The organism is Peribacillus sp. ACCC06369, from assembly GCF_030348945.1.
In the GTDB taxonomy this organism is placed as follows: Bacteria; Bacillota; Bacilli; order Bacillales; family DSM-1321; genus Peribacillus.
This window is the reverse complement of record NZ_JAUCEN010000002.1, coordinates 3,863,992-3,979,334: the sequence shown is the minus strand read 5'-3', so window position 1 is coordinate 3,979,334 and position 115,343 is coordinate 3,863,992. Positions and strand designations below refer to the sequence as shown.

At 42.8% G+C, this 115,343-nt stretch carries 109 protein-coding genes, 1 riboswitch and 3 other annotated features (1 of these 113 running past the window's edge); of the genes, 84 read left to right on the top strand and 25 right to left on the bottom strand.

Going from position 1 to position 115,343, the window contains the following annotated elements; genetic code table 11:
• The 5 genes from QUF78_RS20170 to ccpA form a co-directional block, all read left to right on the top strand.
• Positions 1-414: the 3' portion of a DUF948 domain-containing protein gene (locus QUF78_RS20170; RefSeq protein ID WP_289326045.1), read on the top strand. 96 nt of this gene lie to the left of the window's left edge; only the last 414 of its 510 coding nucleotides appear in the window; the start codon falls outside the window, past its left edge; its stop codon occupies positions 412-414.
• A gap of 47 nt (positions 415-461) precedes the next feature.
• Positions 462-1,034, top strand: a complete 573-nt coding sequence (locus tag QUF78_RS20165; protein WP_289326044.1) for a YtxH domain-containing protein — start codon at positions 462-464, stop codon at positions 1,032-1,034.
• 127 nt (positions 1,035-1,161) lie between these two features.
• Entirely contained in the window at positions 1,162-1,488 is a 327-nt protein-coding gene (gene ytxJ, locus QUF78_RS20160; RefSeq protein ID WP_289326043.1) for a bacillithiol system redox-active protein YtxJ, read from the top strand.
• A 544-nt stretch (positions 1,489-2,032) separates the two neighbouring features.
• Complete coding sequence (locus tag QUF78_RS20155; protein ID WP_289315328.1) at positions 2,033-3,109, top strand: bifunctional 3-deoxy-7-phosphoheptulonate synthase/chorismate mutase; 1,077 nt, start codon at positions 2,033-2,035, stop codon at positions 3,107-3,109.
• Between the two features lie 380 nt (positions 3,110-3,489).
• On the top strand, positions 3,490-4,491 hold the full coding sequence (gene ccpA / locus QUF78_RS20150) for a catabolite control protein A (protein WP_289315329.1): 1,002 nt from the start codon (positions 3,490-3,492) through the stop codon (positions 4,489-4,491).
• Positions 4,492-4,580: 89 nt separating this feature from the next.
• Here the strand turns inward: ccpA and QUF78_RS20145 are convergent, their stop codons facing one another.
• The 3 genes from QUF78_RS20145 to QUF78_RS20135 are packed head-to-tail and all read right to left on the bottom strand — an operon-like array spanning position 4,581 to position 7,064.
• Entirely contained in the window at positions 4,581-5,762 is a 1,182-nt protein-coding gene (locus QUF78_RS20145; protein WP_289326042.1) for an acetoin utilization protein AcuC, read from the bottom strand.
• Positions 5,755-6,405, bottom strand: a complete 651-nt coding sequence (locus QUF78_RS20140; protein WP_289315331.1) for an acetoin utilization AcuB family protein — start codon at positions 6,403-6,405, stop codon at positions 5,755-5,757. The genes QUF78_RS20145 and QUF78_RS20140 overlap by 8 nt, the downstream gene beginning before the upstream one ends.
• 26 nt (positions 6,406-6,431) lie before the next feature.
• The gene (locus tag QUF78_RS20135) at positions 6,432-7,064 is read right to left on the bottom strand and encodes a GNAT family N-acetyltransferase (RefSeq protein ID WP_289326041.1); all 633 of its coding nucleotides are present in this window, start codon (positions 7,062-7,064) and stop codon (positions 6,432-6,434) included.
• 348 nt (positions 7,065-7,412) lie between these two features.
• On the opposite strand from QUF78_RS20135, the gene acsA reads away from it, so the two are divergent.
• A complete protein-coding gene (gene acsA, locus QUF78_RS20130; RefSeq protein WP_289326040.1) occupies positions 7,413-9,131 on the top strand; it encodes an acetate--CoA ligase in 1,719 nt (572 codons plus the stop codon).
• Positions 9,132-9,291: 160 nt separating this feature from the next.
• Here the strand turns inward: acsA and QUF78_RS20125 are convergent, their stop codons facing one another.
• Positions 9,292-12,303 (bottom strand): transglycosylase domain-containing protein, encoded by a 3,012-nt coding sequence (locus QUF78_RS20125; protein ID WP_289326039.1) that lies wholly within the window; start codon positions 12,301-12,303, stop codon positions 9,292-9,294.
• A gap of 149 nt (positions 12,304-12,452) precedes the next feature.
• Positions 12,453-12,669: a binding site (T-box leader), on the top strand.
• A gap of 66 nt (positions 12,670-12,735) precedes the next feature.
• Between QUF78_RS20125 and tyrS the strand changes: the two genes are divergently transcribed.
• Positions 12,736-13,992 carry a tyrosine--tRNA ligase gene (gene tyrS / locus QUF78_RS20120; protein ID WP_289326038.1) on the top strand — a complete coding sequence of 419 codons (1,257 nt, stop codon included), beginning with the start codon at positions 12,736-12,738 and terminating at the stop codon, positions 13,990-13,992.
• A gap of 99 nt (positions 13,993-14,091) precedes the next feature.
• On the opposite strand, the gene rpsD is transcribed toward tyrS, so the two are convergent.
• Together rpsD and QUF78_RS20110 are read right to left on the bottom strand one after the other, a co-directional pair.
• A complete protein-coding gene (rpsD, locus tag QUF78_RS20115) occupies positions 14,092-14,694 on the bottom strand; it encodes a 30S ribosomal protein S4 (RefSeq protein WP_057276730.1) in 603 nt (200 codons plus the stop codon).
• A 370-nt stretch (positions 14,695-15,064) separates the two neighbouring features.
• Complete coding sequence (locus tag QUF78_RS20110) at positions 15,065-15,544, bottom strand: GAF domain-containing protein (protein WP_289326037.1); 480 nt, start codon at positions 15,542-15,544, stop codon at positions 15,065-15,067.
• 154 nt (positions 15,545-15,698) lie between these two features.
• On the opposite strand from QUF78_RS20110, the gene refZ reads away from it, so the two are divergent.
• Positions 15,699-16,352, top strand: a complete 654-nt coding sequence (refZ, locus tag QUF78_RS20105; RefSeq protein WP_289326036.1) for a forespore capture DNA-binding protein RefZ — start codon at positions 15,699-15,701, stop codon at positions 16,350-16,352.
• Position 16,353: 1 nt separating this feature from the next.
• Here the strand turns inward: refZ and hisJ are convergent, their stop codons facing one another.
• Positions 16,354-17,157, bottom strand: coding sequence for a histidinol-phosphatase HisJ (gene hisJ, locus QUF78_RS20100; RefSeq protein WP_289326035.1), 804 nt, complete (start codon positions 17,155-17,157; stop codon positions 16,354-16,356).
• Positions 17,158-17,325: 168 nt separating this feature from the next.
• On the opposite strand from hisJ, the gene ezrA reads away from it, so the two are divergent.
• The 7 genes from ezrA to rarD all read left to right on the top strand — a co-directional run bounded on the left by ezrA (position 17,326) and on the right by rarD (position 26,382).
• Positions 17,326-19,020 (top strand): septation ring formation regulator EzrA, encoded by a 1,695-nt coding sequence (gene ezrA, locus QUF78_RS20095; RefSeq protein WP_289326034.1) that lies wholly within the window; start codon positions 17,326-17,328, stop codon positions 19,018-19,020.
• 240 nt (positions 19,021-19,260) lie between these two features.
• On the top strand, positions 19,261-20,409 hold the full coding sequence (locus QUF78_RS20090) for a cysteine desulfurase family protein (RefSeq protein WP_289326033.1): 1,149 nt from the start codon (positions 19,261-19,263) through the stop codon (positions 20,407-20,409).
• Positions 20,406-21,617 (top strand): tRNA uracil 4-sulfurtransferase ThiI, encoded by a 1,212-nt coding sequence (gene thiI / locus QUF78_RS20085; protein ID WP_289315341.1) that lies wholly within the window; start codon positions 20,406-20,408, stop codon positions 21,615-21,617. The genes QUF78_RS20090 and thiI overlap by 4 nt, the downstream gene beginning before the upstream one ends.
• A gap of 82 nt (positions 21,618-21,699) precedes the next feature.
• Complete coding sequence (locus QUF78_RS20080; RefSeq protein WP_289315342.1) at positions 21,700-21,906, top strand: alpha/beta-type small acid-soluble spore protein; 207 nt, start codon at positions 21,700-21,702, stop codon at positions 21,904-21,906.
• Positions 21,907-22,041: 135 nt separating this feature from the next.
• A complete protein-coding gene (mbcS, locus tag QUF78_RS20075) occupies positions 22,042-23,625 on the top strand; it encodes an acyl-CoA synthetase MbcS (protein WP_289326032.1) in 1,584 nt (527 codons plus the stop codon).
• Positions 23,626-23,771: 146 nt separating this feature from the next.
• Positions 23,772-25,373: an amidohydrolase gene (locus QUF78_RS20070; RefSeq protein ID WP_289326031.1), complete on the top strand. Its 1,602-nt coding sequence runs from the start codon at positions 23,772-23,774 to the stop codon at positions 25,371-25,373.
• A gap of 79 nt (positions 25,374-25,452) precedes the next feature.
• Positions 25,453-26,382, top strand: coding sequence for an EamA family transporter RarD (gene rarD / locus QUF78_RS20065; protein WP_289326030.1), 930 nt, complete (start codon positions 25,453-25,455; stop codon positions 26,380-26,382).
• Between the two features lie 91 nt (positions 26,383-26,473).
• Here rarD and QUF78_RS20060 read toward each other — a convergent pair whose 3' ends face one another.
• Positions 26,474-27,301, bottom strand: a complete 828-nt coding sequence (locus tag QUF78_RS20060) for a protein-glutamine gamma-glutamyltransferase (RefSeq protein WP_289326029.1) — start codon at positions 27,299-27,301, stop codon at positions 26,474-26,476.
• Positions 27,302-27,618: 317 nt separating this feature from the next.
• Positions 27,619-27,728: riboswitch (TPP riboswitch) on the top strand.
• 121 nt (positions 27,729-27,849) lie between these two features.
• On the opposite strand from QUF78_RS20060, the gene QUF78_RS20055 reads away from it, so the two are divergent.
• Genes QUF78_RS20055 through QUF78_RS20035 form a run of 5 tightly spaced genes read left to right on the top strand, consistent with a single transcriptional unit; the run spans position 27,850 to position 31,442 of the window.
• Positions 27,850-28,854 (top strand): ABC transporter substrate-binding protein, encoded by a 1,005-nt coding sequence (locus QUF78_RS20055; protein ID WP_289326028.1) that lies wholly within the window; start codon positions 27,850-27,852, stop codon positions 28,852-28,854.
• A gap of 11 nt (positions 28,855-28,865) precedes the next feature.
• On the top strand, positions 28,866-29,147 hold the full coding sequence (locus tag QUF78_RS20050) for a thiamine-binding protein (protein ID WP_289326027.1): 282 nt from the start codon (positions 28,866-28,868) through the stop codon (positions 29,145-29,147).
• Entirely contained in the window at positions 29,144-29,926 is a 783-nt protein-coding gene (locus QUF78_RS20045) for an ABC transporter permease (protein ID WP_289326026.1), read from the top strand. Before QUF78_RS20050 ends, QUF78_RS20045 begins: the two co-directional genes overlap by 4 nt.
• The gene (locus tag QUF78_RS20040; protein ID WP_289326025.1) at positions 29,910-30,653 is read left to right on the top strand and encodes an ABC transporter ATP-binding protein; all 744 of its coding nucleotides are present in this window, start codon (positions 29,910-29,912) and stop codon (positions 30,651-30,653) included. Before QUF78_RS20045 ends, QUF78_RS20040 begins: the two co-directional genes overlap by 17 nt.
• A gap of 18 nt (positions 30,654-30,671) precedes the next feature.
• Complete coding sequence (locus QUF78_RS20035) at positions 30,672-31,442, top strand: TatD family hydrolase (protein ID WP_289326024.1); 771 nt, start codon at positions 30,672-30,674, stop codon at positions 31,440-31,442.
• Between the two features lie 36 nt (positions 31,443-31,478).
• Here QUF78_RS20035 and QUF78_RS20030 read toward each other — a convergent pair whose 3' ends face one another.
• On the bottom strand, positions 31,479-32,279 hold the full coding sequence (locus QUF78_RS20030; protein WP_289326023.1) for an NAD kinase: 801 nt from the start codon (positions 32,277-32,279) through the stop codon (positions 31,479-31,481).
• A gap of 481 nt (positions 32,280-32,760) precedes the next feature.
• On the opposite strand from QUF78_RS20030, the gene sppA reads away from it, so the two are divergent.
• The 5 genes from sppA (at position 32,761) to tpx (ending at position 36,273) form a co-directional block, all read left to right on the top strand.
• Positions 32,761-33,762, top strand: a complete 1,002-nt coding sequence (gene sppA, locus QUF78_RS20025) for a signal peptide peptidase SppA (protein ID WP_289326022.1) — start codon at positions 32,761-32,763, stop codon at positions 33,760-33,762.
• Positions 33,763-33,774: 12 nt separating this feature from the next.
• Positions 33,775-34,314 (top strand): RDD family protein, encoded by a 540-nt coding sequence (locus QUF78_RS20020; protein WP_289326021.1) that lies wholly within the window; start codon positions 33,775-33,777, stop codon positions 34,312-34,314.
• Between the two features lie 99 nt (positions 34,315-34,413).
• Positions 34,414-35,106, top strand: coding sequence for a DUF2953 domain-containing protein (locus QUF78_RS20015; protein WP_289326020.1), 693 nt, complete (start codon positions 34,414-34,416; stop codon positions 35,104-35,106).
• A gap of 15 nt (positions 35,107-35,121) precedes the next feature.
• Entirely contained in the window at positions 35,122-35,598 is a 477-nt protein-coding gene (gene ytfJ, locus QUF78_RS20010) for a GerW family sporulation protein (RefSeq protein ID WP_289326019.1), read from the top strand.
• A 174-nt stretch (positions 35,599-35,772) separates the two neighbouring features.
• Positions 35,773-36,273, top strand: coding sequence for a thiol peroxidase (gene tpx / locus QUF78_RS20005; protein ID WP_289326018.1), 501 nt, complete (start codon positions 35,773-35,775; stop codon positions 36,271-36,273).
• A 109-nt stretch (positions 36,274-36,382) separates the two neighbouring features.
• Here the strand turns inward: tpx and QUF78_RS20000 are convergent, their stop codons facing one another.
• Positions 36,383-36,700 (bottom strand): hypothetical protein, encoded by a 318-nt coding sequence (locus QUF78_RS20000; RefSeq protein WP_289326017.1) that lies wholly within the window; start codon positions 36,698-36,700, stop codon positions 36,383-36,385.
• Positions 36,701-37,190: 490 nt separating this feature from the next.
• On the opposite strand from QUF78_RS20000, the gene QUF78_RS19995 reads away from it, so the two are divergent.
• From QUF78_RS19995 to QUF78_RS19980, 4 genes are all read left to right on the top strand, one after another.
• Entirely contained in the window at positions 37,191-38,177 is a 987-nt protein-coding gene (locus QUF78_RS19995; RefSeq protein ID WP_289326016.1) for a class I SAM-dependent methyltransferase, read from the top strand.
• Positions 38,178-38,352: 175 nt separating this feature from the next.
• Positions 38,353-39,555, top strand: coding sequence for an acetate kinase (locus QUF78_RS19990; protein ID WP_289326015.1), 1,203 nt, complete (start codon positions 38,353-38,355; stop codon positions 39,553-39,555).
• A 239-nt stretch (positions 39,556-39,794) separates the two neighbouring features.
• Positions 39,795-40,634 carry an EcsC family protein gene (locus QUF78_RS19985; RefSeq protein ID WP_289326014.1) on the top strand — a complete coding sequence of 280 codons (840 nt, stop codon included), beginning with the start codon at positions 39,795-39,797 and terminating at the stop codon, positions 40,632-40,634.
• Complete coding sequence (locus QUF78_RS19980; RefSeq protein ID WP_289315362.1) at positions 40,634-41,146, top strand: MogA/MoaB family molybdenum cofactor biosynthesis protein; 513 nt, start codon at positions 40,634-40,636, stop codon at positions 41,144-41,146. Before QUF78_RS19985 ends, QUF78_RS19980 begins: the two co-directional genes overlap by 1 nt.
• Before the next feature lie 58 nt (positions 41,147-41,204).
• Here the strand turns inward: QUF78_RS19980 and QUF78_RS19975 are convergent, their stop codons facing one another.
• On the bottom strand, positions 41,205-41,519 hold the full coding sequence (locus QUF78_RS19975) for a hypothetical protein (RefSeq protein ID WP_289326013.1): 315 nt from the start codon (positions 41,517-41,519) through the stop codon (positions 41,205-41,207).
• Between the two features lie 213 nt (positions 41,520-41,732).
• On the opposite strand from QUF78_RS19975, the gene QUF78_RS19970 reads away from it, so the two are divergent.
• A complete protein-coding gene (locus QUF78_RS19970) occupies positions 41,733-42,938 on the top strand; it encodes an argininosuccinate synthase (protein WP_289326012.1) in 1,206 nt (401 codons plus the stop codon).
• A complete protein-coding gene (gene argH, locus QUF78_RS19965; RefSeq protein ID WP_289326011.1) occupies positions 42,935-44,314 on the top strand; it encodes an argininosuccinate lyase in 1,380 nt (459 codons plus the stop codon). The genes QUF78_RS19970 and argH overlap by 4 nt, the downstream gene beginning before the upstream one ends.
• A 47-nt stretch (positions 44,315-44,361) precedes the next feature.
• Here the strand turns inward: argH and QUF78_RS19960 are convergent, their stop codons facing one another.
• Complete coding sequence (locus tag QUF78_RS19960) at positions 44,362-44,814, bottom strand: universal stress protein (protein ID WP_370016042.1); 453 nt, start codon at positions 44,812-44,814, stop codon at positions 44,362-44,364.
• 247 nt (positions 44,815-45,061) lie between these two features.
• Between QUF78_RS19960 and QUF78_RS19955 the strand changes: the two genes are divergently transcribed.
• Positions 45,062-45,631, top strand: coding sequence for a hypothetical protein (locus QUF78_RS19955; RefSeq protein ID WP_289326010.1), 570 nt, complete (start codon positions 45,062-45,064; stop codon positions 45,629-45,631).
• 86 nt (positions 45,632-45,717) lie between these two features.
• Here the strand turns inward: QUF78_RS19955 and QUF78_RS19950 are convergent, their stop codons facing one another.
• A complete protein-coding gene (locus QUF78_RS19950) occupies positions 45,718-46,815 on the bottom strand; it encodes a M24 family metallopeptidase (RefSeq protein WP_289326009.1) in 1,098 nt (365 codons plus the stop codon).
• Positions 46,816-46,929: 114 nt separating this feature from the next.
• On the opposite strand from QUF78_RS19950, the gene QUF78_RS19945 reads away from it, so the two are divergent.
• From QUF78_RS19945 to QUF78_RS19935, 3 genes are all read left to right on the top strand, one after another.
• Positions 46,930-47,610 (top strand): metal-dependent hydrolase, encoded by a 681-nt coding sequence (locus tag QUF78_RS19945; RefSeq protein ID WP_289326008.1) that lies wholly within the window; start codon positions 46,930-46,932, stop codon positions 47,608-47,610.
• Between the two features lie 196 nt (positions 47,611-47,806).
• Entirely contained in the window at positions 47,807-48,046 is a 240-nt protein-coding gene (locus QUF78_RS19940) for a hypothetical protein (RefSeq protein WP_353957919.1), read from the top strand.
• Between the two features lie 60 nt (positions 48,047-48,106).
• Positions 48,107-49,426 (top strand): DRTGG domain-containing protein, encoded by a 1,320-nt coding sequence (locus QUF78_RS19935; protein WP_289326007.1) that lies wholly within the window; start codon positions 48,107-48,109, stop codon positions 49,424-49,426.
• Positions 49,427-49,456: 30 nt separating this feature from the next.
• Here the strand turns inward: QUF78_RS19935 and QUF78_RS19930 are convergent, their stop codons facing one another.
• Positions 49,457-49,759, bottom strand: a complete 303-nt coding sequence (locus tag QUF78_RS19930) for a YtpI family protein (RefSeq protein ID WP_289315371.1) — start codon at positions 49,757-49,759, stop codon at positions 49,457-49,459.
• Between the two features lie 168 nt (positions 49,760-49,927).
• On the opposite strand from QUF78_RS19930, the gene QUF78_RS19925 reads away from it, so the two are divergent.
• Positions 49,928-50,866: a DHH family phosphoesterase gene (locus tag QUF78_RS19925; protein ID WP_289326006.1), complete on the top strand. Its 939-nt coding sequence runs from the start codon at positions 49,928-49,930 to the stop codon at positions 50,864-50,866.
• A gap of 99 nt (positions 50,867-50,965) precedes the next feature.
• Here the strand turns inward: QUF78_RS19925 and ytrI are convergent, their stop codons facing one another.
• On the bottom strand, positions 50,966-51,469 hold the full coding sequence (gene ytrI, locus QUF78_RS19920; protein WP_289315373.1) for a sporulation membrane protein YtrI: 504 nt from the start codon (positions 51,467-51,469) through the stop codon (positions 50,966-50,968).
• Positions 51,466-51,801 (bottom strand): sporulation membrane protein YtrH, encoded by a 336-nt coding sequence (gene ytrH, locus QUF78_RS19915; protein WP_076364742.1) that lies wholly within the window; start codon positions 51,799-51,801, stop codon positions 51,466-51,468. The genes ytrI and ytrH overlap by 4 nt, the downstream gene beginning before the upstream one ends.
• Before the next feature lie 182 nt (positions 51,802-51,983).
• Between ytrH and dnaE the strand changes: the two genes are divergently transcribed.
• From dnaE to aceA, 10 genes are all read left to right on the top strand, one after another.
• Complete coding sequence (gene dnaE / locus QUF78_RS19910) at positions 51,984-55,343, top strand: DNA polymerase III subunit alpha (RefSeq protein WP_353957918.1); 3,360 nt, start codon at positions 51,984-51,986, stop codon at positions 55,341-55,343.
• Positions 55,344-55,455: 112 nt separating this feature from the next.
• On the top strand, positions 55,456-56,697 hold the full coding sequence (gene ystJ, locus QUF78_RS19905) for an NADP-dependent malic enzyme (RefSeq protein WP_289326004.1): 1,242 nt from the start codon (positions 55,456-55,458) through the stop codon (positions 56,695-56,697).
• A 5-nt stretch (positions 56,698-56,702) separates the two neighbouring features.
• Positions 56,703-57,332: a FadR/GntR family transcriptional regulator gene (locus QUF78_RS19900; protein WP_289326003.1), complete on the top strand. Its 630-nt coding sequence runs from the start codon at positions 56,703-56,705 to the stop codon at positions 57,330-57,332.
• Positions 57,333-57,422: 90 nt separating this feature from the next.
• Positions 57,423-58,286, top strand: coding sequence for an acetyl-CoA carboxylase, carboxyltransferase subunit beta (gene accD / locus QUF78_RS19895; RefSeq protein ID WP_289326002.1), 864 nt, complete (start codon positions 57,423-57,425; stop codon positions 58,284-58,286).
• On the top strand, positions 58,283-59,284 hold the full coding sequence (accA, locus tag QUF78_RS19890) for an acetyl-CoA carboxylase carboxyl transferase subunit alpha (protein ID WP_289315378.1): 1,002 nt from the start codon (positions 58,283-58,285) through the stop codon (positions 59,282-59,284). Before accD ends, accA begins: the two co-directional genes overlap by 4 nt.
• A 278-nt stretch (positions 59,285-59,562) precedes the next feature.
• Complete coding sequence (gene pfkA / locus QUF78_RS19885) at positions 59,563-60,522, top strand: 6-phosphofructokinase (RefSeq protein ID WP_289326001.1); 960 nt, start codon at positions 59,563-59,565, stop codon at positions 60,520-60,522.
• 128 nt (positions 60,523-60,650) lie between these two features.
• Positions 60,651-62,411 (top strand): pyruvate kinase, encoded by a 1,761-nt coding sequence (pyk, locus tag QUF78_RS19880; RefSeq protein WP_289326000.1) that lies wholly within the window; start codon positions 60,651-60,653, stop codon positions 62,409-62,411.
• Between the two features lie 81 nt (positions 62,412-62,492).
• Positions 62,493-62,885, top strand: a complete 393-nt coding sequence (locus tag QUF78_RS19875; protein WP_214748513.1) for an FxsA family protein — start codon at positions 62,493-62,495, stop codon at positions 62,883-62,885.
• Between the two features lie 398 nt (positions 62,886-63,283).
• Positions 63,284-64,876 (top strand): malate synthase A, encoded by a 1,593-nt coding sequence (gene aceB, locus QUF78_RS19870; protein ID WP_289325999.1) that lies wholly within the window; start codon positions 63,284-63,286, stop codon positions 64,874-64,876.
• A 38-nt stretch (positions 64,877-64,914) separates the two neighbouring features.
• Positions 64,915-66,198 (top strand): isocitrate lyase, encoded by a 1,284-nt coding sequence (aceA, locus tag QUF78_RS19865; protein WP_289325998.1) that lies wholly within the window; start codon positions 64,915-64,917, stop codon positions 66,196-66,198.
• A gap of 94 nt (positions 66,199-66,292) precedes the next feature.
• Here aceA and ytvI read toward each other — a convergent pair whose 3' ends face one another.
• Positions 66,293-67,420 (bottom strand): sporulation integral membrane protein YtvI, encoded by a 1,128-nt coding sequence (ytvI, locus tag QUF78_RS19860; RefSeq protein ID WP_289325997.1) that lies wholly within the window; start codon positions 67,418-67,420, stop codon positions 66,293-66,295.
• A gap of 191 nt (positions 67,421-67,611) precedes the next feature.
• On the opposite strand from ytvI, the gene QUF78_RS19855 reads away from it, so the two are divergent.
• From QUF78_RS19855 to QUF78_RS19730, 26 genes are all read left to right on the top strand, one after another.
• Positions 67,612-68,073, top strand: coding sequence for a DUF441 domain-containing protein (locus QUF78_RS19855; RefSeq protein WP_289327363.1), 462 nt, complete (start codon positions 67,612-67,614; stop codon positions 68,071-68,073).
• A 522-nt stretch (positions 68,074-68,595) separates the two neighbouring features.
• Positions 68,596-69,711 carry a citrate synthase gene (gene citZ, locus QUF78_RS19850; RefSeq protein ID WP_289325996.1) on the top strand — a complete coding sequence of 372 codons (1,116 nt, stop codon included), beginning with the start codon at positions 68,596-68,598 and terminating at the stop codon, positions 69,709-69,711.
• Positions 69,712-69,805: 94 nt separating this feature from the next.
• Positions 69,806-71,122: an NADP-dependent isocitrate dehydrogenase gene (gene icd, locus QUF78_RS19845; RefSeq protein ID WP_289325995.1), complete on the top strand. Its 1,317-nt coding sequence runs from the start codon at positions 69,806-69,808 to the stop codon at positions 71,120-71,122.
• A gap of 126 nt (positions 71,123-71,248) precedes the next feature.
• The gene (mdh, locus tag QUF78_RS19840; protein WP_289325994.1) at positions 71,249-72,184 is read left to right on the top strand and encodes a malate dehydrogenase; all 936 of its coding nucleotides are present in this window, start codon (positions 71,249-71,251) and stop codon (positions 72,182-72,184) included.
• 256 nt (positions 72,185-72,440) lie between these two features.
• Complete coding sequence (locus QUF78_RS19835; protein ID WP_289315388.1) at positions 72,441-73,160, top strand: response regulator transcription factor; 720 nt, start codon at positions 72,441-72,443, stop codon at positions 73,158-73,160.
• On the top strand, positions 73,157-74,935 hold the full coding sequence (gene pnpS, locus QUF78_RS19830; protein ID WP_289325993.1) for a two-component system histidine kinase PnpS: 1,779 nt from the start codon (positions 73,157-73,159) through the stop codon (positions 74,933-74,935). The genes QUF78_RS19835 and pnpS overlap by 4 nt, the downstream gene beginning before the upstream one ends.
• Before the next feature lie 257 nt (positions 74,936-75,192).
• On the top strand, positions 75,193-76,227 hold the full coding sequence (hflK, locus tag QUF78_RS19825) for an FtsH protease activity modulator HflK (protein WP_289327362.1): 1,035 nt from the start codon (positions 75,193-75,195) through the stop codon (positions 76,225-76,227).
• The gene (gene hflC / locus QUF78_RS19820) at positions 76,224-77,156 is read left to right on the top strand and encodes a protease modulator HflC (RefSeq protein ID WP_289325992.1); all 933 of its coding nucleotides are present in this window, start codon (positions 76,224-76,226) and stop codon (positions 77,154-77,156) included. The genes hflK and hflC overlap by 4 nt, the downstream gene beginning before the upstream one ends.
• 127 nt (positions 77,157-77,283) lie before the next feature.
• A complete protein-coding gene (gene polA, locus QUF78_RS19815) occupies positions 77,284-79,908 on the top strand; it encodes a DNA polymerase I (RefSeq protein ID WP_289325991.1) in 2,625 nt (874 codons plus the stop codon).
• A 19-nt stretch (positions 79,909-79,927) separates the two neighbouring features.
• Positions 79,928-80,761 carry a DNA-formamidopyrimidine glycosylase gene (mutM, locus tag QUF78_RS19810; RefSeq protein WP_289325990.1) on the top strand — a complete coding sequence of 278 codons (834 nt, stop codon included), beginning with the start codon at positions 79,928-79,930 and terminating at the stop codon, positions 80,759-80,761.
• Positions 80,762-80,836: 75 nt separating this feature from the next.
• Positions 80,837-81,469 (top strand): sporulation membrane protein YtaF, encoded by a 633-nt coding sequence (gene ytaF / locus QUF78_RS19805; RefSeq protein ID WP_289315393.1) that lies wholly within the window; start codon positions 80,837-80,839, stop codon positions 81,467-81,469.
• Between the two features lie 24 nt (positions 81,470-81,493).
• Positions 81,494-82,093 carry a dephospho-CoA kinase gene (gene coaE, locus QUF78_RS19800; protein ID WP_289315394.1) on the top strand — a complete coding sequence of 200 codons (600 nt, stop codon included), beginning with the start codon at positions 81,494-81,496 and terminating at the stop codon, positions 82,091-82,093.
• A 159-nt stretch (positions 82,094-82,252) separates the two neighbouring features.
• Positions 82,253-83,290 (top strand): glyceraldehyde-3-phosphate dehydrogenase, encoded by a 1,038-nt coding sequence (locus QUF78_RS19795; RefSeq protein WP_289325989.1) that lies wholly within the window; start codon positions 82,253-82,255, stop codon positions 83,288-83,290.
• Between the two features lie 356 nt (positions 83,291-83,646).
• Positions 83,647-84,027 carry an adenosylmethionine decarboxylase gene (speD, locus tag QUF78_RS19790; protein ID WP_289327361.1) on the top strand — a complete coding sequence of 127 codons (381 nt, stop codon included), beginning with the start codon at positions 83,647-83,649 and terminating at the stop codon, positions 84,025-84,027.
• A 244-nt stretch (positions 84,028-84,271) separates the two neighbouring features.
• Entirely contained in the window at positions 84,272-84,733 is a 462-nt protein-coding gene (gene nrdR, locus QUF78_RS19785; protein WP_063232877.1) for a transcriptional regulator NrdR, read from the top strand.
• Positions 84,734-84,797: 64 nt separating this feature from the next.
• Complete coding sequence (locus tag QUF78_RS19780) at positions 84,798-86,210, top strand: replication initiation and membrane attachment family protein (RefSeq protein WP_289325988.1); 1,413 nt, start codon at positions 84,798-84,800, stop codon at positions 86,208-86,210.
• A complete protein-coding gene (gene dnaI, locus QUF78_RS19775) occupies positions 86,197-87,135 on the top strand; it encodes a primosomal protein DnaI (RefSeq protein WP_289325987.1) in 939 nt (312 codons plus the stop codon). Before QUF78_RS19780 ends, dnaI begins: the two co-directional genes overlap by 14 nt.
• A gap of 121 nt (positions 87,136-87,256) precedes the next feature.
• Entirely contained in the window at positions 87,257-88,093 is an 837-nt protein-coding gene (gene ytxC, locus QUF78_RS19770) for a sporulation protein YtxC (RefSeq protein ID WP_289325986.1), read from the top strand.
• Positions 88,094-88,506: 413 nt separating this feature from the next.
• Positions 88,507-90,438 carry a threonine--tRNA ligase gene (thrS, locus tag QUF78_RS19765; protein ID WP_289325985.1) on the top strand — a complete coding sequence of 644 codons (1,932 nt, stop codon included), beginning with the start codon at positions 88,507-88,509 and terminating at the stop codon, positions 90,436-90,438.
• A 105-nt stretch (positions 90,439-90,543) separates the two neighbouring features.
• Positions 90,544-90,714 carry a hypothetical protein gene (locus QUF78_RS19760; RefSeq protein WP_289315400.1) on the top strand — a complete coding sequence of 57 codons (171 nt, stop codon included), beginning with the start codon at positions 90,544-90,546 and terminating at the stop codon, positions 90,712-90,714.
• Positions 90,715-90,766: 52 nt separating this feature from the next.
• Positions 90,767-91,261: a GNAT family N-acetyltransferase gene (locus tag QUF78_RS19755; RefSeq protein WP_289325984.1), complete on the top strand. Its 495-nt coding sequence runs from the start codon at positions 90,767-90,769 to the stop codon at positions 91,259-91,261.
• 126 nt (positions 91,262-91,387) lie between these two features.
• Positions 91,388-91,524 (top strand) — a sequence feature (ribosomal protein L20 leader region).
• A 98-nt stretch (positions 91,525-91,622) separates the two neighbouring features.
• The gene (gene infC, locus QUF78_RS19750; RefSeq protein WP_034309072.1) at positions 91,623-92,123 is read left to right on the top strand and encodes a translation initiation factor IF-3; all 501 of its coding nucleotides are present in this window, start codon (positions 91,623-91,625) and stop codon (positions 92,121-92,123) included.
• 34 nt (positions 92,124-92,157) lie between these two features.
• Positions 92,158-92,358, top strand: coding sequence for a 50S ribosomal protein L35 (rpmI, locus tag QUF78_RS19745; protein ID WP_034309070.1), 201 nt, complete (start codon positions 92,158-92,160; stop codon positions 92,356-92,358).
• 35 nt (positions 92,359-92,393) lie between these two features.
• Positions 92,394-92,753, top strand: a complete 360-nt coding sequence (gene rplT / locus QUF78_RS19740; protein WP_034309067.1) for a 50S ribosomal protein L20 — start codon at positions 92,394-92,396, stop codon at positions 92,751-92,753.
• A 67-nt stretch (positions 92,754-92,820) separates the two neighbouring features.
• On the top strand, positions 92,821-93,096 hold the full coding sequence (locus QUF78_RS19735) for a DUF1294 domain-containing protein (protein WP_289325983.1): 276 nt from the start codon (positions 92,821-92,823) through the stop codon (positions 93,094-93,096).
• A 60-nt stretch (positions 93,097-93,156) separates the two neighbouring features.
• Positions 93,157-93,726 carry a TVP38/TMEM64 family protein gene (locus QUF78_RS19730; RefSeq protein ID WP_289315403.1) on the top strand — a complete coding sequence of 190 codons (570 nt, stop codon included), beginning with the start codon at positions 93,157-93,159 and terminating at the stop codon, positions 93,724-93,726.
• A gap of 53 nt (positions 93,727-93,779) precedes the next feature.
• Here QUF78_RS19730 and QUF78_RS19725 read toward each other — a convergent pair whose 3' ends face one another.
• A complete protein-coding gene (locus QUF78_RS19725; protein WP_289325982.1) occupies positions 93,780-94,160 on the bottom strand; it encodes a sigma-w pathway protein ysdB in 381 nt (126 codons plus the stop codon).
• 109 nt (positions 94,161-94,269) lie between these two features.
• On the opposite strand from QUF78_RS19725, the gene QUF78_RS19720 reads away from it, so the two are divergent.
• Positions 94,270-94,758: a dUTP diphosphatase gene (locus QUF78_RS19720; protein ID WP_289325981.1), complete on the top strand. Its 489-nt coding sequence runs from the start codon at positions 94,270-94,272 to the stop codon at positions 94,756-94,758.
• A 71-nt stretch (positions 94,759-94,829) separates the two neighbouring features.
• Positions 94,830-95,915: a M42 family metallopeptidase gene (locus tag QUF78_RS19715; RefSeq protein ID WP_289325980.1), complete on the top strand. Its 1,086-nt coding sequence runs from the start codon at positions 94,830-94,832 to the stop codon at positions 95,913-95,915.
• A gap of 69 nt (positions 95,916-95,984) precedes the next feature.
• Here the strand turns inward: QUF78_RS19715 and QUF78_RS19710 are convergent, their stop codons facing one another.
• The 4 genes from QUF78_RS19710 to QUF78_RS19695 all read right to left on the bottom strand — a co-directional run bounded on the left by QUF78_RS19710 (position 95,985) and on the right by QUF78_RS19695 (position 99,764).
• On the bottom strand, positions 95,985-96,689 hold the full coding sequence (locus tag QUF78_RS19710; RefSeq protein WP_289327360.1) for a LutC/YkgG family protein: 705 nt from the start codon (positions 96,687-96,689) through the stop codon (positions 95,985-95,987).
• Positions 96,683-98,113, bottom strand: a complete 1,431-nt coding sequence (locus tag QUF78_RS19705; protein WP_289325979.1) for a LutB/LldF family L-lactate oxidation iron-sulfur protein — start codon at positions 98,111-98,113, stop codon at positions 96,683-96,685. The genes QUF78_RS19710 and QUF78_RS19705 overlap by 7 nt, the downstream gene beginning before the upstream one ends.
• Before the next feature lie 22 nt (positions 98,114-98,135).
• Positions 98,136-98,852 carry a (Fe-S)-binding protein gene (locus tag QUF78_RS19700; protein ID WP_289325978.1) on the bottom strand — a complete coding sequence of 239 codons (717 nt, stop codon included), beginning with the start codon at positions 98,850-98,852 and terminating at the stop codon, positions 98,136-98,138.
• Positions 98,853-99,032: 180 nt separating this feature from the next.
• On the bottom strand, positions 99,033-99,764 hold the full coding sequence (locus tag QUF78_RS19695) for a FadR/GntR family transcriptional regulator (protein ID WP_289325977.1): 732 nt from the start codon (positions 99,762-99,764) through the stop codon (positions 99,033-99,035).
• Between the two features lie 253 nt (positions 99,765-100,017).
• Between QUF78_RS19695 and QUF78_RS19690 the strand changes: the two genes are divergently transcribed.
• From QUF78_RS19690 to QUF78_RS19660, 7 genes are all read left to right on the top strand, one after another.
• Positions 100,018-101,709, top strand: a complete 1,692-nt coding sequence (locus QUF78_RS19690) for an L-lactate permease (RefSeq protein ID WP_289325976.1) — start codon at positions 100,018-100,020, stop codon at positions 101,707-101,709.
• A 73-nt stretch (positions 101,710-101,782) separates the two neighbouring features.
• Complete coding sequence (locus tag QUF78_RS19685) at positions 101,783-102,895, top strand: PucR family transcriptional regulator (protein WP_289325975.1); 1,113 nt, start codon at positions 101,783-101,785, stop codon at positions 102,893-102,895.
• A gap of 117 nt (positions 102,896-103,012) precedes the next feature.
• Positions 103,013-104,425, top strand: a complete 1,413-nt coding sequence (gene glcD, locus QUF78_RS19680; protein WP_289325974.1) for a glycolate oxidase subunit GlcD — start codon at positions 103,013-103,015, stop codon at positions 104,423-104,425.
• A complete protein-coding gene (locus tag QUF78_RS19675) occupies positions 104,422-105,747 on the top strand; it encodes a (Fe-S)-binding protein (protein ID WP_289325973.1) in 1,326 nt (441 codons plus the stop codon). Before glcD ends, QUF78_RS19675 begins: the two co-directional genes overlap by 4 nt.
• Before the next feature lie 244 nt (positions 105,748-105,991).
• Positions 105,992-106,921 (top strand): YsnF/AvaK domain-containing protein, encoded by a 930-nt coding sequence (locus QUF78_RS19670; protein WP_289325972.1) that lies wholly within the window; start codon positions 105,992-105,994, stop codon positions 106,919-106,921.
• 180 nt (positions 106,922-107,101) lie between these two features.
• Positions 107,102-107,872 carry a YflT domain-containing protein gene (locus QUF78_RS19665; protein WP_289325971.1) on the top strand — a complete coding sequence of 257 codons (771 nt, stop codon included), beginning with the start codon at positions 107,102-107,104 and terminating at the stop codon, positions 107,870-107,872.
• A 354-nt stretch (positions 107,873-108,226) separates the two neighbouring features.
• The gene (locus QUF78_RS19660; RefSeq protein ID WP_289325970.1) at positions 108,227-108,619 is read left to right on the top strand and encodes a general stress protein; all 393 of its coding nucleotides are present in this window, start codon (positions 108,227-108,229) and stop codon (positions 108,617-108,619) included.
• Positions 108,620-108,652: 33 nt separating this feature from the next.
• Here QUF78_RS19660 and sspI read toward each other — a convergent pair whose 3' ends face one another.
• Entirely contained in the window at positions 108,653-108,862 is a 210-nt protein-coding gene (gene sspI / locus QUF78_RS19655; RefSeq protein ID WP_214748415.1) for a small acid-soluble spore protein SspI, read from the bottom strand.
• A 122-nt stretch (positions 108,863-108,984) separates the two neighbouring features.
• On the opposite strand from sspI, the gene QUF78_RS19650 reads away from it, so the two are divergent.
• From QUF78_RS19650 to pheT, 3 genes are all read left to right on the top strand, one after another.
• The gene (locus QUF78_RS19650) at positions 108,985-109,743 is read left to right on the top strand and encodes a TrmH family RNA methyltransferase (RefSeq protein ID WP_289325969.1); all 759 of its coding nucleotides are present in this window, start codon (positions 108,985-108,987) and stop codon (positions 109,741-109,743) included.
• 43 nt (positions 109,744-109,786) lie between these two features.
• Positions 109,787-110,028 (top strand) — a binding site (T-box leader).
• 58 nt (positions 110,029-110,086) lie between these two features.
• On the top strand, positions 110,087-111,127 hold the full coding sequence (pheS, locus tag QUF78_RS19645) for a phenylalanine--tRNA ligase subunit alpha (protein ID WP_098370018.1): 1,041 nt from the start codon (positions 110,087-110,089) through the stop codon (positions 111,125-111,127).
• Between the two features lie 28 nt (positions 111,128-111,155).
• Positions 111,156-113,570 (top strand): phenylalanine--tRNA ligase subunit beta, encoded by a 2,415-nt coding sequence (gene pheT, locus QUF78_RS19640; protein WP_289325968.1) that lies wholly within the window; start codon positions 111,156-111,158, stop codon positions 113,568-113,570.
• Between the two features lie 41 nt (positions 113,571-113,611).
• On the opposite strand, the gene QUF78_RS19635 is transcribed toward pheT, so the two are convergent.
• Both QUF78_RS19635 and rnhC read right to left on the bottom strand, forming a co-directional pair.
• On the bottom strand, positions 113,612-114,268 hold the full coding sequence (locus QUF78_RS19635; protein ID WP_289325967.1) for a hypothetical protein: 657 nt from the start codon (positions 114,266-114,268) through the stop codon (positions 113,612-113,614).
• A gap of 38 nt (positions 114,269-114,306) precedes the next feature.
• Positions 114,307-115,266, bottom strand: a complete 960-nt coding sequence (gene rnhC / locus QUF78_RS19630; protein ID WP_289325966.1) for a ribonuclease HIII — start codon at positions 115,264-115,266, stop codon at positions 114,307-114,309.
• Positions 115,267-115,343 lie beyond the last annotated feature (77 nt).

The following is a 115,343-nucleotide window of genomic DNA, read 5'->3' as shown; positions in this document are numbered from 1 at the left end:
ACCCTGGACAGTGTGGCCCGGACGCTGACAGGACTAGAGAGCCAAATGCAGGGCATAACGCTCGAAACTACCCAGCTATTACATAAAACGAATACGTTGGCTGAAGACTTGCAGCAAAAGTCAGAAAACCTGAACACAGTGGTGGATGCCGTGAAGGATGTAGGTACATCCATCTCTAGCTTCAATTCTTCCATCCAAAAGGTTTCTCATAAAGTACAGGCTGAGATTGATAATAATCAAGAACGAATCTCACAAATTGTACAATGGAGTAATGTAGCCATGGAGATTAGGGACAAATGGAAAACCAGAAGCAAACAGGCTGCCCCGACCCCAACTGAAAGGGCGGAGTTAGAAAGGGAAGCACTGGAAACAGATAACCTACCTAAAAAAAGGTTTTTACGTTCTAGATCTTAAAATCTAGTTAAATAAAAATGAACTGAAAATTGAAAGGGGAATGTATTATGACTCAAAAAGAATTTCCGGCAAAGGACTATCAGAAATCATATGAGGACGAACGCGACTCGATCAATTCTAAGGACTTTATGATTGGCGCCTTAATCGGCGGGATGATCGGAGCGGCTACAGCTTTGTTCATGGCTCCGAAAACAGGCAAGGAATTAAGGAATGATTTCAATGAACAAGCTAAAAACATTTCAGAGAAAACAGAAAAATTAAGACAAACCGCGATGGAAAAAGGAACAGTGCTTGCTGATACTGCAAAAGAAAAAACAAGCTCCGTCACAGAAATCGTTTCAACTAAATCTTCAGATATCGTCAATAAAGTGAAAAGCTTGAAAACGGGAAAAGAAAACGGCAACGCGGCTGATGATACGACAAATTCGAGCAATAAAGATATAGATGTAACGGGAACTTCCGATTCTCCTATCGTATCCGTTGAAACGAACTTTGCTAACGGCAACGACCTGGAAAATAACCCTGCCGATCCAACAAGCGGTAACAAGAATACGGCAAAATTAAAACTCGATGAAACGAAAAAGGCATTTGATGAAACAGAGAATAACCTTAAAAAATAAACTCTTACATTCCTTTGATGGGGATGAAGAGGCATGAAGGTACGAAGAATAAGGCGGTGAAGTGCTTCGATGGCTTCATCGCCTTTTTGATGGTAAAATTTATATGTACAAGAAAAGGAGATGTATTATGACGATTACCAAGATTGAAGCAGAAGAACAATTCAATGAGCTTTTAAAAGAGGATACATTCCTACTTTTCAAGCATAGCGTAACATGCCCGGTCAGTGCTGAAGCATATGAACAATATGAGAAGTACATCTTGGAAAACGAACAACTTAAAACGGCCTATTTAGCCGTTCAGGAAGCTCGTCCACTATCCAATTATGTGGCAGAAACATTTGATATCAAACATCAATCACCTCAGGCCATCCTTTTTAAAAGTGGAAAACCGGCCTGGAATGAATCTCATTGGCGGATTACATATGATTCATTGAGCAAGGCCATTACTGAATGATTGATTAAGGCCGGATCCCTTAGGTAAGGGATCCGGCCTTTTATTATTCCATCATTCATGGGTCAGGGGATTTTTTATCGATCTCCAGGGGAAACCTTTTCTTGAAAGGATGTTAATAACGCTGGGAGTTGAGGAACCTGTAACTCAAAATTTTTCGCCGAATACCGCTATACCGTTTCTGGAGATCTCTCAGAATGCTCTTAGATAAAATATCAATTATATTATAGCTTTCCTGTTCTATTTCCAATATAATTCCTACAATGGATCGTGTTCCAATAGCTAGTGCAAATCGTTTTTCTTACATGGGTAACACCTACTTTTATGCATTTATAACTTTAATGCTTAAAAGCGTTTAATTATTAAAGAAAAATATAGTGACATTTAAGGACACTTCATTTATAATTGATTTAATCATACATGAAATATTCTAAATTTTTCATTGATAAAATAATTGGGGTGGATGATCGAGGATCCAGATGGGATTTTCGGGTTAGATTTCCGCTGTACCGATTTCTATTTTAAAAAACGAAGGGATGGATTTGTAATGAGCAACAAAGAGCTTGATGGACTTCGTAATCAACTGGATGATGTGAACATTCAGTTATTACATCTTATTAATCAACGTGCTGAACTTGTACAGGAAATTGGTCGCGTTAAAGAAAAACAAGGTGTTAACCGTTACGATCCGGTCCGTGAAAGAACAATGTTGGATCTTATCGAAGCCAATCATCAAGGACCTCTTGATCTTGGTTCGATTAAACATATTTTCAAAGAAATCTTCAAATTGGGCTTGGAGCTTCAAAAAGATGATCAGAAGAAAACGCTTCTGGTATCAAGAAAACAAAAGGCTGAAGACACTATCATCGACATTAAAGGTGAATTAGTCGGTAACGGGATCCCTAGCTTCGTGTTCGGACCATGTGCCGTTGAATCTTATGAACAGACAGCTGCGGTGGCGGAAGTCATTAAAGCTAAAGGTTTGAAATTGATGCGCGGCGGTGCATTTAAGCCACGTACATCTCCATATGACTTCCAAGGACTTGGTTTGGAAGGCTTACAAATACTTAAACGTGTTGCTGATGAATACGGCTTGGCTGTCATCAGTGAAATCGTGAGTGCTAACGATATCGAAGCGGCGATCGATCATATCGATGTCATCCAAATCGGAGCACGCAACATGCAAAACTTTGACTTGCTAAAAGCGGCAGGTGCCGTAAATAAACCAGTTCTTTTAAAACGTGGACTTGCTGCAACGATTGAAGAGTTCATTCATGCAGCGGAATACATCATGTCACAGGGAAATGGCAACATAATCCTTTGTGAACGCGGTATCCGTACTTACGAAAAAGCAACAAGAAATACACTGGATATCTCCGCTGTACCGATCTTAAAACAAGAAACTCATTTACCGGTCATGGTTGATGTAACGCATTCCACTGGGCGTCGCGACCTCTTACTTCCGACGGCTAAAGCGGCTCTTGCAATCGGTGCTGACGGTGTAATGGCAGAAGTGCATCCGGATCCTTCCGTTGCTTTATCGGATTCTGCACAGCAAATGGACTTCAAACAATTTGATGAATTCTATGATGAAATTAAACGTTTGAACTGGGTAACTGTTTAAGCTGGAAAGTCTTTAAAATATCTACTTACGGCCCTTACCATATTGGCAAGGGCTATTTTTAATGGTAAAATACTTGTTTTTGCAGAAAAAGCATCGAAATAAGCACTATTGGATTGCAGGAAAGATTCGACTATCGTATGATAAATAACAAGAATGAGAACTGTTCGGAAGATTGAGTCATACATAAAGAGATATCTATGTGAATTTTATACTTGAATAGGGTATTGAATCTTTGACTGAGAAGAGAGAGGACTGCATTTTTTGTTAGGCAGATCGTTCCTGAAATAATCTTCCTTATAGAGGAAAACGCATAAAAGAATATTTTTCGAAATAATTCGGGTCTTTTATGGGAAAAATGAAAGAAATGGAGGAATGGATGAATGAATAATATAACCATTTATGATGTGGCGCGTGAGGCGAATGTTTCCATGGCCACCGTTTCCCGCGTAGTTAACGGGAATCCAAATGTAAAGCCTGCAACAAGAAAGAAAGTTTCGGATGTGATTGAGAAGTTAGGGTACCGTCCCAATGCAGTGGCAAGGGGTCTTGCAAGCAAGAAAACGACTACAGTCGGGGTCATTATTCCGGATATCTCGAGCATCTTTTTTGCCGAATTGGCACGGGGCATAGAAGATATAGCCACAATGTATAAATACAATATCATCCTAAGCAGTTCTGATGAGAATATAGATAAGGAATTCCATTTGTTGAATACGATGCTTGGAAAACAAGTGGATGGTATCGTATTCATGGGCGGTAACATTTCTGATGAGCATGTCAAAGAGTTTACGAATTCACCGGTTCCAATCGTTCTGGCAGGCTCGGTGGATGAAAGCGGGCAAGTCCCATCGGTTAATATTGATTATGAGGCGGCGGCATTCGACGCAGTGACCTTCTTCGCTAAAAATGGCCACAAGCATATCGCTTTTGTAAGCGGAAACCCTTCCGCGCTGATTAATGAAAAGAAATTGGCTGGTTATAAAAGAGGATTGAAAGAAGCTGGGCTTTCATTTGATGAAAGGTATATTATTGAAGGCGATTATACATATGATTCAGGAATTGAGTCTTTTGAAAAGTCCCTGGAAACTGAAGAGAAACCGACGGCATTCATCGCCGGTGCTGATGAAATGGCGCTTGGAATTGTCCATGCCGCACAGGACAAAGGGTATAATGTACCGGAAGACTTTGAAGTGATCAGCTTCGATAACACGAGATTGACATTGATGGTGCGTCCGCAAATCACGACGATCGTTCAACCATTATATGATATTGGTGCGGTTGCTATGAGGCTTCTGACAAAGTTGATGAATAAAGAACAAGTGGAGGAAGGGCATGAAGTGATCCTGCCACATCGGATTGAAAATCGTCAATCCACGAAATAATCTGGTTTAGAGAGTGTCCCGAGGGCACTCTCTTTTGTTTTTCAAATATATTCACAACCAAAAAAGATCGTTTTTCAACGATCTTTTGGTTAACTTTGGTCATTGCTTGTCGATGTTTTCCTGGAAGACCTGATGGGATAAAGGGCCTTTTCAAGCGTCAGGGCATTCTTCTCGGTAATTTCAGGCTTTCTCGGAATGGGTTCATATATATCCTCCATGTCATCCCACTCGTTTGGTAGCGGAACAGGGGACTCAGGCTGCCAGCATTCAAGCCATTCCTTTGCTAGGGGCCCTGAAATATCATTATTCGTCATTTCAAGCCAGACCCTCGACCAAGCCCTCGGGACGACGCGCCATATATCATATCCCCCGCCGCCTACTGCAATCCACCGGCCCTCACAATACTTATGGGCCATTTCGTGGGCCAACTTTGGTATTTCCCTATAAATCTTCATGGTGGCAGATAAATGGGTGAGCGGATCGTAATAATGGGAATCGGCTCCGTTTTGCGTTAAAATGACATCCGGTTTGAAGAATTCAATGACCTCTTTAAAGGAAGCGCTATAGCATTCGAGCCAGGACTCATCTTCAGTGAACGCATCGACCGGGATGTTGAATGAATAGCCGTATCCTTTTCCTTGCCCCCGTTCGTTAATATTGCCGGTGCCGGGAAATAAGTAGCGTCCCGTTTCATGAATGGATAGGGTGCATACATCCGGATCATCATAAAATGACCATTGGACTCCGTCACCATGATGTGCATCGGTATCGACATACAAGACTCGTGCTCCATATTTTTTTTGCAGGTATTTAATCGCGACCGAACTATCGTTATAAATGCAAAAGCCCGAGGCTTTTCCGCGGAAACCGTGATGCAGGCCACCTCCCAGATTAAGTGCGTGCAGGGACTGACCGGTCATGACGGCATCCACTGCCGTCAAGGTACCGCCTACAAGCAAGGCGCTTGCTTCATGCATTCGCGGGAAGATTGGGGTATCTTCTGTTCCGAGCCCATAATTTCCGGCCTTTTCAGGGGGGAGCTTTCCCTGGCCTGCTAATCTGACAGCGTTTACATAATGCTGATCATGGATCAGTTCCAATTCTTCATCGGTGGCCATTCTGGGCTTGATAATTTGATCATCACTGATGGCATGGTGTTTTTTTAGCAAATCCAGCGTGAGTTTAAGGCGTTTTTGATTGAACGGATGCTCATCGTTGAATTTATAGGTGAGGAGTTCATCCGAATAGACAAAAAGGGATGCATCATTCATGAGAAATCCCCGGGAGACTAGGCCATAAAACGGTATAGCCTTCTTTCTTCAAATCCTCCACCACCATAAATGGATTCATCGTCTGCACACGAATAACAAGAATCTTATAATCGGTCCCATCTTTATCCGGGTAAACGAGAGTGCTCAGGATATTCGAATTGCGCCTTTTGAAAATATGGGCAATATCATGAAGGGTACCTGCCTTATCCGGGATTTTAATTTCGATTTGGGAACCGGGCTGATTGACTCCTGTCAACTCAACGTATGAATGAAGTAAATCAGAACCGGTTATGATGCCGACTAACTTCCTTCCTTTTAAAATTGGAAGGCAGCTGATATTGTTATCACAAAAAACAGCCCCGATTTCTTCCACGAAATCTAACGGGTGACCTGTGATTATATCCGTTCTCATGATGCTCGATAGTGGTTTTTGTAAATCACTTTTGTATTCTGCGGTGCGGAATATAGAAGGGGCAGCATCCCGTATATCACGGTCGCTGACTAATCCCACAAGTTGAAAGCTGTCATCGACAATGGGGATATGGCGAATTCGCTTCTCCTTGATGATCATGACAGCGCTATGAATTGTATCCGTTGGAGTGAGGGTGATGATATCCTCATTCATTATTGTTTCAACAATCATTTTCCTTCCTCCTCTTTTTCACCTCTTTAATACATATACCGATTCATGAAACGCAATTGGTCGAATTTCTGGATGGATTCGGGCGGCACTCTTTTGCCAATACGGGCCATCAGGCAGTTGGCCGGGTGGGAACTGATTTCAGGATCATCCGTTGCAAAGTAGACCAAGCCGCCGGCACTCATCATTTTTTCCATGACCTTGCGATAGTCCCAAATATTCAGCCCTGTCCCTTTCAAGTCCCAATGCCAATAGTATTCAGTGGTGATGATGATGAAGTCTTCAACCGAATCGTCTTCCATGGAAAGGCGGATTAAGTTCTTCCCTACGGAGGCACCCCGGTATTTAGGGATGACCTCGATTGCACCAAGTTCAATCAGATCCTCCATCTCGATTTCCGACCAGCGCTCCAAGGGATCGGGATATAAATAAGTTACATAACCCACGATCGTTTCATTTTCACGGGCGATGAAGATCCTGCCCTCAGGCAAGTCTGCAATCTCTATTAACGCTTTATGCTGCAAAGCAGGCTGGCGAAAGGCGACCAAGTCTTCGTGAAACTCATAAGCGGACATCTTTTCGCCGTTTAATGGCCCCTCGATGATGAGCGTTCCGCTTAATGTCTGCAGTTCCTTGGTATAAAAGGTCTTATTATATTCCATTCTATCACCACCCTCATTATATAGTAATCTTACACTCTCGCATTCCGAAGCATAAGGAGCATTGCTATTAAAACTGAACGAATCGAAAGCCTACATTAATTATACTTAAAAACAAGTGGCATAATTCAGAAAGTTCAAGGCATATATGAATCTTTTGTTACAGTACTTCTCATATACCCGCCGTCGCTATGAAGTCATCTTAACTATACCAATATACCTGTGTTTTTCAAAATTAGGCCAAGAAGGAATTTCCCTAATATGGAAGGTTTCAATATTTTAAAAATTGAGATAATTTGTTTCTTATACTATAATGAAAATATAGAGCCGAATAAAGGGGGAGTTTGTCGTATGAATGTGAAAGTGCTGCCAGTAGTGGAAGGTAATTTTAATTTAAAGAATTACGATGAGAAATACAATAAGTTTGACTGGTCTGAGACGGAAAAGGAATTCTCCTGGTCTGAAACCGGTAAAGTGAATCTTGCGTATGAAGCCATTGACCGCCATGTCGAAACATACAAAAAGAACAAAGTCGCCCTTTATTACAAAGACGATAAAAGAAATGAAAAGTATACATTCAAGGAAATGAAAGATTATACGAACCAAGCGGCCAATGTGTTCAAGAACATTGCCAATGTGGAAAAAGGTGATCGTGTTTTCATCTTCATGCCACGCTCCCCGGAGCTTTATTTTGCATTGTTGGGTGCGATTAAAACGGGGGCGGTCGTGGGTCCGTTGTTCGAAGCCTTCATGGAAGGTGCGATAAGGGATCGCCTTGAAGATAGTGAGGCAAGTGTGATAGTGACGACCCCGGAGCTTTTGTCGCGGGTCCCAGTAGAGGAATTACCCCATTTAAAACATATTTTCTTAGTGGGGGAAAATGTAAAAGAAGAAGGAAAGTATCATCACTTCAACAAAAAATTAAAAGAAGCGGACAAAAAATTCGAAATTGAATGGGTGGATCGGAATGACGGACTGATTCTTCACTATACTTCCGGTTCCACGGGAAAACCAAAAGGCGTACTTCACGTTCATAATGCGATGATCCAGCATTATCAAACGGCAAGATGGGTCCTTGATTTGCAGGAAGAGGACGTGTATTGGTGCACAGCGGATCCTGGATGGGTGACAGGGACGTCTTACGGTATCTTTGGACCGTGGCTAACAGGCACCTCGAATGTCATTGTAGGCGGGCGATTCAAGCCTGAATCCTGGTATAAGACCCTGGAAGACTTCGGTGTCACTGTATGGTATAGTGCCCCGACTGCCTTCAGGATGCTGATGGGCGCAGGTGACGAAATCGTTAAACGGTTCGATTTGAGTTCTCTCCGCCATGTTTTAAGTGTCGGTGAACCGTTGAACCCGGAAGTGGTGCGCTGGGGAATGAAGGTATTCAATCACCGTATCCATGATACATGGTGGATGACGGAGACCGGGGCTCAGGTAATCTGCAATTATCCTTGCCTGGAAATCAAACCGGGCTCGATGGGTAAACCGATTCCGGGTGTGAAAGCGGCAATAGTGGATGATCAGGGCAACGAGCTTCCTCCGCATAGAATGGGGAACCTTGCCATCAAGAAAGGATGGCCTTCGATGATGAAGACCATCTGGAAGAATGAATCAAAATATGAATCTTATTTTATGCCGGGTGATTGGTATGTTTCTGGAGATTCCGCTTATATGGATGAAGAAGGGTATTTCTGGTTCCAAGGCCGGGTTGATGATGTCATCATGACGGCAGGGGAAAGAGTCGGACCTTTCGAAGTGGAAAGCAAGTTGGTCGAGCATCCGGCCGTAGCTGAAGCAGGGGTCATCGGTAAGCCGGACCCAGTTCGGGGAGAAATAATCAAAGCGTTTATCGCCCTCCGTGACGGATACGATGCAAACGATGAGCTGATTGAAGAAATTCGTCAATTTGTAAAGAATGGTCTCGCAGCACATGCAGCGCCGCGTGAAATTGAATTCAGGGATAAGCTTCCTAAAACAAGGAGCGGAAAAATCATGCGCCGTGTCTTGAAAGCTTGGGAACTTGATCTGCCAACTGGTGATTTATCCTCGATGGAGGATTGAAAAGCTGAGTCATACTGATTATTGAGAAGGTAAAAAGGCATCCATGTCATTGCATGGATGCCTTTTTGGGAGTTTGGGTCATTCGCCAAACCAGTGTGGGAGATTAAATGAAACAGGCTGCCGGGTCATCCCCGACAGCCTGTTTTACTTCAAAAGAGTGTCATTCTTCCTCTTCTTCAGCTTTATCCGTGTCCTGTTCTTTATCGTTGACTGTGTTTTGATCTTTGTCGGTTTCCGGATCTTCTTTATCTGTATTGTCTTTGTTTTGCTCTTTATCTTGATCTAGCTCTTTATCTTGCTCTTTTTCTATTACTTTTTCCTTTTCTGGTGTAACGTTCACTTCTTTTGAGTCTGTTTTTTTATCTTCGTTAGTTATTTTATCTTTTCCTTGAGCATCTTTATTTTTTGTGGAATCTTCTTTTGAAACTTTCTTTGTAGCGCCGCTTTCAACACGTTGAGAAGGGGCTGATTCTTTACCGACTATGTCCACGGCCGTTACATAATAAGAACCGCCAGAGCCGACTTTGTAAACAAGATTCTCCCCAGCATTGATGCTCGCGACTTTTTTGCCGTCTTTATAGACACGATAACCGACGACATCACCTTCATGATGCAAGCCCCAAGTAATCTTATCGTTACTTTTTTTTATGGATAGGGCATCCGGTGCTTTGCCATTATCATTCAATTTCGCTGTCGCCCCGACGACATTTCCTGATTTTTCGGCTCCGGGAATCACGGATCCCGGGTCAACGACATATCTCAATCCGATATCTGCAAATGAATCTGGATTCAACATGAACCCGCCGCTTGTGAATTCGCCAGGCGTTTGCGGAAGGGCTGCGTAGCGTTTGCTGCCGACTGATACATATTGTCCATCTATGAAACTATCATCCGCCCTGGATGGAGCATATTTCGCGATGAATAAATCCGATTTGACAAGCCCGGCCTTTTGGCATGAGCTTGAAGGCAGCAGTCCTGAAACGCCACAGAAGGAACGGCTGACAATTCCGCCCGGCATTTCAAATCGCTTATCGGGGTCGATGAGTTTAGGGTCGACTTTATATGCGGCATTGATCAGATCTGCCCAATAATACATATTACGTTTATTATATTCAAGACCATTATAGGTCCCTTGCAAGGATTTCGGCTTGTCATAACCGAGCCATGTCCCGAACGATACATTCGGGTTGCTGGCTACAAACCAGGCATCCCAATAGTTTTGTGAAGTACCGGTTTTACCTGCCCAATCGCTTGAGAAGGCAAGGCGGTTCCTGACTGAGGCCGCCGTCCCGCTGTTTATGACATCACGCATCATATCAAGCGTCAGGTAAGCGGCTTGCGGAGAGAAAACATCCACTGGTTTCACTTTATGCTGATAGATGACTTTGCCATCTTTCGAAACGATTTTATCGATCATATAAGCATCGATGAATTCTCCTGAATTGGCAAAAGTGCCATATGCATTGACGTTTTCTTCAACGGTTACACCTTTTTCCATCGCACCTAATGACATGGCAAGATTGGAGTAATCCCCTTTCGTCACGGTGGAGAAGCCCATTTTTTCCAAATACGAAGCCGGGCTCAGGTTGATGATTTTCTTGTAAAAGAGCGCTGCCGGGATGTTATAGGAATTCTTCAGGGCCTCGCGGGCAGTCGATACTCCCGTATAGCTGCCGCCGCCATAGTTTCCTGGACTCCACGGTTTGCCGCCTGTTGGAATGGAGATCGGCACGTTGGCCGATACGCTGCCAGGCGAGATCTTGCCTAGCTCGATGCCTGGACCATATATCACCAGCGGCTTCATCGTTGATCCGTTCGAGCGCAATGATGCGGTGGCGTGGTTCGTCTGTTCCCGCTTGAAATCACGCCCGCCTACGAAACTGATGATTTTCCCTGTTTTATTCTCGATAAGAATCGCTCCGGCCTCTACGGGCTGGCTCACGGTCTTCATTTCCTTCGTATCCGGGTCGGGGACTTGCGCCAGTTTATCGTACCCGAAATTCGGATAGTTTTTCGTTACTTCCTGCATCTTGTCATAAATCTTTTTGTTGACGGTCGTATAAACCTTATAGCCATTTTGGCGCAGCTTACGGTCGGCAAGTGCTAGATATTGAGCTTTTAAATCATCATTCTTTAAATCTTTCTCTTCATATCCATCTTCTTTTGCCAGACTGACAGATAGGATTTCGATGGAGCGTTTTTCGATTTCATAGGTGAGCCATGGATATTTCTCGGATGGCATCTCCGTTTTGCCGATAAAGTCTTTTGTAATGTCGTATGCGTTTGCTTTATCATATTCTGCTTTTGTTATGTACCCGTTACTATACATCCGCTTTAAAACGGTTTTCATCCGGTTGATGCCGGGCTCTTGATTTTCCTTCAATTTTCCTTTCTGGGTATATGGTGTATATCCGAAAGGGCTTTGCGGCAATCCCGCGATAAAGGCTGATTGGGGCAGTGTCAGATCTTTGGCCTCCACGCCAAAAATACCTTCAGCGGCGGACTCGACCCCGGCGATGTTACGGCCTGAAGAGTTTCGTCCCAAAGTGGAGACGTTTAAGTACGTTTCCAAAATCTCTTCTTTTTCAAAGAACTTTTCGACCCGGAGCGCAAGAAGAATTTCTTTGGCTTTCCGGTCAAACGAAACTTCGTTGGTCAGGACCTGGTTTTTAATGAGCTGCTGTGTTAATGTACTTCCCCCCGATTGGACGGATGCATTCGAAAATTCCTGGTAAATCGCACGCAGGATGGCTTTCGGGACAACCCCGTCATGCTCATAAAAATACTCATCTTCTGTAGCGATGACTGCATTTTTAAGATGCTCGGAAACTTTATCGATGGACACTTCCTCACGCTCAAGGTCACTCTTAAGCTTGCCCAAGTATACTTCATCTGCAAAGTATACTTCAGAGGTCTCTTCATAATTGTAAATGTCTTTTTTTAAATCTTCTTTTGAGCGTACTGGCTCATCATTGACGAGGGCAGCGAAATAGCCGGCTCCGACGCCGCCGGCGAATGAGAATCCTAGGATCCCGACAATAATGAGGATCAGTGTTAAATTCCAAATGACTTGGTATGTAACCCGCGCGTTCTTATGTGTTTTTTCACTTTGGAAAAAACGAGTCAGCTGCTTCCAGACTGTTTGAAATCTATCTTTTTGATTATTATTCATCGTATCATACCCCCTGAAATCACATATATTATAGCATACAACAGGTAGGGGAAAGGGCATCTTTCTTATTTTTCTATAATCTGTAAGGGTGATGTTGACAAGGATTCTTATGTATGATAAAAGTTTATTAACAACAATAAAATGATTAAATGATCGCGATGATAGGACCCAGTAGTCAGACTATCCCTGTTTCAGAGAGCCGGTGGTTAGTGGAAATCGGTACAAATGGTATGATGAATTACTTCCTGGAGCATTTGCTGTGAAATGATTAGTAGCAGGAAACGGCTGACGACCGTTATTCGTCTTGAGCGGAGGGCATATTATGTCCTCAAGTTGGGTGGTACCGCGAATTTATTCGTCCCTTCATATTTATGAAGGGGCGTTTTTGTGTGCTTTTTGCGGGTTTTTTCTAAGATGGAGGAGGAATATTTAATGGAATTGCTTAAAGACCTCGAGTGGAGAGGAATTATTTATCAACAAACGGATGAAGAAGGTTTTAAGAACCTTTTGGAAAAAGAGAAAATTTCTTTATACTGTGGTGTCGATCCAACTGCGGATAGCATGCACATCGGTCATCTATTGCCATTCTTGACATTGCGCCGTTTCCAGCAGCACGGTCATCGTCCCCTTGTGCTGGTAGGCGGTGCGACAGGACTCATCGGTGATCCTAGCGGTAAAAAAGAGGAACGCCAGCTGCAAACGCTGGAAAAAGTGCTCTATAATGCCGACTGCCTAAAAGGGCAGCTATCCCACATCTTTGAATTCGATGGTGAAAATGGTGCGGTCATGGTCAATAACTATGACTGGATAGGTAAAATCGATATGGTTACGTTCTTGCGAGATTACGGGAAATACATCGGCATTAACTACATGCTGGCAAAAGATACGGTTGCTTCCCGCTTGGATACGGGAATTTCCTTTACTGAATTTGCGTACACGATCTTACAAGGAATTGATTTCAGTCATTTATACAGCAATTACAACTGTAAATTGCAAATAGGCGGCAGTGATCAATGGGGCAACATTACGACCGGCCTTGAAATGATCAGGAAATCCAATGATGAGAATGCCAAAGCATTCGGCATGACGATCCCGCTCGTAACGAAAGCGGATGGAACGAAATTCGGTAAAACGGAAGGCGGGGCTATCTGGCTTGATCCGGAAAAAACGACTCCTTACGAATTTTACCAATTCTGGATTAACACAGCGGATGCTGATGTCGTAAAATACTTGAAATTCTTCACATTCCTATCACGTGAGGCGATTGAGGAGTTAGAGCAATCCGTACAGTCCGAACCGCATTTGCGTAAAGCGCAAAAAGCTTTAGGGGAAGAAATGACCCGTTTGATTCATGGTCAGGAAGCTCTTGACCAAGCAATCAAAATCTCTGCCGCCCTATTCAGCGGTGAGGTGAAGAATTTAAGTGCAGCGGAAATCAAATTGGGCTTTAAAGATGTCCCTTCCTTCGATCGTGAAAGCAAGGAAGACATCGGTTTGGTCGATTTAATCGTTGAAGCGAAAATTTCGCCATCAAAGCGTCAAGCCCGTGAAGATATTCAAAATGGGGCAATCTCCATAAATGGGGAGAAAGTGACTGACCTGCAATATGTAGTGACCGAAGCTGCCAAGATTGAAGGGGAGTTCATCCTCGTTCGTCGCGGCAAGAAGAAATACACATTAGTGAAATGATTGTTCAAAGCCCGGCTGAATCCCAGCCGGGCTTTGTCATGCGCTAAAGTGTTTACATGCGAAAAAAAACCCCATCCAAGGATGGGGTTTTCGAAGTTATTAACGAGAGTAGAACTCAACGATAAGAGCTTCGTTAATTTCAGCAGGCAATTCAGAACGTTCTGGTAAACGAGTGAAAGTACCTTCTAATTTCTCAGCATCGAAAGTAAGGAAATCAGGAACGAAGTTAGTTGCTTCAACTGATTCTTTAATGATTGAGAAGTTGCGTGATTTTTCACGAACTGAGATAGTTTGTCCAAGAGACACTTTGTAAGATGGAATGTCTACGCGGCTTCCGTCTACAGTGATGTGACCGTGGTTAACAAGTTGACGTGCTTGACGACGTGTACGAGCTAAACCAAGACGGTAAACTAGGTTGTCAAGACGTGATTCAAGAAGAACCATGAAGTTTTCACCATGTACACCTTTAAGTTTGCCAGCACGGTCGAACATTGAACGGAATTGACGTTCAGTGATTCCGTACATGTGACGAAGTTTTTGTTTCTCTTGTAGTTGCATTCCGTATTCAGAAATTTTTCTACGTTGGTTAGGACCATGTTGTCCTGGAGCATAAGGGCGTTTTTCTAATTCTTTACCAGTACCTGTTAGGGAAATTCCTAAACGACGGGATAGTTTCCAGCTTGGGCCAGTATAACGAGCCATAGGATGACTCCTCCTTTAAATGTTTTTATTTTGGTAAAATAAAAACCGTGTGAATGTACGATCATGACCATTTTGTTTTCATGTACCTTCGCCCTAGCAGCAGAGAGTTACGAGATACACCTCTGTATTGAGGAACAAAATGAGAACATAAAGGCTGTCACATAGGCTGCAATATTTTACACAAGGAGTATTGTATAATATTCTGCTCATTGAGTCAAGGACAGTTACGATTAATTAACGGAAAAGGTGAAAGAGAATAGTAGATGGGAAAATACAATATATTTATATTGCCATGAAACAGAGGGGACATGTACATGGGGTCCTGTAATGTTCAAAAGGGAGTAGGCGAGGATTGCCGCTCCCTTGAACTTTATAAATGTCTGGAAAGGATTTCAGCGAACTTCTCCAGTCCTTGCTGATCGATTTCGTCAAATCGGTCCGTGACCGGGCTGTCGATATCGAGTACTCCGAACAATTTGCCATCCTTCATGAGCGGTATGACAATTTCAGATCTTGATGCCGCATCGCAGGCGATATGTCCAGGGAATTGGTGGACATCCTCGATGCGCAAGGTTTTTTCAGTTGCCGCTGAAGTCCCGCATACACCCTTACCCATTGGGATGCGGACACAGGCTGGAAGTCCCTGGAAGGGTCCCAGTATTAATTGGCCTTCTTCGTATAAATAAAAGCCAACCCAATTAATCTCATCGAGAAACTGATTAAGTAAAGCTGCCGCATTGCTTAAATTGGCTATCCGGTTGGTTTCATCCTCGATTAAGGCTAAAAGTTGTTTTTGGACCAGTTCATAATTTTTTTCTTTTTTTCCTTGATACATTTCGACATTAAACAAAAGCGTTCACCTGTCTTCCGCATTTTTTTACAGCACTTTCTAATCATGTTGCTTCATAGTTGGGAAATTGTCGAGAACTTACTAAAGGATTCAGGCTCTTCCTTGCAGAAATAGTCCACAAGACTTGTCTCAAAGAAAGCGAGGGATTGCCTAAATGAATCGCCAGACGCCAACGAAACAAGCCATTGTGGAAGCAGCACTGCATTTATTTCATTTAAAGGGCTATCATGCGACATCCATACGGGATATAGCGAATAAAGCGAAAGTGAACGCTGCCAATATTGCCTACTATTTCAAGAATAAGCAGGGATTGCTTGAATTCTGTTTCACTTCATATTTAGAAGAGTATATCCTGGTCCTTGAGACGAACATGACACTGCTGGAGCTTAAAGGCCCGCAGCATTGCTTGATGAATCTAGTAAAGGATATTCTCACTTTCCAGAGGGAAAACTTCCTGGCTGCACGGTTCATATATGGGGAATCTTCACTCGATTCCAATTTAAACCGGGAAATTCATTCGACTTATTTTACAAAGGAAAAATCTTATTTTCAATATGTTTTGGAACAAGGGATTAAGAGCAGGAGTTTCCAGCAGGTCTCCATTCCCATGTATATGCTGCAGTTGAAGGGCCTGCTGACAGCTCCTGTCCTGCATACCCATTATGCGATGGATGTGCTGCATGTGTTCCCGCAGGAAGCCTATTACACGAATATTTATGCCAATGAAGTCGGGCGTTTCCTGCAAGATACCCTTTTCATTGCAGAAGACCTGCAGCCACTGTTAGCGGGCCGGCCTGTGTATACATGAGCTATCCATTGAAAGCTGCAATCAGTGCCTGATAGCCCTGACCCAAATCTTTAGCCTGATGGGCATCGGAACCGTAAATGAGCGGAATGCCGAGATCGAATGCACGCTTAGCAAACCGTTCTGGAGGATAGGGCTCACCGCAAAGCGGCTTTACAAGCCCGGCGCCATTATAATCAAGTTCATACTTTTGTTCCTTGATCATGTCCAGCACCTTGTAAACGCGGTCGTCAAAACTTAATGCTGGTGGATATCGATGCTGGAATTTATGGACAAGCGTAATATGCCCGATCCGTTTAGGTTTATAAATGCCTAAATCAGCTTTTATCGATTTTTCCAGTGTATCGAAATATTTGGCATACACCGATTCGACTGAACCTAGTTCATTTACGATCTCACCAAACCCATTTTCGCTGAAATCGAGGCAATGCCAACTGCTTTGATGCTTGATGAAGTGGACGGAAAGTATACTATCATCAAGGAATTCTCCGATTTCGTCGAGGAATTCTTTTGTTTCTTTTTCATAACCCTCTATAAAGTCAACCTCTAGACCACTTTTGATCAGGATTTTGTCTTTATAGCGTTCTTTCAGTACGCGGAGCTCCTGAAAGTAATCCAGGAGCAGGACAGCGTCCATACCGCTGTCTTTTTCAGGCGTAGGATCTTGAAAATCTCGTGGCAAGGGAGCATGTTCCGTAAATGTGATTTCCTTTAATCCTAGCTCGATTCCCCGCGTAATATATTCATCGAATCTATCCGTAGAGCCGTGAGGGCAAAACGGAGTATGCACATGACCGTCAACTTTCATGGTCCTTCCCTCCCAAAAAACAGGTATTTGTAGCAATTTTCTACAAAAAAATCATTTTTGTCGTCAAAAATTATTGCTAACATGGTATCATAAAAGCATTAAATTTAACATTTTTATAATTGATATATAAACGAGCAAGACTGTAAGGACTAGAACAGGGGGCTTACCATGGAGTACATACTTGGGGTAATTGTATTAATTTTGATTTTCATCATTTGGGGTTATTTTTTCAAAAAGAGATATTTTAAAGAAATCGATAAACTGGAATCCTGGAAAATAAGCATCATGCACCGCCCCGTGCTGGAGGAGCTTTCTAAAGTCAAACAATTGAACATGACAGGTGAAACAGAAGAAATGTTCGAAAACTGGCGCATTGAATGGGACGCTATCATTACGGACCATATGCCGGAAGTCGAAGTGCTTTTATTCGATGCCGAGGAATTCGTCGATAAGTACCGTTTCAGCCGATCAAAAGAGGTACAGCGCAAAATTACAGTCAAGCTGAATGAAGTCGAGGAAATGATCAAAAAGATCCTTTATGAATTGAATGAACTCGTAGGCAGTGAGGAAAAGAATCGATTGGAAATTGAGGATATTAAGGAATCCTACCGACAATTGAAGAAATCCCTGCTTGCGCACAGGCATAATTACGGGAAAGCGGCTGATAAGCTGGAAAATTCCTTGGATGAAGTATTGCTGATCCTTCAGAAGTATGAAGAAGAGACTGTGAACGGGAATTATTTGAATGCGAGGGAGCTTGTCCTTTCCATTAAGGAAAAATTGGCGGTCTTGTCCGTTAAAATGGAAATGCTCCCAAAATTATTGGTTGACAGTCAATCCGAGCTTCATTCCCAGCTTCATGAATTGAAGGATGGATATGAGGAGATGTCAGGTCAGGGGTATATGCTGAGCCATATCCAATTCGAGCAGGAAATATCACGGCTTGAAGAAGAACTTGACCTATATAAAACACAGTTGGAAAATGCCGAAACGGAAGCTGTGGATAAAGGCATTAAAGATATGCGCGAAAGCATTGAGGTGCTTTATGACCTTTTGGAGAAAGAAGTGCTTTCAAAACAGTATGTCTTGAAAAATGATGAAGTCCTCAGGAAAACGATAAGTGACCTAGAATATGAAAACGATAAACTTAAAGTAGAAACCATCCATGTTCAACATACGTATCATCTAACGGAAAATGAGCTCGATGCACAACGGAAAATGGAAAAGCAGATTGCCCAGATTTCGAAACGCCATCAATTGCTTGTCTTGAAGATGGAGGATAATGTGATGGCAAGCTCGCTTATCAGCGAAGAGATGCAGGGACTGGCTGTGCAGTTGAAAGAATTACAGGAAAATCAGAAAGACTTTACCGTTAAATTACAGGCTTTACGAAAAGATGAAATGGATGCCAGGGATTCACTGGCCGAATTGAAACGCAAAATGGTCGATACTGGCCGATTAATTGCAAAAAGCAATATTCCAGGTCTTCCCGAAGACTATAAAGTGGTGCTTCAGGATGCCAAAGAAAGCATGGATGACGTTCAGGGGAAACTTGAAGAAAAACCGCTTGATATGGCCGCTGTTTATATTTATTTAGAAAAAGCGGTCCAACAGGTGAATAAGGTCCACGAAAAAGCCCATGAATTGATCGAGCATATGTATTTGGCCGAAAAAGTGATCCAATTCGGAAATCGTTATCGCAGCAGTCACGATATAGTTGCCGAGAGTCTCAGGGAAGCGGAAGCGAAATTTCGAAGCTATGAATATCAAGCTGCATTGGAAACGGCCGCCACGGCGATTGAAAAGGTCGACCCGGGAAGTTTAAGTAAAATTGGAGCGAACATAGAAGAAGTCCTATCCTGAAAACCCGCCATGGCGGGTTTTTTCTTTTACCGGATCCTGAATTAGTTTACTTCCGATAGCGTGGGAAGTTGAATATTCTGCAAGAATCCAAAGGAGGCAGGTCTCCTTTCATTCATGGACCAGTGTTTTACATTCTCTTTCAATTTCAATTATGTTAATATTAGAAGTTGCAACAGCAACATTTGAAAAGACATTTAAGAAGTGTGACCATATAGATACAAAAACATGGAAGGTGAACCCATGATTTATTTTGACAATAGTGCAACAACTAAACCATATCCCGAAGTGATCGAATCGTTCATGAAGGTTACTTCGGACTATTTTGGGAACCCCTCTTCGCTGCATGGACTTGGGGTCCAATCCGAAAAACTGCTTTCTGCTGCAAGAAAGCAGATCGCTGATTTATTAAAGGTGAAGAGTTCGGAAATATATTTCACTTCCGGGGGGACGGAAGGGAATAATCTCGCCATTAAAGGAGCCGCCCACTCCCAGGGAAATCGGGGCAAACACATAATCACGACAGCGATCGAACATCCTTCTGTAGAAGATGCATGCCAATCATTGACGAAAATGGGTTATGAGATCACATATCTCCCCGTTAACGAATTTGGGCAAATTGATCTAACTGATCTTAAGCATGCATTGAGGGAAGATACCATTTTGGTTTCCGTCATGCATGTAAATAATGAAGTTGGTTCGATACAGCCGATTGCTGATATTGGAAAATTGTTAAAGCAATACCCACACGTACTCTTTCATGTCGATAATGTGCAGGGAGCAGGCAAAGTTCCTTTATCCTTACGTGATGCCAATGTGGATTTATGTACAATTTCGGGACACAAGGTTCATGGCTTGAAGGGGACGGGCATCCTTTATGTTCGTGAAGGCGTTCGGGTCGATCCGCTTTTTCACGGTGGCAATCAAGAAACGAAAATTAGGAGCGGCACCGAAAATGTTGCGGGAATCGTCGCTCTTTCCAAGGCTTTACGCATTAGTATGAACAATCAATTGCTGTATCATGATAAGCTGCAGCAAATCAAAAGTTATTTATATAAAGGTTTGAAGGAAATGGACGGGGTACTGGTTAACAGTCCTAAAGCGGGCGCACCCCATATTGTGAATTTTTCCGTTCCGGGACTTAAATCAGAGGTATTGCTTCATGCACTTGAATCGGAAGGAATATATGTTTCGACGACTAGTGCCTGTTCCTCGAAAAAAAGGACGGTAAGCAAAACGGTGGATGCGATGTTCCATAATCAAGCTCGCTCCGAAAGTGTCATCCGAATCAGTACTACCTATGGCAATGAGATGGAAGAAGCGAAGAAAGTTCTGGCGGCGATACAGAAAATAGTCGCTAATTTAGAAAAAATAATGAGGGTTGCAAAATGAAATTTGATCATATAATTATCCGTTATGGAGAAATCTCCACGAAAAAAAGAAACCGTAAAGGCTTTGTAGACAAAATGAAGGCACATATCCGCTGGAGTTTAAAGGATATTGAAGGCGTAGTGCTTACGGCCAACCGGGAGCGGATGTACGTTCTCCTGAACGGTGTGGACCATAAGCCTGTCATTGACCGATTGAAAGGCATTTTTGGAATCCAGTCTTTAAGCCCTGCGATAAAAATAGAGCGTGATCTGGAAGTGATGAAAACGGCAGCATTATATTACCTTAATCATACTCTGGAAGATGTAAACACGTTCAAAATCACGACAAAACGCGCAGATAAGGATTTTCCATATAATACAGATGAAATTAACAGGGCACTTGGCGGGCATTTGCTTCGGAATACAGAAGATTTAAAAGTGGATGTAAAGAACCCTGATTTGAACTTGCTAGTGGAAGTGAGACGCGAAGCCGTGTATTTGACGGGTGAAATCATCCAGGGGGCAGGCGGACTTCCATTTGGTTCAAGCGGAAAGGCAATGCTGATGCTCTCAGGCGGGATTGATAGCCCTGTTGCGGGATTCCTTTCGATGAAACGCGGATTGGACGTAGAAGCGATCCATTTTTATAGCCCACCTTTCACAAGCGAGCGTTCACGTCAAAAGGTCATTGATCTGGCGGGCAAGCTTGCAGAAATAAATGGAAGCATGAAAGTGCATATCGTTCCATTTACGGAAATTCAATTATTGATTCAAAAACAGATCCCGGAAAATTACTCAATGACTACAACTCGTCGTTTAATGATGCGGGTCGCCGATCAAATCCGTGAAAAAGAAGAAGCTATGGCACTGATAACAGGTGAAAGCCTTGGACAGGTTGCGAGCCAGACCATGAGCAGCATGTTTGCCATCAATGAGGTGACGAATACACCGATCCTGCGCCCGCTGATTACCATGGATAAAACGGAAATCATCAAAATTGCAAGAGAGCTTGATACTTTTGAAATATCCAATCTGCCGTACGAAGATTGTTGCACGGTCTTTACGCCGGCAAGCCCAAAAACGAAACCCAAACGTGAAAAAGTCAATTACTATGAGAGCTTCGTCGACTTTGAATCCTTGATTGAAAAAGCGGTCTCCGAAACAGAAATATTGACGGTTAAACCGGGTCAGACATTCGATGAGGAAGAAGCGATGGAAGACTTATTTTAATATCCTGTAATTACCAATAAAATAGTGCGAATGAAGCCATGTGTTTTAACACACTCTATAATCACAAGGAGGTGAAAAACACATGGCAAACAACAACAGCTCAAACGAATTATTGGTACCTGGAGTGGAACAAGCTCTAGAGCAAATGAAATATGAAATCGCTTCTGAATTCGGCGTACAACTTGGTGCCGACACAACATCTCGCGCTAACGGATCAGTTGGTGGAGAAATCACAAAACGCCTTGTTCAAATGGCTGAACAACAATTAGGCGGAGGATTCAAAAGATAATTTAATAAATATGGCTACAGAGAGCGGGTTCTTACACCCGCTCTCTTTATTTATTTGTAAAAATAAATGGATATATCAGAGAAGTATCTTGTATAATGAGTAGGTACTAAGAGTTCATAATTGGAGGGGAAGAAAATGAAGCGTGAAGATTTATTAGCTCCGGAACATTACAACTTAGTGAGTGAAATGGAACGTTATGCAAAAAATCCAGAAAAAGTTGCTGTACTTTGGGAGAACGAAACCGGAGATAAAAAACAACTTACATATGAGAATTTATTAAAGAGTGCAAATAAAATTGGAAATGCCTTCAAGAAAAAAGGACTGGGTAAAGGCGATACGGTCCTTATCATAATCCCTCGTTTGGTGGAAGCTTATCAAGTGTATTTAGCCGCATTGAAAATTGGCATGATTGTCATACCTTGTTCTGAAATGCTTCGTGCCAAGGACCTGCAGTATCGGGTCAACCACGGTGATGTAAAAGGAATTATCAGTTATCATGAATATGCCCAAGAATTGAATGAAATAGAGGGAGCGGAAAGCCTCCTGAAATTTTCGATCGGAAAACGGATGGAAAATTGGCTGGATTTGAATGAGCTTGCCGATGATGAATCCGATCAGCTGCCGATGGCCGACACGAAGAGTGAGGATATGGCGTTCTTATCGTATACTTCCGGCACGACAGGCAATCCAAAAGGGGTCGTCCATACACACGGATGGGCATATGCCCATTTGAAAACGTCTGCTGCAAACTGGCTGGGCATCAGCGAAGGGGATGTGGTTTGGGCAACGGCAGGCCCAGGGTGGCAAAAGTGGATCTGGAGTCCTTTCCTGGCTGTTCTGGGAACGGGAGCGACCGGTCTTGCCTATCATGGGAAGTTCGAGGCGAAAAAATATCTTCAGTTGCTACAGGACTATAAAGTGAATGCGTTATGCTGCACACCAACCGAGTATCGATTGATGGCAAAGGTGAATAATCTTGATGACTATGATTTATCCCATCTTCATAGTGCTGTATCAGCGGGGGAACCTTTAAATCAAAAAGTGTACGAGGTCTTTAAAAACCATTTCCATATTGAAGTGCGCGATGGATATGGACAGACCGAAAATACCCTGTTGGTAGGTGTAACAAAAGGCATGGAAATTAAATTGGGCTCCATGGGCAAACCGACTCCGGGGAACCATGTGGAAATCATTGATGATTTTGGTAAACCCTGTGCTCCTGGCGTAGTGGGGGATATTGCCGTACATGTCGATACACCTGCTCTCTTTAAAGAGTATTTTAAAGATCCCGAGCGGACATCGAAGCAATTCCGTGGGGACTATTATATCACCGGCGATCAAGCGAAAAAGGACGAAGATGGTTATTTCTGGTTTGAGGGTCGTTCTGATGATATCATCATCAGCTCGGGATATACCATTGGACCGTTTGAAGTGGAAGATGCACTCGTTAAGCATCCATATGTGAAAGAGTGTGCCGTTATAGCAAGTCCTGATGAAATAAGGGGAAATGTGGTCAAGGCGTATGTCGTCTTGATGGAGGATATCGATCCGAACAGCCAAGACTTGATCAAGACGCTCCAATCGCATGTGAAAGAATTGACTGCTCCATATAAATATCCAAGGAAAATCGAATTTTTAGAAGAGCTGCCCAAAACGACATCGGGTAAAATCAAACGGGTCGATTTACGGAAAAGGGAAGAAGCACTCTTTAACAATTAATCGAACGCATTAACGTCAGCCCTCGGCTGGCGTTTTTTTAACAGGGGCTGCTTAAAATCATAAATATGGGAATTCGTGAAATGAGATGGTAAACTTACTGCATATCTGCATAGCAAGAATCATTTTATAAGGAGTGTAAAGCCGGAATGGGAACGTTATGGTTCAATGGATCTATTTATACGATGATTAAAGAAAAGGATCAAGTGGAGGCGCTCTATACTGAAAAGGGGGTAATTGTTGATACCGGAAGCATTGACTATTTAAAAAATGAATATGCCGGCAATATTTCCAGGGAAATCGACTTAAAAGGACAAACCATGCTGCCGGGTTTAGTGGATAGTCACCTACATTTGGTCGGGCATGGTGAAAGACTGCTTCGTCTTGACCTCTCCTTGATGGATAGCAGGGAAGCCATCATGGTTGCCTTGAAGGAAAAGTGTTCTAAGACTCCGGCTGGAAAGTGGATTGTCGCCGAGGGCTGGAATGAAAATGAATGGACCAGTCCCGAATTGATATTACGGGATGAGCTTGACGCGATATCGACAGAACATCCCATCATATTGAAAAGGATCTGCCGTCATGCCTTGGTGGTCAATACCCGCGCCCTTTTGGAAGCGGGTATTAAAGAAGATATAAAAGAACCGTCTGGCGGGGTGATCTGCCGTTATCCTGATGGACGGCTAAATGGTTTATTTAAAGAAAGCCAGGCGCAGAACCTGATTTTAGACAGCCTTCCTGGCATTGACCAAGACTATATCGAAACCGCACTCACAGAGGCCATAGAAGACGCATATAGGCTAGGTTTGACTGGCGGGCATACGGAAGACCTCCATTACTATAATGGCTTCATGCCGACATATCAGGCGTTTAAATCGGTAATCGAGGACAGGGAAATGGCTTTTCGCGCCAATTTACTCGTCCATCACGAAGCGTTTGAAGAAATGCTGGCAGCAGGCGGCCGCTATCAAGAAGGTACGCAATATATCAAATTCGATAGCATGAAGATTTTTACTGACGGCTCCTTAGGCGGACGCACAGCCCTGTTGAGCGAGCCTTATGTAGATCAACAGAATACGAATGGTGTCGCGATATTCACTGAAAATGAGCTTCAGGAATGGGTAGGAAAAGCAAGGGATGCCGGAATGCCGATTGCTGTCCATGCCATTGGCGATCTCGCTTTTGAATACGTCTTGAATGCACTTGAAACCCACCCCGTGAAGGAGGGACAGAGGGACCGGCTCATTCATGCTCAGATCGTCCGGCCGGAGCTGTTGGAGCGGGCAGCAAAGCTGCCGGTCATCTTTGATATCCAACCGGGTTTCGTCCCGTCCGATTTTCCGTGGGTGGAAGAAAAGGTTCCGGCCAATCTATTGGAATCCTCCTATGCATGGAAGACCTATTTGAATTTGGGCATTATTTGTGCGGGCGGGTCAGATGCGCCCATTGAGCCATTAAATCCAATTTTGGGCATTCATGCAGCTGTCACAAGAACGAAAATAAACAGTGAGGACAGTACCGTATATGGCTTGGATGAAAGGCTTTCCGTTTACGAGGCCTTCGCACTTTATACAAAAGGGAGTGCTGCGGCAATCGGCCAGGAAAAACGCCGCGGTCAGATCATCAAAGGGTATGATGCCGATTTTACCGTGTTTAATCTGGATGTCTTTGCTGTTGCGCCGGATGATCTCCTTAAAGCTGAGGCGGTCATGACGGTCATCGATGACAGAATCATGTATGATAAAAACTAACGGTTGCAAAAAAGGAATGGATATACAAAATAGTTAAATGGAATTCGATAAAGGAATGTAAATGGAAAGAAGGCAGGTTATGAAAGTGGATGAACAAAAAGAAGGGGCGATCTATGCAGCCCTTTCTTACATGATGTGGGGAGTCGTGCCGATTTACTGGAAGTTCCTTCAGGGAGTCGGTGCTACGGAAATTTTAGCTCAGAGGGTATTATGGTCTTTCGTTTTCATGCTGGTTTTATTGATGTTCATGAAAAAATGGCAAGCGTTTCTAGATTATGTAAAAATCATTATGCGAAATCCCAAACTCTTTGCAGCATTACTAACGGCGTCGCTGCTCGTTACTGCTAATTGGGGTGTGTTCATCTGGGCCGTTAACTCAGGACGGATCCTCGACACGAGCCTTGGATATTATATCAATCCGCTAGTCAGTGTACTATTGGGAGTGATAGTCTTAAAAGAAAAATTGAGCGGGGCACAAATCTTATCGTTCCTGCTTGCAGGAATCGGAGTCTTGATCCTTGGCATTCATTTCGGTACGATCCCGTGGGTCTCTCTTGTTTTGGCCATGACCTTTGGATTATATGGTCTGGCAAAAAAAATGATCAAGGCCGAGTCGGCGATCGGGCTGACGCTAGAAACGATGATGGTAACGCCTCTGGCCCTGGGTTACCTGATATACTTGATGAACCAATCAGAAATGCAATTCTTTACAGCGGGAAGCACAAGCTTGCTGTTGGTGGGCGGTGGGATTGTCACGGCCTTGCCACTTTTATATTTTGCAAAAGGGGCGGAGAAGATCCCGTTATCGATGCTGGGCATTTTTCAGTATATTGCTCCGACCTTATCCTTATTGATCGGGGTATTCGTCTATCATGAAAGTTTTACCAAAGCACATCTTTTAGCGTTTTTATTCATATGGTCAGCCTTGGCGGTTTATACGCTATCCATTACGAAATGGGGTCAGGCAAGTGCCCGAAGGTTTAAAGGCAAAGGGAATATTGGTGCGTGAATAAGAAAAAATGCTTGGGAGATCTCTCCCAAGCATTTTTTTATGCCGGTATATAATAAAACGGTTTTACGGCATAGGGGAAATGCCAGGGTCATGAAAGGTAAATCTTCGGACCTATTTCAGAAACAATACAATTGGAAAGGCTGACAGGACTGTGAACGGGCATTGCACGAGGGGTGTTTTCCAGGAATTGGCTATAGAAGGAACTATCCAAGCTAATGATATGCGTTGTCAGGGATGCCGAAATGGTGGCATTCGGCTTTCTATTGCTATTTAATTCATCGATGATTCCTTGTGCAGTGGTAATCCCGATCCCGTGTCCATAAAAGAGGTTGTTCCCTAATAATATGGCATTTTCACCTTGCCATTCAGGAGTTTCCTCGTCGTGATCAGGGTTTTCGAAGTAAACGCAATCCCCTGGTAAATAATCCGTTCCTTGATGAATATTAAGAGCCATATTGCTTGGAGGGCGAAAGTCATATAGAAATAGGTTTGAAAAAAGATAGTCAAAATTCCTAGGGCCGATTAAATCCAAAATGGCCTTTAAAAAAGTGACGACTATCGCTGTACCGCATTCGAAGGCGTAAAGCCTTCCATTCAAGAAAATGTCCAGGAGTGCAGCATGAGGGGCAATCCCTGGCTGAAGGGTAAATGTGCCATCCTTTGAAACGCGCCAATATTGTTCATTGCTTGCCGATTCATCAAGTGTGGAAAATTCTGGACCACTTTTATCTAACGAAATGGCGGCATCGATGACTCGGTGCCTCAGTTGTATATCGAAATTAAGGTATCCGAAGTTCCGGTATTCAAAAGCGTTAGAATCTTCCGCCAGCAATTGGAGAATTTCAAGCGATGTATCAGATACTATACCTGGTTGGATTTGACTGACATCTAACCATTTGTGATTAATCTTTATCATGACCATATCCACCTTTTGCTTATGAAATGAAGGGTTTATAAAACCAGTACACAAAAAAGTCTACAGGTTATGCTCATTATATGAATGCATGCAAAGAAATGACCATTTGGAGCGTTTCAGGCATGAGGGCAACCGAGAATGATTGGTATGGCAAAAGGGATGATCATTTTGCTAACAATGATTATCATTCCAAAAAGATGTTTTGGTGGCTGTGCTAAACATTTAGAAGGAATACCTTTCCAATTAGGGAGAAGGAGCAAATTAGTATTCCCTTTTCTGAATGAATTGATATAATGAGAGAGAAAAGTTCATATGTGCGAGAAATGTAGGGGGGCCAGTAAAGCTGGCTGAGATTGCGTCCTTTAGATGCTGACTCTTTGAACCTGATCTGGATGATGCCAGCGGAGGGAACATATTATTACTGACTTTCTGTTTTGTATGTTAACGTCCGAATTCATCTTCGGGCGTTTTTTGTATTTTTATAGACCCTGGCGCCCCATTATGGTTCCGGCATATGGATCTTATATGATGTGTAGGAGGATAATAACTTGAATAAATTCTTACCACTGTTGACTTCGTTGTTCCTTTTGGCTGGATGCGGTGCAGGCGGAACTAATGAAAAAGAAGAAGCATCTAAAAATGAAGGCAATAAAGAATTAAAAAAGGTATCGGTCGTACTCGATTGGACACCGAATACAAACCATTCAGGTTTGTATGTAGCCAAGGAAAAAGGATATTTTAAAGAACAAGGTCTGGATGTGGATATTATCATGCCAGGTGAAGCTGGAGCTGATAAGCTTGTCGCTTCAGGGAAATCCGAATTTGGCGTGGGCTACCAGGAGGGCATTACGCAGGCCCGCGTGCAAGGCGTCCCGATTGTTTCGGTAGCTGCTGTCATCCAGCACAATACCTCTGGATTTGCTTCACCTGAGGCAAAAAACATTAAAACACCCAAGGATTTTGAAGGAAAAACGTATGGTGGCTGGGGGTCTCCGGTTGAAAAGGCCATTATTGATTCACTAATGAAAGAAGAAAATGCGGATGTAAATAAAGTGGATATAGTGAATACAGGAGACACGGATTTTTTCACTTCGGTTAAAAGGGATATAGATTTTGCCTGGATATATTATGGGTGGACAGGTATTGAGGCAGAGTTGCGAAATGAAAAGCTTAATATGGTTTACTTAACCGAATACTCGGATAAGCTCGATTACTATACACCTGTTTTGACAACGAATGAAAAGATGATAAAAGAGGATCCCGAGACTGTTAAAGCATTCGTTCATGCAGCTTCGAAAGGGTACCAGTTTGCGATAAAGAACCCTGGTGATGCAGCAGACGTGCTAATTAAGTCTGCCCCGGATCTTGATGCAAAACTAGTGAAGAAAAGCCAGGAGTGGCTTGCGGCTAAGTATCAGGATGATGCTCCGCGTTGGGGTGAACAAAAGCTTGAAATTTGGAAGAATTACAGTGATTGGATGACGGAAAATAAGCTTCTTGAAGGTGATTTCAATCCTGAAAAAGCATTTACCAATGAATTTTTACCAAAATAGGAGGAAATACAATGGCCAATTCATTAATTAGTATACAAATTATTCCTAAAGGGGATGTCATCCCTTTGGTTGACGAAGCAATCAAGATCATTGATGAATCAGGTATCAAGTATGAAGTTCACCCGCTAGAAACGACAATGGAGGGTGAGCTTTCCGAACTTTTTGCCGTGATAGAAAAAATGAATGTAAGAATGATTGAATTAGGCTCGCCGAATGTCATATCCCAAGTGAAAATATTATATCAGCCGAGCGGAATTACGATGGATACGTTAACGGAGAAATATCGGGCATGACCGGAAGGGTAATTTGGAAGAAGGGGGCTCCCTTCTTTCTTTTATTATTGTTGCTGATAATATGGGAGTCAGTGACAGTCTTATTAAAGGTTGAAAAATGGCTGCTTCCCGCTCCGTCGGCCATTTTCATTGAAGGAATTGAGTCGTCCCAGAATCTTTTTGGTCACCTTTCATCAACAACTGAGCTTGCGTTATCGGGTTTTTTTATTGGAAGCTGCATTGGATTATTAATCGCAGCAATCCTACATCTGTTTCCAGGCGTAAAGGACGCGGTTTACCCTCTGCTCATACTATCACAAAATATACCTATCATAGTTTTGGCACCGCTTTTAGTAATTTGGTTTGGCTTTGGCATGATGCCTAAGTTAATCGTCATTTCGCTAGTATGTTTTTTTCCGGTTGCGGTTGCTTCATTGGACGGTTTTCGCCAGACACCATACGAACTCAAGCATTATTTCAAGATGATGGGAGCGGGAAAAAACCAGTTATTTTGGAAGCTTGAACTTCCTCACTCGATCCCGTTCATTTTCTCGGGCCTGAAAATTTCGGCCACCTATAGTGTAATGGGTGCGGTTATTTCGGAATGGCTTGGGGCAAAGTCGGGGATTGGTGTTTATATGACGCTCGCTTCCTCTGCGTTCAGGACAGATCGGGTGTTTGTTGCCATTTTCATCATTATGGGAATGAGCCTGCTCTTTTTTTGGATCATCACCTTCCTGGAGAAATACTTAGTTTCATGGAAGAGAAAGGAGGGTGAAAAGGATGAAGCTGGAAATTAAAGATGTCTCCTATTCTTTCGATGGTAAACAGAATATTTTAGAGAATATGGATTTCCATGTGGAAGATGGAGAATTTGTCACAATCCTTGGGCCATCCGGCAGTGGTAAAAGTACATTGTTCCACTTGATAGGCGGTATTTTGAAGCCGGATCATGGCAACATTTCGCTGGACGGTAAAAAGATAAATGGCTTAAAGGGCCATATAAGCTATATGCCGCAGCAGCCTTCCCTTTTACCTTGGAGAACGGTATTGGAAAATGTTTTGCTTGGAAGCGAGCTTGCTGGGATCAGAGATAAAGAAAAGGCAAAAGCCCTTTTGATGAAAGCTGGATTAGCAGAGTACGAGAAAGCATATCCGCATGAATTATCTGGAGGCATGAAGCAAAGGGCCGCATTCATTCGGAGTATCTTAAGTCAACAGGACTTGATGTGCCTGGACGAACCCTTTTCTGCCTTGGATGAACTGACAAGATTGCAAATGCAAGAATGGCTGCTGTCCGTTTGGGAAGAAAATCGGAGGTCGGTGCTTTTTGTTACGCATAGCATCGATGAAGCCGTTTTCCTTTCAGATAGAATATATGTGTTATCAGCAAAACCCGCTGCTGTCATCAAAGAAGTGGCAGTGCCATTTCCAAGGCCAAGAAGTGAAGAACAGCTGCTTAGTGATGAATTTTTCCATTTGAAGAGAGAATTATATGCAGCACTAAAGCCAACTGTTTCGACTTAATTAAGGAGGCGACTAAACTTGAGAATCATCGACAGCCATATCCATTTGGATAGGTATGAAGAAAGTGAGCAGAAGCAGATTCTAACTGATATGGACAAGGTTCATGTGGAATCGTTACTGACTGTTTCCATGAATTTGACTTCTTCCATTAACAATTATCAGCTTTCACGCAAAGATTCACGAATTAAGCCTGCCTTCGGTTTTCATCCAGAGCAGCCCTTACCGAGTAATGAAGAAGTGGACGAATTATTGAACTGGATAAGGGTACATGTGCACAATATGTTTGCTATAGGTGAGGTTGGGCTGCCCTATTACTTAAGGCAGGAAAATCCCGATATTGATCACTCAGCGTATATAGAGATACTGGAGAGGTTCCTGGCTTTAGCTAAAGAGGTTGAAAAGCCGGTTATTCTTCATGCCGTCCATGATGATGCACCTATCGTTTGCGATCTTTTGGAAAAACATCAAATCACAAAGGCACACTTTCATTGGTTTAAAGGTGATATCAGGACAATCGAACGAATGGCCGAAAAGGGCTACAGCATTTCGATTACACCTGATGTTTGTTATGAGAGGGAAATACAGGAATTGGTTTCGGCATACCCACTTAAGCTGATGATGATTGAAACGGATGGTCCATGGCCATTTGAAGGGGTTTTCAAAGGGAAATGGACCCATCCCGGCATGATGCATGACAGTGTGCGTCAAATCGCTTCTGTTAAAAGATTGCCTATTGAGGATGTCTATGAAATCCTTTATCAAAATACCAAAGATTTTTATCATATATAAAGGTACCGGATATCATAATCCGGTACCTTTAGTTCGTTATAGAAAGGTCCTTTTAACCTTTTCCCAAAAGGAATTGTCTTTTAGCTTTACGGTCTTGATGACTTTACCGCTTAACCGGACCTTTACCTTTTCGACATGGTTGATGCTTAATGCTTCATTGTCCATTCCGATGATCGGATAGCTTGGCCCGTTTTGTTCAAGGTGGACGGTCAACGTCTTGTCCCCGCTTAGGATGAATGAAGAACCCAGGGTCCGATAGGTATTGTTATTGATGGAAGCAAGCTCACTCACTTGAAAGCAAGGGAGAAGGGGATCCACAACGGCCCCATTGACCGATTTATTATAGGCGGTGCTTCCGGTCGGAGTCGCAATGATGATTCCGTCCCCGCGAAAAGTTTCAAAATGGAGTTGATCAATGAAAATATCCATGATGAACGTTTTGGTGATGGAAGACCGGATACTTAGTTCATTGAGGGCATAAAAGGAGGGCTGTTCGTCCAATTGGATTTCGATGGTTGGATATTTACGTACCTCGATTTGCTCTCTTGTCATGGCATCGATCATTTTATCCGTGTCTTCCAAGTGGAAATCGCAATACATATTCAAGTTGCCTGTGGTGGATATGCCCGCATATAAACAGTCATCCCTGAATCCAGTTTTACGGGCTGCCTGTAAGAATGTGCCGTCATCACCGATGCTTACGATGATATTCGCTTTTGTGAAATCTTGGATGACTTCATACGAATGTTGCTTCGCCAAGCCTGATAAGTATTCGACCTTGTTAAGCATCTCTGCATTCGGAGCATGGAAAAAATAGATATTCCTTCGAGTGTTCATCATGTTCCCCCCTAGTATGAATAGTGATGAAAAGGCTTACTTTTCCCTCGACAAAAAGCGGAAGTACAAAAGCGGATACACACTTCGTACACGTTTATATGATTTATTTTAGCATGGAATGAAGCACTTTTGTTATTCCTTTGAGGAAGGGTATCGAAGAGAAAAAGGACACTCTTGCATGAATAAACGATGCTATTTTTTTTTTAGCCATGAGGGAGCAAACTTTTCTGCATCTATGAATTGTAACTTGAAAATAATATTTTTTCGCTGTATATAATGTTTCCCCCCCAGTATGTGCAGCGATGAAAGGGCATACTTTTTCCTGTTTAGGTAAATGCAAATCATGCAAAATGCACCAATTCATTTCCAATTTGAGGATTATTTGCTACAATTTTATATGTCTTGTTTTATCATGGAATGAAACATTTTTGTATGCAGTTCGTATGGTAAGAAGGATACATATATTTAAGGGGGAAAACAGATGAATGGAAAGCGTTGGGCAGCACTTGGAATTGCAGCCGTTTTATTTTTTGTTTCCGTTGCTGTAGGGGCGGCTACGACTCTATTTACAGCGGATACGGAAAATATCATTGATGGATTATTTGCTTCCGAAAGTGCATTTTACGAGGAAGTCATAGAAGGCGATGATTTAACTAATGTCATTGCCGTATTTGATGTAGAGGGCACGATTCAAGATACAGGAGAAGCTTCATTACTTAGTTCAACAACATATAATCACCGTGCCTTCATGGATAAGTTGAAGATGGCAGAGGAAAATGATGATATCAAAGGAATCATACTAAGGGTGAATTCGCCAGGCGGCGGAGTCGTCGAAAGTGCGGAGATCTATGACAAGATCCTTGATATTAAAAAAGTGAAAAAACCTGTATATGTTTCAATGGGGTCGGTGGCGGCTTCCGGTGGATATTATATTTCTGCACCAGCCGATAAGATTTACGCTAGCCCAGAAACGATGACAGGTTCACTTGGTGTCATCATGCAGGGGTATAATTACGAAAAGTTAGCCAAGAAGTATGGTGTTGAGTTCGAAACCATCAAAAGCGGACCACACAAAGATATAATGAGTCCGACCCGGGAAATGACTGGAGATGAACGTGAAATCCTCCAAGACATGATTGATAATTCTTATGATCAATTTGTAAAAATCATTGCAGACGGACGCGGTATGACAGAGAAGGAAGTAAGGGAAATCGCCGATGGCCGCATCTATGATGGGCGTCAGGCTAAAGAAAACCATCTAATAGATGATTTCGGCCATTTGGATGATGTAATTGCCGCGATGAAAACGGATATCGGTAATAAAGATGCACAAGTTATCCGTTATACAGATGAGGCAGGTTTCGGTTCATTATTCAGTATGGGAGCGCAAAAAATGTTGGGAAATGATGTGGAAACGGCAGTCTTGACAAAAATCCTTTCCTCTTCAAATTCTCCACGCTTAATGTATTTGTATGCGGAATAGGGGGAATGAAGGATGACGGAACGAAATGAAAACAATGAACAAATCGCTTCATCCAATCTAATGGCAGATCAAGGGGTTCCCGTTCAGCAGGAATTTACACCGGCCAAGAAGGCAGTGGATGATGGCGAAGTCACGAAAGTGCATTTTGCTGGTTTTTGGATGAGGTTTTGGGCCTATTTAGCCGATCTGTTGGTTATCGGAAGTTTGAACCGGATTTTAATTCATCCCATCTTCAAGTTTTATGAAGGGACAGATGATCTTTGGTTTTCCGCAGAGGGTTTCTTAACAGGGATCGTATTTTTCTTATACTTTGTTTTGATGACCAAATTCTTGAACCAAACCCTTGGCAAGATGATTTTTGGACTGAAAGTCGTTGCATTGAAGGAAGGGGCAAAAACCATTACATGGGGTACGGTATTGTTCAGGGAGTTGATTGGCCGCTATATTTCAAAAGTCACTTGGATTGGCTATCTCTTGGCAGGCCTATTACCGAAGAAACAGGCTTTGCATGATGTTTTTGCTGACACGGGTGTTGTTTTGATCAGAAGGTGATTATCTTCCATTAATAAATCTGTAAGAGCGGATTTTCGCTTTTGCAGGTTTATTTTTTTTGCATATGCCGATAATGATAGCTTGAAGGGGTGTGGGTGCATGAAGTGGCTTTTGTTGATTATGGGTATCCTCATTTTGGTGCTGCTTATTGTTGTTTTTACTAAAGTAAGAGTGTCCATCGACTACAAACGTGTCCAAACGAATGACCAAATACATATTAAATTATCAGCTTGGTATGGGCTTTTTCATTATACATTCAAGGTTCCGGTCATCAAAATGGAAGATGACTCGGCAACTGTAGTAGTAAAGGAAGAGCAAGAAATGAACGGAAAAACCAAAAAGGAAGAAAAGAAAAAAATCACACCCGAAGATTTGCGTGATGGATTCGCCGACAGTCTGGAAATGCTTCAGCATATTGTCGGATTTCATAGGATCGTCCGTCAATTCGCAGGGAAAGTCCAAGTCAAAAAGTTCACCTGGCATAGTATGGTCGGTACTAAAAACGCTGCACACACCGGTGTTTTAACAGGAGCATGCTGGGCACTTAAAGGTTCAATCATCGGTTTGCTGACAACCTATTTCAACTTCCGGATCATGCCCTCCTATTCCATTACACCCGACTTTCAGAGATGGCAGGCCAATACGGCGATTTCCTGCATATTACAATTTAGAATCGGGCAGGCTATGGTGACTGGAATAAAACTGCTTCGTTATTGGAAAGGCGGAAAGCCGCGTTTCAAGTCCAGGAAATTAGCGAAGCTATCAGGTGATTCCAATAAACAATCGTTCTAGAGTGGAGGAATTTAAATGTCAGATCATCCGATCCAAGGTTTAATGAAAGAAGCGATGGAAAATCTGAAAGAAATGGTCGATGTGAACACGATCATCGGAGATCCGGTGGAAACTCCTGATGGAAGTGTCATTTTAACCGTATCCAAAGTTGGATTTGGTTTTGCAGCCGGTGGCAGCGAATTTGTTATGGATGGAAACCATCAAGGTCAGCAAGGTGATTCAAAGCAGCCTTTTGGAGGCGGTAGCGGCGGTGGGGTTTCCATAACACCAATTGCCTTTTTGATTGTCGGTTCCCATGGCGTGAAAATGATTCATCTGGATGAAGGGACGCACCTTCTCGAAAAAATGATGGATTTAGCTCCACAAGTCGTCGATAAGATTCAGTCCATGCTATCCAAGAAAGACAGTAATCAAAATCAAGGCAGTAATCAAGGTAGCAGTCAACCAGCTGTAAAGAGGTACCAAGAACCTAAACAGGATATAGATTTCTAACAGCGACTCGGCATCCGCCGAGTTTTCTTTTTTGCTGCAGTCTGCATTACACCATAAAAAGCTTGGATGTCATTGCAAGCACCATTCACATTTCCCAATTCAATTAATTGCAAAATTCCGGTAAAACAAATATTATTATGCTTGTACATATAGCAGAAAAGGGAGGAATTATTAATGGCTTCAGTTACATTTAAAAACAACCCGATTACTTTAGTGGGATCAGAACTAAAAGTTGGGGACAAAGCACCTGATTTTACAGTATTGGCTAATGACTTATCGCCGGTTACATTAAGCGACTCCAAAGGTTCTGTCCGCATTATCAGCGTAGTTCCATCCGTGGATACTGGTGTATGTGATGCACAGACACGTAAATTCAATGAAGAAGCGGCAAAATTGGATAATGTGAAAGTACTGACGATCAGCAACGATCTTCCTTTCGCGCAAAAACGCTGGTGTGCTGCCAGTGGCTTGGACAATGTTCAAGTTCTTTCCGATCACCGTGACCTTTCATTCGGTGAAGCCTATGGAGTTGTCATGCAAGAACTTCGTCTATTGGCACGCTCTGTATTCGTTGTGAACAGCAACGATGAAATCACATATGTAGAATATGTTGGTGAAGGTACTAACCATCCAAATTACGAGGGTGCAATCGAAGCGGCTAAAGCAGCAAAATAAGATGCAAATTAGTAGAAACCGGGCGCAATGTGCCCGGTTTTTTGTTTTTAAGAGTGCATTGTGTTGTATTATTTTTTGACAGGTTCCTTTTATTATATGCTGGATTTTGTTATGGCTCCAAAATCGGACCATTTAGTGGTAAAACAATCTTGCCAGACCACTCTTGACCATTAGGTGTACCAACTTTTATGTCAATTTCATTAGGCCACGACGGCATTTGTCTTTGATGAGGTCCTGGAAAAAACCCCGCTTGTTGCCCTGCTCGAAATCCTTCTCGATACCCTTGTCGATACCCTTGCCGAAATCCTTGTCTAAAACCTTGTTGAAATCCTTGTTGTTGCCTGTTGAATTCATCTGCTGACTGTGTATCATGTTCCTGATTTATCGGATTAACCGGCCCATGATAGTATTGATATTCATTATCCATATGATCACCACCTCCTGTATGGTATTCTGTTTGGGAATTCATTGAGCCTTTCCAAGTAATAAAAAATACAGGGCAACAACCCTGTATTTCAGTTTGTAGACAAAAGGGCTTCGGAAAACGTAACTGTGATAAAATGATGTTCCCGAACCAACTGACCCAAAGCAATATCTTCAACTCCTCGGGTATGGTTTATATCTAAATTTTATAACAAAGTTGATTGGAGAGGAGGCTCCCAGGCCGCCCGCGGAAAGCGAGTGCCTGGAGCGGAAATCAACGTCCAAATTGTACACCCTGTATTTCATTTACCTTTTAATTACTCATGGTTAAAAATTTTGAAAAAAGTGGCGCGCGAGAGATTCCTTATATCCGGACTTTCATATAGGAAAACAGTACGTTAAACAAACGAAGGTTGATAAGTAGGGCGTCCGGCTTGTATCTCTTTCTTCTTACCTTTAAAATAGGGACAGAAGAAAACAGGAGGAATAAATAAGTGAAGTCTACCCCAGTTGAACAATTATTTTATGAATTTGATGAAACAGCCCAAATATTGCAAAGTGAACTATCATGTACGTATCTGGATGCCCTAGGTGAAACGGGCGAGAATTTCTTCCAAGGGAAAGTCCTGCAGGAGGAAATCAGTGAAGTATCGAAGAAAAGGTTAGTGAAGCATTATGCAGATTTTTCACCTGAGAAATATGAGAAGGAAGCAATTCGTAAAGCGTACCAGCTTGCTATTTTAAAAGGCATGCAGCAGAGTGTTCAACCGAATCATCATATGACCCCGGATGCAGTCGGCATGTTCGTCAGCTATTTAGTCGGTAAATTCACCAAGGATCAAAAAGAGTTAGTCATGCTCGATCCGGCCATCGGAACGGGGAACTTACTATTTGCGATCTTGAATCAACTTACAGATAAAAGCATCGCATCATATGGTGTCGAGATTGATGAAACCTTGATCAGGCTTGCTTATGCAGGTGCCAACCTGCAAGAACATCCGGTGCAATTTTTCAACCAGGACAGCTTGGAGCCGCTTTTCATCGATCCTTCGGATGTTGTGGTCAGTGATTTGCCGATTGGTTATTACCCGAATGATGTGCGTTCAGCTGAATATGAATTGAAGGCCGATAATGGACATTCGTATGCACACCATTTGTTTATTGAGCAAAGTGTTAAACATGTCAAGGATGGCGGACACCTATTCTTCATTGTCCCGAATAACTTGTTCGTCTCGGAGGAAGCGCCGAAACTCAATGATTTCCTGAAGAAGCATACACATATCCAAGGGATGGTGCAACTGCCGCTTTCCATGTTTAAAAGTGAAGCGGCTGCGAAAAGCATCCTGATCCTTCAAAAGAAAAAAGAGGGTATCGAAGCCCCGAAGAAGGCACTGCTCGTACAACTTCCGAAGCTTTCGGATTTTGAAGCGACAAGGTCTGTCATGCAACAGATGGATGACTGGTTTAAAGAGGAAAAATAGTCAATGAAAGCTGATGCCATAGGCATTGGCTTTCATTTTTTTTTTGAAAAAGTGTTTTTTTCATTTTTCATTATATTTGGTTGAATCCACTTGCCATGATAAGATTGTACAATACACTGCACGGTCGTTGGAATGAACAATGGAAGTACTATCTTAGAGTAAAGGAGCAGGATGGATGTCAAAAATCATGGCTATTAATGCTGGCAGCTCATCATTGAAGTTTCAACTTTTTGAGATGCCAAGTGAAAACGTAATTACCAAGGTTCTTGTAGAACGGATCGGCTTGAAAAATTCCACATTCACTTTGAGCGTCGAAGGCGAAAATGTATCTGAAACGGTGCATATACCCAATCATGATGTGGCTGTAAGGCTTTTGTTGAAAAAGCTGATTGACCATCGCATCATTGACTCCTTTGAAGAGATAGATGGCGTAGGGCATCGGGTTGTGCATGGTGGTGAGGTGTTCAGTGACTCCGTCTTGATTACGGAGGACGTAATCAAGGAAATCGAAAAGCTTTCCGAGTTGGCACCCCTTCATAATCCCGCCAATATCACTGGAATCAAAGCCTTCAGGCAAATACTTGGTGATGTTCCTGCGGTTGCCGTATTCGATACTGCTTTTCATCAAACGATGGAAGCGGGTTCATATTTGTACAGCTTACCCTTTGAATATTATGAAAACTATGGAATAAGGAAGTATGGGTTTCATGGCACTTCTCATAAATATGTGTCGCAGCGGGCTGCCGAAATGATTGGCCGCCCAATAGAACAGCTTCGCTTGTTATCCTGCCATTTAGGGAATGGTGCAAGCATTACTGCCATAAAGGGCGGTAAATCGATTGATACATCAATGGGATTTACACCATTGGCGGGTGTTACAATGGGAACGCGTTCAGGCAACATTGACCCTGCGCTGATTCCTTATATCATGGAGAAGACGGGAAAAACAGCAGATGAAGTGTTGGATGTCCTGAATAAGAAAAGCGGAATCCTAGCCCTTTCAGGATTTTCCAGCGACCTGCGCGATATTCAGGTTGAAGCGGATAAAGGCAATGAGCGTGCTGAACTCGCACTTGAAGTGTTTGCAGATCGGATTCATAAGTACATAGGCTCCTATTCAGCTAAAATGGGAGGTGTGGACGGCATCATTTTTACAGCGGGCATCGGTGAAAACAGTCAAACCATTAGGGGGAAAATCTTGGAGGGACTTGAATTCATGGGGGTATATTGGGATAAGGATCTCAATCGCACTTCGGGTAAGGAAGCGTTCATCAATACACCTTATTCCCCCGTGAAAGTTATGGTCATCCCAACTAATGAAGAAATCATGATTGTCAGGGATACCATGAAAATAGCTTTGGAAAACATGACTTCCTGATTTTTTTATTAGGATCTCCTTACCTATCAATCCTCTGGTAAGGGGGTCTTTTCTATGAATGCGGCGATTCAAATGATTTCACCCCCAATAGCCGTCCTCTTATGGCTTTTCTTTATGGATATCTTTCATGAAACCCATCCTCTTGAACTCTGGATCCCCATCATCTATTCTTGAAAAGCCGTCCTCTATGGTATACTTAAGGGAGAATCCACCAATTCTGTACATAGGAGGCTTGATGCATGGAATTCACGAATCGGGAAATGGAAATTTGGAATGAAATTAGTGAATGGCAGGAAAATCTTTATCAGTATGAGCCAACGGATCTGGCTGCATTGTATGATAAATGGTTAGAGCAGGGGTTTGCCCTGCTTCCGGAAAACGTCCAACAACAGTTTTTTGAAAAGCTGGATACCTGGCTTTTTCATTTGCATGCCATGGTTCAGAGCTCACAAGTTCAAATAGATGCAAGAGAGCGGACTTTAGCATCTGCGCGTGTGTTTAATGAAGATATCGAAACGCTGAGTGACTTGAATCTCTTATCGATCGATCAGTTGAATTACATAGCCAACCAGCATATCGCTAAGCATCGCTTATATTCATTTGCACAAGGTGGGATAAGCGGATCAGGAGGCCTTCTCCTGCTAGGGAGTGATATTCCGGCCATGACGGTCATCAATGTCAGGACGGTACAGCTGATTGCGATGTCTTATGGTGTTGAGGTGAATACACCTTTTGAAATGATGATGGCTCTTAAGGTATTCAATGCAGGAGCGATGCCAAAGAGACTCCAAGGAATAGCCTGGGAAGAATTGATTCGGGAAGTCCAGAACGCAGAAGATGACTATTTTTATTTAGGAATCGAGGAACTAACGAATCCAAGCTGGATGGAACAGCCGCTGAAGCAGCTGATGAAAGCCGTATCCATTACTGTCTTTCGAAAAAAACTGTTTCGGGGCATACCGTTCATCAGCATGGCCATCGGGGCTGGGTCCAATTATCAAATGACCCGGAGTGTCAGTGGATTTGCCCAGAAATTCTATCAATATAGGTATTTACAGGAGAAGAAGGCTGATGAATAATGAGTGTCAAGAATCATAAAAAAGCCATCACGGAGGCAGTTCGCTGCAAGGTGATAACCGTTAGCGATACGCGTAATGAAGAAACGGATAAAAGCGGAGCACTGATGATGGAATTATTGAAAACGAATGGGCATGAAGTTACGGAATATGAAATAGTAAAAGATGAGCGGGAAGCGATTCAAGATGCGGTCACTTCTGGCTGCCAAAGCAGTAAGGTCGATGTCATCTTAACAAATGGAGGCACTGGCATTGCTAAAAGGGATGTAACAATCGAGGCGGTCAAAGAATTGATGACCAAGGAAATTCCCGGTTTTGGCGAGATTTTCCGAATGCTCAGCTATCAAGAGGATATCGGTTCGGCCGCCATTCTATCCAGGGCTAATGCCGGAGTCGTGAACAACAAAGCGGTTTTTTCCACCCCAGGCTCATCAGGGGCGGTTCGGCTTGCAATGAATAAATTGATTCTCCCGGAATTGGGACATGTCGTTGGTGAACTTCGGAAGGATTTATAAGAGGGATGCAAAAAAAGCCACAGTTTTAAACTGTGGCTTTTTTTGCATGGAATAGGCCTTAATTATGCATCTTTTCACTCACGGCTTGATTGGCACGATACCAAAGCCATAAATCATTGATGATGGAAGCCAGTTCGGCAATTTCGGAATTGAGCTGGCATGATTTGGTGAAATTACTCTCATCGGAGAGCTGAAACTGCTTTCGGTTAATGGTGGATTCCAGTTCCTTGATGCGGTCGGGGATGCTCCCCCGGATATTCTCCCAATGTACGAGTATTTGCTGTTGCTCGCCTTTTGTATATTCATCCCACTCCAGGTTGAAATCAGGAATGGGGATGCCAAGCCGTTCATCATAAGTAAATAGTTCTTTCATATTCCCTCCATTATTCGATTATTAATACTCCTAGTTTACTATATTCTTGCGTAAGCATCCAATGTGTGAATTCCCTTAAAATATTAACGGATTTTTTAGCGAAATCTTTAAAATACCCCTTGTATTCCTTTAATAAAGATGATAAAGTACTAATCATAGATTGAATAAAAATAACAAACGATGAATTTTTATTCATACGAAAGGACGATGAAAATGAAAAATCAAAAAGTTGTTTTAGCATATTCCGGAGGTTTGGATACTTCCGTTGCAATTAAATGGTTACAAGATCAAGGGTACGAAGTTGTGGCATGCTGCTTGGATGTCGGTGAAGGGAAAGATTTGGACTTCATTAAAGAAAAAGCGATCACTGTCGGTGCGGTAAGTTCTTATGTAATTGATGCGAAGGACGAATTCGCTGATGAATACGCGTTGATGGCTCTTCAGGCACATACTTTGTATGAAGGGAAATATCCTTTGGTATCAGCTTTATCACGTCCGCTGATCGCTAAGAAATTAGTGGAAGTGGCTGAAGCGGAAAACGCGGTAGCCGTTGCGCACGGTTGTACGGGAAAAGGAAATGACCAAGTGCGTTTCGAAGTATCCATCTCGGCATTGAATCCTAATTTACAAGTTCTTGCACCTGTTCGTGACTGGAAATGGTCCCGTGAAGAGGAGATTGAATATGCAGCGAAAAATGGCATTCCTGTTCCGATCGGCTTGGCAAGTCCATTCTCGATTGACCAAAACCTTTGGGGAAGAAGTAACGAATGTGGAATCCTGGAAGATCCATGGGCAGCTCCACCGGAAGAAGCGTATGATTTGACTGCAAGCCTTGAAACTGCGCCAGATACTGCTGATATCATTGAAATTGGTTTTGAACAAGGTGTGCCGGTTACATTGAATGACAAAAACTATAAATTGGCTGACTTGATTGTTGAACTGAATCAAATTGCCGGTAAACACGGAGTTGGACGTATCGACCACGTGGAAAATAGATTAGTAGGAATCAAATCACGTGAAGTCTATGAAGCACCCGGTGCGATGACATTGATAGCTGCACATAAGGAACTTGAAGATATCACGCTTGTAAAAGAATTGGCTCACTTCAAACCGGTGATCGAGAAGAAAATGACTGAATTGATATATGAAGGACTTTGGTTCTCCCCGCTTCAAAAAGCATTGGCTGCTTTCCTGAAAGAAACACAAGTGAATGTAACTGGTACAGTCCGTGTGAAACTATTCAAAGGTCATGCGATTGTTGAAGGAAGAAAATCAGAGTACTCCCTATATGACGAAAAATTGGCTACCTATACAAAAGCTGACGAATTCGATCATGATGCAGCAGTTGGTTTCATTAAGTTATGGGGACTTCCAACGAAAGTGAACAGCATGGTCAATAGCAAGAAGGTGACAGTGTGAGCAGCAAGCTTTGGGGAGGAAGATTCACGAAATCTGCCGAAGAATGGGTAGATGAATTTGGAGCTTCCATTTCCTTTGATCAGGAACTTGTGCTTGAAGATATTCAAGGGAGTTTAGCTCATGTAACCATGTTAAAGCAATGCAGCATTTTACCTGAAGAAGATGCTGATCAGATCATTGCAGGTCTGAAAAGTTTACAGGGAAAAGCTGAGAAGGGTGAATTGACTTTTAAGGTTGAGATGGAAGATATCCATCTTAACCTGGAAAGTATGCTCATAAGCGAAATCGGTCCAGTTGGCGGAAAGCTTCATACAGGAAGAAGTCGTAATGACCAAGTTGCAACCGATCTTCATCTGTATATGCGGAATCAAACGAAAGTGATTCTGGAGCTCATCAATGACCTGCAAATAGCGATTTTGGGACAATCCAAGAAAAATGTGGAAACGCTAATTCCAGGTTATACACATTTGCAGCGTGCACAGCCCATTTCATTTGCCCACCATTTAATGGCTTATTTTTGGATGCTTGAGCGTGATAAGCAGCGCTTCACCGAGAGTTTCAAAAGGATCAATGTTTCTCCATTGGGTGCTGGGGCATTAGCTGGGACGACTTTCCCGATTGACCGTGCGCTCAGTGCCGAGCTATTGGGGTTTGACGGAATTTACGAAAACAGCCTTGATGCGGTAAGTGATCGTGACTTTGCCATTGAATTCATGAGCAACAGTGCGACGATGATGATGCATTTATCCCGTTTCAGCGAAGAAATCATCCTTTGGTCAAGCCAGGAATTCCAATTCGTTGAATTGGATGATGCGTTTTCAACGGGAAGCAGCATCATGCCGCAAAAGAAAAACCCTGATATGGCGGAATTGATCCGTGGTAAAACAGGACGGGTTTATGGTAATTTAACGGGGTTATTGACTGTTTTGAAAGGACTGCCGCTTGCTTATAACAAAGATATGCAAGAAGATAAAGAAGGCGTTTTTGATACGGTTAAGACCATTGTTGGTTCACTTAAAATATTTGCCGGCATGATTTCGACAATGAAAGTGAAAACGGACGTCATGGAAAAAGCAACAAGAAATGACTTCTCGAATGCGACGGAATTAGCTGATTACCTAGCTTCAAAGGGAATGCCTTTCCGTAAGGCGCACGAAGTGGTCGGGAAACTTGTATTGTTCTGTGTCCAGAAGGGCTGCTATTTAGTGGACCTAAGCATTGAACAATTCCAGGAAGCTTCCGAGTTGTTTGAACAAGATATTTACGATGCATTAAACCCATACGAAGCCGTTAAACGCCGTAACAGTGCGGGCGGTACAGGTTTTGCCCAAGTGTTGCTCGCGATTGAAAAAGCGGAAAAACTTGTAAGTGAATAATCATAAAAAGCTCGTTCACCAATTTGGCGAACGAGCTTTTTTTATGATTATTTTTTACAATTCGTACGCACGACCATTACATCACAGTTTGAATGGCGAACGATGCCTTCCGACACGCTGCCGATAAGGAAACGTTCGACTGCGTTAAGGCCTGTTGCACCGCAAACAATTAAATCGATAGAATGTTTTTTCGCTAAATCCCTTGGAATTTGAACTTTAGGAGAACCATATGCAACTTCTGTTTGGACCTTTGCAATCCCGGATGCAATGGCTTCCGTTTTATACTTGTCCAATAGCTCATTGGCAAAGGTTTCAGAGTGATCACGGATAGTCATATCATAAGCTTCGACAGTGGGGAAATTCCTTGTATCCACGATATGTGTGAGCACAAGGGTAGCGTCACTGAGTTTTGCTAAATAGATTGCCTTTTTTAAGGCCCACTCTGCTTCTTCCGAACCGTCCACTGCTACAAGAATATTTTTATAATCTATACTATTCAAGTGAATCTCCTCCTTCTATTTAATTCCTATTATACAATGATTTACCTAATGGATCTGATTTCAATTGTAACAAATTAGCGAATGTTTTAGCCAATGATTCTGAAATCGTAAAATGAAAAAACTGATTCCAACCTTATTATTATGATGAAAAGATAAGTACAATCATTGCATGAACCGAACCACGCATCTTATTCACCTTATTTCTTCATTTATGGTAATCTTTAGTGCGAGAGGGGAGTTTTTTTCTTTGAGTGTTTCAAGAATATTAAACTATGCATTATATTTGTACGTACTTTTGTATGCTTTGATCTATTTCATTTATATTTTTTACATCAATGCTGTACATGCTTCGATCAGTTTAATGAGTATATCAGCACTGCTGCTTCCATTTGTTCTTTTACTATTTTTTCAATGGATTTCATGGAAATATACAGATCAGCATAATAAAAGGAAAATCAAAATTAGATTTATAGTCCTATCAAGCCTTGGCTTTTCTCTTCTATTTTATAGTGTGGTTATGTTAGGGGTAAATGAATATGAATCAAGGTTCACCACTGAAAGATGGTTGAATGATGATGAAGGAAGAGTATATCTGGTTGATGACTTAATGAATGAACATGAATTGATAGGCAAGACAAAAGAAGAAGTGACCACGCTTTTAGGGCCCCCAACAGAAACGGAATATTTTAAAGAGAAAGATAATGTTGTTTTTTATCTTGGTGCCGAGAGGGGAATCATAAGAATGGATAGTGAATGGCTGGTCATTTGGTTTGACGGCAGTGATAAAGCAGTGAAGCTTGAACTGCGGACAGATTAGTTGAAATGAATTTTGAATAAATACCCCCGTCTTAAATGAAGGCGGGGGTATCCGGGTTTCGTTACATAAAATGGGTAAATGCGTGATCACTTTATGATTTGCAGGCTCTTCGGGAATTTGGTCAAAATCTCACACCCAGTATCGGTGATCAATAGATCATCTTCAATCCTGACGCCTGCAACATTCGGAACATATATGCCCGGTTCGATCGTATAAACCATTCCGGATTGAAGCTCGAGGGAATTCGTTTCAGTCAAGGATGGGTATTCATGGACGCTGATCCCAAGTCCGTGGCCGAGCCTGTGCGGGAAGAATTCACCATATCCTTTATCCCTGATGATGTTTCTGGCAGTCAAGTCTATCTCGGAACAGGATACACCAGGTTTACTGGCTCTAACGGCAGCTTCTTGTGCCTTAAGTACAGTTTCATATATTTCTGCCTGTTTATCATTGATATCTCCGTAAGCGACCGTTCTAGTGATGTCAGAGCAGTATCCTTCATGAACGACGCCCAGGTCAAAAAGGACAAGGTCACCGCGCTGAACTTTCGTATTCCCAGGTGTGCCATGTGGGGAAGCACCATTTTTACCGGTCAGGACCATGGTGGAGAAAGACATTTGGCTGACTCCGGCCTTTTTCAATTCGAATTCTATCGCTGCGAGGATTTCCATTTCCGTTTTACCTTCATGAATTTCGCTGACACCCACTTCAATCGCAAAGTCGGCAAGGCGGCAAGCTTCACGGATTTTGACCATTTCATCTTCCGATTTGATCATTCGCATCCTTTGAAGTTTTTCTTCTGCGGAAACGAGCTTTGGTGCTCCGAAGTATTGTTGGACCTTTTCATAGCGTTCTACATTCATATGCTCTTTTTCAATGGCCATTGTATTAATGGTTAACCCGCGATTCCCCACTGCTTGCTTAACTTTTTCCCATGGATTTTCAATGTCGGTGTAACCGATGATATCTCCAGCCCATCCAGCCTGTTTAGCATCCGGAACTTCCATCTGCGGGCAGACAAGGATTGGGTCGGCATTTGCAAAAATGGCAAGTGCTAGCAGTCTTTCGTGAGGATCACTAAAAAAACCGCTCAAATAGAAGATGCTCTCTGTAGATGTAAGTAAAGCGGCTTCCGTTTCATTGGCCTGTAGCCAATTTTGTAGTTCTCTCAAACTTTCATTCATGACGATACCTCCATTAATAAGATATAATTACCTTAGCAATATTTATAAGTATAGTAAATGGGAAAGGCCTGATAAGGCCATTTAAAAAGTGAGTAAGGGAAGGGAGCATCAAAAATGAAAGTATCTTTTCATGGACATGCAGTTGTAAAAGTCGAAACGAATGGTAAAACGATTTTATTCGATCCGTTCATTACTGGAAACGCTTTGACCGATTTGAAGGTTGAAGATGTGAAACCGGATGTGATCATCTTAACGCATGGTCATAATGACCACGTCGGTGACACGGTTGAATTGGCCAAGAGGCATGATGCACTTGTCATTGGCATAGCAGAGATTGCCGACTACCTGGGTGCTCAAGGGATTAGGACTCACGGGATGAGCATCGGCGGAGCTTTTGAATTTGAATTTGGAAAAGTGAAATTGACGCCTGCTTTCCATGGAACGGGATTCGTTAACGGGGATGGACAAATCGTTTATTTGGGAATGCCTGCTGGCGTGTTGCTTACGATAGAAGGGAAAACGATCTATCATGCGGGGGATACATCTGTATATTCCGATATGAAACTGATCGGGGAGCGACATCCGATTGACTTGGCATTTTTGCCAATCGGCGACAATTACACCATGGGGCCGGAAGATGCCGCACTTGCAGCGAAATTCCTTCAGGCCAAACAAGTCGTGCCGATTCATTACAATACTTTCCCTGTCATCAAACAGGATCCTAACAAATTCATCGACCTGCTTGAAGAGGGAAATGGATTGATCATGGAAGCCGGAGATGAAATAGAATTTTAATAAGAGCGGGAGCCGCAGGGGCTTCCGTTTTTTATGTGGATTGTATGGGGATAGCCGACTGAAATGACGGATTTCCCTTTAGCATTTGCCTTCTACGCAGATGATTCCCAGCGATAGGAAAGTAAAGTCTCGTTCAGCAGCCAAGTCTTTTTTCCTTTCACAGGCATAAAATGAATAGATGAGAAAAAAGGGGGGATTGGATGAAACAGAGGTTATTACTGTGTTTGCTTTTATGCGGTGTGATGCTGTATTATGCCGTGCCGCGCTTGTCGTTGGAAAGTGGCGGTCTGGAGAGTCTGTTTGCTGGGTCCTGGCTGTTGTTTGCCTTGTTGGCGGTGGCTGGCAACTTGACGGGGATACTATATTCCCCGAAAAAACAAAAGGTAAATCGCCTGCCGGAATACAAAAGGTTGCGCCAATACTAGTAGTTGTTTGATAAACTAGGCTCTTTGACCTTATAATGGGGAATAGGAATACCGTGAAAAGGGTGAAGCGCTTGGCTACAAAGCATGAACAAATATTAAAACATATCGATGGGCTCCCTGTTGGCGAGAAGATTTCCGTCCGTCAAATTGCGAAAGCATTGAATGTTAGTGAAGGTACGGCATATCGGGCAATTAAAGAGGCGGAGAACCAGGGCTACGTAAGCTCGATTGAGCGGGTAGGCACGATTCGTATTGAGAAAAAGAAAAAAGAGAATATTGAAAAGCTCACTTTCGCAGAGGTAGTTAATATCGTCGACGGACAAGTTCTTGGTGGGAAAACGGGACTTCATAAGACTTTAAATAAATTCGTCATCGGGGCGATGAAGCTGGATGCCATGATGAGATATACGGGTGCAGGCAATCTGCTGATCGTCGGGAACCGTACCCAGGCCCATGAGCACGCGTTAAAAGCGGGTGCAGCGGTGCTGGTTACCGGGGGATTCGATACGGAAGAGCCCGTTAAAAGGTTAGCCGATGAATTGGAGATGCCAGTCATTTCAACGAGTTACGATACCTTTACCGTCGCAACGATGATCAATCGGGCGATCTATGACCAATTGATCAAAAAGGAGATCTTGCTCGTGGAGGATATTTTGACACCCGTACAGGAAACGACCTTTTTAACAGTGGGTGACCGGGTCCAGACTTGGCATGAACTGAACCAGGAATCCGGGCATAGCCGTTTCCCTGTTGTCGATGACAATATGAAGGTTCAAGGAATGGTCACATCAAAAGATATCATGGGTCAGGAAGAGTTGACGCTCATTGATAAGGTGATGACGAAAAACCCGATGACCGTAGGCGATAAAATGAGTGTTGCATCTTCTGCACATATGATGGTTTGGGAAGGCATTGAGTTGATTCCTGTGGTGAATGACAGTCATATCCTGAAGGGAATCGTGAGCAGGCAGGATGTGCTGAAGGCCCTGCAAATGAGTCAAAGGCAGCCTCAGGTCGGCGAAACGATCGACGATACGATCACGAGTCAGCTTGTGATGACTTCAAATCGTGGCAAGGGCGAGGAAGTGTATAACTATGGCGTCACTCCGCAGATGACCAATTACCTTGGAACCATTTCAAGCGGTGTGTTCACGACATTGGTTACGGACTCAGCGAACAGGGCACTCCGAGGCTATAAGCGCGGTGACTTGGTCGTGGAAAATATGACGATTTATTTCATCAAGCCAGTCCAGATTGACAGTACGCTTGAAATCCATCCGCGTGTCCTTGATGTAGGACGTAAATTCGGAAAAGTGGATGTCGAGGTGTTTAACCAAGGCAAACTAGTCGGCAAGGCGATGTTAACTTGCCAATTGCTTGATAGATCATGAAAAAAATCAAAAAGGATAATCGAAATTCGATTATCCTTTTTGATTTGCGGCTTCTTCAATTGCATGCGGCAGGTAAAATCTATACATTTTATAGCCTCCCCAAATGCTGAATAGGCCAACGGAGATGAAAACGGCAGAAATGATATAAGTGGTGGTCGTGTGGAATAGAAAAAGCTGATTGATTCCGAATAGTGCGACAAACGCTCCAAGGGCAATGGAAGACTTCCCTGAAATCCACTTTTTCTCCATCGGCATTTTGGTTCGGACCATTTTAATTTTATAAAACAGATAGACCCCTAGTGATAGAACGATCAAGGTGACAAGAATAGGCATCGTTTAAAATTCCCCCAATTTAACATATGTACCTTTTTATTGTAGCGGGAAATGAAAGAGAATGCCACAGTAAACAAGATGACTCTTCCTATTTCCGCAATTTTTTGATTAAATGAAATATATCATCTTTATTAGGCTCGATAATACATATGTTGAGGAGAGATCAATATGAAAGCTGAAATTTTAGCAGATATAAAGCGTTATGATACTATCATTCTCCATCGTCATGTCCGTCCAGATCCGGATGCTTATGGTTCACAGGGTGGATTGGCGGAAATCCTGAAGGCATCTTTCCCTGAAAAGCGCATTTTTACGGTTGGGAAAGAAGAACCGTCATTGAATTATTTAAGAAGGCTCGATGTGATTTCGGATGAAACATATCAAGGTGCATTGGTCATCGTTTGTGATACGGCAAATACGGACCGGATTTGTGATGCGCGTTATAAGACGGGGGATAAACTGATTAAGATTGACCATCATCCTAATGAAGATCCATATGGGGATATGCGCTGGGTCGATACATCAGCAAGTTCCGCAAGTGAAATGATTTATGACTTTTACCAGTTCGGTAAAGAACAAGGCTTGAAGATGAGTGATGAAGCGGCACGTCTTCTATATGCAGGCATCGTTGGCGATACAGGTCGTTTCCTATTCCCAAGTACGACTGAAAAGACATTTGCCTATGTCAGTGAATTGATTCACTATTCATTCTCCCGCCCGCAGTTATATCAGGAGATGTATGACGTCAATGAAAGCATTGTCCGGTTGAATGGCTATGTGCTGCAGCATTTTGAAATCCTACCATACGGTACGGGGAAAATGATCATCACAAAAGATATTCTTGAAAAATTCAATGCTTCGACATCTGAGGCATCTCAGCTCGTTTCCTCGCTCGGTTCAATTAAAAATGTTAAGTCGTGGGTCTTTTTCATTGAAGAGGATAAAGAAATCCGAGTCCGTTTCCGTTCTAAAGGGCCAATCATCAATACGATTGCCCGTAAATATAACGGCGGTGGCCATCCGCTTGCAGCAGGGGCTTCGATTTTTTCTTGGGATGAAGTGGATAATATCCTTGCCGATTTGGAAGAGTTGAATAAAGTGAATTAGAGTATGGTATACGATTTTTGTTGAAATGACTTGAAGACCAAATCAAAGTGATTTGGTCTTTTATCTTTGCGTAATTTAGGATTGTCAGAAATCGTTTTATCACGAATTTCTCTTTACTTTGATTTCTATGTTCATTTTCGTATAAAACATGATTTCAACGACTTCAAGATCATAACGCTTTTTATTGATGATCAGTTTTTTATTTTCGATGGATTTTATCAATAGCATCTTTCCGTTATATACACTGACGACATCTTTGGCGAGAAGAGAGGAAAGGTCGTCCTCTATCACATCCTCCGCTTCAGCAATACTCAACTGATCGAGACTGTATGTTTTTCCATTCGTTATCGTCACTTCGACTTCTTGAATCGTTAAGATCTCTTCGTTTTGCTGGTTCAATTTTTTATAATCCTGCTCCCAAATTGCGATTTCCCCGTTTAAATCTTTGATCTCTTCTCTTTGTTCGTGAATGGTTCTGATCTGCTTCTCTTGCTGGACCCCATGCATATAAAAGAACATCACCCAGCTGATCAGTCCGCCAAGCGCAGCTCCGGCAAAAAAACGCTGCCAGGTGGGTGCCCGGTGATAGGGAGGAATCCTCATGATGATATATGCTCCTGCGTAAACCAGTTTATGATCAGTGCTCCTGTCTGTGCTCCGCCAAGTGCAGATAGAATCAAAAGGACTTGCTTGACTATATCCTTCGTTTCTCCGTGGAAAATACCGCGTTCGAAATTATAGACCATATCAAAGGTACCCCCGATGGCAGCGACAATCGCCCATATACGCAGGCTGTCCGATAGCCGGAACACAGTCGTCATCGGGGCTTGTCCAGTAAAAAAAGCGGCGAGGCCCCCGATTATCGAACCGCCAAGCAAAACGCCAAGCGATATGAAAAAGCTGTTGAGAAAGGCTGGAACAAAGGCTTCATTCATATATCATCATCCTTTTTTGCTTGATATTCTTCTATTCCATTTATATGGGAAGTGCAGAGGTATTATGATAGTCGGCGGAAATCAGGATGTTAAATTGCATTGGTAATGAGAACATATTTTCTTTTTTTGAAATAAACACTATAATGAAAAGAAACATGCCTTACAAAGGTGGGAGAAAAAACGTGTATACTCATCTCCATATTCAGAGCGGATACAGCTTGCTGACAAGTACGGTTAAAATCACTGAACTTGTTGCCAAAGCGAAAGAGGATGGCTGTAAAAGTCTTGCCTTAACCGATCGAAATGTTATGTACGGTTCGGTCTATTTTTATAAAGAATGCAAGAGACAGGGAATAAAGCCAATCATCGGCATCCTTGCAGATGTCCTTGATGAACAGGAATCGGCACATGGCCTTCTTTTATTGGCAAAAAACCTGCAAGGATATCAAAACCTGCTTAAAATAAGCAGTGCCATAAAAACGAAATCCCCGTCAGGCATTCCAATGAACTGGCTTAAAGCCTATTCCAGTGGCTTGATTGCAATCACACCGGGTGCGGAGGGGCAAATAGAAACACTTTTGAGAGAAGAAAATCCTGAAGAAGCCAAACTGGCAGCAGGGCGTTTCCTGCAGATTTTTGGTCATGATAACTTTTTCGTATCCATACAGAGACTTTCGATTACGGATGAGGAGAAAGGTAACGAAGCCATTAGCCAGTTGGCGAGAGATTTAGAGATAAAGATTGTCGCTACGAATCCGGTCTATTATTTGAACGAAAGCGATGCACTCGCTCAAGAAGTCCTTCTGGCAATAGGAAATGGAGACAAGCTGGCGGATGAGGCGCATACGGTTCTTGAATCCAATCAATTTTATTTGAAAAGCCGGGCTCAGATAGCTGAACTATTCCATGACAGACCTGATGCACTCGAAAATACACTTTATATAGCCGCGCAATGCAATCTGGAAATTCCGTTTCATCGATCACTGCTGCCTAAGTATCCTACTGAAGAGGGAATAACTGCAGAGGAAATGCTCGAAGCCGTCTGTTTCCAAGGGTTGAAGAAAAGAATGCCGGAGCCATCCATTCAATATGAAGAGCGCCTTCGGTATGAATTGGATGTCATTGCCAAGATGAAATTCAGCGATTACTTTTTAATCGTTTGGGATTTCATGAAATTCGCTAAGGACCATCAAATCCTGACTGGTCCTGGAAGGGGATCGGCCGCCGGATCGATGGTCGCTTATGTGCTGTCGATAACGGATGTCGATCCAATCGAACATTCCTTGCTGTTCGAGCGTTTCCTGAATCCTGAACGTGTCTCGATGCCGGATATCGACATTGATTTTCCGGATAACCGCCGTGAAGAAGTGATTGCCTATGTCGCGAAGAAATACGGGGAACTTCATGTAGCACAAATCATTACGTTCGGAACATTAGCTGCCAAAGCTGCCTTAAGGGATACAGGACGTGTTTTCGGCTTGAATTCAAAGGAACAGGAAGCGGTATCGAAAATGATTCCAGGCCGTCTGGGCATCACGCTTCCTGAAGCATACAAGGAATCGAAAAGGCTGAGGGAGTTCGTTAATGAGAGTGACCTTAATCAAAAACTTTTTCAAACGGCGTTATTGCTTGAAGGGCTGCCCCGACATGCTTCGACACATGCGGCAGGCGTCGTCATCAGCGATCAGGCACTCACCGAGCATATCCCGATTCAGGGAGGACATGACGGTATCCATCTGACTCAATACCCAATGGACCTCCTCGAAGAACTGGGACTGCTTAAAATGGATTTTCTTGGACTCCGTAATTTGACGCTCATCGATAATATCTTAAAGAACATCCATAAAGGAACCGGGAAAAAGCTGGACCTGTCCCATATCCCAATGGATGACCCCGAGACGTTAGCCCTTTTAGGTAGAGGTGAAACAACTGGCGTGTTTCAATTTGAGTCAGATGGCATCCGAAAGGTTTTGATCAAGCTGAAACCGAACCGATTCGAGGATATCGTTGCGGTCAATGCCCTATATCGTCCAGGTCCGATGGAAAATATACCGCTGTTCATCGAGCGGAAACATGGACTGGCCCCCATCGATTACCTGCACCAGGATTTGAAGGATATTCTTGAGCCTACATACGGAGTCATCGTTTATCAAGAACAAATCATGCAAATTGCTTCCCGCCTAGCCGGATTTTCACTTGGCGAGGCTGACCTGCTCCGCCGTGCCGTTTCGAAGAAGAAGAAGGATGTGCTGGATCAAGAGCGGCAGCATTTTGTGAGCGGCTCGTTGAAACAAGGGTATTCCGAAAGAACGGCAGATGAGATTTATTCCTTGATCGTCCGCTTCGCTAACTATGGATTCAACCGAAGCCATGCGGTGGCGTATAGTGTCATCGCTTATCAGCTGGGTTACTTGAAAACCCACCATCCGGAATATTTCATGGCAGCACTCATGACGTCGGTCGTCGGGAATGATGAAAAGATTTCCCAATATATCCGTGAGGCAAAAAAGAAAGGGATAACGGTTTTGACACCCTCGATTAACCGGAGCGGATACCCGTTTTTACCGGAAAAGGAAGGGATCCGTTTTAGCCTTGGGGCCATAAAGGGAATAGGCGGTACGGTTTTAAAAGAAATCTTTGCTGCCAGACGGCAAAAGAAGTTCGCTGATTTATTCGATTTCTGTTTACGCGTTTCAGGAAAAATCGTAAATAGAAAAGTGTTGGAGGCGCTTGTGCATTCAGGTGCATTTGATGAATTCGGTGAAGACCGGGCAACATTGTTGGCGAGTTTGGACGTAGCGATCAGCCATACGGAATTGGTTAATCCAGATGATGATCTATTCGATATGTTTTCGGACGGCGAATTTTCACTCAAACCGAAATACAACAAGGTCGAGCCTATTCCCATCGAGCATAAACTCTCATTGGAAAAAAGCGCCTTGGGGCTTTATCTATCGAATCATCCGGTGACCAGCTACAGGGAACTTTTTCAGTACTTCGGATGTTTGACCATAGACGAAGCAACCAATAAAAAGGAATCGAAAGTCTTACTTGGCGCATACATTACGTCGGTTAAAACCATAAGGACTAAAAAGGGCGATGTGATGGCTTTTTTGAGCGTTAGTGATGAAGAGGGAGACATTGAAGCGGTCGTTTTTCCCAATGTTTATAAAAACCACTCTGCCGACTTGAATAATGGACAACTCGTTATGCTGCAAGGGACATTGGAAGAACGGGATGGAAAAACACAACTCCTGATCAAGAACGTATACCCGCTTGAAAAAGTGAAGCAGATGAAAGAGGAAAAAAACGGAACGATATTCCTGAAAATTGAGGCTGGCAAGCAAACGAAGGAAACACTGCAAAAAATAAAAAAAATTTTAATGCAGCATAGCGGTGAAACCAAGGTGATGCTTTTTTACGAGAGGGAAAACCGCTATGTACAGCTATCTTATTGGGATTGGGTCAATCCTACAGATAGTCTGATGCAGGCACTATTTGACATGGTTGGAAAAGGGAATGTGGTTTACAAGAGAGAATAACTGTTTTACAACTTTAATAGTTATGTTATATTGAAAACAGGCCGCTGTGGTCTGACCACTAGATTTCAGCATATATGATTTGGGTTACCCAATTTGTTTTAGGAGTGAAACTATGACATTAAGAGAAGAAGCATTACATATGCATCGCTTGAATCAAGGAAAATTAGAAACAGTTTCGAAAGTACAGGTAAGGAATGCAGTGGATTTAAGCCTGGCTTATTCTCCTGGTGTCGCAGAACCTTGTAAAGAAATTTACGAGAAGCCGGAAACCGTTTATGACTATACAATGAAAGGGAATACTGTTGCAGTTATTTCTGATGGAACGGCTGTGTTGGGACTTGGAAACATCGGTCCTGAAGCTGCTATGCCGGTTATGGAAGGAAAAGCCGTTTTATTTAAAAGCTTCGCTGGAGTGGACGCTTTCCCTATCTGTTTAAAAACGACGGATGTGGACAAAATTGTAGAGACCGTTAAATTACTCGAACCGACTTTCGGTGGAGTGAACTTAGAGGACATTGCCGCACCAAATTGTTTTGAAATTGAAGAACGTCTTAAGAAAGAAATGAATATCCCTGTTTTTCATGATGATCAGCATGGTACAGCCATTGTGACTGTTGCCGGTCTTGTAAATGCATTACGACTTGTGAATAAATCAATGTCAGAAATTAAAGTGGTAGCGAATGGGGCAGGCGCTGCGGGCATTGCCATCATTAAATTGCTTTATAGCTATGGAGTTCGTGACATAATCATGTGTGATACGAAGGGTGCCATTTATGAGGGCCGTTCGACAGGTATGAATGATATAAAAGAACAAGTGGCGAAAGTGACCAATCGAAATAAGATTTCAGGACCTTTGGAAACTGTCATTCAAGACGCTGATGTATTTATAGGTGTTTCTGCTGCAGGTGCATTGACCAAAGAAATGGTTTCTTCGATGAATCGGGATGCAATCATCTTTGCGATGGCTAATCCAGATCCGGAAATCATGCCGGAAGATGCGAAAGCAGCGGGTGCCAAGGTTGTTGGAACAGGTCGTTCGGATTTCCCGAATCAGGTCAATAACGTCCTTGCTTTCCCAGGGATTTTCCGTGGAGCGTTAGATGTACGTGCGACTCATATCAATGAAAAAATGAAGGTTGCTGCAGTACAAGCCATTGCCAGTTTAATACAGGAACATGAGTTGAATGAAGACTACGTTATCCCTGCTCCTTTTGATGAGAGGGTAGCGCCTGCGGTTGCGGCGGCTGTTGCCAAGGCAGCGATGGAAACGGGAGTGGCTAGAATTAATGTGGATCCCGAGGAAATTAAAGAAAAAACAAGGAAATTAGCGATCATTGGAAAAAGTGAGGAATAATTAATTTGGCAGGTCGTACTTCTTCATCAAAAATTTATCTCGATGTCGTTGAGAGCCTACGCAGCATGATTGAAGCGGACAGTCTCTTGCCGGGAGATAAAATCCCATCAGAACGGGAGTTATCGGATCGTTTTAATGTTGGTCGTTCCTCTGTCCGTGAAGCATTGCGTGCCTTAGAGCTATTAGGATTAATAGAAACTAGGCGTGGTGAAGGGACGTTTATCAGGGATTTCCAGGAGCATAAGCTAGTCGAGCTTCTGGGAACCTTTTTTTTGCAAGATAAAAAGGTTCAAGAAGATTTGGCTGAAACGAAAAGGCTGATTGAAATAGACTGTTTGCGGATCGTCGCCTTTTTCGCTAAGGCTGAGGACATCAAACGTTTAATGGTCTGGGTCAATGAGGATGAATTTCATGATGATGATTTCTTCTTAAGAATTGCCATATTGAATCGTAATCGATTGCTGGAAAGAATTTGGCGTATTGTCAACAGCTATGCTAGAACATCAGAGATGGAACAGGGTAATGTGAAAAAAGAAGACTATCTGGCACTTCTTACATATTTGCTCGAACGGGATGAAGAAAAAGCCATCGAAACGTATCTTATTAGAATTAGAAATATGTCGAAGGACGAGTGACACCTTTTTACACGATACTAATTTTATTTCTGATATAGTTTGTACCAAGTATCATAAAATAGATAATTGGTGGTAAAGGGAGGATTAAGCTTGCTTAAAGAGCTATTTGCGAAGTCTAAGAAGAAATATGCAACAGTTCCTTTTGATCGGGAGAAACAAGATGTACCAGAAGGAATCTTGACAAAATGCTCCGGCTGTAAAAAAATCATGTATACAAAAGAATTAGTGAAAAACAAGAAAGTCTGTCTGCATTGTGGGTTCCATCATCCGATGTCTTCCCATGAGCGTATCGAATGTTTATTCGACGCCGGCAGCTTTAATGAATTTGATAAAGAAATGATTTCAGTTAACCCACTTGAATTTCCGGATTACTTGGATAAATTGGAAAAAGATAAAAAGAAAGCCAAGATTAATGAGGCAGTTGTTACAGGAGTAGGAAGCATCAATGGGTACCAAGTTTCAACAGCCATCATGGATTCGAATTTCCGGATGGGAAGCATGGGATCCGTTGTTGGGGAAAAAATCACCCGTGCCATTGAACGTGCAGGTGAATTGAAGATTCCGTTTATCATTTTTACGGCTTCAGGCGGCGCTCGGATGCAGGAGGGTGTTTTAAGCTTGATGCAGATGGCAAAGACAAGTGCAGCACTTAAGATGTTCAGCAATGAAGGCGGACTGATCATATCAATGATGACTCATCCTACCACAGGTGGGGTTTCGGCAAGTTTCGCGTCACTTGGTGATATTAATCTAGCCGAACCTGGAGCCCTTATTGGTTTTGCGGGACGAAGAATCATTGAACAGACGATTCATGAAGAACTTCCTGAAGATTTCCAAACGGCTGAATTCTTGATGAAGCACGGCCAATTGGATGCAGTCGTCAATCGTACGAAAATGAAAGAAACCTTGACGACGATCCTTAAAATCCATGCCCCGGGTGGTGAATGGTCATGATTTACGAATTAGAGTTCGAGCGTCCCGTTACGGACCTGAGAAATAAGATTAAAGAACTTAAGGCAATTTCGAAGGATGCCGACGTAGACCTTACAGTTGAAATCGAAACGTTGGAAAAGCGTTTAGAGAAGCTGGAAGTGGATATTTATAACCATTTAAAACCGTGGGATCGCGTTCAGATTGCCCGGCATCCAGCCCGTCCGACGACGCTTGATTACATTCCGCTATTATTCAATGAATTCATGGAGTTTCATGGTGATCGTTATTATGGGGATGATGAAGCAATCGTGGCTGGAATCGCAGAGTTTGATGGACTTGCCGTGACTGTCATCGGTCATCAACGAGGTAAGGATACGAAGGAAAACATCCGTCGCAACTTTGGCATGCCCCATCCGGAAGGCTATCGAAAAGCTTTGCGTCTGATGAAACAGGCGGAAAAATTCAATCGGCCTATCATTTGTTTCATTGATACAAAGGGAGCTTTCCCGGGTAAAGCTGCTGAAGAGCGCGGGCAAAGTGAAGCCATTGCGAAAAACCTTTTCGAAATGGCAGGGTTGAAGGTGCCGGTCATCAGTATCGTCATCGGTGAAGGCGGAAGCGGCGGTGCATTGGCACTTGGCGTTGGAGACCGAATTTTCATGCTTGAGAATTCAACATATTCGGTCATTTCCCCTGAAGGGGCTGCAGCCTTGCTGTGGAAGGATGCTTCTCAGGCCAAGAGGGCTGCGGAAACAATGAAAATCACGGCTCCCGACTTAAATCGCTTAGGAGTCATCGATGAGATCATTCCAGAAGTGAGAGGCGGCGCCCACCGTGATGCAAATGTACAGGCAGAAGCCATCAAGGAAATCCTTAAACGTTCATTCAATGAACTTCTGCCATTGAATAGTGATGATCTCATCAACCAGCGTTACATGAAATTCAAGAAAATCGGTGAATATGAATTTGCAAAACAACCTGAGGGCGAACCTAAGGAAGAAGTGGAACAGCATTCATAAACACATTTTGCAAAAGGAAAAACGTGCTGCCTGGGGCAACACGTTTTTTCATCCTTTCATTGAAGCAAAAGTATTCATTACAGAACGAGTGAAGAATATGGCTTGTGTGAAGAATGTAAACTTTTACGCCATTTTACTTCAATTTCTGAAGAGAATCGGTTAGGCTTATAACATCAAGTGAGTATAAGTGAAACAGTTATTGCTTATTGAAGCTTGAAAAAGGGTACAATGATATAATGAAGCTTATAATTGATTAGTGCTGTAGAGAGGTGACATTTATGAAAAGAATTGGTGTATTGACAAGTGGAGGAGATTCTCCAGGCATGAATGCGGCAGTCCGAGCTGTTGTTCGGAAAGCGATTTTTCATGAAATGGAGGTCTTCGGAATTTATCATGGTTATCAGGGTTTGATAAATGGCAATATAAGGAAGCTTGAACTTGGGTCGGTCGGCGATATCATTCATCGAGGCGGCACAATGTTACATACGGCTCGCTGTCCGGAATTCAAGACGGAGGAAGGCCAGCTGAAAGCGATTGAACAATTGAATAAACTGGGTATCGAGGGCATTGTCATAATAGGTGGCGATGGTTCTTACCGCGGAGCGAAAGCTTTAACGGAAAGGGGCTTCCCTTGTATCGGCGTTCCTGGAACGATTGATAATGACATACCGGGTACGGACTTTACGATTGGTTTCGATACGGCACTGAATACGGTCATCGATGCTATCGATAAAATTCGGGATACGGCAACTTCCCATGAAAGGACTTATGTGGTTGAAGTGATGGGAAGAAATGCCGGCGATATCGCGCTTTGGGCTGGATTGGCTGGCGGAGCTGAAACGATTCTTTGTCCCGAATATGAATACGATATAGAAGAACTGATTGGGAAGCTGAATCGCGGACATGACCGTGGGAAAAAGCATAGTATCATCATTGTAGCTGAAGGTGTTGGAAGTGCCGTTGATATTTCCAGGAAAATTGAGGCGAAGGCAGGATTTGAAACCCGTGTAACGGTCCTGGGCCATGTTCAGCGCGGAGGATCTCCTTCTGCAAATGACCGGGTATTGGCAAGCCGACTTGGAGCAAAAGCTGTTGAATTGCTACTTGAAGGCAAAGGAGGCAGGGCTGTTGGGATAGAACAAAATCGACTGGTTGATTATGATATCATCGAAGCTCTTGCCAAACCTCATACAATCGACAAGAAAATGTATGATTTATCCTCAGAGCTATCCATTTAATCAGTATTGATCAATGATAGGAACTGCTCTGGATGAAATTGAGTATTTGAAAGATGTGACTAAAACACTACGCCCCTGTCTTCAAAAGTTGGACAGGCGGCGAGTTTTCCTTAGAGGAGGATGACACTATGCGTAAAACCAAGATTGTTTGTACGATTGGCCCTGCAAGTGAAAGTATAGAAAAACTGGTTCAATTAATAGAAGCGGGGATGAATGTGGCCCGGCTTAACTTTTCTCATGGAAATCATGAAGAACATGCCGCTAGAATCCGCAATATCAGAGAAGCAAGTGAAAAAGCGGGTAAACAGGTCGCTATCCTGTTGGATACAAAAGGACCTGAAATACGGACGAATAATATGGAAAATGATTCCATTGAGCTGATGGCAGGCAATGAAGTCATTATTTCCATGAATGAAGTCCTGGGAACCCCTGAAAAATTCTCCATTACCTATGAAGGGCTTCTGCATGATGTCCACCCGGGATCTAAAATCCTTTTGGATGATGGATTGATCGGTCTTGAAGTGTTGAAGATCGATGAGGTAAGAAAAGAAATCCGTACCAAAATATTGAATAGCGGTACACTTAAGAACAAAAAAGGCGTGAATGTTCCAGGTGTTTCGGTTAACCTGCCAGGCATAACTGAGAAAGATGAACAAGATATCCTTTTTGGAATCGAACAGGGGATCGACTTCATTGCTGCCTCATTTGTACGTAGGGCTTCCGATGTGCTTGAAGTGCGTGAATTATTGCAGCAAAATGGAGCGGAACATATTCAAATCATCCCTAAAATCGAAAATCAAGAGGGCGTAGACCGGCTTGATGAAATCTTGGAAGTTTCAGATGGATTGATGGTAGCCCGTGGCGACTTGGGAGTGGAAATTCCTGCTGAAGAAGTGCCATTAGTCCAAAAACAAATGATCAAAAAATGTAATAATGCCGGGAAACCTGTCATAACGGCTACACAAATGCTCGATTCGATGCAGCGTAACCCAAGGCCAACCCGTGCAGAAGCAAGTGACGTCGCCAATGCCATATTTGATGGAACGGATGCCATCATGCTTTCTGGTGAAACAGCTGCTGGAACCTATCCTGTCGAAGCTGTGCAAACGATGCATAATATTGCTTCACGTGCTGAAACCGCGCTTGATTATCGGGATATATTATCAGTCAGAAGCAAAGTGAACCGTCATAATGTCACGGATGCAATTGGTCAATCCGTTGCCCACACCGCGCTTAATCTTAATGCCGGAGCAATCATCACCCCTACAGAAAGTGGCCATACGGCACGGATGATTTCTAAATACCGCCCTAAAGCACCGATCATTGCCGTTACATCCAATGATCATGTTTCAAGACGGCTTGCATTGGCTTGGGGAGTCTATCCGCAGATTGGTCCTAAAGCGACGACTACCGATGATATGCTTCAAACCGCAATAGATGAAAGCTTGCATTCCGGCTTAGTGTCCCATGGGGATTTGGTTGTCATAACTGCCGGTGTGCCTGTGGGTGAAACAGGGACGACTAACCTGATGAAAATTCATGTGTTAGGAGAAGTTCTTTTGAAGGCTCAAGGAATCGGCAGGAAATCTGCGAAAGGTGAAGTGGTTGTAGCCAAGAATGCCAAGGAAGCTTTGGAAAAAGTGACGGCAGGCTCTGTATTGGTTACAATCGGTTCGGACCGCGATATGATGCCAGCGATTGAAAAGTGTGCGGCATTGATTACGGAAGAAGGCGGTTTGACAAGCCATGCCGCTGTCGTAGGAGTCACATTGGGCATTCCGGTCATCGTTGGGGCGGAGGACGCAACAAAAATTTTCACGGATGGGCAAAGAATAACAGTCGATGCAGGTCGTGGAGTCATTTATGATGGACATGCCAACGTTTTGTAAAACGAAATTTTGGCTGATTCCGTGCCAATGAGGTAAGATGGATGTACCGCACCAGAAATGGGCTGTGCAGGAGGAATGTAGATGAAATATTTTTTATTGTTTATCATTGCGATGCCGGTCGTTGAAATCATTGTCCTATTGCTGTCAGGTAATATGATTGGTTTTTGGCCAACGCTGTTCCTGATTGTAGCCACAGGTTTAATCGGAGCTTATTTGGCTAAACGGCAAGGGATGGAAACATGGAAAAAGGCACAGGAACAGATTCGTTATGGAATGATGCCTGGAAATGAAATCATTGATGGAATCTGTATCTTTATCGGAGCTGCATTGTTGCTGTCCCCTGGGCTTATCTCGGATATCATGGGATTGATCCTTGTGTTTCCGCCAACCCGGAATCTCCTCAAACCGATAGTTATCCGGTTTATCATGAACAGGATGAATAAAGGGAAAGTTACCATCATTCGGCATAAATAATACAAGGCTGTCTAAGGGCTCAAGCTTTTAGGCAGCCTTTTTGGTCTGGATAAAAAAAGAATTTATCAAAAGCATCCAAGGGTAATCATTGGATGTTTTTTTTGCATTTAATTGAAATGGGACAAGACGTTGGGCAATTTAATGTATTTGAATTTTAACTGTTTCACCATGAAAAGATGATTTTTTAGAGGCTGAAACAGTATATAATAACAGAATTTTTTAATTTTTTATCCCGTGAAAACATTGATAAATTAGGCTTTTCCATTAAATAATTCTTTTTTTGAGATTTTTTAGAAAAAACTGGTGACAAATTTATACAACGTGTTATATAATACAAACAGGAAATAAAACAACTGTATTATAACATAGGATAATTGGAAAGGGTGTGGAGAGGCAACATGATTACGGGAGCAAAAGGCTTACAAATTACAGGCAACATTAAGCCTGGATATGAACAAATACTTACAACGGAAGCTCTTCAATTCATCGAAAGGATTGAACGGCATTTCGGTGAAAGAAGGAGAGAACTTCTGGAACGGCGCAAAATCGTTCAGGAAGAGTTGAATCAAGGTAAGCTGCCTGATTTCCTTGAAGAAACGAAGCATATTCGTGAAAGTGATTGGACGATTGCGCCCCTCCCGAATGACTTGCAGGACCGCAGGGTTGAAATCACTGGACCAGTTGACCGTAAGATGATCATTAATGCCATGAACTCGGGTGCCAATGTATTCATGGCTGACTTTGAAGATGCCAACTCACCAACTTGGGAGAACTGCATTGAAGGTCAACTGAATTTGCGCGATGCCATCCGCGGTACCATTTCATTTAAAAATCCAAATGGTAAAGTGTATGAATTAAATGATAAGACGGCTGTTTTAAAGGTAAGGCCACGCGGCTGGCATTTAGAGGAAAAACATATCATGTTAGATGGACAGCCTATATCAGCCAGCATTTTTGACTTTGGACTGTACTTTTATCACAACGCAAAAGCATTGGTCGAACAACAAAGCGGTCCATACTTCTACTTACCAAAAATGGAAAGCCATCTGGAAGCAAGATTATGGAATGAAATATTCGTGTATGCACAAAACGATTTGAGAATTCCGCAAGGAACCATCAAGGCAACGGTCTTAATAGAAACGATTCTAGCCGCATTCGAAATGGACGAAATTCTGTACGAGCTGAAAGAACATTCGGCAGGCCTGAACTGTGGCCGCTGGGATTATATCTTCAGTTTCCTGAAAAAATTCCGTCACTCGGATGATGTGATCTTCCCTGACCGGTTACAGGTCACGATGACCGTCCCGAACATGAGAGCTTATTCCTTATTGGCAATCAAAACATGCCACACCCGTAATGCTCCGGCAATCGGCGGGATGGCAGCGCAAATTCCAGTTAAAAATGACCCGATTAAGAACGATGAGGCTTTTGCGAAAGTCCGGGCAGATAAAGAACGCGAAGCAAGAGACGGTCATGATGGAACATGGGTTGCCCACCCAGGTATGGTAAGAACGGCAAAAGAAGTTTTTGACCTGCTTGTTCCAAAACCGAATCAAATTTTCCGCAAACGAGAAGATGTCCATGTAACAGCCCAAGAGTTGCTGGCTGTACCCGAAGGAACGATTACAGAGGCAGGATTAAGGACTAACATTAACGTAGGCATCCAATATATTGCCTCCTGGTTAAGTGGCAGAGGGGCAGCACCCATTAATAACTTAATGGAAGATGCAGCAACCGCTGAAATTTCAAGAGCTCAAGTCTGGCAATGGATCCGTCATCCTAAAGGCATTCTCGAAGATGGCAGGAAAATAACCGAAGAATTATTCCATCAAATCAAGGAAGAAGAATTAGCTGTCATTAAATCGGAAGTGGGGGAAGAAAATTTCAAATCAGGAAAGTTTGAAGAGTCTACTAAACTATTCGAAGAATTGATAGAAGCGGATGACTTTGCAGACTTCTTAACCAATCCGGCATACGAACAATTATCATAATATTAAAAATATTAAATATAAATTAGGAGGAAAATATAATGATGAATGAAAGAGCGCAACAATTAAAACAAAGCTGGGAAAATGACTCACGGTGGACTGGGATTAAACGTTCATATACGGCGGAAGAAGTTATTAAATTAAGAGGCTCCATCGATATTGAACAGACCTTGGCACGCCGTGGTTCTGAAAAACTATGGAATCTATTAAATACAGAGGATTTCATCAACGCATTGGGAGCATTGACTGGTAACCAAGCAATGCAGCAGGTGAAAGCTGGTTTAAAAGCAATTTACCTAAGCGGCTGGCAAGTGGCTGCCGATGCTAACATTGCAGGGCAAATGTACCCCGACCAAAGTTTATATCCAGCCAATTCCGTGCCGCAAGTGGTTAAACGCATTAATCAGACACTTCAGCGCGCAGATCAAATCAGCTTTGCTGAAGGAAAAAGTGATATCGATTGGTTCGCACCAATCGTAGCGGATGCTGAAGCCGGCTTTGGCGGTTCCCTTAATGTCTTTGAATTAATGAAAGGCATGATCGAAGCTGGAGCGGCAGGCGTTCACTTTGAAGATCAGCTTTCTTCCGAGAAAAAATGTGGCCACCTAGGCGGTAAAGTTCTTCTGCCAACCCAAACGGCAGTACGTAATTTAGTTTCCGCCCGATTGGCAGCAGACGTAATGGGTACACCGACTATCTTAATTGCCCGGACGGATGCTGATGCTGCAGATTTGATCACCGATGATATCGATCCGGTTGATGCACCATTCATCACTGGCGAAAGGACTCCAGAAGGATTTTACCGTACCAAAGCAGGTCTTGACCAAGCGATTGCAAGAGGCCTTGCTTATGCACCGTATGCCGATCTTATCTGGTGTGAGACTTCTGAACCTAATCTAGCGGATGCCCGCCGCTTTGCCGAAGCGATCCATGCAGAGTTCCCGGGTAAACTCCTTGCTTATAATTGTTCGCCATCATTTAATTGGAAAGCAAAATTAAGTGATGAAGAAATTGCCAGCTATCAAATTGAATTAGGTAAATTGGGTTATAAATTCCAATTTGTTACCCTTGCAGGATTCCACTCGTTGAATCATAGCATGTTCAATCTTGCCCTTGGTTATAAAGACCGCGGCATGGCTGCATACTCAGAACTTCAACAAGCGGAATTCGCCAGTGAATCCGATGGCTACACTGCAACACGTCATCAGCGTGAAGTGGGAACTGGTTATTTTGATGAAGTGGCACAGGTCGTTTCTGGTGGTACATCATCCACTACAGCACTTGCAGGTTCTACTGAAACAGAACAATTCCAGACGTCAAAATAATCTTAGCTTGAAACCAAAAATCCGCCTCGTACCCGGGGCGGATTTTTATATGGAGATGGGAGAATGCTATAAGGTACAAAGATAGCGGGATTACTTATGTGGTTTTCTTTGTATCCGGTCCGATGATGAAAGCCCATATGGCCTTGAAGACATTGGCACGCTGAAGTGTATTGAATATAACAAGAACGACAGGTCCTGCGATCAGACCTAGGAAACCAATCAATTTGAAGCCGATGAACAAGGCGATGAGAGTGGCAAGCGGATCCAAACCAATACTGGAAGAAAGAACTTTTGGCTCTATTAACTGACGCTGGACAACAACGATTATGTAAAGGACGGACAAACCGATTGCGAGACTTGTATTTCCAGCGATGAATTCAAAGATGATCCAAGGAATGAATATAGTCCCTGTCCCTAAATAGGGGATGATATCGACCAATCCGCATATCAGGGCAATGGTAATTGAATAATTCACCCCTAAAATGAGAAATCCGATTAGAATCGTAACGGTCGTCAATGAAACAAGAGTGAATTGTGCACGGATAAAACCAAACAAAGCACGTTTTAAATCCCTGAATAAACGCTTGGCACCTGCAAAAATCTTATCAGGCAACACTTTTCCGGTCATGCGCCCAAAGGTATCCCAATCTTTACTGATGAAGAAAGTGCCCAGTAGGGTAAAGAGGAGTGCCGTTGCTGTAGTGGGAAACCATCCGATGATTGTCGGAATGTTCTTCAAGAACGCTTGAATGAAGCCACTTACTCCGGTAGTGATGGATTCACCGATATTTTGGATATTCTTGAGGACTGTATCTTGCTGTTCGATATCCAAATTATTGAACATGGCAGCTATTTGATTATATAAAGGGATGACGGTGGACGCGATGTATGTTTCTATATAGTCCACGATAGTCTCTATGTGCTGTGGTATGACTCCGGCAAGGTAATTGGTCCCTGATATGATCTCGGTAACCAGTAAGGTGATAAGACCCGCAAATAAAAGGAAAATGAGTAAAAGGGAAACGAATACAGCCAATCCCCTTGGCAGCCTTCCTTTCCTTTCGAAAAAAGTGACCAAAGGGTTCATCAAGAAAGCGATTATCATGGCAATAATGAATGGATATGTATATTTAGATAAATAAAACAAGGCAATTCCACCTAAGATTATCCCTCCGACGACCAGTAAAGAACGAATGAAACGATACATATATACTGGATTCAAGACATATCCTCCTTCAATCATAAAGTTTGTATTATAATTGTAACGAGTATGGAAAAGAAAGGAAAGATTCTTTCGTCTTTCGCTTAAATTTTTTCCGATGATGCATTGCTCCAGAATTCGATCTTTTCTCAGGAAAGAGGGGAGTTTGTTATGTTAAAATAACAAAAATGACGAAAGAAGGTGAAGGGAGAATGATAAACGGTCCTGTTATATTTTTAATTTTACTTGCAGCAATCGGTTGGTTTGGCAAAAATACGTCACTGATCATGGCTGCGGGTTTTCTTTTAAGCATGAAACTGATCGGCCTCGATACTAAAGTGTTTCCGTATCTGGAAGCGAAGGGAATAAACTTGGGCGTTACGATCATTACGATCTCCGTACTCATACCCATAGCGAATGGGACGATAGGATTCAAGGAACTCGGTGACGCCATTAAATCTCCTTATGCCTGGATTGCGCTTGCATCTGGTATAGCGGTTGCACTCATAGCGAAAAATGGGATTACCCTCCTATCGCATGATCCGCACATTACCACGGCTCTTGTTTTTGGGACGATTCTTGCGGTCGCATTATTCAAAGGTGTGGCTGTCGGTCCGTTAATCGGGGCGGGAATTGCTTATTTATGCATGCAGATCTTCAATTTTTTTAAATGAAGCGTTGGCAAATGATTGAAGGGGCCGTCAATCTTGAGAATGAAATTTTCTATCTAATGTTTCATTTATTCTGCTTTGCGGCAATTTTTCAAAAACCCATAAAAAAAAGCAAGAGAATATGTAGCTAATTTTTCTAATAAAATAATAATTTTTTCACATTTTAGGTGCTTTTCATTCCCAAAAAAGTGTTTATTGTTTATAATAATCATGTAACTGCTCTGGTTTATTAAAAAGGGATTCAGAATATCATTGATATTTTGAGGAATCTTAAAAAAAGATGTAGTTATTGAGCAAGCGCTCACTAGGAATAGCTACAAGCATTATTTTTAGATTTTCTTGTTAAAGATTATCGTACATTTTACTATTGTTGGGGTCATATTCTGTGAACGCTTCCAATACAAGATGTATGTCTTCTGCTAAAAAATAGATGGTTGTATACAATAGCTAATTCCTTGGAAGCGCTATATTTATACGCAATGAGCAAGGGCATAGGGGAATACTTAGGAAAAGGAGAGATTTAGTATGACAGCAACAAAAGGTCTTGAAGGTGTGGTAGCAACAACTTCATCAGTAAGCTCCATTATCGATGATACATTAACGTATGTAGGATATGACATCGATGATTTGGCTGCAAACGCAACATTCGAGGAAGTAATCTATCTTTTATGGCACGGAGCTCTTCCGAATAAAAGCCAACTAGAAGAATTAACTAAACAACTTGCTGAAAATGCTGAAATTCCAGCTGAAGTGGTTAATCACTTCAAAACATACCCAATTGATAAAGTACATCCAATGGGAGCTCTTCGCACAGCAGTATCTCTTCTTGGTCTTTATGATGAAGAAGCAGATGTAATGAGTGAAGACGCTAACTATCGTAAAGCAATCCGCATCCAAGCAAAAATCCCTACATTGGTAACCACTTTCGCTCGCACCCGTCAAGGTAAAGAAGCGGTTGCGCCACGTACAGATTTAAGCTTTGCTGCTAACTTCTTATATATGTTAAGCGGTAATGAACCAACGGCAATCGAAGAAGAAGCATTCAACAAAGCATTGGTTCTTCATGCTGACCATGAATTGAACGCTTCCACATTCACTGCACGCGTTTGTGTGGCTACTTTAGCTGATATCTATTCTGGCGTAACTTCTGCCATCGGCGCTTTAAAAGGCCCACTTCACGGCGGAGCTAACGAACAAGTCATGAAAATGCTTACAGATATTGGTTCAGTGGATAACGTTGAGCCATATATCAACGAAAAATTAGCCAATAAAGAAAAAATCATGGGATTTGGCCACCGTGTATACCGTAAAGGTGATCCACGTGCTAAACACCTTAAAGAAATGTCTCAAAAACTGACTGAACTTACTGGACAACCGCAATATTATGATATGTCCATCAAAATTAATGAAATCGTAACTGGTCAAAAAAATCTTCCGCCGAACGTGGATTTCTATTCTGCTTCTGTATACCATAGTTTAGGTATCGAGCATGACCTATTTACACCAATCTTTGCTGTAAGCCGTGCTTCAGGCTGGATCGCTCATATCCTTGAGCAATATTCAAACAACCGCCTTATCCGTCCGCGTGCAGAGTACGTTGGACCAGGTATGCAAAAATACGTACCGATCGAAAAACGCTAATTAAAAGTTTTTCGAGAAAATATTTTTTATTTCAACGAATTTGTAGTAAATTAATAGATGTGAGTAAAAAGGGTTAGTGGTTCTGCCTCATTTAATGGCAGGCCATCTAACCTTTGAATTTGAATCGGAGGTAAGAGACATGACACAAAGCCAAAAAATCACAGTTACTAATGGTGCTCTTAACGTACCAAACAACCCAATCGTTCCTTATATTGAGGGAGACGGAATCGGTCCTGATATCTGGGCAGCAGCTTCTCGCGTTTTAGACGCAGCAGTTGAAAAAGCTTACAATGGCGAAAAGAAAATCGAATGGAAAGAAGTTTTAGCTGGACAAAAAGCATTTGACCAAACAGGCGAATGGCTTCCGCAAGAAACTCTTGATGTCATTAACGAATATCTAATCGCTATTAAAGGACCCCTTACAACTCCAATCGGTGGCGGTATCCGCTCATTGAACGTTGCATTGCGTCAAGTATTGGACTTATTCGTATGTCTACGTCCAGTACGTTACTTCGATGGTGTACCTTCACCAGTTAAACGTCCAGAAGACACTGACATGGTCATCTTCCGTGAAAACACTGAAGACATCTATGCTGGTATCGAATATGCAAAAGGTTCTGACGAAGCTAAGAAATTAATCGACTTCCTACAAACAGAATTCGGAGTTACAAACATTCGTTTCCCTGAAACTTCAGGTATCGGAATTAAACCGATTTCTGAAGAAGGAACAAAACGTCTTGTTCGCTCTGCACTTAACTATGCGATCAAAGAAGGCCGTAAATCATTAACGCTTGTTCATAAAGGTAACATCATGAAATTCACGGAAGGCGCATTCAAAACTTGGGGTTATGAAGTTGCAGAACAAGAATTCGCTGATAAAGTGTTTACATGGAACCAATATGACAAAATTAAAGATGCTGAAGGCACTGAAGCTGCTAACAAAGCACAATCTGATGCTGAAGCTGAAGGCAAAATCATCGTTAAGGATTCCATTGCTGATATCTTCTTACAACAAATCCTGACTCGTCCTAAAGAGTTTGATGTTGTTGCAACAATGAACTTGAACGGAGATTACATTTCTGATGCATTAGCTGCACAAGTTGGCGGAATCGGTATCGCTCCAGGAGCAAACATCAACTACGAAACTGGACATGCCATTTTCGAAGCAACTCACGGAACGGCTCCTAAATATGCTGGTCTTGATAAAGTTAACCCATCTTCAGTACTTCTTTCAGGCGTTCTTTTACTTGAGCACCTTGGCTGGAACGAAGCTGCAGATAGCATCACGAAATCAGTGGAACAAACAATCGCTTCAAAAGTTGTTACATACGACTTTGCCCGCCTAATGGAAGGTGCAACAGAAGTTAAATGTTCTGAGTTCGCTGACGAGCTTATCAAAAACCTTAAATAATAATTGCTTATATGCTTTCTGGAAAATTGCCTTAACGGGCTTCTTTCCAGGAGGCTTATATTATATGTGCATGAAAATGTTTAAAGTATTCCAAAAGTATTTACATATTTTAAGGAGGAAATTAACATGTCTAAACGAAAAAAAATCACAGTGGTTGGTGCCGGCTTCACTGGTGCTACAGCAGCATTCCTAGCAGCTCAAAAAGAACTTGGTGATATCGTTTTAGTTGATATTCCACAAACTGAAAACCCTACAAAAGGCAAAGCTCTTGATATGGCGGAAGCAGGCCCGGTTCTAGGTTTTGATGCTAAAATCATCGGTACATCCGACTATACGGATACAGCTGACTCCGACGTAGTGATCATCACTGCCGGTATTGCTCGCAAACCTGGCATGAGCCGTGACGACTTAGTGCAAACTAACCAAAAAGTTATGAAATCAGTAACTAAAGAAGTGGTTAAATATTCCCCGAACACGACAATCATCGTATTGACCAACCCAGTTGATGCAATGACTTATACTGTTTATAAAGAATCAGGTTTCCCTAAAGAACGCGTAATAGGACAATCAGGTGTTCTTGATACAGCTCGATTCCGTACTTTCGTAGCTCAAGAATTAAACTTATCCGTCAAAGATGTAACTGGCTTCGTACTTGGCGGACACGGTGACGATATGGTTCCTCTTGTACGTTACTCTTATGCTGGCGGAATTCCTTTGGAAACATTGATCCCTCAAGATCGTTTAGAAGCAATCGTGGCTCGTACTCGTACTGGCGGCGGAGAGATCGTAAACCTTCTTGGGAACGGAAGCGCATATTATGCACCAGCTGCGTCTCTAGTGGAAATGGCTGAAGCGATCCTTAAAGACCAACGTCGCGTTCTTCCATCCATCGCTTATCTTGAAGGCGAATACGGATTCGAAGGAATCTACCTTGGAGTGCCAACTGTACTGGGTGCGAACGGTATTGAACAAATCATCGAACTTGAATTGACTGAAGACGAAAAAGCGGCACTTTCAAAATCAGTTGAATCTGTTAAAGCAGTAATGCAAGTTCTTCAATAAGGGATAGTGAAAACAATCTCTTGATCAGACTGCCCGGATACTGGAAGGGAAGGCCAAGGCCCCCTTTCCATTCTCCGGGCAGTTTTTTTATCGGCTTCAAAAGACGGCGCGAACCACTCTAGCGGGGTGCTGAATGTAGGAATAACTTTCTATGTGTTTTTTTTATGTGTAAATTTCATATAATATTCTTTATAATGGAAGTGGATGAGTAGACTGAATTTGGTCTATGGGGTAATACATAATTCAGGAGGATCTAATGTCAAAGAAAATTCTCGTAGTGGATGATGAACAATCAATAGTTACCTTACTTCAGTACAATTTAGAACAAGCGGGCTATTCGGTGATTACGGCCTTGGATGGGGAACAAGGGCTCCAGGCTGCTGTGGATATACGCCCCGATTTAGTGGTATTGGATTTGATGCTGCCTAAAATGGATGGGCTTGAAGTATGCAAGGAGCTTCGCCAGCAAAAAATCAATATACCGATCTTGATGCTGACGGCAAAGGACGATGAATTTGACAAAGTGCTGGGACTTGAACTTGGAGCGGATGATTACTTGACCAAACCATTCAGTCCGCGGGAGGTAGTGGCCCGGATTAAAGCCATATTAAGAAGATCCCAGTTTCAATCGAACGGCAGTGACTCAAGTCAGGATCAGGAAGATGGTCTCTTGAAATTAGGGGAATTGAAGGTATTCCCGGAACGATACGAAGCATTCTTTGATGAACAGCAATTAGAATTGACTCCAAAGGAATTTGAATTACTTTTATACTTGGCGAAGAATAAAGGCAGAGTGCTGACGAGGGACCAACTGCTCAGTGCGGTATGGAATTATGATTTCGCGGGAGATTCACGAATCGTCGATGTGCATATTAGCCATCTACGTGAAAAAATAGAGAAGGATACAAAAAAACCTCTATATATTAAAACGATAAGGGGCTTGGGGTATAAGCTTGAGGAGCCTAAAAAAGAATGACGACCTACCGTAAAAAGCTCTTATATACCCTTATCACGCTAGTGATGGTCGTCCTGATGGCCGTGGGCTTTTTATTAGGACATTTGTTCAAAAGTTATTATATTAAAACGTTCAATGAGCGTATACAGAACGAAACATTTTTCATTTCTACATATATTCAAGAGCATGGGGGGATCGTGTCTTTTTTGGAAAAAGGCAAGACGGCAAAACTGACACCCCTTTTAGATTCGAACTTAACCATACTCTCCACGAATGGGGAAATATTATACGATTCGACATCATCCAATGAAATACTTAAAAGTCATGCCAATGTCCTTCGAAAAATAACTTTGGAAAAAGGGCTTAAGCATAGGGAAGGGTATGAAGTGGTTGAAGGGGAATCGGACCTCCATTATTATTGGAAGACGGTTGAAAAGGATGGCGAGATTGAAGGTTTTGTCGTTCATAGCAATGAAATAGAGGCCATCAATCAAGTGAATAAACAAATGTGGCAAATATTGATCATTTGTTTAGGAGTCGCCCTGATCATCATTCTCATGCTTGCGAGTAAAATCACTTCATATTATACCCGTCCGATCGAGGAAGCGACGATGGCGGCCATTGAACTGGCAAAAGGGAATTATGGAACTCGGACATTCGGGCGACATTCAGATGAAACGGGAATGCTGACAACTTCCTTGAACATATTGGCGAGGAATCTTCAGGAAACAGAGATAGCGAGGGAAATGAATCAGGATCGTTTGGAAACACTTGTTGAAAATATCGGTAGTGGAGTCTTGCTGATAGACAGTAAAGGGTATACCACCTTAATCAACCGTGAATTCAAGAAAAGCTTCCATGTAAACGCCGCTACGTTTTTGTTTCAGGAATATTACTCGGTCATTAAAGATCAGGAAGTGATTGCCATCATCGAAGAGATCTTTCGAACGGAAAAAACGATAAAACGCCAGGTGAAGATACCACTTGCCATCGAACGTAAGCATTTTGAGATTTACGGGGCTCCAATCATCGGGAATCATGATGAATGGAAGGGGATCCTCCTCATTTTCCATGATATCACCGAATTAAAAAGGCTCGAACAGATGCGGAAGGATTTCGTGGCAAATGTGTCCCATGAATTGAGAACCCCGATTACATCAATTAAAGGCTTTTCAGAAACTTTGTTGGATGGGGCTTTAAAAGATGAAAAGACCTTAAAGCACTTTTTATCGATTATCCTGAAAGAAAGTGATCGGCTGCAAGAACTCATTCAGGAGCTTCTGAATTTATCTAAAATGGAGCAACAGGAATTCGTTTTGAATGCAGGCGTCGTGGATATTACGAAAGTGCTTGGCGAAATCCAGGAAATGCTTATTGGGAAGCTTAGGGAAAAAGAAGTCTCGCTTGAAATTAAAGCATCACGGGAACCGGTATTCATTGAAGGGGAATCTGACAGGATCAAACAGGTTTTCATTAATTTGATAACCAACGCATTGACCTATACACCTAATGGCGGGAGTGTCACCGTGAACATCTTGGAGAAAGAACAGACGGTTGATATTGCGGTTCAAGATAGCGGAATCGGCATCGAAGAAAAAGAACTGCCGAGGATCTTTGAACGGTTTTACCGGATCGATAAGGCAAGGAGCCGCGATTCAGGAGGAACTGGCATTGGACTTGCGATCGTCAAGCATATAATAGAAGTCCATAAAGGTAAAATCAACGTGGAGAGCACACCTGGAACGGGGACGACTTTTACAGTCACTTTAAATAAAAGCTTAAAAGGAAAAATGTAGCGGGTTTCTCAATTTACATTTCCTTTACAATTTCTTAAAACCCGCTTCATAATGCAGGGGTACAATGGTTGTACAACCCCTCATCCAAGGAGTTAAACATTGACAGAGACACATAGTCTCTGTCTTTTATTTTTGGCTATATTCCCCGGGAACCATTCCTCTATCCTATTTTCTTAGGAAAATATTTGATTTTCATGAAACTTTAGGCCCTTTCTTGCGTAAATAAGATATAACACAGCAAAGAAGGGGTGATACATATCGTTAGCTTAAAAAGGATATATACGATCACGGGACTAGTCTTTCTTATTTTAATTTTGGGTGTAGTTGCGATATCGACCTGGTACACGGTTGATGAATCCGATCAAGCTGTCATAATGACGTTTGGTGAGGTGGAGCAGACGATAACAGAACCGGGACTTCACTTTAAACTGCCTTGGCCGATCCAATCGGTCGAGAAATTATCGAAAGAAACATTCAGTCTTAAATTTGGATATAAGGAAGAGGATGGAGAGGTGAAGGATTACCCGAGTGAGACCAAAATGATTACGGGTGATGAAAATATTGTGCTGGCAGATCTAGTGGTGCAGTGGAAAATAACAGACCCTCCAAAATATCTGTACAATGCAGATGATCCTGAGAAAATTTTATATGATACGACGTCAGCCGCGTTACGGAGCATTATCGGCAGTACGAAAATCGATGATGCACTTACATCTGGAAAAGCGCAAATTGAAGCGGATGTAAGGGATTTGTTGTCACAGCTAATGGAAAAATATGATGTTGGGATTTCCATATCAGCGGTTAAACTCCAGGATGTGGAGCTACCGAATGAAGAAGTTAGGAAAGCATTTACCAATGTAACGGATGCCCGTGAAACGGCAAATACGAAAGTCAACGAAGCGGATAAATATGAAAATAAACGGATGAATGAAGCGGAAGGGGAAAAAGACGCCATCATTTCACAGGCTAATGGGGATAAAGCTGCCCGGACGGAAGCTGCCCGTGGGGATGTTGCGGTCTTTGAAAAATTACTCAGTGAGTATAAGGGCAATAAGGGGATTACGAAGGACCGCCTTATTATTGAGACCCTCGAAGGAGTATTGCCGAATGCGGAGATTTATATCATGAATGATGATGGAAACACAATGAAGTACTTGCCGCTTCGCCCGCTTGAAAAGGAAGAAACGAAAAAAACGCCTGCTCCTGATGAAGCCGCTACACCTGAAGAAGGAACGAAAAAAGGGAATGCATCGGAAGAAAAAGCGACAGGGGAAGGGGGCGTTAAACAATGAGCGGAAAAATAGTAGATTTCTCTGAGCTTAAAAAAGGTGATTTTCATTGGAGAGGCTATGTGAAATTTGGCATTTTCCTGATTATTTTCATCGCATTGCTGCTAATCATCTTCACCAATGTATATATCGTCAAAGAGGGCGAATATAAAGCCGTCCGTCAATTCGGAGAGGTGGTAAGGATTGATAAGTCCCCGGGATTAAAGGCGAAGGTGCCATTCATTCAGAGTGTGATGACCTTGCCGAAGTATCAGATGAGTTCTGATGTATCTGAAGCGGAAATCAATACGAAAGATAAAAAGCGGATGTTGATCGATAACTATGCAGTATGGAGAATAGAAGATCCGAAGAAATTGATTACAAATGCAAGGACGCTCGAGAATGCCGAAACGAAAATGGAAGAGTTCATCTATTCGGCAGTTCGTTCAGAGCTTGGACAGCTGAATTATGATGAAATCATCAATGATGAGAAGTCATCCAGGGGAAGTTTAAACGACCGCATAACGGATAAAGTCAACGATCTGCTGCAAAAGGACAGTTATGGCATCAGCTTGACGGATGTCCGGATAAAGCGGACTGACCTGCCCGCCGAAAACGAAGCATCCGTCTTCAAGAGGATGATTTCCGAGCGGGAATCGAAAGCGCAAGAGTACCTATCCAAAGGTGATGCGAAGAAAAACCGTATCATTGCGGATACTGATCGGAAAGTGAAAGAATTGCTCTCGACTGCAGAAGCTGATGCAGAAGTGATCAGGGCTGAAGGAGAAGGGGAAGCAGCGAAAATCTATAATAAGTCGTTTTCCAAAGACCCCGAATTCTATAAACTATACCGGACTCTTGAATCCTATCAAAAAACCATTGGAGATCAAACGGTCATCATCCTGCCGTCGGATTCCCCTTATGCCAGCTTGTTAATGGGAAATACTAAATAACCGCGTCGCCGTCATTTTTCTTTCCGCTTCTACTCATGGTAGAATAGAGAAAGAAAATGAACGGCTTTTTGCGTTTTTAAATAGAAGCTAAAACTACATAAACCTGTATGACTGGAGGAAGACGGATTTGGATAAAAAGTTAGTACTCATAGATGGAAATAGCATTGCTTACCGTGCATTTTTTGCGCTTCCGCTCTTGAATAATGATAAAGGGGTCCATACGAATTCCGTGTACGGATTCACCATGATGCTCAACCGCATCCTTGAGGAAGAAAAGCCAACGCACATACTTGTTGCATTCGATGCGGGTAAAACGACATTCAGGCATGCCTCATTTAAAGAATATAAGGGAGGACGCCAAAAAACGCCGCCTGAATTATCCGAGCAATTTCCATTCATTCGCGAGCTGCTTGATTGTTTTCAAATAAAAAGGTATGAACTGGAGAACTACGAAGCCGATGATATTATCGGTACGCTTTCTTTACAAGCGGAAAAAGATGGTTTTGAAGTGAAGGTCATTTCCGGTGATAAGGATTTAACACAATTATCCTCCCCAAGTACGACGGTTTCCATCACGAAAAAGGGGATTACTGAAATTGAGGAATACACTCCAAAGCATATACATGAAAAATACGGTCTATCCCCCTTGCAGATCATTGACTTAAAAGGGCTGATGGGAGATGCCTCAGACAATATTCCCGGCATACCGGGTGTTGGTGAAAAGACTGCACTTAAGTTATTGCATCAATTTGAAACGGTGGAAAACCTTCTGCAGTCGATCGATGAGGTAAGCGGACAAAAATTGAAAGAAAAAATAGAAGAACATAAAGACCTGGCCCTATTAAGTAAAGAGCTGGCTACAATTACGAGGGAAGCTCCGCTTGAGGTTTCTGTAAATGAGACCGAGTACAGTGGCATAGATCAGGATCGAGTCATCTCATTCTATAAAGAGCTTGGCTTTTCTACTTTGCTCGATAAATTGGATGTAACGGAAAGTGAACCTCTTGAACAGGAAAAGATAGAGGTTCACACGGGTGAAATGACAGAAGGAATGTTTACAGATGAAAGTGCTTTATATGTTGAGACTTTAGAAGATAATTATCATCGTGCAGATATTATCGGGATTTCCATCAGTAATGAACAAGGTCATTTTTACTTCCATGGAGATGATGCCCTGAGTTCCGCGGCATTTAAAACTTGGGCAGAGGATGAAACAAAAAAGAAAACGGTTTTCGATGCGAAGCGTACGGTTGTGGCACTCCGTCATCGAGGCGTCGAAATAAAAGGCATCGATTTTGATGTGTTTTTGGCTTCCTATATCCTGGATCCGGCAGAGTCAGTGGACGAAGTGGCAGAAATCACGAAAACTCAAGGTACAATCCGTCTTGAAACCGATGATGTTTTTTATGGGAAAGGTGCAAAACGCAAGATACCTGAGCAAGCTGAACTAAGTGAGCATATCGCCAGAAAATCAAAGGCGATCCTTTCTCTTAAAGAACCGATGATCGATAAGCTGCAAGAGTTCGAGCAATATCATCTATTAACGGAACTGGAGCTTCCACTGTCGATCATCCTGGCGAATATGGAATGGCAGGGCATCAAGGTGGATATAGGCCGGCTGAAAAACATGGGGCAGGAATTAGCCATTCGTTTAAGAACCATCGAAGCACGAATTTTTGATTTGGCTGGAGAGGCTTTCAATATCAATTCACCTAAACAGCTTGGGGCCATCCTTTTTGAAAAGTTGGAGCTTCCGGTCATGAAGAAAACCAAAACAGGTTATTCGACTTCAGCCGATGTGCTGGAAAAACTGGAGAGCCAGCATAATATCGTTAAGGAAATATTACTTTACCGCCAGCTTGGTAAGTTGCAATCGACTTATATTGAAGGCTTGCTTAAAGTGGTCAATGGTAAATCGGACAAGGTTCACACCCGGTTCAACCAAGCATTGACCCAGACCGGCCGGTTAAGTTCTACAGACCCCAATCTGCAGAATATCCCGATCAGACTGGAAGAAGGCAGGAAAATCAGGCAGGCATTCATTCCTTCCGAAAAGGATTGGATCATTTTTGCTGCTGACTATTCTCAAATCGAGTTACGCGTGCTGGCGCATATCGCCAATGACAGCGGATTGGTGGAAGCATTCCAGGCCGGGATGGACATCCATACAAGGACAGCTATGGATGTGTTCCATGTATCGGCGGAGGAAGTCACTTCGAACATGAGGCGCCAAGCCAAAGCGGTCAACTTCGGAATCGTTTATGGTATAAGTGATTACGGGCTATCTCAAAGTCTTGGCATCACGAGAAAAGAAGCTGGAGAGTTCATCGAGAAGTATTTAAGGAGCTTTCCTGGTGTTCAGGAATATATGGAAGAAAGCATACATGAAGCCCGTCAAAAAGGGTATAGCACGACCCTGATGCAAAGAAGGCGATATATACCTGAGATTACTAGCAGGAATTTCAACATCAGGAGCTTTGCCGAACGGACAGCGATGAACACGCCGATTCAAGGCAGTGCCGCGGATATCATCAAGCTTGCGATGATAAATATGAATAAGCGCCTGAAAAGTGAAGGGCTGAAAACGAGAATGCTTCTTCAGGTGCATGATGAATTGATTTTTGAAACACCTCCTGAGGAACTAGAAATCCTTAAGGTGATCGTTCCTGAGGAAATGGAAAATGCCATTGAATTGAACGTGCCCCTTAAGGTGGATTATGCTTTCGGGCCGACATGGTTTGATGCCAAATAATAAAAGATAGGTGATTGCAATGCCAGAACTTCCAGAAGTGGAAACAGTCAGAAGAACGTTAGAGCAGCTCGTACTCGGAAAAGAGATCAAGGAAGTGTCCGTCTTCTGGCCAAAGATCATTAAAGCGCCTGAGCCTGTCGAACAGTTTCAGGATGCTTTAAGGGGGCAGACGATACAGAGTATAGGCCGTCGGGGCAAGTTCCTCATTTTCACATTGGATGATTATTCGATGGTTTCGCATTTAAGGATGGAAGGGAAATACGGGGTGCATCCAAAAGAAGAGCCTTACGATAAGCATACCCATGTAATCTTCACTTTCACGGATGGCAGTGAACTTCGATACAGGGATGTCCGGAAATTCGGTACGATGCATCTGTTTGCAAAAGGGGAAGAACTTGAGCGGTTGCCGCTATTGCATTTAGGGCCTGAACCGTTATCTGAAGATTTTACTGTCGAGGGGCTTAGTGCGAAATTGGCAAGAACCAACAGGAAAATCAAGCCGGTTCTCCTTGATCAAACGGTTGTCGTTGGGATTGGGAATATATATGTGGACGAGTCGTTATTCCGTTCCGGTATCCATCCGGAGAGAATCGCTTCTTCACTATCATTGCAGGAAATAAAAACGTTGCATGCAGAAATCATTGCAACGTTAGCTGAAGCGGTGGAAAAAGGCGGAAGCACGATTCGTTCATACCTTAACTCTCAAGGGCAAATCGGCATGTTTCAGTTGGAACTGAATGTCTATGGACGAAAGGGCGAGAACTGCAAAACATGCGGCACTCCACTTGAAAAACTGGTTGTTGGAGGACGTGGCACACATATTTGCCCGTTGTGCCAGCCTTACATGAGCTAATGTTTTTTCAAACACATCGGATGGGCTCCTTCCATATACTAGGGTAGCAACGAGAAGGGAAGGAGTAATATTCCGATGTGGCTACAAATTATTTTTCTTGCTTTTGCAGTTAGTATTGACGGGTTTGGCGTAGGTTTGACATTCGGTATGCGGAAGATGAAAATCCCCTTAAAGTCAATAGCGGTCATCTCATTTTGTTCTGCATTGAGTTTAGGTATAGCGATGGTCATCGGACAATTCATCAGCCAGCTCATATCTATCGGGGCGGCTGAAAAAACGGGGGGCATCATCCTCATCTTTCTTGGTGCCTGGATGGTATACCAGTATTTTAAGCCTGAAAAAGATCTGAAAGATGATAGATACCATGAAAAGATCATCTTTAATTTTGAAATTAAATCACTTGGGGTAGTCATTAATATTTTACAAAAACCATTGAATGCTGATTTTGATAAATCAGGTACGATCACCGGTATTGAAGCGCTTGTGCTGGGGTTTGCACTTTCGCTGGATGCGTTCGGAGCTGGAGTCGGAGCGGCTATGATCGGGATTTCACCGATTATCCTCGCAGGATGCATCGCTGTTATGAGTTCGATTTTCATTTGGAGCGGAATTCAAAGCGGGAAACTGCTTTCAAATAATAAAGTTGTCCAGCATTTGACCTTTCTTCCAGGTGTACTATTGATCATCATCGGTTTATTCAAGTTATGATACGTGGTTTAAAAGGGGGAGCGTATGGGACAAATCATTGGAATCACCGGAGGCATCGCTAGTGGGAAAAGCAGTGTCAGCCTCTATTTACAGGAACTGGGATTCACGATTGTGGATGCAGATCTGGCTTCCCGTGCTGTCGTTGAGCCAGGTGAAGAAGCCTATCATCAAGTTGTGAAGGCATTTGGTGAAGATATCTTATTGAAGGATGGGAATATAGACCGCGCAAAGCTTGGGTCGATAATATTTCATGATCAGGAAAAGAGATTGCTATTGAATGGCATCGTGCATCCTGCCGTCAGGAATTGGATGCGCCTCAAGACGGAAGAGGCACTCGCTTCAGGGGAAGAAACTGTGTTCATGGATATTCCGCTCCTATTTGAAAGTAAGCTGACATTCATGGTGGAAAAGACGCTTTTGATATATGTGGATGAGCAAGTTCAACTGAAACGATTAATGAACAGGAATGGTCTTTCGGAGACGGAGGCACTTGCCAGGATCCATTCGCAAATGCCCTTGGCCGATAAAAAGGCTTTAGCGGATGCCGTCATCGACAATAATGGAGACATTAATGATACGAAGAAGCAAGTGAAGGCCATACTTAGCGATTGGCATGTCATATAATTGTGATAAAAGGAAGAAACCTCAGGGTTTCTTCCTTTTATGTTGAAAAAATAAGAACAATCCGCATTTTTATTAGCACAATTCAACTGAATTATGTTATACTAATTACATAAGAAAGGTAATAAGTATAACATTAATATTTTTTGGAGGGTCCGAACAATGAATTCAAGAATAGCGATTAACGGATTTGGGAGAATTGGAAGAATGGTTTTCCGAAAGGCCATATTAGATGAGAGTTTGGACATTGTTGCCATTAATGCAAGCTATCCTGCTGAAACTTTAGCCCACTTACTAAAATATGATACGATACATGGTAAATTCGACGGTATCATTATAGCGGAAGATGATTCACTTGTAGTGAATGGCCGCCGAGTAAAACTAATAAATAACCGCGATCCAAAGCTATTGCCTTGGAAAGAGATGAACATAGATATTGTAATTGAAGCTACGGGTAAATTTAATGACCGTTCTAAAGCGGCTCTTCATTTAGAAGCAGGGGCAAAAAGGGTGATTTTATCCGCGCCGGGTAAAAATGAAGACGTTACCATTGTTATGGGCGTCAATCAGGAAGTGCTGGAAATCGACAAGCATTTTGTCATATCCAATGCATCTTGTACAACTAACTGTCTTGGACCGGTTGCAAAAGTGCTTGATGAAAAATTCGGCATAAACAACGGTTTAATGACAACGATACATTCTTATACAAATGATCAAAATAATATCGATAACCCGCACAAAGACTTAAGACGAGCCCGTGCCGCTGCGGAAAGCATCATTCCTACCACCACAGGGGCTGCAAAAGCCATCTCCCTGGTGTTGCCTCAATTAAAAGGCAAACTTCATGGAATGGCGATACGCGTACCGACACCTAACGTATCTCTAGTCGATCTTGTTGTGGACCTAAACTGTGATGTCACGATTGATGAAGTGAACCAAGCGTTCATCGACGCTTCGGAAAATGAACTTAAAGGAATCATGGAATTCACGATGGAACCTTTAGTTTCCAGCGATTTCAAAACTAATCCTCACTCTGCCATCATCGATGGTTTGACAACGATGATGATTGGGAACAGGAAAGTGAAAGTCCTGGCATGGTATGATAATGAGTGGGGTTACTCCAACCGGGTAGTGGACCTTGTGAAATTAGTTGCGTCCGAGTTGAAAAAAACTTCAGAAGTCGAGTTAACAGTAAAATAATGAAAATAAACGGGCCTGCTAAAATTTTTTTAGCGGGCTATTTTTCATTCATTGATCAATCAATTCTGGCGGTTTTAAGGCGTTGAATAAACCCGAAAACAGTAATCTTCCTCAAATTTGCCCCTTCACTATAACCCTATTACATTTAAAGTTTATCTTTCCAAAAATTCAAATTGGAGTTGCAAAAAAAATTCAAACCATATATACTATGAATCGTGAACTTCTTCAAAAGCGGTTTGCATGATGGCTACTTAAAGGGTTAGGACCTCTTTGGACTAACTTTCCCCCGTGGTAGTTATCAGACTTAATTTTTAATCATGGTAAGGGGGAAGCTTAATATGGAAACAGCTTACACTATGGAAACTATGGGTAGACATGTCATTTCTGAACTTTGGGGTTGTGACTTTGAAAAACTGAACAATATCGATTTAATTGAAAAGATTTTTGTTGATGCTGCTTTGAAATCAGGTGCAGAGGTAAGAGAAGTTGCCTTTCACAAGTTTGCTCCACAAGGAGTTAGCGGGGTTGTCATCATTTCTGAATCACACTTAACGATTCACAGTTTTCCAGAACACGGCTATGCTAGCATTGATGTCTATACATGCGGTAACTTGGATCCGAATATTGCGGCAGATTATATTGCAGAAGCTTTGAACGCGCAAACACGTGAAAACATAGAATTACCACGTGGATTAGGTCCTGTACAAATGAAAAAAGCCAATCTAAGTGCCCTATAAAAAACACGTATACACAGAGATGCCATGGGTGCATCTCTTTTTTAATTTTATAGGGTAAGATAGCCATGAACAAAAAGACTTTGATAAAGGTGCTTCAAGTGCATGACAAAAAGTGTCTACTGCTGGAAGTTACACTTTTTACTTGTACTGGCCGTTCCTTTTAATATAAGATTAAGGTAGAAAAGTAATTCCTTGGGGAACATTTAGATAGGGGAGTCCTACATAAAATACGGAGCTGATAATGATGAAATGCCCATCATGTCAATATAACGGAACAAGAGTGCTCGATTCCAGGCCAGTCGATGAAAGTAAATCGATTCGACGACGCCGTGAATGTGAGGCATGTGGTTTTCGATTCACGACATTTGAAAAGGTGGAGGAAACACCTCTTATTGTAGTGAAAAAGGGCGGGACACGGGAAGAGTTCAGTCGTGATAAAATCCTGCGTGGCTTAATCAGGGCTTGCGAAAAACGTCCGGTTCCCTTGAAAGAACTAGAGCAAATTACCAGTTATGTAGAAAAAGAACTGCGCAATCAGGGCATAGCGGAAGTGAAAAGCGACAGTGTCGGCGAAATGGTGATGGATAAGCTGGCAGAAGTCGATGAGGTGGCCTATGTTCGGTTCGCATCCGTCTATCGGCAATTTAAAGACATCAATGTCTTTATCGATGAATTGAAAGATTTAATAAATAAAGAAAGAAAGTAGAGCTGAAGATTTACTTTGGCTCTTTTTTCACTACATCTTTTGAAAGGTTTGAATGGAGATGTCAATGCATTGGCAAGAATTGCTCCCAGCGGATTCATATTTGGTCTCATCTGCGGGGCTGCTTCATGATTATGATCGGAAAATACTGACCCGACTATATCAACCTCTTATTGGACCTATCTGTATCAGCCTTTATATGACGTTGTGGAGTGAGTTGGAGGAAAACAGGCTATGGTCGGAAACCTCCTCACACTATCAATTAATGAATACCATCGGCCTTAAGTTAGGTGATATTTACGAAGCACGGCTTTTACTTGAGGGAATCGGTTTGTTGAATGTATATAAGAAATCGGAGAATGACACGAAGGAATTTATCTATGAGTTAAACCCGCCGCTTTCCCCACAGCAATTTTTCACGGATGGAATGCTGAATATCTACTTATACAAAAAAATAGGTAAAGTACAATTCAACCGGTTGAAGAGATTCTTTTGTGATGATCATATCTTAACGGATCAATATGAAAGTGTGACTAAATCTTTTGCGGAGGTATTCTCATCAGATCACTTGGACTCTTTATATGTAACGGATGAAGCGAAAAATGAATGGAAACCGATGCCTGAACAGCAATTCATCGATCGGGCGGATGGCGTCGAACCAACGGGGTTTGACAACTTATTTGATTTTGAACTTTTAATTGCCGGGATGAAATCCTCGATCGTACCGAAAAAGGCCTTTACCCCGAAAATAAAAAGTACGATTGCCAAGCTTGCTTTTTTATATGGCATTGATCCGCTTGAAATGCAAAAACTAGTAATGGATGCCGTTTCATTGGATGATGAGATCGATGAGGAAATGCTTAGGAAGGCGGCGAGGGACTGGTATCAGATCGAACGGCAGGCCGATATGCCTTCCCTTGTCAATCGCGTGCAGCCGATCCGTGAACGGACACAAAAAGAAGAACCGAAAACGCAGGAACAAGAGCTCATCCGTCATTTGGAGACGATTTCTCCAAGGGAGCGGCTGATGCAATTGTCAGGCGGTGCTGAGCCATCAAGCGGTGATTTGAAAGTGGTGGAGGGCGTGATGATCAATCAAAAGCTGAATCCGGGTGTCGTCAACGTCTTGATTGAATATGTCATGCTCAAAACGGATATGAAGTTCACGAAGGGCTATGTGGAAAAGCTGGCAGGCCATTGGGCACGGCTGAAGGTCTCCACGGTCATCGAGGCGATGGAACTGGCTAAAAATGAACACCGGAAATATCAGGACTGGGCTCAAGGAAGCAGGAATGTTGCGAAGGGCGGCCGGAAAAAGACGATACGGGAAGAAGTGGTTCCGGAGTGGCTTGAGAAAAAAGAAGAAGCACCGCAGGAGCAGAATGCGGATCAGCCTGAATTGAATGCCCAGAAACGTGAGCTTCAGGAGAAATGGAAGCAGTGGAAAGCTGGAGGTGAAATGAACGATGGAAAAGATTAATAGATCCCTTAATAAATTGGCCAATACAAACCAATTTCAAGAGCGTTATGAAAAGCTGAAACAAGAGATTTTTGAAGACGAACAGGTGCGGTTATTTTTGAATGCCAACAGTTCGACTGTCACGAAGGAAATGATAGACAAAAACTTGGGTAAGCTTTATGAGTTCACTTCACAAAGCAATAAGTGTGATAAATGTCCAAGCTTGGATGGCTGTATCAATATGATGCATGGGTATTATCCTAAATTGGTCGTTCAAGGGAAGGCCTTGAATCTGAATTATGAAATCTGCCCACGGAAATTCGCAGAGGATGAAAAGCGGAAACGGGAAAAATTGATCCGCAGCCTTTACGTGCCGAAGGATATTTTAAAGGCGACCATCGAGGACTTCACTCAAACGGATGATGAAAACAAACGCTTGGGTGTTTTAAGTAAGGCGATGTCGTTCATTATGGAGTATGAGCCAGGTAAAAGGCAAAAAGGCTTATATATATACGGGAAATTCGGTGTTGGGAAAACCTATTTATTAGGTGCGATTGCCAATGAACTTGCAGAAAGGCAGATTTCCTCCCTTATTGTCTATGTGCCTGACTACTTGAGGGAACTTAAAGGGTCGATAGGTGATAATACGGTCAATGAAAAAATTGAGATGGTGAAAACGGCACCTGTCCTCATGCTGGATGATATTGGAGCGGAGTCCATGACGAGCTGGGGACGCGATGAGGTTTTTGGTCCGATTTTGCAATTTAGGATGCTGGAAAACCTGCCGACGTTTTTTACTTCGAATTTTGACATGAATGGCTTGGAGAATCACCTAACCTTTTCACAGCGTGGTGAGAAGGAAGAAGTGAAGGCGGCCAGGGTACTGGAACGAATTCAATATTTAGCGGAGCCGGTCAAGCTGGATGGCGTGAATCGGAGAAGATAAAGGAAAGTGGTCTCTTAATGGAGGTCACTTTTTTCTTATTACAAGGTCCATCCTACTTCTAAACACGTCCCCATCCCCATATACATGAAAAAAGAAGCAAGGGGGAAGGGGGGATGTCGTAGTGCAAATTTCGTTTCAAAACGATTCAGAGGCATTGAAATTACTGAATTTCGTTTCTGCCCATCCGCTAGGGGCAGAATTTCAACCATACATTCGATTTCTTCCGCAACAAGGCATGCATGTGGATATGACGGAGTCTTCAGGTGATAAATGGCTAATTCTGCTTCGTGATGCATTTCATTCTTTTTTATTGGAAGAAAAGACGCTTCCTGTTCTGGAGCAAATAATAGTCGGTAAATTTTTTTATAGGGAACGGGAAGAAATTGAAGCCATCACTGAGATTGCTTCATCCATCATTGAAGGGGAACGTGCAAGGAATCAAGAAGAAGTATTCAGTACGGAGAAACGATTGATTGAGGAAGGACTACAAAGCATTTTGGCGGGGAAGGTATCTTTTTCATTCGATTCTTTTACGACTTTCCGTTTAAAATCATTTCAGCACACTTTGGAAAAGTATGTCGTCAAGGCAATTGATGAATACAAGTTGGAACAGGATTATCAAAATTTCATTGCCACTCTCCGTGATTGCCTTCAGGGGCAGGAGTCGAAATTAAGAAAGCTTCACCTCGTCAATCGGGATGGTTTTCACTTCTATGATCAGAAATTAAGCAAGCTCGACCGACCAAAAATCAATAGTATGATCGACAGGAGGCTTCTTGCCAAAAGTTCACTTTTTCTAGATACGGTGATACTTGCCCCACTTTTATCGATTGCTCCTGAAAACTTGTGTATCTATACCGATGACAAGGAAGAGGGGCTGATCCAGACCATTTCAAGGATTTTCGAAGAACGGGCGACCATCTTGCCACTTTCGTCTTTTTCTAATGCATTTGAATGATCTTTCTTGGGAAAAAGAAAATTAACCTTGATTTTCACCGTATAACAAATTATAATTTCCTACATACTATTAAAAAACAAAAAGTTATGATGAGGACAAGGGTATTCTAGTCGCCGATTATCAGAGAGGGAAGCCAACAGGCTGTAAGCTTCCTATTCGCATGGAACACTTACCACCTTTAAACTTCGGCTCGGAAAGCAAGCATTCTGCGAATATGAGCTGACGGGAAGCTGCCGTTACCAAGTTACAAGTGCCGTTTTGCCGTGAAAAGCAAGATGGAACGAGGGTGGAACCGCGGGTTAATGATATTTATTACTAAGCTCGTCCCTGTTTTATACAGGGGCGGGCTTTTTGTGTTGTAATGGAATCAAAAACCCTTAATTTGTTTGAACAATAAGAAGGAGTGAAACTGTATGTCTGAATTACTGAAAATATCTTTTCCTGACGGAGCGGTCAAGGAGTTTGCTAAAGGCACTACAACTGAAGACATCGCTGCATCCATCAGTCCTGGTTTAAGGAAAAAATCCATTGCCGGAAAATTCAATGGTGAATTATATGATTTGAAACGCCCGATTGAACAAGACGGTACAATCGAAATCGTTACACAGGACGCAGCCGATGCTCTTGAAATATTACGTCACAGTACAGCACACTTGATGGCACAAGCGATCAAACGTTTGTACAAAAATGCTAAATTCGGTGTAGGGCCAGTCATCGAGGGCGGTTTTTACTACGATATAGATCTAGAGGAATCATTGACTCCCGATGACCTTCCATTGATTGAAAAAGAAATGAAGAAAATCGTCAATGAAAACTTGGAAATTTCCCGTATCGAAGTGAGTCGTGATGAGGCCATTTCCCGTTTTCAAGAAATAGGCGACGAGTATAAACTGGAGTTGATCGATGCGATTCCTGCCGAACAGCAAGTAACGCTCTATGAGCAAGGGGAATTCTTTGACCTTTGCCGTGGAATTCACGTTCCATCAACTGGGAAAATCAAAGAATTCAAGCTTTTGAGCATCGCTGGTGCATACTGGAGAGGCGATAGCAAAAACAAAATGCTTCAGCGCATTTATGGTACGGCTTTCTATAAGAAAGAAGATTTATCCGAACACTTACGTTTCCTTGAAGAAGCCAAGGAACGTGACCACCGTAAAATCGGCAAGGAATTGAACTTGTTCATGAGCTCACAAAAAGTGGGGCAAGGGTTGCCGATGTGGTTACCAAAAGGCGCGACAATCCGCCGGACAATCGAAAGGTATATCGTGGATAAAGAAGAACGCCTGGGTTATGACCATGTCTACACACCTGTAATGGGAAGCGTGGACCTTTATAAAACATCTGGACACTGGGATCATTACCAGGACGACATGTTCCCTGTCATGGAGATGGAAAACGAACAGCTTGTCCTGCGTCCGATGAACTGTCCGCATCACATGATGGTATATAAAAACAGTATCCACAGCTACCGCGAACTGCCAATCCGAATTGCTGAGCTTGGCTTGATGCACCGCTATGAAATGTCAGGTGCCCTTTCCGGCCTTCAGCGCGTACGTGGGATGACATTGAATGATGCGCACATATTCGTCCGTCCCGATCAAATCAAAGAAGAGTTCAAGCGTGTTGTGAACCTGGTCCTGGAAGTATATAAAGATTTCGATATCAAGGATTATTCATTCCGTCTGTCATATCGCGATCCGCAGGATACAGAAAAATACTTTGATGATGATGCCATGTGGGAAAAAGCCCAAAGCATGTTAAAAGGTGCTATGGATGAACTTGGTCTGGATTACTTTGAAGCGGAAGGTGAAGCGGCATTCTACGGTCCTAAGCTTGATGTTCAGGTGCGTACTGCCTTAGGAAAAGATGAAACGCTATCCACTGTTCAGCTTGATTTCTTGCTTCCTGAACGTTTTGATCTTAATTACGTCGGTGAAGACGGTAAGCAGCACCGCCCGGTAGTAATCCACCGCGGGGTCGTTTCTACAATGGAACGTTTTGTCGCTTACTTGATCGAAGAATACAAGGGGGCATTCCCGACTTGGCTGGCACCTATCCAAGCACAAGTGATTCCGGTCTCACCTGAAGTGCATTTGGATTATGCGAAAGAAGTGCAGGAAAAACTTAAAGCGCAAGGCATTCGTGTCGATCTGGATACACGTGACGAGAAAATCGGTTATAAAATCCGTGAAGCGCAAATGCAAAAAATCCCGTACATGCTGGTTGTTGGAGACAATGAAGCCAAAGAAGGCAGCGTGAACGTACGTAAATACGGTGAACAAAAATCGGAAACAATCGCATTTGAAGATTTTGTTTCAGCGATTAAAGCGGAAGTAAGCCGCTAACAGCAATGGAGGGGCACATATTATTGTGTCCCTCTTATTAATTAAGGCATGATAAAATGAAACCATCATGTGAATATATGTACAGCAATGAAAAGGAGGGTCAGCATGAAAAAGAAATTCACTTATCTATTCGGGCCAACATTCCTTGCCATCATCATCTTATTGTTATTGGATGATTATCGGCAATATGCCATTGTCCCGGTCCTGCTTTTTTGGATAGCCCTATTTTCTTGGGACAACATTGAGAAAAAGAAAAAGGCCAAAGAAAACTCTTGATTTTTGATGGCTTCGATCAGTATGGCCTGTAACCAAAGGGGGAGTGGGAGAAATGGAAATTCGAAGGGCTTCAAGGGAAGACGCAGGTAAATTGGCAGCTCTATTCAATCATGTTGAAGATTCCGGATATATGCTGTTCAACCCTGGGGAAAGAAAAGCGACGGGGAACCAAATGGAAAAGCAACTGGAGCAAATCGAAAAAAATCCCCTTTCCGTTTTCCTCGTTGCTGCGAGCGGCCATGATTTGAATGGTTACCTAATATTATTGGGCAATCAATTGGGCCGAACCAGACATTCAGCCAAAATCGTCATCGGCATCGCCGAACAGGATAGAGGAAAAGGCATCGGTACGAAGTTATTTCAGAAAATGGAGGAGCATGCACGGACAAACGAAATCAGGCGCCTGGAACTGTCCGTAATTGCAACCAACGCCCCTGCGCTTTCCTTATATGAAAAGATGGGTTTTGAAAAAGAAGGAATAAAGCGGGAATCGCTGTTTTTTGATGGGAAGTATCATGATGAATATTTTTTGTCCAAATTACTTTGAAAAAACGTATTGTCAAATAACAGAATGTCTGATAATATTAATTTTGTTGTGAAAAACGAATAAATTAGCATTTGACAAGTCATCATTGTTTATGATATATTTCTAAAGTGAATTGAATACGTGTTTGAGGAAAAGAAGAAGCACCCGCTTCTCACCTGGTTGACGCAAGCAATGCAGTTAACAGGTCATGATTTGATTATTTGGATCTTTCTGAATGAGTCTATCAGTGTGGGTGCAGCATGCATCCACACTTTTTTATTATGATTATATCCTGTAAGCGAGTTGTGAGCGTGACCGAATTGATTCAAATATTCGTATTCGCCAATATCTTTGGAGGTGGCTAACTATTAGTAAAGACGCGATGGTAAACGAGGGCATCCGAGCCCGTGAAGTTCGTCTTATTGACCAAAACGGAGAACAACTTGGAATTAAAACGAAATTCGAAGCATTGGAAATTGCCGCTCGTGTAAATCTTGATCTAGTTTTAGTTGCTGCAAATGCAAAGCCTCCGGTAGCCCGGATTATGGACTACGGAAAACACCGCTTCGAGCAGCAAAAGAAAGACAAGGAAGCACGTAAAAATCAAAAAGTCATCAGTCTGAAAGAGGTTCGTCTGAGCCCGACGATTGAAGAACATGATTTCAATACGAAGCTTCGCAACGGAATTAAATTCCTTGAAAAAGGCGATAAAGTAAAAGCTTCTATCCGATTCAAAGGACGTGCCATTACGCATAAGGAAATTGGTCAACGTGTACTCGTTCGTTTTTCTGAAGCATGTAAAGAAGTGGCTACAATCGAGCAACACCCAAAAATGGACGGACGCAGCATGTTCATTATCTTAGCACCGAAAAACGAAAAGTAATTGTAAAGTAATTTGTAATGAGGAGGAATACCTTATGCCTAAAATGAAAACTCACCGCGGATCTGCTAAACGTTTCAAAAAGACTGGATCCGGCAAACTTAAGCGTTCTAACGCTTACACAAGCCATTTATTTGCTAACAAATCTACTAAGCAAAAGCGTAAGCTTCGCAAAGCTAGCCTTGTAAGCAAAGGTGACTTCAAACGTATTCGTCATATGCTAGACAACATTAAATAAGTTCGATTTATCGAGTTAAATAGGAGGGAAATAACATGCCACGTGTAAAAGGCGGTACTGTTACTCGCAAACGTCGTAAAAAGGTAATAAAATTAGCTAAAGGTTACTATGGCGCGAAACATATTCTTTTCAAAGTAGCTAACCAACAAGTAATGAAGTCAGGAAACTATGCTTTCCGTGACCGTCGTCAAAAGAAACGTGATTTCCGCAAACTTTGGATCACTCGTATCAACGCTGCAGCACGCATCAACGGTCTTTCTTACAGCCGTTTAATGCATGGTCTAAAGCTTGCTGGTATCGAAGTGAACCGCAAAATGCTTGCTGATCTTGCTGTTGCTGACGAACAAGCTTTTGCTCAATTAGCAACTGCTGCTAAACAACAATTAGACAAATAAGTCTGACTGATATCAGCCACTCTCTTTTCAAGAGGGTGGCTTTTTACATTTAAAGGAGGGAATGAGGATGCAAGGAGTATGGTTCATTGTTGTTTATATGATCATCACGAACATCATGGGATTTGCCATAATGGGAGTCGACAAAAGGAAAGCGCGTAATGGGGAGTACCGGATCAGCGAAAAGACACTTTGGTTTTGGGCGGTCATAGGTGGAGGGACAGGATCCTTTCTGGGGATGAAGCATTTCCGCCATAAGACGAAGCATGGCGCTTTTAAATGGGGCCTGCCTATATTGATGATTCTTCAAATAGGCTTATTGATCAAGATATTCATTCAATGGTAATATGTAGCCCGTATAATGTATATGCTTGTAGAAGCAGCAAAGAGTAGCTGGAGGGAGAGTATGAATGATAAACTGACACTTGTGATGAGCTACATTCAATCCGGAAGCGTGTTTGCACCACTTATCTTTATCACTTTTCATTTATTAAGGCAATTTTTATTCATTCCCGTCATTGTGGTTTGCATGTCTGGCGGAGTATTATTCGGGGCCGCTTTTGGGACCATCTATTCGGTAATCGGTTTGACGTTGTCCAGTATGGCCTTTTATTTCGTGATAGGCAAATTTCCGAAAACAAAGGAAAGGCTGCTGCGGCTTAAGAATAAGTTGTTTGGAAACCGAAAGCTAAACAGCCGTCAAATTGCAGTGCTGAGATTAATACCATTCATACATTTTTATTTATTATCGCTTTGCTTATTGGAATCCAATAAAGGGTTGAAAAATTACTTTTATCTATCTTTCATGACTAATATCCCTGTAGCTTTCGTATACACGGTTTTTGGCCACTATATTGCCGATTTCAGTCCAACACTGATTGTCATTATTTTATTATCATTAACCTTATTGCTATATTTATTGAGAGAGAAGCAGACGGTCGTTCCCTGGAAGGAATTTTTCCGTTCCCATGATTAATATAGAGCCTTGAGTTCATTTTTCTCAAGGCTCTTTGTTGTGCGTGATATTTTTCATTTTTGCAAAAATTCCTTAACCGGGCTTTTCCAATCAATGACGGCATCCGGATATTGTTTTTTTATCGCTTCCTCGATTTTTAAAAAGTCATTTCGCTTCAAGCCTTTCAAGCCCGCAACTTTTTTAGGCCATATGAAGATGGATATGACCTCGAAGGAGCGCTCCGTCGTCCCTAAATACTTTTCCCCTTCAAACATCACCCCGTTGTACGTCAATAAAAAATTCTTTCGTATATTGGCTGTATCGTCGAGCAGAAAGAACTTTTTCTGTTCATGTGCCAGCTCTAATTTTCTTTTCGGGTTAAATACGTATTTGATGACTGTATATATTAAGAAGATGATAAGAGCCAAAAGAATGAACCGCATGATCAATACCATGGAGCTACCTCCCTAAACAGAGTGATTCCCTTCATTTACGTATGGGTTTTTAATAAGTTTCATTTATTTGATATAATTTAAAGGAAGACGATAGAAAGTAGTGATGAAAATGAACATAGGTAAATTAATGGACATGCAGGCAGCGTTAGATGAGCATATACAATCAAAACATGATTTGGGTGCTGAAGACTTGGTCGAACGGAAGATACTTGCTCTATTGGTGGAGCTTGGGGAGTTGGCTAATGAAACGAGATGTTTTAAATTTTGGAGTCTCAAAGGCCCCTCTGATAAAGAAACGATTTTGGCTGAATACGTGGATGGGATTCATTTCATTTTGTCACTCGGGATCGAACTGGGATTTGAACCTGAAGTTCCATCCGCCCTCAAGATGCCTCAGGAGGATTTGACGGCTCAATTTACTGCTATTTACGGCTACATCAGTGAATTTCGCACGCAATTGACAGAGTCATCTTTCCAAAAGGTTTTTGCTGAGTATTTACATTTAGGGGAGTTGCTTGGATTTTCAACAGTGGATGTCGAAAAAGCATATGTAAGCAAAAATGAAGTAAACTACCAACGGCAAAAGCAAGGCTACTGATTGTTGATTGTTTATGCAATCGATTTTCTGTATAATTATTCTTGTAATGTAAGTAATAGGGAGGTAAAAGAATGGCTCAATTAGACGAAACGTTAAGAATGCTGCGGGACTTAACGGATGCTAAAGGCATTGCAGGAAATGAAAGTGAAGTAAGAAAAGTGATGACCGAATACATAGCACCATTTGCCGATGAAATATCGACAGATGGCCTGGGAAGTTTGATTGCCAAGAAAACGGGTGATGAAAACGGACCGAAAATTGTCGTTACTGGGCATATGGACGAAGTCGGTTTCATGATTACCCAAATTGATGATAAAGGATTTTTGCGTTTTCAGCCGGTAGGGGGCTGGTGGTCACAGGTCATGCTGGCCCAACGTGTGACGATCGTTACAAGTAAAGGTGATGTAACTGGCATTATCGGTTCCAAGCCTCCGCATATCCTGTCAGCGGAAGCGAGGAAAAAGCCGATTGATATTAAGGATATGTTTATTGATATTGGTGCAGCAAGCAAAGAAGAGGTTAAGAAATGGGGCGTCAAGCCAGGGGATATGGTCGTGCCATATTTCGAATTCACGGTCATGAATAATGAAAAGATGCTGCTGGCCAAAGCCTGGGACAATCGAATTGGCTGTGCAATCGCCATTGATGTGCTTAAACAGCTGAAAGATAGCGACCATCCTAATGTAGTTTATGGAATTGGCGCGGTGCAGGAAGAGGTCGGCCTCCGTGGCTCTAAAACATCCACATTCAAAATTCAGCCGGATATCGGTTTTGCCGTCGATGTCGGCATAGCTGGTGATACACCGGGGGTATCCGATAAAGAAGCGATGAGTAAGATGGGGGAAGGTCCGCAAATAGTCATATATGATTCGTCGATGGTAGCACATAAGGGATTACGCGATTTCGTTACCGACACGGCTGATGAAATGGAAATTCCTTATCAATATGAATCGATTCCAGGTGGTGGGACGGATGCAGGCTCCATCCATTTAACGGCAAATGGAGTACCTGCCCTGGCGATCACGATTGCAACCCGCTACATTCATTCACATGCAGCAATGCTTCACCGGGACGATTATGAGAATGCTGTTAAGCTCATTGTCGAAGTGATCAAACGCCTCGACCGTGAAGCGGTTGATCGGATCATTTACGAGTGATATAGTGAAAGTTAAAAATGGAGAGGCCTAATTAGGGCCTCTCCATTTTTTCTTTTCTTTATTTCTATTTTATTTATCTTCTACGATTATATAGACAGCTCTGATGGGCCCATGGACGCCGACGACAAGGTCCATTTCAATATCCGCGGAATTGCTCGGTCCTGTTATGAAATTAATGCAGGAAGGAACGACTTCGCCACGGGTAACTTTTGAACGAATGGCCGCAGCAGCCTGGGTCATTCGCGGAACAATGGTGCTTTTTGGAATGATGGAAACATGGCAGGAAGGAAGGAAGCTGATGGAACGGCCGTGGTCCTTGTCGCTGAACAAGACGACGGTCGCTGATTCTGCCAATGTCATTTCACTGAATGTGATTCCGATGTTGGCACTCTCGGCTTTCTTGACATTTTCTTTCCCTGCTTGGTGATCCCAAACATGGACATCTTTATCCTTTAGGATATCATCTAACTGATAGGCAGAAAATCGATCGTCCTTAGGGATGATCAAGGGTCCGTTTCCAAGTTCCTCGATCACCTGTTTTAAACACTGCATCACTTGCTTGGAGTCGGTAAGGTGAAACTGAGTATGTACCCTTTTGCACTGCTCCTCCAATTCCTCGACAAGCTCATTTGGTGTCGCATGTTTCAAAACTTCTTTTTGGGGGGCATGCTTCCATACCGGAACGGAAATGCCTTCCTTAATAGGAGCCCTTCCCAGGTTTTTGGCAATATTGTTTAAAAACGTCCCTTCATTGTGGATGGTTCCATTCATGATGGTTTCCCTCCTTTTTCCCGATTTTTGAACCAGTCCCGAAAGCTTTCTTTTCCCGGAGCAGGGAACTCGCGGCTTTCTGTCCAAGTTTTGAGTGGCCCAGGTCCTTTTGAGATGAAATCCCCCGTTTTAAAAGGAGACATCGCTGATGGGACCATTTTGGAACCGAACTTATAAAGCATAGGCGATGCCGCACCGATTCCGAAGGCTTTCATGGCCATCTTTTCTGAAAATGGAGCCATTTTTTCCTTTTCAACGATGACTTCACGATGCTTCCTCAGTAATTCGTGAAGAGGAATCTTTACCGGACAGGCATCTGTACATGCTGCACAAAGAGTTGAAGCATATGGAAGCTCCTTGAAATCATCATACCCTCCGAGCAAGGGTGAAAGCACAGCACCGATTGGTCCAGGATATATTGAACCATATGAATGGCCGCCAACCTGGCGATAGACCGGGCATACATTTATACAGGCAGCACAGCGAATGCATTGAAGAACGGATTGAAACTCAGTTCCCAAAATGGAGGAACGTCCATTATCTACAATCACAAGGTGAAATTCCTCGGGTCCGTCTGCATCGCCTTCATCACGCGGGCCGGTAAGTGCGGTGATGTAACTGGTCAATCTTTGGCCGACAGCGCTTCTTGTCAATAAGCTGACAAGGACTTCGAATTCATCGAATGTAGGCACAAGCCGTTCCATTCCCATCACGGTGATTTGCGTTTTCGGGAGGGCAGTGACCAAATCGGCGTTTCCTTCATTCGTCACCAAACCGATCGAGCCCGTTTCTGCAATTGCAAAATTACAGCCGGTTATGCCCACATCGGCGCTTAAGAAATCTTTCCGCAGAATGCCCCGGACATGGGCAGTAAGCTCTTCCGGTTTTTCGGTTTGCGTATAGGCGAGCTTCTCTTTAAAAACATCCCTTATCTGTTCTTTATTTTTATGGAGAGCAGGTGCGACGATATGGGAAGGGGGATCATGATCATCCACTTGTAAAATGTATTCACCAAGGTCCGTTTCGACGACATCGAGGCCAACCGCTTCAAGAGTTGCGTTTAAATTGATCTCTTCTGTGACCATCGATTTGGATTTCACGACTTTTTTGGCGTTCTTCTTTACAATGACATCCTTGATGTATCCGCTTGCTTCTTCAGCCGTTTCAGCGAAGAAGACATGACCGCCCCTTTTCGAAACATTTTCTGCAAGCTGATGCAAATAGAAATCAAGGTTACTGAGCACATGCTGCCGGATCTCTTCACCTAGGGAACGCCAATCCTCCCAGTTTCCCAATTCATCAACGGCCGTCAGCAGCCGTCCGTGTAATCGTTCCTGGGCACTCGATACTGCCAATCGCATAAAATCATTATGTATTCCTTCATCCACCCGGTCTTTAAACTTGGCAGAGCTGGTTTTCATAGCCATCGTTTTTCCCTCCTCACTTTCTTTAAATACTATTCAGGACTTCCGCAATATGGAGCACTTTCACCGGTTGCCCCTTCCTTTGGATCCGTCCGCCGATATTCATCAAACATCCTGCATCCCCACCAATTAAAAAATCGGCCCCGGTCGCTTCAATATTGCAGACTTTCTCCTCCACCATTTGCCCGGAAATGTCCCCCATCTTAACCGAAAATGTTCCCCCGAACCCGCAGCAATTCTGAGCATCGGGAAGAGGTGTCATTTCCAGACCCTTAACATGGCTTAACAAAATGGCAGGTGCTTCCTTCACCTTAAGTAGCCGTGTCATATGGCATGAAGTATGATAAGTTGCCTTTCCCTTAAGGGTAGCCCCGACGTCGGTTACTTTTAAGACATCCACGATGAATTGGGTCAATTCATATGTTTTAGCCGCTAATGAAGCTGCTTTCTTTTCCCATTCGGCATCGCCTTTGAAAAGGACCGGATATTCTTTGAACATCGCTGCACAGGAACCGGAAGGGGTTACGATGTATTCAGCATCCGCGAACGTTTTAATCATCTTTTTCATAGCTTCCTTCGAATCCTTCGTATACCCGCTATTATATGCCGGCTGTCCGCAGCATATCTGGGATTCCGGGAAATCAATCTCACAGCCTAATCTCTCGAGCAGCTCCACTGTCGCCTTGCCGACATTGGATTGAAACAAATCAACCAAACAGGTTGCAAAGAGAGTAACTTTCAATCTGAACTCCTCCTTTAACAAAATAGGTTAACAGGTCATCTGATGACTAAAAAATAGAAAAAGGAAATGGTTAAGAGAATATACCAATTTCCAAGATTTTTAAATGAAGTAATCGTTTTCAAAATAATATATCAATTTTATCTTTGTTTGTATAGGGTATTTTTCAAATTTAAAGGAAGATCAACGATTCTTTTGCTGATTCTTTTGGATGACCCGGTTCAGTGATTCCTCGACGCTTTGAAGGTGAAACAGCATGGCATTGCGGGCTCCAGCTTCATCTTGTGCCACGATTGCATCATATATCCGGGCATGCTGCTGGTAAAGCTGCTTAAGTGTCATCTCTTCGGAATAAAGCGCAATCCGACGGATATCACGCATCTTTTCCGTCATTAACTCTGAAACGTGGTTCATCAATGTTATCAGCAGCTCATTTTGGGAAGCATTTGCCACTGCGACATGGAAGGCGATATCCGCTTTATCACTAAGTTCTTCATCGAAGGATACCTTCTCAATATCAGAAAGCCTTTCTTTGAGTTCGATAAGGTCTTCTTCCGATCTTTTCTTCGCTGCCACCTCTGCCGTGCCGGACTCAAGGATTTTCCGAACTTCCAGCAAATGCTGGATATTGTCTTGATCCATCAAAAGGGCAGCGGACAAGGGATGGTTCATGATAGTAGGGTCGAAGGTTTTAACGAATGTTCCTTCCCCTTGTTTTATTTCAATGAGGCCCATTGAACTTAATGCACTTAATGCCTCACGGATGGCCGGGCGCCCAACTTGGAAATTTTCCGCAAGCTGCTGAATGGAATCCAATTGTTCACCTGGTTTCAGGATACCTGACCGAATCATTTCATAAAGTTCATCGCTGACTTCTTCATAAATTTTTTTCGGCTTTATTTTTTTATATACCAAGGGTAGCACCTCTATTTTCTATGAGTTTCTCTGGTTAATATTATATAACACAAATGATCTTTCACACTTCCAGAAGGTTAAAAATCAACAAAAAATAAAAAAAAATCTTGATTTTATATTTTTAATCATTTAATTTTAATGAATACTCATCAAGTCATCTGATGACTTTGAATATTTGGATATGTAAGGGTTTTCAGTTAATGGTAGATTTCTGAAATTTTAAAAAAATTTATAGAAAATGGAGTCGAAATGAATGACATGGACACAAAACTTTACGCCAATCACCGATAATTTAGTTTTATCATCTCTTGTCGCACTCATCCCAATTCTTTACTTTTTCTGGGCACTTACCATCAAACGGATGAAAGGGTACATTGCTGGTATAACCACGTTGCTTGTAGCTATTGCAGTGGCCGTATTGTTATATGGAATGCCGGCAGGAAAAGCGGTGATGTCTGCTTCACAAGGAGCGGTATATGGGCTGCTCCCAATCGGATGGATAATCATCACTTCAGTATTTTTGTACAAAATGACTGTTAAAAGCGGGCAATTCAATATTATTCGCTCTTCTGTGCTTTCGCTTACCGAAGACCGCCGCCTTCAGGCGTTATTGGTGGCATTTTCTTTCGGGGCCTTTTTAGAAGGTGCCGCGGGATTTGGAGCACCGGTCGCCATTTCAGCCGCGCTTTTGGTTGGTCTCGGTTTTAACCCGCTATATGCTGCCGGGATTTGTTTGATCGCGAACACCGCACCGGTAGCATTCGGGGCGGTTGGCATACCGATCATCGCCATGGAAGGCCCAACTGGCATTGCCGCCATGGAGATTTCAAAAATGGTCGGCCGTCAATTGCCATTCCTTTCGGCTTTCATTCCGCTATATCTCATTTTGATAATGACTGGGTGGAAAAGGTCGCTCGAAGTCTTGCCGGCAATTTTGGTTTCCGGATTTTCCTTTGCCATCACCCAGTACTTAAGCTCAAATTTCCTTGGGCCTGAATTACCGGACATCCTTTCTGCGTTAGTGTCACTATTTGCATTGGCGATCTTCCTTAAATTCTGGAAACCTAAAACGATCTTTCGCTTTGCATCCGAGGAAACGGCAGCAGCTGTCGAACCTTTGGATGAAACAGCCGAAGCGGAAACAACGTACACGAAATGGCAGGTTTTCCATGCTTGGTCACCATTCCTTCTGTTAACGCTTTTCATCTCAATATGGGGGATGAACCCAATTAAGCCTGCGCTCTCCGGACATTATGAAGGCAACAATGTGTTGCTTGGCGGAATCAATGAAATTGGGAAACTATTAACCTTCCAAATCGAAGTTCCAGGTTTGCATAATGAGATAATCGGAAGCAACGGATTGCCGATTGCGGCTTTCTATAAAATAGAACTGCTTGGAGCAGCCGGAACTGCCATTTTGCTGGCAGCCATCGTTACGAAGTTCATCGCACATATGTCTGCAAAAGACTTTTTTAGCACCTTTGCGGAAGCGATGAATGAGTTGGCAAAACCAATCTTGATGATTTCATCCGTGGTGGCTTTTGCCTACATAACGAATGCTTCAGGCATGTCGACAACATTAGGGATGACCCTTGCAAAATCGGGGGATTTATTTCCGTTCTTCGCACCGGTTCTCGGCTGGCTGGGTGTGTTCATTACCGGGTCGGATACATCAGCCAACCTCTTATTTGGCAGTCTTCAGAAAGTTACCGCACTTAAAGTGGGGATGGAGCCGGTCCTGGCGCTTGCGGCGAACTCATCCGGAGGGGTCACCGGAAAGATGATTTCACCACAATCGATAGCGATTGCTTGTGCCGCCGTTGGATTGGCCGGCAGGGAATCAGAATTATTGAGGTTCACGCTCAAACATAGTTTATTCTTGCTGCTGCTTGTTTGCGTGATTACCTTCTTGCAAAATGGCGTCCTTTCCTGGATGATTCCATAAGTAGAAAGAGGCTCCCTTTCGAAAGGGAGCCTCGAAGTATTTTCCAAGCCCATTCAATAAAGGAGGACATATAATGCAATTGGCAGCTGTGGCAGAAAAATTGGTTCATGAGGTTCGAAAACTGATTGATGAGGAAATCATCATTATTGATCATGCTGGCACGATTATCGCAAGCACCGATGGCAGCCGTATCGGATCTTATCATGAAGGAGCCATCCACGCTTTCAACAATCGTGAGAAATTGATCATCAACAAACAGGATGAACGAAGTTGGAAAGGGGTGAAGGCAGGAATAAATCTACCTATTTTCTTTAATCAGGAAGCCGTTTGTGTAATTGGAATCACGGGAGACCCCAAACATGTTTCCCCCTATGCAGAACTTTTAAAAAAGATGACGGAGATGTTCATTCAGGAAAGCTATCATATCGAACAAGCAGAATCCCAATCACGTCTGATGGAATTCTTTGTATTTGAATGGCATCAGCTGCAGATGTTCAATGAACCATTCCTTCAGAAGGCTAAGTTGCTTGGGGTCGATGTTCATGCAGACCGGATCATAACCCTTGGTGAATTTAAGACTGAAAAAATCATCGAACCTCATGTGTGGAGAACGCTTCAGATGTACATAAAACAGCAGCATCCCAAGGACATCGTGGTCCGTTGGGGGAGGAACCAATTCGTCATTCTTTCGATAGCCGATTTTATCGGTTCAAAAATCCAACAACTAAAGAAATTAAGCAAACTGATAAGAAATCTGGAAGAGAGTTCAGGTTTTAAAGTGAGCGCAGGGGTTAGTTCGCGTGCACCGGGATCCGCATTCAGGCAAGCATTTTTTAAAGCGGAACGTTCCTTGAAAATCGCGTTACCTTCATCGGAAATAATATTTGACGAGGACTTGAAGCTTGAGGTCCTGCTTGATGAAGTTACCCCTGAAACAAGACATGATTATTTATCCCGGACTATTCAGGATTTGCTTCCTAATGAGGAGCTGCTTAAAACCCTTTCCATGTATTTTGCAAGTGATCTATCTTTGAAGGAAACCGCTGCAGCCCTGCATATCCATATCAATACCCTCCATTACAGGCTCAAGCGCATAGAAGAAATGACCCAGTTGAATCCTAGGAAGCTAGCCGATTTGGTCACTATGTATCTAGCACTAAGAGTATTGGATAAACATACAAATTAATTCCATGGAAAGCTGTAAATTCTATATGTTCATACATAGAAGGTTGAATGTTATTTTCTTATACTTAAATCATATAAAAAATATCGAATTCCATTTGTTTATATGAGGAGGATATACATGTTAACAAAGCAGGTTAAGCAAATACTTCTTACCATCGTTGGTCAGGAGAATTACGATGACTCGAAAGTTGAATGTCTTGTCTATTCATATGATGCCACGCCAGGGTTTCAAGCGATGCCGGATGCAGTCATTAAACCGGGCTGCACAGCTGAAGTCGCAGCCATCGTAAAAGTTTGCAATGAATACCATGTTCCGATCGTTCCACGGGGGTCGGGGACGAATTTGTGCGGAGGCACCTGCCCGACAGAGGGGGGGCTTGTCCTTTTATTCAATCGAATGAATTCATTACTCGAAATAGATGAGGAAAATTTAACGGCGACCGTACAACCTGGGCTCATCACATTGGACTTGATTTCAGCAGTTGAAGGAAAGGGCTTGTTTTATCCGCCCGATCCAAGTTCGATGAAAATCTCCACGATTGGCGGCAACATTAATGAAAACTCAGGTGGACTGCGTGGGTTAAAGTACGGAGTCACCCGTGATTATGTCATCGGGCTTGAAGTGGTCCTTCCGAATGGGGACATCATCCGAACAGGGGGCAAGCTTGCCAAAGATGTAGCCGGATATGATTTAACGAAGCTTTTTGTCGGTTCAGAGGGGACGCTGGGCATTGTTACGGAAGCGATCTTAAAGCTGATTCCAATCCCGGAAACGACAAAGACGATGCTAGCCCTATATCAAGATCTGGATGCTGCGGCCCAGTCAGTGGCCAAGATCATTTCAAATAAAATCATTCCCGTCACACTGGAATTTCTGGATCGGCCGACGTTGATCGTGGTTGAGGACTTCGCGAAAATCGGTTTGCCCACCAATGTGGAGGCGGTCCTGCTGATTGAACAGGATGGTCCGCCGGAAGTGGTGGAACGTGATATGAAAAGGATGGCCGATATCTGCCTAGAAGAAAAGGCGGTTTCTGTGGAAATTGCCGAAACGGAATCTGACGCAATTGCCTTGAAAACGGCAAGACGGACAGCCCTTTCCGCACTGGCACGCCTCAAGCCGACGACCATTTTGGAAGATGCCACCGTTCCCCGGTCGGAAATTGCCAAAATGGTTAGGGCGATTAATGAGATCGCAAGCAAGCATAACGTGGACATTTGCACTTTCGGTCATGCGGGTGATGGGAATCTGCATCCAACGTGCATTACCGACGCTCGTGACCAAGATGAAATGGAGAGAGTGGAGCTCGCCTTTGCCGACATTTTTGCCGTGGCTATCGACCTTGGCGGGACGATTACCGGTGAACATGGTGTAGGAGCGATGAAGGCCCCTTATCTTGAATGGAAGCTGAAGAAAGAAGGGATTGCCGCCATGAGAGCGATTAAACAAGCATTCGATCCCAATAACATCATGAATCCCGGTAAAGTATTTGCCAAGGAAAGCAGGAAAAGGGTGGTGGTATCTTCATGACGACAGTTCAGGAAAGGGAAACCATTGCCCAACAATTCGCGGAAAAAATGAATGAAGATGAATTGTTGAATTGTATGCGCTGCGGCTTTTGCTTACCCCATTGCCCGACATACATGGAATCGGGGTTGAAGGAATCCCATTCACCAAGAGGCAGGATTGCACTTATGAAAGCGGTGGCCGATGGTGTAATTGCGCCCGATGAGGATGTTGAACGTTCTTTGAGTCTCTGTCTCGGCTGCAGGGCTTGTGAGCCTGTCTGTCCTTCAGGTGTGAAATATGGACATCTTCTAGAAGAAGCAAGGGATATCATCCATCAGAATAAGAAACACAGTCTCCCTGTAAAAACGATTCGCAAGGCCGTTTTTAGTGGATTATTCCCGCATCAGGAGCGAATGCAGGCTATGACGAGTTTGCTAGGCTTCTATCAGAGATCAGGACTCCAATATGTGGCCCGTAAAACGGGAGTCCTGAACATGCTTCCGGATAATTTGGCAACCATGGAAAAAGTGCTGCCGAAGGTCCCAAAAAAATCAGAAATGAAAAATAGGCCAACTGAGCTGCCTGCAATCGGAACAGCACTCAAAAAGGTGGCTTTCTTTTCCGGCTGCTTGATGGATACGATGTTTTTGGAAACGAACAAGGCTACACTAAAGCTGCTTCAGCTGGCTGGATGTGAAATCGTTATTCCGAAATCCCAGGCTTGTTGCGGGGCACTGCATGGACACAGTGGTGAAAAAGAAGGGGCAAAGCAACTGGCCAGGCGTAATATTGAAGCTTTTGAAGCGGACGAAGTGGATTATATTATTACGAATGCCGGCGGTTGCGGAGCTTTTCTCATAGACTATGACCATTTGCTCCAAGATGAATCGGAATGGAACGACCGGGCAATCGCATTTAAAAATAAGTTGAAAGATATAAGCGAGATCCTTGTGGACTTGCGTTTTCAGGAAAAAGTCCGTCTGAAACTGCCAGCACAATCAGTAACTTTTCAGGATTCCTGTCACTTACGGAATGTGATGAATACCTCCATGGCTCCGCGAATTCTCCTTCAATCGATAGAAGGAATCGACTTCAGGGAAATGAAGGATGCGGATCGGTGCTGCGGATCGGCAGGGATTTATAATATTGTTGAATCAGAGATGTCCATGAATATCCTCGACACTAAAATGGAGCACACTAAATCGACACAGGCCGATATCGTTGTTACGGCAAATCCAGGCTGTTTGCTACAAATGCAATTGGGGATCGAGCGGGAAAACCTGGGGGCATGTACGAAAGCGGTGCATATAGTGGACCTGCTAGTGGAGGCCGTGGGTTTATAATAGAAGAAAAAAGATTAGATGAAAATAATGAAATGGGATTATTTGGGTAAACATTACATTTTTAAAAATGGGGGAACCGTTATAATACCTGGATTTCATTTGAAAAATTGTTCTATGTTGAGAACAAATTGTAATGATATAACATAAATGAAATATTGATTTCTCGTTTACTTAGGTGTATGGCGGGTAGAGTTTATATATAGCATCACTAAACCAGTCACCAAAACCTAAGGAGGAATGTAAAATGAATAAAACAGTATATGGAGTATATGAATCAAATGCAGAAGTGATCCAAGCAATCAATGCACTTAAGGCCAAGGGCTTTGAAGGGGACGATATTACGGTTGTCGCAGACAAGGAAGAAACATTGGATTTCACGAACCAGCAACGCGAAACGGATGTTCATACGATGACGAATGTTCCTAACGACGAATCATTCATGGACAAGGTGGCACGCTTCCTCATGCCGGAAGATACGGCAGACCTTTCAACAAGATTGGCGAATGCTGGTCTTTCGAATAGTGAAGCGGCTGAACATGTCTTTGATGTAGAAAACGGAAAAGTCCTGGTTCTGGTCGAAGAAGGTGAAGGGCACCTGGGGACGGCAAGAGATAAATTCACGACAGGAACAATGGACACTGCCGGTACAAGGCTGGATACGAACTCCGCCAACCCGCTTTATAACGGGACTGAAAAAAACGATGCACTGAATAAAGAAGATGTTTATGGAGTGAACGGGCAAGGCCGTGAATTGCCTGAAGATGAAAGGACGCTTACACTTCGGGAAGAACAGCTGAACATTGACAAAGAAAGAGTTCAGACAGGTGAAGTGGTCATTAATAAAGAAGTCAATGAACAACATAAAACGATAAATGTTCCTGTTGAACACGAAGAAGTGACAGTCGAGCATAGATCGGTTTCAGGACGTGAAGAGAATCTGGAAACTGGAAGCATTGAAGATGGAGAAACACTACGTATCCCAGTAGTTGAAGAAAAATTGGAAGTTTCGAAAAAACCTGTTGTCACAGATGAAATTGTCATCAGGAAACATGCTGTACAAGAAACGGAACAAGTTCAGGATACCCTTAAAAAGGAAGATATCAAGCTTGATAGTACAGATGAATCGTTCGTAAATGAGAAAAAGGCAACTGAACGAAGAAGCGACCGCTTCTAAGAGTGATGGAAATGGCCTGCAGTTTTTAAAACTGCAGGCTTCTTTTTATTTTAAAGCTTGATAAAGAGGTTTGAACTTAGTGGAGGAGAACCTTTGAATGGGCCATTTTTTGTTTAATTAGCACCCATCGGGGTATAAATACAGATAAGAAGAAATATCGGAATAATAGGAGGAAGATGCATGGGAAAAACATTATATGGTGTTTTTAATACGGAAAAAGAAGTAATCCAGGCTATACAATCCCTCAAGGAAAAAGGGGTCCATGAGGGAGAAATAACTGTAATGGCTGATAAGAAAGAAGATTTGGGTTTCGTCAATGAAAAGCGGGATCCGGATGTAGACGTCGTTACTAACTCGAACGACGATTCCTTCATTGATAAGATGAAACACTTTTTCCTGAACGAGGGTTCTGGAGATATAAGGAACCGACTAGGTGACTTAGGGCTTGCCGATAGTGAAGCCACCGCTTATATAAACGAAGTGGAAGCTGGAAAATTCCTGATTCTTTTAGATGAATCGGAAACTTTATCACAACGAGAAGGCGTAACTTCCAACGGCATGCAGGGTGCAGACGAACTACCTGCAGAGAATCCGCTTAAAACAGGGGTGGTGAACAATCCGGACCCGAACCTTTTTCCTGAAACAACTGCGAATGCATTTCAAACAAGGGAAGTGGAAGCACAGCCAGGAAGAAGCGAAGAACTTCACGGAAATTCTGCCAACATCTTTGATAAGGAAGAGCTGGATACGAATCGAGCCCAAGAAAGGGAAATCAGGGGGAACTCCACCGAAAAGTATAAGGAACAAAAGCCAGGGGATCATAAGTCCCTGGATCCTCAAGGAGCACTGGATCGGACCTTAAGCCCGAATGCTAATACTGGGCAGCAAGAGAAAGAGGACATCTTGAAGGATGAATACATTAAAAATCGAATTAATACCGATAATCTATAATACTGAAATAGCAGCCTGCACAAGGCTGTTATTTCAATTTGTAGACAAAAGGGGTTCTATCTAAATTTCCAAACAAAGTTGATTGGAACGGGTATGCGAGACCCCGCAGGCGCAAAGGCGCCGAGTAGGCTCCCGGACCGCTAGCGGAAAGTCAGTGCCTAGAGGCAACGTTCGAATTGTACAATCCCTTAAAAAACTGTAGATAATTGTCATCTTAAACCCTTTAGGCAAAGGGTTCCCTCGTATATTAGTCAGGAATTCTCAATAGACTATTTGCTTGTTTATTGATAAAGCCGCAAGGTATAATTACAAAGGAATTTTATTATAAGTAAAGTAACAAGGAGGGGGAAAAACATGGAAAAAAACGTATATGGTGTTTTTGACTCTAATCCGGAACTACTTGCTGCAATTCAAGATTTACAAGCAAAAGGCGTGACTGGCTCCCAAATGACAGTAGCAGCTGATATAAAAAATGATGTGCAGCTTGGAAATGAACATACGGATATCCTGATCATCGCCAATCAGGATAAGGAGGATACTCTTTTTTTAAAAATTTTCCACTACTTCACTGATGAAGGATCTGGAGATTTACGCAGCTTTTTCACGAAATACGGCTACTCTTTTGCTGAGACAAAAGCGATGCTTAAAGAAGTGGGCGCTAAGAAATTCATTCTTCTTATCGATGAAGAAGTCTCTATCGAAGAATTGAAGGCTGGCGCCGGTAAAGTGGTACCAATGAAGAAGTAAGCTAATCAAAAAAATAACAGCCTTTGAGGGCTGTTATTTTTTTAATCCTTCTTCGAGGGCAGTGATCATTTCCTGTTTTTCCTGTTCAGATGAATTTTGCCAGATGACCTCGAATAATACTCCCAATCCAGGAAGCATTTTTTCCTCGCCATTCTGTATGGCATCGACAATCGTGTCTTCCAGCTGCTCTTGCGAATTTCCAGATACATTTTGGATGATCGCATTACGTAGGTTTAAATTCACAATTATTCCTCCTCTAACACATAATGACTGACATTAATAGCATTTCACAAACTCGCATGCAATATGTATGTGAATTGCGTTATAATAGGAAAATCAGTGTTAAGTTAAAGGAGCGTTTACCCTTGAAATATATCGAATCGGTAAAAAACTCGCAAGTGAAGCAATGGAAAAAGCTATTGACGAAAAAAGAACGAGATAAAACAGGCAAATATTTAGTCGAGGGTTTTCACCTAGTTGAAGAAGCCTTAAAAGAAGATATCGTCATGGAAGTGATCGTCAATGAAGAAACTGAAATGCCAGCCCATTTTAAGCTGGAAGGCACAGAAGTCATCTATGTAAAAAATGATATTATGAAGGCGATATGCGATACCGAAGCCCCACAGGGAATTGCAGCTGTTTGTGAACAGAAATCAACGAGCATGACGTCCATTAATCCGGATAAACTATTGTTGATCGATGCTGTCCAGGATCCGGGGAATATTGGAACGATGATCAGGACAGCGGATGCAGCTGGAATCGATGCGGTCATTCTTGGCGAAGGGTGTGCCGACTTGTATAATCCCAAAGTGGTACGTTCGACACAAGGGAGCCTATTCCATATGCCTGTCATTAAAGGGAACCTTTCCGAAATCATCGATGAGCTGAAGCAAATCGGCACACCGGTCTATGGCACTGCATTGGAAGGCGCATCTCCATTTGAAGAAGTGGAAAAGTCTTCCCGATTTGCCCTGCTGGTCGGCAATGAAGGCCAAGGAGTATCGAAGGAATTACTGGAGAAAACGACTAAAAACCTTTATATTCCCATCTACGGAAAAAGCGAATCTCTGAATGTGGGGATCGCTGCCGGGATTTTAATGTACCATTTACGAAAATCGATTTGAAACGGCCGTGGAATTATAATATAATAAAACTGAATTTTATATTGAAACAACGATGACAAAGAGTAGTAACTTAAGTTATCCATATCCAGGGAAAAAATGCCTTGACTGAAAGCATTTTTATGGCACTGCTTAAGGGAATTCACCTTTCGAGTTGGCATTGGGAAGACAAAATGTCCGAAAAATGTTCCGGTGAAGAGCCGTTATTTTTAATGAAGTGAGTGCAGAAGTTTATTTGTTCATGCACTAATAAGGGTGGTACCGCGATACATAAACCTCGTCCCTTTAGGGATTGGGGTTTTTTTGTGTTCATTTTTACAAAAGGAAAATAAAGGAGGAAGACATGATGCAGGAACGTTTACTAGAACTGCAGGAAGAAGCGTTGCAAAAAGTTGCCGCCGCTTCCGAATTAAAGGAACTGAATGAAGTACGTGTCGCTTATTTAGGGAAAAAAGGACCAATCACTGAGGTATTGCGCGGCATGGGTAAATTATCTGCCGAAGAACGTCCGAAAATCGGGGCACTAGCCAATGATGTTCGGGAAGCGATCGCAACAAAGATCGAGGAGAAACAAAAAGCACTTGAAACTGCGGCAGTCAATGCTAAGCTAGCAACTGAAACGATTGACGTCACACTTCCAGGACGTCCGGTTAACAAGGGGAATCTTCACCCATTAACACGTGTCGTGGAGGAAATCGAAGACTTATTCATCGGTATGGGTTATACGGTTGCAGAAGGTCCCGAAGTTGAAAGCGACTACTACAACTTCGAGGCACTTAACTTGCCAAAAAGCCATCCGGCACGTGATATGCAGGACTCCTTCTACATCACGGATGAAATCCTGATGCGTACGCACACTTCACCGGTTCAAGCAAGAACCATGGAAAAACATAAAGGTCAAGGTCCTGTTAAAATCATCTGCCCGGGTAAAGTATATCGCCGTGATAACGATGATGCGACACACTCCCATCAATTCCAACAAATTGAGGGCTTGGTCATCGATGAGAACATCAGCATGAGCGACCTGAAAGGAACGCTTGACGTATTTGCGAAAAAAGTATTCGGGCAAGACCGTGAAATCCGTCTTCGTCCAAGTTTCTTCCCATTTACGGAGCCTTCCGTCGAAGTGGATATTTCTTGTAAAATCTGCGGTGGTAAAGGCTGTAGCGTATGTAAACAAACAGGCTGGATCGAAGTGCTTGGCGGCGGGATCGTTCATCCGAACGTCCTTGAAATGGCTGGCTTCGATTCCAAGAAATACTCTGGATTCGCATTTGGAATTGGCGTGGAACGGATTGCCATGTTGAAATACGGTGTGGACGATATTCGTCATTTCTATACGAATGATGTTCGATTCTTAAAACAATTCAACCATCACGAAGCATAAATTTTTATTTTAAAAAGGAGGACCTACCATGTTTGTGTCATATAAATGGTTACAAGATTATGTTGACCTTTCAGGCATCAATGCGACGGAGCTAGCAGACAAAATCACGAAAAGCGGCATTGAGGTTGAAGGGGTAGAAAAGAAAAGTGAAGGGCTTAAGGGAGTCGTCATCGGGCATGTCATTGAACGTGAACAGCATCCAAATGCGGATAAATTGAATAAATGCCAAGTTGATATCGGGGCCGAAAATCCCGTTCAAATCATCTGTGGGGCACCGAATGTCGATAAAGGCCAAAAAGTTGCAGTCGCTACTGTTGGCGCAGTCCTTCCAGGTAATTTCAAAATCAAGAAAGCGAAACTTCGCGGAGAAGAATCGCACGGGATGATTTGCTCGCTTCAAGAATTGGGCTTCGAGTCCAAGCTCGTGTCCAAGGATTATGCTACAGGCATCTTCGTTTTCCCTAATGATGTGGAAGTGGGGAATGATGCATTGGAGGAACTCGGATTAAGTGATGAAGTGCTTGTACTTGGACTGACTCCAAACCGTTCTGATGCATTAAGCATGCTTGGTGTTGCATACGAAGTGGGTGCCATTCTAGGCCGGGAAGTGAAATGGCCGGTTGTCGAGAAAGAAGAGGCAGCTGAAAAAGCTTCTGATTATATCAGTGTCAAAGTGGAAGCGAAAGAAGATAACCCGATATACATTGCAAAAATCATTAAAGATGTTAAAGTCGGACCCTCACCACTTTGGATGCAGACTCGGCTAATGTCTGCAGGTATCCGACCTCATAATAATGTGGTCGATATCACGAACTACATTTTGCTTGAATATGGTCAACCGCTACATGCCTTTGATTATGACCGCTTTGGGTCAAAGGAAATCGTCATCCGCAGAGCGAAAGATGCAGAAAAAATCGTAACGTTGGATGAAGCTGAACGCACTTTGACACCAGACCATTTAGTGATCACAAATGGAAGCGAGCCTGTTGCAATAGCTGGTGTAATGGGCGGAGCGGATTCAGAAGTGAAAAATGATACAACGAACATCATTATTGAAAGTGCATATTTTGCAGGTACAGTAGTTCGTAAAGCTTCTAAAGACCATGGCTTACGCAGTGAAGCAAGTGCCCGTTTTGAAAAAGGCGTCGATCCGGCCCGTGTACGTGAAGCTGGAGAACGTGCAGCACAATTGATTGCACAATATGCTGGCGGAACAGTCTTACAAGGAGCGGCAGAAGTGGATGAATTGACAATGGAACCTGCGGTCATTAGCATCACACTTGAAAAAATCAACACACTTCTTGGAACAAGCATGACCGTGTCAGTTGTAGAGTCCATCTTCAAACGCCTTCAATTCGGCGTCGAACTTGACAATGAAACGTTCACCATCACTGTCCCGACGCGCCGTGGTGATATTACGATTGAAGCTGATTTAGTTGAAGAGGCTGCACGTTTATATGGATATGATAACATTCCCGCTACACTGCCGATCGGTTCTTCTACTCCAGGCCAATTGACTGACTATCAAATTAAACGGCGGAAAGCACGCCGTACACTTGAAGGCGCAGGCCTTTATCAAGCGGTGACCTATTCACTGACAAGCCAGGAAAAAGCGTCCCAATTCGCATTGGAAGCTAGAGAATCCATTCGTTTAGCAATGCCAATGAGTGAAGAACGGAGCCAATTGCGTTTGAGCATCGTTCCTCAATTGCTGGAAGTCGTGAAATATAACAATGCCCGCCAAATTGATTCACTAGCCTTGTATGAAATCGGTTCGGTTTTCTTTAAGCAGGACGAACAAGAACTACCTGAAGAAAAAGAACATGTTGCTGGAGCCATTACAGGCCTATGGGAGTCGCACCTATGGCAAGGTGAAAAGAAACCAGTGGATTTCTTTGTAGCCAAAGGCGTGATCGAAGCGTTATTCGATACACTTGGATTAACTGATCAAATCAGTTACCGCCAAGCGGAAATCAACGACATGCATCCAGGACGGACAGCGGAAGTACTTTTGAATGGTGATGTGATAGGCTTTATCGGCCAAGTGCACCCAACCGTCCAAAAAGACTTGGATATTAAAGAAACATACATTTTCGAACTTTCCTTAAAAGCATTGGCCGAAGCCGAAGTCGCGCCGATTGCCTACAAAACCATTCCGCGCTATCCATCAACAACACGCGATATCGCGCTCGTTGTGGACCAAGCTACGAAAGCCGGGGACATTCAGGATATTATTGAAGAAGCTGGCGGCAAACTACTGAAAGAAGTAAGCATCTTCGACTTATACGAGGGTGACAGAATGGAGGAAGGCAAGAAATCCATTGCCTACTCACTGAAATACTTCGATCCGGAACGTACGCTAACGGACGAGGACATTACAAAAGCACATGAAAAAGTGCTTGAAGCCGTCAAAGAAAAAGCTGGCGCAGAACTAAGAGGATAAAACCAGAAAGACAGCTCCCTGAATCCAGGGAAGCTGTCTTTTTATGAACTCACGAGTAAAACGTGCGAATTCACGAGTAAATGGCGTGAATTCACGAGTAAATGTCTCGAATTCACGAGTAAAGTGCGTAAACTCACGAGTAAAACGCACGAATTCACGAGTAAAGTGCGTAAACTCACGAGTAAATGTCTCGAATTCACGAGTAAAGTGCGTAAACTCACGAGTAAATGGCGTGAATTCACGAGTAAAGTGAGTAAATTCACGAGTAAATGTCTCGAATTCAGTGAAATGTGCAAATTCACGAGTAAATGTCTCGAATTCAGTGAAATGTGCAAATTCACGAGTAAATGGCGTGAATTCACGAGTAAAGTGAGTAAATTCACGAGTAAATGTCTCGAATTCAGTGAAATGTGCAAAATCACGAGTAAATGGAGCAAACTCACGAGTAAAGTGCGTAAACTCACGAGTAAATGTATCGAATTCACGAGTAAAGTGCGTAAACTCACGAGTAAAGTGCGTAAACTCACGAGTAAATGTATCGAATTCACGAGTAAAGTGCGTAAACTCACGAGTAAAGTGCGTAAACTCACGAGTAAATCACGCAAACTCACGAGTAAATGTCTCGAATTCAGTGAAATGTGCAAATTCACGAGTAAATGGAGCAAATTCACGAGTATATCACGTTCTTCATTAAACAAAAAAAGGCGGCTGTACCCGGAAGGTCAGCCGCTTTCCCTTATTTATGATATTTCTGTTGATATAATCGCTTCGCTTTTTCTGTATTGGCGAAGTGGGTTTTCGTGAATTCGTTTAATGATTCGATTCCTTTCTCATGAATCAATCTTGCGGCCGCTTCATCGACTGCAAAGCCGGCACCTTTAGGGATTTTGAATCCGGCTTTTTCACTCAGCAAGTCAAAGCGTTTGACGAATGCATATCGGGCCAGGATGGAAGCGGCTGCCACTCCAAGGTGTATGCCTTCCGCTTTTGTGCATAAATAGGTGGCATTGGCTTGAAAGAGTTCTTGGCCTTTTAGGTAATTGAAAAATACATCTGGTTGAGCGAATTGATCAATAAGGACCGCTTCCGCTTCTTCCGGCTGGATTTTTTGCATGAGATTCTTGATAGCCTGGTTATGGAGGAGTGCCTTCATTTTTCCTTGTGACATTCCCTTTGCCTGCAGCGTATTATATTTCGGGTTGTCGCATGTGAGCAGGCTGAATGGCACCACATCCTTAATTTGTTTGGCAATTTCGATGATTTGTGGATCCTTCAGATTTTTGGAATCCTGGACACCAAGTTCCTTCAACAGGGCGAGTTGCTCCTTTTTTGCATATACGGCCACGACGGTGATCGGACCGAAATAGTCTCCTGTTCCGACTTCATCGGAACCAATCACTGACATGTTTCCGATATTTGCAGGTGGTGAATAGCGATGGACGTTTACTGATGCAGATGAAGCCGTTTTTTTCTTTGGAGCCACAGCAGTAGTATTTTGTTGCCATTTTACCGCTTCCTGTTCGGCATTCTTACCCTGAAAGAGTACCTTTCCGGATTTATAGGCGGTCACCGTACATAGCGGCGGTTTTGCGGAAAAGATGCTTCCCGGCGGCAGCTTGGCGGCCAAGGATGAAGAATAATGGGATTTCATCGCCTTTATTTGTTCAGGGCTGATAAGTAAAACTACATGGGACATAATGGGTAAACTCCTAACTTCATTTTATTTTTTAGGTAATCTTCTTCCTTAAGTCGTTTTTTTTTGACAAATTATTG

Excerpts from the sequence above, each read along its gene's own strand:
- QUF78_RS20165 (WP_289326044.1), top strand. The coding sequence starts at position 462 with ATGACTCAAAAAGAATTTCCGGCAAAGGACTATCAGAAATCATATGAG.
- ytxJ (WP_289326043.1), top strand. The coding sequence starts at position 1,162 with ATGACGATTACCAAGATTGAAGCAGAAGAACAATTCAATGAGCTTTTA.
- QUF78_RS20155 (WP_289315328.1), top strand. The coding sequence starts at position 2,033 with ATGAGCAACAAAGAGCTTGATGGACTTCGTAATCAACTGGATGATGTG.
- ccpA (WP_289315329.1), top strand. The coding sequence starts at position 3,490 with ATGAATAATATAACCATTTATGATGTGGCGCGTGAGGCGAATGTTTCC.
- QUF78_RS20145 (WP_289326042.1), bottom strand. The coding sequence starts at position 5,762 with ATGAATGATGCATCCCTTTTTGTCTATTCGGATGAACTCCTCACCTAT.
- QUF78_RS20140 (WP_289315331.1), bottom strand. The coding sequence starts at position 6,405 with ATGATTGTTGAAACAATAATGAATGAGGATATCATCACCCTCACTCCA.
- QUF78_RS20135 (WP_289326041.1), bottom strand. The coding sequence starts at position 7,064 with ATGGAATATAATAAGACCTTTTATACCAAGGAACTGCAGACATTAAGC.
- acsA (WP_289326040.1), top strand. The coding sequence starts at position 7,413 with ATGAATGTGAAAGTGCTGCCAGTAGTGGAAGGTAATTTTAATTTAAAG.
- QUF78_RS20125 (WP_289326039.1), bottom strand. The coding sequence starts at position 12,303 with ATGAATAATAATCAAAAAGATAGATTTCAAACAGTCTGGAAGCAGCTG.
- tyrS (WP_289326038.1), top strand. The coding sequence starts at position 12,736 with ATGGAATTGCTTAAAGACCTCGAGTGGAGAGGAATTATTTATCAACAA.
- rpsD (WP_057276730.1), bottom strand. The coding sequence starts at position 14,694 with ATGGCTCGTTATACTGGCCCAAGCTGGAAACTATCCCGTCGTTTAGGA.
- refZ (WP_289326036.1), top strand. The coding sequence starts at position 15,699 with ATGAATCGCCAGACGCCAACGAAACAAGCCATTGTGGAAGCAGCACTG.
- hisJ (WP_289326035.1), bottom strand. The coding sequence starts at position 17,157 with ATGAAAGTTGACGGTCATGTGCATACTCCGTTTTGCCCTCACGGCTCT.
- ezrA (WP_289326034.1), top strand. The coding sequence starts at position 17,326 with ATGGAGTACATACTTGGGGTAATTGTATTAATTTTGATTTTCATCATT.
- QUF78_RS20090 (WP_289326033.1), top strand. The coding sequence starts at position 19,261 with ATGATTTATTTTGACAATAGTGCAACAACTAAACCATATCCCGAAGTG.
- thiI (WP_289315341.1), top strand. The coding sequence starts at position 20,406 with ATGAAATTTGATCATATAATTATCCGTTATGGAGAAATCTCCACGAAA.
- QUF78_RS20080 (WP_289315342.1), top strand. The coding sequence starts at position 21,700 with ATGGCAAACAACAACAGCTCAAACGAATTATTGGTACCTGGAGTGGAA.
- mbcS (WP_289326032.1), top strand. The coding sequence starts at position 22,042 with ATGAAGCGTGAAGATTTATTAGCTCCGGAACATTACAACTTAGTGAGT.
- QUF78_RS20070 (WP_289326031.1), top strand. The coding sequence starts at position 23,772 with ATGGGAACGTTATGGTTCAATGGATCTATTTATACGATGATTAAAGAA.
- rarD (WP_289326030.1), top strand. The coding sequence starts at position 25,453 with ATGAAAGTGGATGAACAAAAAGAAGGGGCGATCTATGCAGCCCTTTCT.
- QUF78_RS20060 (WP_289326029.1), bottom strand. The coding sequence starts at position 27,301 with ATGATAAAGATTAATCACAAATGGTTAGATGTCAGTCAAATCCAACCA.
- QUF78_RS20050 (WP_289326027.1), top strand. The coding sequence starts at position 28,866 with ATGGCCAATTCATTAATTAGTATACAAATTATTCCTAAAGGGGATGTC.
- QUF78_RS20045 (WP_289326026.1), top strand. The coding sequence starts at position 29,144 with ATGACCGGAAGGGTAATTTGGAAGAAGGGGGCTCCCTTCTTTCTTTTA.
- QUF78_RS20040 (WP_289326025.1), top strand. The coding sequence starts at position 29,910 with ATGAAGCTGGAAATTAAAGATGTCTCCTATTCTTTCGATGGTAAACAG.
- QUF78_RS20030 (WP_289326023.1), bottom strand. The coding sequence starts at position 32,279 with ATGAACACTCGAAGGAATATCTATTTTTTCCATGCTCCGAATGCAGAG.
- sppA (WP_289326022.1), top strand. The coding sequence starts at position 32,761 with ATGAATGGAAAGCGTTGGGCAGCACTTGGAATTGCAGCCGTTTTATTT.
- QUF78_RS20020 (WP_289326021.1), top strand. The coding sequence starts at position 33,775 with ATGACGGAACGAAATGAAAACAATGAACAAATCGCTTCATCCAATCTA.
- QUF78_RS20015 (WP_289326020.1), top strand. The coding sequence starts at position 34,414 with ATGAAGTGGCTTTTGTTGATTATGGGTATCCTCATTTTGGTGCTGCTT.
- ytfJ (WP_289326019.1), top strand. The coding sequence starts at position 35,122 with ATGTCAGATCATCCGATCCAAGGTTTAATGAAAGAAGCGATGGAAAAT.
- tpx (WP_289326018.1), top strand. The coding sequence starts at position 35,773 with ATGGCTTCAGTTACATTTAAAAACAACCCGATTACTTTAGTGGGATCA.
- QUF78_RS20000 (WP_289326017.1), bottom strand. The coding sequence starts at position 36,700 with ATGGATAATGAATATCAATACTATCATGGGCCGGTTAATCCGATAAAT.
- QUF78_RS19990 (WP_289326015.1), top strand. The coding sequence starts at position 38,353 with ATGTCAAAAATCATGGCTATTAATGCTGGCAGCTCATCATTGAAGTTT.
- QUF78_RS19985 (WP_289326014.1), top strand. The coding sequence starts at position 39,795 with ATGGAATTCACGAATCGGGAAATGGAAATTTGGAATGAAATTAGTGAA.
- QUF78_RS19980 (WP_289315362.1), top strand. The coding sequence starts at position 40,634 with ATGAGTGTCAAGAATCATAAAAAAGCCATCACGGAGGCAGTTCGCTGC.
- QUF78_RS19975 (WP_289326013.1), bottom strand. The coding sequence starts at position 41,519 with ATGAAAGAACTATTTACTTATGATGAACGGCTTGGCATCCCCATTCCT.
- QUF78_RS19970 (WP_289326012.1), top strand. The coding sequence starts at position 41,733 with ATGAAAAATCAAAAAGTTGTTTTAGCATATTCCGGAGGTTTGGATACT.
- QUF78_RS19950 (WP_289326009.1), bottom strand. The coding sequence starts at position 46,815 with ATGAATGAAAGTTTGAGAGAACTACAAAATTGGCTACAGGCCAATGAA.
- QUF78_RS19945 (WP_289326008.1), top strand. The coding sequence starts at position 46,930 with ATGAAAGTATCTTTTCATGGACATGCAGTTGTAAAAGTCGAAACGAAT.
- QUF78_RS19930 (WP_289315371.1), bottom strand. The coding sequence starts at position 49,759 with ATGCCTATTCTTGTCACCTTGATCGTTCTATCACTAGGGGTCTATCTG.
- QUF78_RS19925 (WP_289326006.1), top strand. The coding sequence starts at position 49,928 with ATGAAAGCTGAAATTTTAGCAGATATAAAGCGTTATGATACTATCATT.
- ytrI (WP_289315373.1), bottom strand. The coding sequence starts at position 51,469 with ATGAGGATTCCTCCCTATCACCGGGCACCCACCTGGCAGCGTTTTTTT.
- ytrH (WP_076364742.1), bottom strand. The coding sequence starts at position 51,801 with ATGAATGAAGCCTTTGTTCCAGCCTTTCTCAACAGCTTTTTCATATCG.
- ystJ (WP_289326004.1), top strand. The coding sequence starts at position 55,456 with ATGACATTAAGAGAAGAAGCATTACATATGCATCGCTTGAATCAAGGA.
- accA (WP_289315378.1), top strand. The coding sequence starts at position 58,283 with ATGATTTACGAATTAGAGTTCGAGCGTCCCGTTACGGACCTGAGAAAT.
- pfkA (WP_289326001.1), top strand. The coding sequence starts at position 59,563 with ATGAAAAGAATTGGTGTATTGACAAGTGGAGGAGATTCTCCAGGCATG.
- pyk (WP_289326000.1), top strand. The coding sequence starts at position 60,651 with ATGCGTAAAACCAAGATTGTTTGTACGATTGGCCCTGCAAGTGAAAGT.
- QUF78_RS19875 (WP_214748513.1), top strand. The coding sequence starts at position 62,493 with ATGAAATATTTTTTATTGTTTATCATTGCGATGCCGGTCGTTGAAATC.
- aceB (WP_289325999.1), top strand. The coding sequence starts at position 63,284 with ATGATTACGGGAGCAAAAGGCTTACAAATTACAGGCAACATTAAGCCT.
- aceA (WP_289325998.1), top strand. The coding sequence starts at position 64,915 with ATGATGAATGAAAGAGCGCAACAATTAAAACAAAGCTGGGAAAATGAC.
- QUF78_RS19855 (WP_289327363.1), top strand. The coding sequence starts at position 67,612 with ATGATAAACGGTCCTGTTATATTTTTAATTTTACTTGCAGCAATCGGT.
- citZ (WP_289325996.1), top strand. The coding sequence starts at position 68,596 with ATGACAGCAACAAAAGGTCTTGAAGGTGTGGTAGCAACAACTTCATCA.
- icd (WP_289325995.1), top strand. The coding sequence starts at position 69,806 with ATGGCAGGCCATCTAACCTTTGAATTTGAATCGGAGGTAAGAGACATG.
- mdh (WP_289325994.1), top strand. The coding sequence starts at position 71,249 with ATGTCTAAACGAAAAAAAATCACAGTGGTTGGTGCCGGCTTCACTGGT.
- QUF78_RS19835 (WP_289315388.1), top strand. The coding sequence starts at position 72,441 with ATGTCAAAGAAAATTCTCGTAGTGGATGATGAACAATCAATAGTTACC.
- pnpS (WP_289325993.1), top strand. The coding sequence starts at position 73,157 with ATGACGACCTACCGTAAAAAGCTCTTATATACCCTTATCACGCTAGTG.
- hflC (WP_289325992.1), top strand. The coding sequence starts at position 76,224 with ATGAGCGGAAAAATAGTAGATTTCTCTGAGCTTAAAAAAGGTGATTTT.
- mutM (WP_289325990.1), top strand. The coding sequence starts at position 79,928 with ATGCCAGAACTTCCAGAAGTGGAAACAGTCAGAAGAACGTTAGAGCAG.
- ytaF (WP_289315393.1), top strand. The coding sequence starts at position 80,837 with ATGTGGCTACAAATTATTTTTCTTGCTTTTGCAGTTAGTATTGACGGG.
- coaE (WP_289315394.1), top strand. The coding sequence starts at position 81,494 with ATGGGACAAATCATTGGAATCACCGGAGGCATCGCTAGTGGGAAAAGC.
- QUF78_RS19795 (WP_289325989.1), top strand. The coding sequence starts at position 82,253 with ATGAATTCAAGAATAGCGATTAACGGATTTGGGAGAATTGGAAGAATG.
- speD (WP_289327361.1), top strand. The coding sequence starts at position 83,647 with ATGGAAACTATGGGTAGACATGTCATTTCTGAACTTTGGGGTTGTGAC.
- nrdR (WP_063232877.1), top strand. The coding sequence starts at position 84,272 with ATGAAATGCCCATCATGTCAATATAACGGAACAAGAGTGCTCGATTCC.
- QUF78_RS19780 (WP_289325988.1), top strand. The coding sequence starts at position 84,798 with ATGCATTGGCAAGAATTGCTCCCAGCGGATTCATATTTGGTCTCATCT.
- dnaI (WP_289325987.1), top strand. The coding sequence starts at position 86,197 with ATGGAAAAGATTAATAGATCCCTTAATAAATTGGCCAATACAAACCAA.
- thrS (WP_289325985.1), top strand. The coding sequence starts at position 88,507 with ATGTCTGAATTACTGAAAATATCTTTTCCTGACGGAGCGGTCAAGGAG.
- QUF78_RS19760 (WP_289315400.1), top strand. The coding sequence starts at position 90,544 with ATGAAAAAGAAATTCACTTATCTATTCGGGCCAACATTCCTTGCCATC.
- QUF78_RS19755 (WP_289325984.1), top strand. The coding sequence starts at position 90,767 with ATGGAAATTCGAAGGGCTTCAAGGGAAGACGCAGGTAAATTGGCAGCT.
- infC (WP_034309072.1), top strand. The coding sequence starts at position 91,623 with ATGGTAAACGAGGGCATCCGAGCCCGTGAAGTTCGTCTTATTGACCAA.
- rpmI (WP_034309070.1), top strand. The coding sequence starts at position 92,158 with ATGCCTAAAATGAAAACTCACCGCGGATCTGCTAAACGTTTCAAAAAG.
- rplT (WP_034309067.1), top strand. The coding sequence starts at position 92,394 with ATGCCACGTGTAAAAGGCGGTACTGTTACTCGCAAACGTCGTAAAAAG.
- QUF78_RS19735 (WP_289325983.1), top strand. The coding sequence starts at position 92,821 with ATGCAAGGAGTATGGTTCATTGTTGTTTATATGATCATCACGAACATC.
- QUF78_RS19730 (WP_289315403.1), top strand. The coding sequence starts at position 93,157 with ATGAATGATAAACTGACACTTGTGATGAGCTACATTCAATCCGGAAGC.
- QUF78_RS19725 (WP_289325982.1), bottom strand. The coding sequence starts at position 94,160 with ATGGTATTGATCATGCGGTTCATTCTTTTGGCTCTTATCATCTTCTTA.
- QUF78_RS19720 (WP_289325981.1), top strand. The coding sequence starts at position 94,270 with ATGAACATAGGTAAATTAATGGACATGCAGGCAGCGTTAGATGAGCAT.
- QUF78_RS19715 (WP_289325980.1), top strand. The coding sequence starts at position 94,830 with ATGGCTCAATTAGACGAAACGTTAAGAATGCTGCGGGACTTAACGGAT.
- QUF78_RS19705 (WP_289325979.1), bottom strand. The coding sequence starts at position 98,113 with ATGGCTATGAAAACCAGCTCTGCCAAGTTTAAAGACCGGGTGGATGAA.
- QUF78_RS19690 (WP_289325976.1), top strand. The coding sequence starts at position 100,018 with ATGACATGGACACAAAACTTTACGCCAATCACCGATAATTTAGTTTTA.
- QUF78_RS19685 (WP_289325975.1), top strand. The coding sequence starts at position 101,783 with ATGCAATTGGCAGCTGTGGCAGAAAAATTGGTTCATGAGGTTCGAAAA.
- glcD (WP_289325974.1), top strand. The coding sequence starts at position 103,013 with ATGTTAACAAAGCAGGTTAAGCAAATACTTCTTACCATCGTTGGTCAG.
- QUF78_RS19675 (WP_289325973.1), top strand. The coding sequence starts at position 104,422 with ATGACGACAGTTCAGGAAAGGGAAACCATTGCCCAACAATTCGCGGAA.
- QUF78_RS19670 (WP_289325972.1), top strand. The coding sequence starts at position 105,992 with ATGAATAAAACAGTATATGGAGTATATGAATCAAATGCAGAAGTGATC.
- QUF78_RS19665 (WP_289325971.1), top strand. The coding sequence starts at position 107,102 with ATGGGAAAAACATTATATGGTGTTTTTAATACGGAAAAAGAAGTAATC.
- QUF78_RS19660 (WP_289325970.1), top strand. The coding sequence starts at position 108,227 with ATGGAAAAAAACGTATATGGTGTTTTTGACTCTAATCCGGAACTACTT.
- pheS (WP_098370018.1), top strand. The coding sequence starts at position 110,087 with ATGCAGGAACGTTTACTAGAACTGCAGGAAGAAGCGTTGCAAAAAGTT.
- pheT (WP_289325968.1), top strand. The coding sequence starts at position 111,156 with ATGTTTGTGTCATATAAATGGTTACAAGATTATGTTGACCTTTCAGGC.
- rnhC (WP_289325966.1), bottom strand. The coding sequence starts at position 115,266 with ATGTCCCATGTAGTTTTACTTATCAGCCCTGAACAAATAAAGGCGATG.